This is a genomic window from Novosphingobium sp. BF6 (genome assembly GCF_058273105.1).
The window spans coordinates 1,788,085-1,903,427 of sequence record NZ_CM177776.1 but is presented as its reverse complement, the minus strand read 5'-3'; the positions used below and the strand labels follow the sequence as shown (position 1 = coordinate 1,903,427).

The window sequence follows — 115,343 nt, the reverse complement described above, 5'->3', positions numbered from 1 at the left end:
CCGCCGCCGCCCTGCGTCACCCAGAGGCTGGCATATTGCCCGTCCCAGCGACGGGAGGCGTCGGGATCGGCGGTGGCATTGTTGTTGTAGGGATCGATCCGCGTCCCGTCGAAACGGTTGGTGCCGTGGCCGCCCTGGAACTTGACGTCGTTGACCATCGAGCGGGCGCCCGCCTTCCAGAGCAGGGCCGTGGCACGCGGGTTGTTGCCGCTGGTGTTCAGTCCGATACCGGCGACGATAGCCTCACCGCCCGAGGCGCTTTCCACCAGTGCCTTCGGCGCGCCGATGCCTGCATAGGCGGGCGAGCCGTCCGGCAGGACGATCTGCGTCAGGCTGGGATGAAGGCCGATCAGCACCGAATCCGGACGCAGGCGCAAGGTCTCGCTGACCTTGTAGAACCCGGCAGGCAGGTAGACCACGCGGTGGGTGTCGATGGCCTTCTGGAGGGCGGCGGTATCGTCGCTGAGGTTGTCTCCCTTGGCACCGAGCGTGCGGACGCTCACCCATTCGGAGACGGGAGGCAGAGCGCGAATCGCCGGAATGGGTGGGGCGGGCAGGGCCGGGAGCGGCGCCGCGTCGGTCTGGGTGCGATATTCGCCCATCTTGCCGAAGGCGGGCAAGGTCAGTCCGTGGCTGAATGCGGCGACCTTGTAGCTCTCCCCCGAGCCGGGAACCGTCCGCCCGCTCTCGCGAAAGCGGGCAAAGACCGGCGTGCGCGAGGCCACGGCATTCTGGAAGCCGACTTGCGTGTAGACGTTGTTCTCGTTGGACACGATCACGCCTGCCTTCGAGACGTTTTCGAACCGCACGTCCTGTCCCCAGAGCCAGTCGCCGTAGCCCTCGTCGATCTCGATGCCGACAGGGGTATCGCGGATCGAGACGTTGAGCAGGGTCAGCCCCGCCTCGTGTTCGCGAATGGCGGCGTCGCGTTGGCCCTCAAACGTGGAATCCACCAGCGCGAAAGGCCAGGCGGGTGAAGGCTTTTCGGCGAGAATGCCGTAGCGACCACCGCGAAAGTGCAGGTCCTCGGCCTCGTTGGCGACATGATAAAGTCCGGCGAGGCCAGAGCCGATGTCGAAATCGACATGGCTGACGAAGCTGTGCTGGGCGGCGTGGAAGCGGATCGCGGTGGCGGCAGGGTTGCCGTCCAGGATGCGGAAATCGATATTGCCGAGCGCCGAATAGAACGTGCCGGGGTTGGCGTCGGCCACGTCCTTGTTGAAGGGCACGGAGCCGGGCGGGGGAAACGCCACTTCGCGGGCGTCCTTGGGATCGCGTTCCCGCGCCGAACCTGCAAAGACGAGCATATGCGCCACGCCGCGCTGGAAACCGGGGGTCTTCGCGCCGAGGAGGATGACGGGCCGTTTCTCGCCCACGCCGAAGATACGCACGCCGGGCCAGAGGAACAGCGTGCGGCTGATGCGATAGGTGCCCTGTGGCAGGAACACGATGCCGCCGCCCACGCCCTTGCCTGCCGGTCCCTGCGCGGCCTTGTCGATCGCCTGCTGGATCGCGGCGGTATCGTCGGTGCGACCATCTCCCCTGGCCGCAACGGTGACGGCGGCGGGTTCGTCCGGCATTGTCGTATAGGCGGAAGGCGATGCGACGAGCGGCGCGGCGGCGAGCAGCGTCAGCATCGCCGTGGAGGCTGCCAGGATCGCGCGCTTCATGTATTCTCTCCGTATGCTGATCGTTTGCTGCGGAGGCTTCGACAAGCTCAGCCTGAGCGGGTTTAGCGATTGTGACACTACTTCCGCTCACCCTGAGCTTGTCGAAGGGTCAGGCTGGACCTGTCGAAGCCCCTTGCGTTTTCACGCTGACAGATGGGCTGGTCCCGGCTTTCGCCGGGACGACACCACTTGTCAGAAATTGAAGCGAATGCCCGCGCGGTAGATCCGCCCCAGCGTGTCGTAGAGTGCCGGGTTGATGTCGAGACCGGTGTTGGTCTGCGGTGCCGCGACGGGATCCTTGTCGAACAGGTTGTCGATCTTGCCGTAGAGCTGAAGGTTCTCGCCGAACTTGATCGTAGCGCCGACGTCCACGTAGAAGGCGCCCTTCATCGTGTTGTAGTCGATGGTCGGGTGATTGCCGGTGGAAGCCGGGCAAGACGACTGGCAGACGACGTACTGGTTGCCGAAGGTGCCGTCGCTGATCCAGCGCTCCTGCACGGTCAGGCTGAAGCGGTCGCTGTCGTAGGTCTGGACGGCCAGCCACTTCCAGTCGGGTGTTGCGCCGTTGTTGGCGCCGGCCTGGTCGATCGGATCGACGCCCGCAATGCCCGCATTGACGATGAACTTCTGGATATGGGTGGCCAGTGCGCGGACGGTGAAGTTGCCCGGCAGGCCCAGCGGCTGCTGCCACTGGTAGCTGGCCTCGATGTCGAAGCCGCTGGTCTTCCACGAGGCGAGGTTGAACGGCTGGACGTTGACGAAGTTTGTGCCCTGCGGACCGTCCAGCTGGAAACCGCCGCAGAAGGCCTGGTTGCCGTCGAAGCAGAAGCGCACGATCTGGTCGGCGGACAAGGTGGAGACCACGCCGTCGAGCTTGATGTGGTAGTAGTCGAACGAAAGGCTGAGGCCCGGCAGCCACGAGGGGCGCGACAGCACGATGCCCAGTTCGGTGTTACGCGCCACTTCCGGTTTCAGGTTGGTGTTGCCGATCGTGTTCTGGAAGATCTGCACTGCCTGGTTGCGGAAGGGGTCGTTGAAGTTCGGCAAAGTGGTGACTGTCGGCGCGGCGAAGAGCTCGGAGAGGTTCGGCGCGCGCACGTCGCGCGAGGTCACGGCGCGCAGGCGGATGCCGTCGAGCGGGGTATCCCAGGTGCCGCCGACCTTCCAGGTCCACACGGTGCCGGAAGTGCTGTAATGCGTGGCGCGCGCGGCGCCGTTGAGGTTGGCGCGGCCGAAGCTGTCGCTGTTCAGCAGCGGCAGGTCGACTTCGACGTAACCTTCGTAGACCTCGTACTTGCCGCGACCGTTCTTGTAGTTGCCCGCCGCCCAGTTGCTGCCGAGCGTGGAGTTGAGCAGCGGATCGGCCGGATAGTCGGCGCTGTTGGGGCTGAGGTCGGAAACGCCAGCGCCATAGGGGTCGGCGTTCACCCGGTAGAACTCGCGCCGGTACTCGCCGCCGAACGCCACCGAGACCGGGCCCGCCCAGGAATCGAAGGGACTGCCTGAAAGGTTGGCGCTGAGGACGTCCTGCGTCAGCTTGGTGTGCTGGAACGGTCCGTTGTCGTGCGGCGCGACATAGGCGAGGGCGGCGTCGGACGGTGCGAAATTGCCGAAGATGTTGATCGGCTGGCAGCCGTTGGCACGCGCCACCGGTTCGGCGCAGACGATGGCGCCGTTTAGGGTGATCGCATTGGTTGCCGCCACATAGCGGTTCTGAAGCACGATGTCGCGGACGCGGATGTCGGAGATGGTGATGCCGTGCTCATAGTAGGCATCGTAGTTCCACGAGGTTCCGGCGGCGTCGAATGCGCCCTTGAGGCCGCCGACGAAGCGGTACTGCTTGCGGTTCGTATAGACGTGCGGATCGGGGAACGAGGCGTTGCTGGTGCCGAATCCGAAGCTGGTGATCCCGGCGGTGGCGCAACGGTCGCGCACCAGTTGCGGCAGGAACGGATTGGCGCACTGCACCGTCAGCGAGGGCCTGCCGTAGCCGGGGCTGGGCTGGTTGTTGGTCTTCACCTGCGCAATGTTGACGGTGACATAAGCTTCGTTGTTCTCGGCGAAGTCGTATCCGATGCGGCCATAGCCGTTGATGCGCTCCAGCGCGGACTTGAGCGAGGCGCCCGAGCCGGGCGCGCCGGACAGATCGCCGCCTTCGCAGAAGCTGTTGCCGCGATAGCAGTTGCTGACCTGCCCGTTGCCCAGCGGCTGGCCGTTCGATCCGTAGTTGAAGTTGTAGGGCGTGCCGTTGGCGTCGAAGGCGATGCCCTGAAGCGGACCGTTGTTGATCAGGCCGTAGCGGGCATACTGGTAGGGCTGGGCGTAGTCGCGGTAGTTGAACTGCGGCAACCCGTTGTTGGTCTGGCCGGTGTTCATCAGCGTGGTGGCGCGATACCAGTCGCGGCTGCCCGCAAGGTCGGTGCCGAAGTCGCCCGCGCCGACACCGCCTTCATGGTCGTATTCGCCGCTGACGACGACATGGAGACGGTCGTCGAGGAACGACTTGCCCCATGCCGCCTGCACCAGCGCGGTCTCGTCGTCGCCGTACTTGGTGATGCTGCCGAGGATATTACCCTTGAAGCCCTCGAACCGGGTATCGGTGATGAAGTTGACCACGCCGCCGACCGCATCGGAGCCGTAGGACGCGGAAGCGCCGCCTGTCACCACGTCCACGCGCTTGACCAGCAGTTGCGGGAACATGGAGATGTCGGGCACGCCGGTCACATTGGCGCCGACCACGCGCTGCCCGTCGAGCAGTGTCAGCGTGCGGATCGGCTGGAGACCGCGCAGCGAGAAGGAGCTGAGGCCCTGCTGCCCGCTCGACGTGCTGAAGGTGCCCGTCGAGGCGCCGGTCGAGCCCTGGAGCGAGGGCAACTGCGCGATTGTGGTGAAGATGTTGGGCTGGGCGTTCGCGGTGATCTGCTCTTCGCCGATCACGGTCGTGGGCGTCGGTGCGTTGAAGCCGCTGGTGGTGATGCGCGAGCCGGTGACGACGATTTCCGCCGCCTGGCGTTCGGAGACAGGCTCGGCCGGTGCAGGCGGCTGCGGGTTCTGCTCCTGCGCGTGGGCTTGGGTTGGGGCCGCGCCGACAAGCGATACGGCGACAAGCGCGACGAGGCTGGCCCCGGCGCGCTGGCGGTGAATAATGCTCCTCACTTTCATCGATCTTCCCTCTTCCTTCCGGGACCGCTTCTTTGTCAGGGCGGCCGTCTATTCTCTTGTGGTTGCTGCGTAGAGTGCGTGGTGCGTCAGGATGAACAACGTGGTGCCGTCGGCGCCGCCGAACAGGATCTGAAGCGGTCGCTCAGGCACGTCGATGCGGCCCTGCGGCTTGCCGTCCGGCGCGTAGATGTACACCTGACCGTTGGCGACGTAGACCCGGCCCTGCCGGTCGACCGCGACGCTCTCGCCGCCGCGATCGGCGAAAGGCTTGAGGCCCTGTAACGCGCCGCCCTTGCCGACCGTGGCGCTGTAGGTCCTGTTTTCCGAACCGTTGGTGACGAAGACCCGCTCTCCCGGACGGCCGGAGATCAGGCCGTTGGCATTGAGGCTGTGCGACCAGCGCCAGCCGACATGATCGACCGGCCCCTGCTGCCACACGCGGAAGGCGGGAAGCGCGAGGCTGCCGTCCGGCGAGACATATTCCTGCGCCTTGGCCGAACCGGCATCCTGCGCGAAGAGTTCGGCCAGCGTGGTGAACTGGTAGGTCTTGTGGTCGAGCTGGTCGCGGAATTCGCCGTTGACCCACCAGTTGACCGGAACCAGCGTTTCGGCGGCAGGCTTGTCGCGCACGGGCGTTGGCGCGATCACGGTCATCTGGTCCTTGGGACCGGCGGGATCGATCGAATAGACGCCGCCCTTGGCGCCGAGCGAGGACAGCACCAGCAGATGGCCGGAGGCATCCACGGCCAGGTTCACCGGATCGAGCGCGTTGTCGCGCACCACTTCCAGACCGCGCTCGCCGGTCCAGCGATGGATGCGCTGGAAGCGGCGGTCGATGAAGTAGAGCGCGCCCTTGGCATCGGTCGCCGCGCCGGAGATCGACCAGAAGCCGTCGGCCAGCTTTTCTACAGGCACGGCAGATGTCGCGGCGGCGGTGGCAGTGGTGCTGCTTTTCCCGATATCGAGGCTGGCGAACTCGCGCTCGCGCACCAGGCTCTTGCCGGTTACATCCTCGATGGCGTTGTCGAACGGATACTTGCTGGCGCGCAGGAAGGTGCCGCAGCCTTCGTCGTCGCACGTGGCATAGCCGCTCTCGCCGTTGACGTGGACGTTGCGGAAGCGGATCTCGCCGGAGTTGAACAGCTTCGCAGCACTGCGAGCCGGGTGATAGCTGCGGGTCACGCGGTAGGCGTGGTAATTGGCGAAGAGGAGATTGCGCGAATTGCGGATCTCCAGCGAGACGGCATCCGGGCCGTCGCCCACTTCCTGTTCGGTCTGCGGAGCCAGGAATTCCCAGTTCCGGACGTTGTCGAGCACGATCTCGTTGCGGGCGTGATGCTCGACCGACATCTCGTAGACGTGGCCGGGGGTCTCGGTGTCCGTCACCATGAACCCGGCCTGCGCAAAAGTGTTCGGGCTCCATACGTCGGCAAAGGTACCGCCGCCGCCGTCCACCCAGATGCTGGGATATTGCGCGTCCCAGCGCCCGTCCGAAACCGGATCGCCGCTGCGGGCGGAGAGCGAACCCAGCGGCTTGCCGTCGGCGGTCGGGGTGCCGCCGCCGCCCATGATCTTCACGTCCTCGACGAGGCTGTTCTCGCCCGAGCGCCAGAGGAGCGCGGCGGCGCGCGGATTGACCCGCCCGGTGAACAGGCCCAGGCCCGAGACGATATTGTCGCCGCCGCGCGGGCTTTCGAGGATAGGCAGGACCGCGCCGAGACCGGCATGGGCGGCATTGCCGTCCGGGATATAGAACTGCGTCATCGCCGGGTGCAGGCCGATCAGCACGCTGTCGGGGCGCAAGGTCAGGCGGTTCGTCACCTTGTAGAAGCCCGCAGGGAAATAGAGCACCCGGTTAGCGTCGATGGCGCGCTGGATCGCGGCGGTATCGTCGGTCTTGCCGTCGCCGACCACGCCCTGGGTATGCACGTCGACCCAGTCCGTCATCGGCGGCAGGTCGCGGATCGCGCCCTTGCGCGCGGCTGGCAGGGCAGAGAGACCCTCGATCTCGGCCTTGGTCGCATAGGCGCCGTCGCTGCCGAGCGCGGGAACCGCGAGGCCGTAGGAGAAATCGGAGACCTTGTAGGCCGCCCCTTTGCCCGCCACGGTGCGCCCGCTGTCGCGGAAACGGGCGAAGACCGGCGTACCGCTGGCAAGCGCGTTCTCGAAGCCGATCTGGGTGAAGACGTTGTTTTCGTTCGAGATGACCACGGCCGCCTTGCCGACGTTCTCGAAGCGGACGTCCTTGCCCCAGAGCGAGTCGCCATAGCCGCGATCGACCTCGATCCCGACGGGCGTGTCGCGGATCGAGACGTTGACCATGGTCAGCCCGACTTCGTGCTCGCGGATGGCGGCATCGCGCTGGCCGTCGAAACTGGAATCGAGCAGGGTGAACTGCCAGGCGGGAGAGGTCTTCTCGGTGACGATACCGTAACGGCCGCCGTGGAAGTGAACGTTCTCGATGACGTTTCCGGCCTGATAGACGCCGGCGAAGGCCGAACCCAGGCGGAAGTCCATGTGGCTGAGGAAGGCATGCTGGGCCATGCGGAAGCGCACCCCGGCGGCAGCGGGATTGCCTTCGCCGATCTCGATGTCGAGATTGCTCATGGCCGAGTAGAACGTGCCGGAATTGGCGTCTCGCACCGTCTTGTTGCGCGGCACGACGGTCGGGACCGGGACGGGCACCTGGCCGACCGCGTACTGGTCGTCTCCGGCGAAGACGATCATCGTCGAGACGCCTTTCTGGAAGCCCGGCGTGCGCGGGGCCAGAACGATGGTCGGGCGCTCCTGTCCGACGCCGTAGACCCTCACGCCTGCGGGCACCACCAGAGTGCGGGTGATGCGGTAGCGGCCCGAAGGCAGGAACACCATGCCGTGGCCGCCCGTGTCGCGGGACTTGTCGAGCGCGTCCTGAATGGCTGCGGTATCGTCGGTACGCCCGTCGCCGCTGGCCTTCACGGTGATGGCGCGGGGTTCGGCGGGAGCGACGGGAAAGACCGAGGGACCGGACGCGGCTTGGGCAATCGGCGCACTGCCGAGGGAAACGAGCGCGCTTGCCGCCAGCAGGCCCGCCGTGATTCCTCTGCGTCCGATCATTGCCGCCTCCCTGTCGGTTCGTTCTCGCGCCTTTTGCTAAAGGGAGCGGGCAGGCTTGGCACTTGCGACAAAGGTCGTAGTTCCCAGCCGGCGGTCGGGGCTTCTATAGCTCGCCCATCATCGCGATGGGCCTTGCGCCGTCGCCGGGCTGCAAGGACCCCGTTTTGCCAAAATCCTCAGAAAGCGGCGCATTTTCGCGAGGCGCGATCATCGTCATGGGTGTAAGCGGCTGCGGCAAGTCGACCCTTGGGGCATTGCTCGCCGAAGCGCTGGACTGCACCTTTCTCGAAGGCGACTCGTTCCATGCCCCCGAGGCGGTGGCGAAGATGCGCGCAGGCCAGCCCCTGACCGACGAGGACCGCTGGCCTTGGCTGGACCGGCTGGGCGCGGCGGCTGTAGCTTCGGTTTCTGAGAAGGGGCGGGTGGTCGTCGCCTGCTCGGCGCTGCGGCTGGCCTATCGCGACCGCCTGCGCGCGGCGATCGGTGCGGGTGCGCATTTCGTGCTGCTGGAAACGAGCCGCGAGAATCTCTTCGCGCGGCTGGAGAACCGCCCCGGCCACTACATGCCCGCAAGCTTGCTGGACAGCCAGCTCGCCACGCTCGAAGTGCCGCTGGACGGCGAGCAGGCCGTGGTGTTGGCTAGCGAGCAGCCGCCTGAAACCCTGCGCGACACCGTGCTGCGGAAACTGCGTTCGGACTGAAACGCCCTCAGGGCATCAGGCGGCGGCGGCCTTCCCACAGGTGCCAGCGCATCGCCAGCGCCGCGCCTTCGGCGTCCTGCGCACGGATGGCGGCGACGATCACTTCGTGCTCGCGCAGCATCGTGGCGATGACTTCGGGCGGGCGTGAACGCGAGATGTCGACGCCGGCACGCATGACCTTCTCGACATCCGACCAGAGCGCATCGAAAGCGATCAGGAACGAGGGATTACCCGTCGCGGCGGCGATGCGGCGATGCAGTTCCATGTCCTCGGCATGGGCGGGAGCGTTGGAGAGAAGCGCCTCGCGCAGCATTTCCATGCCTTCCTCGACATGGGCCATCTCCATCGACGTCCGCCGGGTCGCTGCCAGACGGCAGGCTTCCGCTTCCAGCACGAAGCGCACTTCGTAGCTGCCCAGCGTCGCCGGAAGTTCGCTCATCGGCATGAAGGCAGCGAGCCGGTCCGAGGGGCGGCTCTTGACGAACGAGCCTGCCCCGCGCCGCGCCTCGGTAATGCCGTCCGAGGCCAGCCGAACCAGCGCCTCGCGCACGATGGCGCGCGACACGCCGAACATTTCCGCCAGCCGGGCCTCCGAAGGCAGGCGCGCGCCGACCTCCAGATCCTTCGACTTGATGATCTCGACGATGCCCGCATAGGCATGGTCGGAAAGCCGTGCCTGGTTCATCGAAACTCCTGCCTGCTCATCATGCCGCCCCGATTGTTAGATGACGCTGCTCGCCGCAAGCACCAGAAGCAGGCCTACCACAGCGACGACGGTCTCCATGATCGACCAGGTGCGGAAGGTGCCGGGCATGTCGGTGCCGAGATAGCTCTTCACCAGCCAGAAGCCGGGATCGTTGACGTGGGAGAAGAACAGCGATCCGGCGCCGATGGCGAGCACCATCCATTCGGGCGCGACGCCGGAGGTGGCCACGAGGCCCTCCATCACGCCCGCCGTGGTGATCGTGGCGACGGTCGCCGAGCCGGTCGCGAGACGGATGCAGACCGAAACGCCCCAGGCGAGCAGGATCGGGGAGATCGCGCCGTCTCCCGCCAGACGGACCAGCATGTCTGAAAGGCCTGCCGTCACCAGCACCTGTTTCAGCGCGCCGCCTGCACCGATCGCCAGCAGGATGCCGCCCGCAGGCGCCATGGCTTCCAGCCAGATCGCGTCCTGGATGCGGCGCTCGCCCAGACGTCCGCCGAACAGCAGCGGCAGGGCGAAGAGGTTGGCGAGCAGCAGGGCGATCACCGGGTCGCTGATCCAGGTGAGCCAGGCCAGTCCGGCGGCGATGCCGGGCGGGGCGATCGCGACGGCTTGCCCGGCAGCAATCAGCACCACCGGCAGCAGCACCGCGGTCAGGGCGCGGGCGACCGAGGGTGTCGCAACGTCCATCGTCTCGGGCGCGAGCAGGGGCGGGCTGAGCTTGACCCCGCGCGCGGTGAAGCGGGCGAGCACCGGCCCGGCAATGATCGCCGTGGGAATGCCGACCAGCAGCCCATAGGCGAGCGTCAGTCCGAGGTTCGCGCCGAGGGCATTGACGGCCAGCAGCGGCCCCGGATGCGGCGGCACGAGGGCATGGACGACCGAAAGACCGGCAAGGGCGGGCAGCATCAGCCGCAGCTTGGATTCGTCGTCATCCATGCCCTTGGGCAGGGCAGCGGCGGCGGAAGCCACGATCGGCAGCAGCAGGACGAGGCCGGTCTCGAAGAACAGCGGCAGGCCGATCAGCAGCGCGGTGAACAGGCTGGCCCAGGGAGCGCCCTTGACGCCTGATATGCGCAATGCGGCATGGGCCAGACCGGCGGCGCCGTTCGAGAGTTGCAGCATCGCGCCAAGGCCGAGGCCCAGCGCGACCACCAGCCCGGTCCCCCCCAGGATTGCCCCTGCGCCTTTCTCGACCGACTTGGCAGTCTCCTCCAGCGGTATTCCGGCGAGAATGCCGACCGTGAAGGCGCCGCAGAGCAGCCCGACGAAAGGATGGAGCCGCCCGCGCACGATCAGTGCGATGGACAGCGCGATGCCGGTCACGGCGGAAAGGATCAGCCGGATGTCTTCCGGGGTCATGGTCGGGTCGATCCCGCGCTGCGCGATTCGGGTTTCGCAACGGCTGCATGCTTGCTCGGGCCGAACGGCCACGCTCGACGAAATGATGGCGCCATCCCTCGCCTCTCCCTTGTTCACACTGTTGTCGGGGGTGGCGATGCCAACCCAAATCTGTTGGACAGGTTATAGCTTGAAGATCGCTGTATTCTACAAAAATTAAGTCGTAGGCGCAGATTCTGCTTGAACCTGTCTGACCGATTCCGGTATTACTCCTGTGAACGAACTCCGGTGCGGCGGGTCTTCGATTCAGGGCGGCACCACAAGAATCGAGTCAGTCAGGGAGAAAAGGGATGCACCTCGTTGCAGATCTGTGCACGGTTCCCGCCAGCCAAGATGTCGCCGCGCGCGACCTTCCGGCAGCGGCCCTCCATTTTACGCCGACCCAGCTCAAGGTCCTGCGCTGCGTTCGTTCGGGGCTGCTTAATAAGCAGATCGCCTACGAACTCGGCATGGCCGAAGCGACGGTGAAAGTTCACATGACGGCGCTGATGCGCAAGCTCAACGTGCGCAACCGCACGCAAGTGGCGATAGCCGCCGGACAGCTGGCGCGCGCCTGATCTCGCGGGAGGGAAGGGTTATGGGATCGCGGCGCGAAATTCTCGGTATCGGTGCGGGCATGGCGGCGGCGGGCCTGACCCCCGGCTTCGCTTCCAGGGCGTTTGCGGCAGAAGGCAGGAACGGCCGCAAGATCGGCTATGCCGTCGTCGGGTTGGGCTATTATGCCACGCACCAGATCATGCCGAACTTTGCCGGATGCGAACACTCGCGGCTGGTCGCACTGGTCAGCGGTACACCCGCCAAACTGGAGCAGTATGGCGCGCAATACGGTATTCCAAAAACCCATCGTTACAGTTACGCGCAGTTCGACTCCCTTCGTGACAACCCGGATATCGATGCCGTCTACATAGTCCTGCCCAATAGTCTCCATGCCGAATACTCCATTCGCGCGGCGCAGGCGGGAAAGCACGTCCTTTGCGAAAAGCCGATGGCGACGTCGGTGGCGGAATGCCAGGCGATGATCGCCGCCTGCAGCAAGGCCGGGAAGAAGCTGATGATCGGCTATCGCTCGCGGTTCGAGCCTTACAACCGGCTCGCCATCGAACTGGCGCGCGGCGGTCATGTCGGCCCGACACGGCTCATCACCGCCGAACATGGCTTTCCCATCCAGCCCGGCCAGTGGCGACTGGACAAGCCGCTTTCCGGTGGCGGCTCGATGATGGATATCGGCATCTACAGTCTCAACGCGGCCCGCTATCTGACCGGCGAGGAGCCGGTCGAAGTGAGCGCGGTGGAATCGACCGACCGCTCCGATCCGCGCTTCGCCACGGTCGAGGACCGCATCAGTTTCGTGCTGCGTTTCCCGTCCGGCATTCAGGCCAACTGCATCTCCAGCTACAGTTCCGCGCATAACGGCTACCGCGTGATCGGCACGCAGGGCTGGATCGGGATGGAACCGGCCACGCCCTATACCGGGCAGACGATGACGATCCGGAAGGACGGTGTCACCGCGCCGAGGACACTGCCGCCGCCCACACGCAACCAGTTCGCGGCACAGCTCGATCACCTGTCGGAATGCGTGCAGTCCGGCGCGACGCCGATCGTTTCCGGTGAGGAAGGATTGGCGGACATGCGGATCATCGAAGCGATCTACCGTTCGGCGGCGGAACGGCGTCATATCGGACTGACGGCATGACCGACCGCCGTGGCGTGTTGGCCGGTCTTGCTGCCATGCCCTGGCTTTATGCGACGCGGGCTGCGGCAGAAGAGCCTTTTGGAACCGTGCGGCGCCTCGATCCCGAACTAGGCCGTATCGTCGCGCCGGGGGCCTCGATCCGCCGTCTCGCTTCGGGATTTCGCTGGGCGGAAGGCCCGGTCTGGGTTCCGGGCGAGAATGGCCTGCTGTTTACCGATCCGCCTGCCAATACGGTCCATCGCTGGAGTGAAGCCAAGGGCGTGGAAGTGTTCCTGCGACCATCGGGCCTTCAGACCGCCGTGCCCGCCAGCATTCGCGAACCCGGCCTCAACGGCCTCGCACTGGATGCGGGCGGCGCCCTGATCGGCGCCGACAGCGGATCACGGGCGATCGTGCGGATCGACCTTGAATCCCGCAAGCGCACGACATTGGCGGATCGTTTCGAGGGCAAGCGCTTCAACAGCCCCAACGATGTCTGCGTGGCGAAGTCCGGAGCGATCTACTTCACGGACCCCAGTTACGGACTGGCAGAAGGTGACGATTCCCCATTGCGCGAACTGGCGTTTTGCGGGCTTTACCGTCTGTCGCCGGATGGCAGGGTTGATCTGCTGGACCGCAGTCATCGTCGCCCCAATGGCGTGGCGCTTTCGCCGGATGAGCGCACGCTCTACCTCTCGTTGTCGGACGAAACCCAGCCGGAAGTGCTGGCCTATGCGCTCGGAGCGGACGGGATGCCGCGCGAGAGCCGCCGGTTCCTCGACATGAAAGCGCAGTTCGATGAGGGGCGTCCCGGCCTGCCGGACGGAATCAAGGTGGGGGCCTCGGGCCATGTCTTCGCGACGGGGCCTGGCGGCGTTCATGTCTGCACGGCTGAAGCGCGCGTGCTCGGGGTCATCGAGACCGGGAAGGCCATCGCCAATTGCAGCATAGGACAGGGAGGCCAGTCGCTGTTCCTGACATCGTCCGACAGCTTGGCGGTAATACCCCTGCTGCGTTCATGAAGCCAGGTTCGAACGACTGACGCCTGGAATGCCGGGGAGCACAGGTCCTCCCCGGCATTTCGTTGTCAGGCGGCAGACGACTTGCGCGCCGTCACCCAGTCATCGACGACGCGTTCGAGAACCGTCAGCGGCATGCCGCCACCGGCCAGCGCCGTGTCGTGGAAACCGCGAATGTCGAAGCGGTCGCCCAGCGCCGCCTTCGCCTTCTCGCGTAGACGCACCCATTCGTTGTGTCCGACCTTGTAGGCGCAGGCCTGGCCCGGCCAACTGCAATAGCGATCGATTTCCGAGGTCGCCCCGCCTTCCGCCCGGCCGGTATTGTCGATGAAGTAGCGGATCGCCTGCTCGCGGCTCCAGCCCTTGGCATGGATGCCGGTGTCGACGACCAGACGCACCGCCCTGAACAGCAGGCTCTGGTAGAAGCCGACCCGGCCCAGCGGATCGTTGTCATAGGCGCCCAGTTCGTCGGCCAGTTGCTCGGCATAGAGACCCCAGCCTTCGGAATAGCTGGAGAAGAACAGCAGGTTCATCAGCTTGGGCGCTGCCGGGCTTTCCTGCTGGAGGGCGATTTGCAGGTGATGGCCCGGAATTGCCTCGTGATAGGTCAGGGTGGGAAGGCCGAACTTGGGCCAGTTGGCGGTGTCGGTCAGGTTGATCCAGTAGATGCCCGGACGCGTGCCGTCGAGGCTGGGCGAATTGTAGTAACCCTGCGATGCGCCTTCCTGGATTTCGGGCGGTACGCGTTTGATCTCAACGCCGGACTTGGGCAGGCGACCGAAGGCCTTGGGCAGGAGCGCCTGCATCGCCGCCATCTGTTCGTTGAGATGGGCGATCAGTTCCACTTTCGCGGCGTCGGTGTTGGGATAGACATTGGTGGGGTTGGCGATCAGTGCGGCCATGCGCGCGCCGACCGTCCCCTGGGTGAACCCCTGCGACTTCAACAAGGCGTCAGAGCGGGCCGTGAGGTCCGCGACCTGCTCCAGCCCGATGCGATGGATTTCCTCGGCGGAGAGCCGGGTCGTGGTGATGTAGTTCAGGCTATTGGCATAGTACTGCGCACCTTGCGGCAGGCGCGAGACAGACGCGTCATGACCGGCCTTGGGCTGGATGGCCTTGAGGGCATCGTTCTGCCGCTGCAGGGCCGGATAGACCCGCTCGGCGACCAGCTTGCGGACCCGGTCGCCCCAATCGCCGGGGATCGACTGTTCGTGCGTGCGCCGGACGATCGACTGGACCAGCGTGGATTCTCCGGCAGCCGTCCCCAGCATCCCGGCCTGAAGGCCGATGGTCTTGCTCAGGATGAAGTCGGGCGGGATGACGCCGAGGCCGAAATCCTCGCGCATCCGGTCGGTTTCGGCATCGAGTACATCGGCGAAGTCATTCACGCGCGAGACATAGGCTTCCGCGTCGGCCGAGGTCTTGATCGTGTGCTGGTTGTCGAGAAAGTCCCCGGTACTGAGGTAGGCACCACCGCCTTGGCTCACGCGATAGATTTGCGGCCATCCGCCCTGGCCGTAGGGGATGGCGTAAGTCCTGATGACGGCGTCGAGGTTTGCGGCGACCGTGTCGTAATAGATCGCGTCCTGCGCATTCAGCGAAGCCCTGTCGAGCGTGCCAAGCTGCGCGCGCGCGGTGCGGACGAGATTGCGGCTTTTTTCCTCTTCCGCGCGCGTGGGAACGGTCAGGCGGGACTTCAGAGCGGCGCGGGGGCCTGTGTCCAACCCCAGCTGCGTCGCAGTCTCGGGCGAAGCATCGACCTGGGCATTGAAGTATTTGTCCATGAACGCGGCAAGAGCGGGGTTCGCACCCGTCGGCGATGCCGATGCACGTGCGAGGACAGGTCCGGCGGCTACGGCGGCTGCTCCCGCCGATGTGGACGAGAGGAAACGGCGACGATCGATCATGAAAGCTCCGGCGTTTGGGTTATGACCGAAGCCTACGCCATGCGCCCGAGCGAATGCAAATGGAACGGGATGGCCGCAATTCCCTATCATGCTTGCATTTTGTCATCCGGGTTTGAGGGATAGCCGCGATGGCGGCGTATTGCCTTGCATGACGCCGAAAGACAGTTTCCATTGCGCCCTGCTTCGACGCAGGCATTTCCTGGCCCTTGGCGGTGCTTTTGCGGGTAGCCTTGGCGTGGCGGGACTGTTTCCGGCATGGGCGCGCAGCGGCACGTCGGGGATCGTCCACGCCAGCACCGGTTCCGGCGTTCTGTCCGGCAATTCCATCGCGCTTCAGATCGGCGCGAGCCATTTCTCCACCGGCGGGCGTTCGGCCCATGCGGTGACTGTCAACGGCACGCTGCCCGCGCCGCTTCTGCGTCTGCGTGAAGGCGAGACGGTGCGTATCGCCGTCACCAATCGCCTGAAGGAGCAGACTTCGATCCACTGGCACGGGTTGCTGGTTCCCTTCCAGATGGACGGAGTGCCGGGCGTCAGCTTCCCCGGCATCGATCCGGGTGAGACCTTCGTTTACGAGTTCCCGCTCACCCATTCGGGGACATTCTGGTATCACTCGCACTCCGGCATGCAGGAGGCGGAAGGGCTGTTCGGCCCGATCGTGATCGATCCCGCCGGTACTGATCCGATCGCCTGCGACCGCGAGCATGTCCTGGTCCTGTCGGACTGGAGCCCGATCCATCCGCATGAGCAGATGCGCCGCTTGAAGATGATGGGCGGTTATTTCAATCGTCAGCGTCAGACGCTTGCGGGGCTGCTGGCAGGGAAGGACCAGTCGCTCGCCGACCGCCTCGCCTGGGGGAAGATGCGCATGGACGCGACCGATATCTCGGACGTGAGCGGATCGACCTACAGTTTCCTCGTCAACGGCCATGGCAATGCCGAGAACTGGACCGGGCTGTTCGCACCGGGCGAGAAAGTGCGCCTGCGCGTCATCAACGCCTCGTCGATGACCAACTTCAACTTCCGCATCCCCGGCCTGCCGCTGACCGTGGTGGCGGCGGACGGCAATCCCGTCCAGCCGGTCGAGACCGACGAAGTGCAGATCGCCATTGCCGAGACTTACGACTTCATTGTCCGGCCCGGCGCCTCCGAAAGCTACGGCGTGATCGCCGAGGCCATCGACCGCTCCGGCCTCGTGCGTGCAACCCTGGCGCAGCGGCTGGGTCTTGTGGGTGAAACGCCAAAGCTGCGTGAACGCCCGGTCCTTACCATGCGCGACATGGGTATGGACATGAACGGCATGGACATGGGCGAGGGCGGGGTAATCGACCTCAGCAAGCCCGCCAACAATTCGATGAGCGGCCACTCGATGTCGATGCGGGATCCTTCCGTCGCACCCGGCGCGAAGATGGGGCCGGGTGTCGCCACGCTCTCGCTAATGCCGGTGGACCGGCTGGCCGATCGCCCGACCGGCCTGGAAAGCGTCGACCACCGCGTGCTGACGTATGCCGATCTGCGCTCGCGCGATGCCAATCCCGATCCGCGCGTGCCGAGCCGCCAGATCGACGTGCACCTGACCGCTGCGATGGAGCGGTACATGTGGAGTATCGACGGTGAGGCGATGTCGGAAAACCCGGCGCCGATCCCGTTCCGTCTAGGCGAGAGGGTGCGGGTCAATCTCATCAACGACACGATGATGCCACACCCGATCCACTTGCACGGTCACTTCTTCGAACTGGTCAGCGGCGAGCCGGGGAACCGCGCGCGCAAGCACACCATCAATGTACTGCCGGGCGGCAAGGCCTCGTTCGATCTCACTGCCGATGCCGAGGGCGACTGGGCATTCCACTGCCACATGCTTCTACATATGCACGCCGGAATGATGCGCGTGGTGACGGTGCGCCGGGAGGGAGAAGCCTGATGGCTCGGTTCTTCCCGGTCCTCACCTCACTGCTGCTGGCGACCTCCCCTTTGGCCGTGCAGGCACAAGAGACCGGCTCCACACCGCCGCAGGTCGACGAGCATGCCGGAATGGATCACGGCTCCATGGATCATTCGCAGATGGACATGTCCGGCATGGCCATGAGCGAGCCGGACATGAAGGGCATGGATCACGCCACCCACGCCATGCCCGCAAGCACCGTCTCCGATGAGCCGGGCAACGCCCCGCCGCCGCCGGTGCCGACAGACTTTCCTGCCGAGCGCTTCTTTGCTCCTGATCGCATGGCCGCCTCGCGGGCGGCGATGGTAAAAGAGATGACGTTCAACACCTTTGCGCTTCAGGTGGACCAGTTGGAATTCCGCACTGGTAAGGGCGGCGATGGCTTCGGTTGGGAAGGGCAGGCTTGGTACGGCGGCGATATCGACAGGATCGTGCTCGCCAGCGAGGGCGAAGGTACGTTCGGTGAGCGAGCCGAACGCATTGAGCTGGGTGCCTACTGGCGCCACGCGCTCGATCCTTGGTTCAACCTGCAACTCGGCATGCGGCAGGACTTCCGGCCCGATCCGCAGCGTACTTACGCGCTGGTCGGCATCGAGGGGCTGGCGCCTTACTGGTTCGAACTGCAAGGTCAATTGCTCGTCTCGAACAAGGGCGACATTCATGCACGCGGCAAGGCGGGCTACACGCAGCGCATCACCCAGTCACTGGTGGTCGAACCCGAAGCCGAGGTGGATTTCGCGTTTCAGGAGGTACCGGCGCTGAACGTCGGAGCGGGCTTCGAGCGGCTCGAACTGGGCGCGAGGCTTCGCTATGAACGCAACCGCTCGCTGGCGCCTTATGTGGGCGTAAATTGGGAGCGTAAGCTTGGCGGAACCGCCCGGATTGCGCGGGATTCGGGTGAGGGTGTGTCTGGCGTCTCGGCGGTTTTCGGTGTGCGTGCGATGTTTTGATTGCGGCGCTAAATCGTATTGGAATGGGGGCAATTTGAGATGGTCGCGTACCTCCGCAACCATCTCAAATCAGAAATCCTCGATCCCCTTTCAAGCCAGCTTGACGGCTACGCTTGCCGCCTGTGAGTTGTTTAGAAATTCGCAGGGAGGTTGGTTGTTGGTGGTCGGCATTTTATATCTCTGCGATGAAAATTGAGGGGATGTAGTTGACGATTGGCCATTATAACTTGCTTGTACACACTCAGGGCACTGAACTGCCGATTGTGTTGATTGTCATCACGATTACGCGCGTCTCGGTGCCTTACGAGTGTATCGTGATTGAATGAGCCAGGTTGGCGCGTCAGACTTCCTTAGTACGAGTTTCTCAGTCCGCCGGCGTGACGCCAGGAGTGTCCTCGGCAATGTTGGCGCCTGAGTGCCGTCTTAGCCGTTCAACTTGTCCTTAATCGCCTTAGCGGGCGCATAGTTTTTGGCAGGGTGTTTAATAGCCTCGATGTATGGAAAATTTATTATGATTCTGTATCTTAAAGTAGTGGTGAATAACCAGATTTTGGATGGGCAACAACGCTAGCTGTTTGGTTCCAAAGCGGCTCCAAGCGACCGGGGGGCGAACCGGAACGTCTTCTTCAGCGAGTCAACCGTCCTTGAGCCGCCATTCGTTCGTGTCGCAGTACGCCTGCCTTGGGAGCACAATGCGGAGGCGGCTAAGTCGGACTTTCCGGTCAGTCAGCTTGCGGTGGCCGCCAAGGAATTGCTGACATTCGCCAGCGGCAGGGCGCATCGGTAGGATGGCCGGGAAGAACCTTCGCTAGCATCGGGTTCAGCGGCGAAATCCGGGGGGCCGTCACGACCAATACGACAGTTCCCAACGAAGCGCTTAGATGACCGGGGTCGCGGAAGGCGGCCCATTTATCGCTTCAACAAAGTCGCATCTTTTCACCCACCCTGATGCTGCGGTCGTTCTCTAAAATGTTTAAGTTGGTCAGGTTTCCAGCAGTCAGACTAGTCGTTTGCTGTTGCCTCAAGAAACCCCCGAAAATAGCCATCCATCGCCAACCTTGTGGAGGAGGGCCTTGCCGTTCCGGGCTAGTAGCCGAGCAGCTCGATCTACATCCCAGACCAGTTCGTCGATTGAGCCCGCAATCTCGACGGTGGATCGCGGCTCATCAGCGCGCAGCACTGAAAGGATTTTGGGCTCGATCGAGGCCTCATAGGTTGGTTCAACGTTGCCGACGGTGAACCGATCGCACCACATGATCCTGCCACGCCACACGATGAAGTGGCTGTCGCAGCCTCCGTCACGCCAAACTGACGGGAACAGAGTAGGCCCCTCGCCACGCATGTCGAGTTGCCATGCTTTTCCGGCGCGATCGTCGAGGTTGACCACGAGAGTCTGTCCGCAGCCATCCGGGCATTGCATCACAAGTGAGCGCGGCCGTCCACGAGATACCATGACGCCTTGGCCGAGGCCGGTGAGAAGAGTCTCTGCCTCATCGCGGTATTCGGCTTGAGCGATCAGTTCGAGCTTGCGCGCAGGAATCGTCATGCTGCGTTCCTTTCTGTGGGGGTGGGGCGGACGGTCAAGGGCCAGGTCGGCCCTTGACCCAGGGCACCTTCCGTCGAGCAAATGATGCAGCGTTCGACTGGTGTCGTGTCCATGGCGCGCGATTGGCCGGAAATGCCGTCGTACCGGAGTGCTCGCGGCTTGGACGGTATAGAAGTCACGGCGCTGAGCATCATGGTCATGGCGAGAGATGCTACGGTCGAGTTCAGCGAGATGACGGCCGGTTGGGGCTCGTGGACACCCTGGACATAGGGGTCTGCGGCGCGTTGGCCCGGAGTCAGCATTTCGCGGCGGATTTGCTCGCCATCGAGCGTTTGCGTGCAGGTAAGGCATGAAAGGCCAGGGGCAAGCATCTTTACGCGGCCGGTTATGTGTGTGATGACGCCATCCTTCACCGTGATGCTGACGCCCATGTCCACGGCCGGCACTAGATACTGGTACGAAGCTTGGTTTACGACCGCCCGGCTTGCGTGTGAGTCGGTGCACAGAAATATGAAATCGAAGCCTGCGAGCCGACTGGCCGGGCCGGCCTCGACGATATCCGCCTGAACGGGGATGACGTCGATGTCCGGATTGATTTGCGACATCATTCGGGCTGCGACTTCAACCTTTGGGCGACCAACGTCGCCAGGGGTGGCGCCTACTACCCGATTTAGGTTCGTCGCCTCGATTTCATCAGGGTCGATAATCGTGATCCTCTGGGCCCCTAGCAAAGCGAGCTGCTGTTCGATGATCGAACCGGTGCCGCCCGCCCCGATAATTCCGAAGTGCAGCTCGCGAATGATGGCTTGGCCTTCGGGCCCGAAGGCGCGGATTTGCCGATCGTCCCGCAACTGGTTGGGCGAGCAAGCCAGTGGGGAGCAAAGGGTAAGCTTCGGGCCCACTTCCCAGACAGCCACCTCGGTATGATCATCCAGCCTTCGTGCACGACAGCCGTCCGGCCCTATTACCAACGATAAGTGGCTGGCTGCCGCTGCACGCCGGGCCAAATAAGGTCCGTACTGCGCTTCACCCTGATCATCGATCAATGAGAAGTCCGGATAGCCATCGCAGTCTGGATGGGTGTGGATCACGATCATGGCCATGCCCAACGCTCGACTTCTGTTGGCAGCCGCAACCAGAAAGGCCGTGGTTAGCGTTGCCGAGACCCTGTTGCGCTGCCAGTAGGCTTCGCTTGGCGCAGGCAGCACTTCAGCCACAACCCATGTGCCGGTGGCCGCGTCGTGATGGGCGAATGCGACAGCACAGCTTTCGAGGCCCCCTGCATCGAGCAGGGCCGCTGCAAGGTCGCTGTAAGTCGGGAAGGCGAAACGGATTCCAGTCATCGGATCTGCCTCATGCGGTTGAGGATGACATCCATCCAGGTGAGCAAGGTGTTCCGATTGGGGTTCCAGGCAAAGGTCAGATGCCAGGAAAACCAGAGGCCGACGAACGGCACTTCGGGGATTGGAGTCTGGGCCGCGTTCTGCGGCAATGCGCCGCTTGCCAGTTGCAAATTTGGCTCTGCCCAGAAGCAGTCGAGCTGCGCGTGTGGGTAGCCGAGCGGGATGAGAAAGCGGATGGTGGTCGAGGACCTCGACCACCCCTCCGGAAGCCGCACGTCCGGCACGATGACCAGTATGGTACCACTGGGCAGGTGCTGGACGTGGGCGCCGGAAAACCGCTCCTGCAGCTGAGCCAGCTGCTTGGCGATGATCCCGGACATCAGCCGAAGTTCGCCTTGGGAACCGACGAGAAGCGCCGGACGCCGTGCTTGGGATCGAAATCGACGGATTCACAGTCGTCGATCGTGCGGTCGGGTTCGTCGCCGGCCCCTTCGAGCACGAGATCGTGGGTCTGATCCCAATCGGGCACCATTGCCTTGATCTGTGCGCCCGAGAGACTCCTGTGCGGAGTTTCAAAACGGATGCCGTTCACGAAGAAATGGTAAGACTGGGGGCGCAGCACCGAATTGAAGGTCTCCACGCCGGGCTGATCCAGATCGATCAGATCGTCGGGCTTCACTTCACGGTCCGGAACGTCGACGAGCTGCTGGACGAGGGTAAATTCGTCAGCCACCTGGCCGATGCGCCGGATCGCCGCGCCGCTGATAATGCCCCCGGGCCATTCGTACCGCTGGCCATCGACCACGAAGAACGAAACGTGGTCGGTGACCTTGACGATGAAGCGGCAAGTGGAGTTGCGCAGGTCGAGCACCTCGTCGAGGCGGACGAGGTCCAGATCGCCGTCCTCGAGCTGGATCAGGACTGCGGCCTGATCGGGGGGGCGTGCTCCGGCGGCACGGGCAATCTGGAGCCCAGTCGGAGTGAGGTCGTTGATCCGCACCGTGCGGAAAAGCAGTTCGATGCCGGCAACTTCAATGTCGATGCCAGCAGGACGAACAGCGGCGGTAGCTTCGTTGGGAGAATGCATAGTCGCGACCCTTCTTGGTCAAAATCGCTCCCAAAGTGGGAACGAATTGTAGGATTTCATAGGTCGTTCCGATTCGCAAGATCGACGATCCCATTTTGGGAACAATTGTACTTGCCTTTTCTGGATCGCTATGGGACCTTACGATGAGGCTAATTGGCATTTCCAAGCTGGTGGATTTTGCGCGGTCGGCGGCCGACGACTTGCGCAATGCCGTGCTCGCCCTGAGCGCGGAGCTTGGAACCGCTAATTGGCAATCGGACGAAGAAGTCAGGATCGCTTTTCCTCGCGCAACATTCACCGGCCGCCGCGTCGAGATTGATCTCGATGAGAAAAACTGCGTGATTGTTGCGTTTGGTTATGAAGTGGGGGTTGTGCTGGTGGAATTTGCAGGACTGAAAGTGGAATGTAACCACACGCCACGAACGACTAAGGGCAAGCGTCGGTGAAAATTACGCCGCTGCGAACCGACGTTCAGTATGAAGCCGCTTTGGCTCGCGTCGCTGACCTTATTGGCCACACTGACGAAGCATCGCTTGATGAAATTGAAGTGTGGACCACGCTCATAGAGCGATACGAGGAGCCAAGGTTCAAGCTGGATCTGCCTTCTCCGGTCGCCGCTATCCGCTTTCGAATGGAACAGGCTGGCCTCAAGCCCAAGGATCTTGAAGCGATCTTGGGTTCAAGGTCTCGGGTGTCCGAGATACTTTCAGGCAATCGTCCGCTTACGCTGGATATGATCCGGGCGCTCAACAAGCACCTGCAAATACCTGCTGAAGTGTTGATTGGTACCGAAGCCACGGAGGTCGTTGCCAAGGCTCCTACTCTTTCGGCCGCTGCGCTGAAGAAGCTGCGTGACCTTGGAGCGATGAAGGCTCGCGAGACATTTGAAGCATTTACGGAGCGTGCATTTGGTCAAAACCAGTTGCCTGCTCTACTTCGAAAGACCCGTACCGAGCGAACCAACGCCAAAACGGACGACGCAGCGCTAGCGGGCTGGCTAGCAGCCGTAACGTTAATCGCTGAAGGTGTGCAGGTTGAAAAGCCGAAGCGTAAGGTGAAAGGGGCTGAGCTTGCTCGAAAGCTGGCAAAGCTCAGTGTGAAAGCAGATGGGCCTCTTCGCGCACGTACGGAGTTGGCGGCGGTTGGAATTGTCCTCGTGACCCTTGAGCACCTTCCAGGGACCTATCTCGATGGTGCGGCGATGTGCCGATCTGACGGAACTCGCGTAATAGCTCTGACGCTGCGACACGATCGGATCGACAATTTCTGGTTCACCCTGCTTCACGAGCTTTGCCACGTAACGGAACATCTTAGCAAAGACCGCACGCTTATTGTCGATGATTTAGAGCTCAGAAGCTCCGACGATCTCGAAGATGAAGCTGATGCCTTCGCTCGAGAAGCGCTGATTCCGTCAGAGGTTTGGATGGCGAACGTATCGCCTGACCTTGGAATTCAAGATGTGAAGCGCATCGCCAGGAAGGCTGGGGTCAATCCCGCCATTGTCGCTGGTCGCTGGCAGCGCGAGCATAACGATTATCGCCGTTTCTCGAAGATTTTGGGAAGAGGTGAAGTTCGTAGTCAGGCGTGGTGATAAATTTGCGGCTGAGAATCGCGCGCACCGCCAGTAAGTATAACATTCGACCTTTTTGATAATGATGATGAGGATGAGAGAGTGTCGCCCTTTGCCGCTGACTTATGGGGCATGGAAGTTTACGACGAGGTGTTGGTTAGGGCTTTGACGGGTAGCCTTGGGGGTGGCGAAGGTCACGTATATGTGGTTATTCAGTTGCTTGCAGCCAATTAAGAAATATTGGACGACCAACATCAAGGGGAGAAAGCGTGACACGGACGCCGGGAAGGACCCACTCGTTTTCGGTCCAGGGGGTCGCGAGAAGCTTCAGATCTGACTGGCAGTTCCTGATCGGAGCGTCGCGGATGAGCAGCGCCCTTTCTCTGGCGACACTGTTCTCCGTTATTGCCATTGTCACCAAGTTCGCCGACTTGGTCAGCCTCGGCGTATATGCCCTCGGTTGCTTCATCGCCGCCGTCGTCTTTTACGCAGTGGCAATCGGCATCATCAAGTTCCGCGCGCCTCTGATCTGCCCCCTTCAGAGTGGTCCAAAATCTCTGTTATTTTGGACCATCGAGGAGTTTGGAAATGGGCAAGAGGCACAAACCGGAAGAGATCATCGGCAAGTTGCGTGAGGCGGAGATCGTGTTGGCACAGGGCGGGACGACCGCGGACGCGTGTCGGCGGATCGCAGTTACCGAGCAGACCTATTATCGTTGGCGCAAGGAATATGGGGGCCTGAAGACCGACCAGGCACGGCGCATGAAGGATCTGGAGAAGGAGAATCTGCGGCTACGGCGGGCGATCTCTGACCTGACGCTCGATAAACTGATCTTGCAGGAGGCGGCCCGGGGAAACTTCTGAGCCCTGCGCGCCGACGGCGGTGCATTGATCATGTACGCGGCACCTTGGCAGTATCCGAGCGCAGGATATGCCGGGTGCTTGGCCAGCATAGATCGACGCAGCGCAAGATGCCGCGCGGGGCGGATGACGAGGAAGCGCTGACCGCCGATATCGTGGCCTTGGCACGGCAATACGGTCGCTACGGCTATCGCCGGGTGACGGCGCTGCTGCGCGATGCGGGGTGGGCGGTGAACCGCAAGCGCGTCGAGCGTATCTGGCGGCGCGAGGGCCTGAAGGTGCCGCAGAAGCAACCCAAGCGGGGGCGGCTATGGCTGAACGATGGTTCGTGTATCCGGCAGCGCCCCGAATATCCGGGACACGTCTGGGCCTATGACTTCGTCGAGGGCCGTACCCACGATGGCCGCAAGTTCCGCATCCTGACGATTATCGATGAAGCCAGCCGCGAATGCCTCGCCCTGATCGTGGCGCGGCAACTCAAACACGAAGACGTGCTGGCGGCTCTGGCCGACCTGTTCATCGAGCGCGGTCCGCCTGCCAATATCAGGTCCGATAATGGCAGCGAATTTATCGCGACGGCAGTCCAGTCATGGCTGGGCCGGATCGGGGTGAAGACGCTCTACATCACCCCGGCGTCACCATGGGAGAACGGCTACAACGAGAGCTTCAACGGCTCGCTTCGTGACGAGTTACTCAACGGCGAGATCTTCTACAGCCTCGCCGAGGCGAAGGTGCTGATCGAAGCCTGGCGGAGACATTACAACACAATCCGTCCTCACAGCAGCCTCGGTTACCGACCGCCGGCACCAGAAACAGCTTCTCCGCCATTGCCGCCTTCCGGTTCCGCTTCGCTCCACCTCCAGGCGGCAATGGCAACGGAGGCAACAATGCACTAACAATCGCTACGGACCACTCAGTGGGGGCCGATCATGACTGATACTGATGGATTCCCGGCCCCCGCGCATCGCGCTAATCGCCGAATTTTGAGTAAGCCTCGTTACATTGCCGAGAGTCCGCGTCTATATCAATCCATCCCTCAGCCCGGTCTTTCGCAGGGAAGGCAGTTGCCAGTGGTGGTGCGGAGCAGCGGAGACATGGTGGTGCGATGATTCTGACCGAGATATTGCTGCCCGAGGGTGCGCTCGATAACGCGACCGATGCGGTCGAGAATTTTCGGTGGCTCGTCGATACCACATCGCCGCGCGAGGTTCTGTGGTCGCCCGATGGGACCGATGAGGTTGTGAATCTCTATTTTGCTCTGTGGTATGAAGGGGAAGTCAACAATGGCGGGCATGCCCAGTTCGTCAGCAACAGCGACAATCAGCGGCCGATTGCAATCGCGGCGCAGAACGGTCTGCGGCTGATTGGCGCGCAGCCTTACGAGCGTTTCGTGGAATCGACAATCGCCTGGGCGCAACACCATTCCGATGAAGTCGCGCGCGTGCTGAATTGGTCGGAGCTGCCGCTATTCCAGCCACCAATGTTGACCCAGTTGGATGATCTGTTCTTCGCTGAAAAAGGCGATCATCAAGTTCGGGACTATGCTCTTGCATGGCTCCGCCTGTCGCCGCGAGTAAGCGTAATTCCGAAAGAAGCTTTCAACGAGGCGGTTCTCAAGCATCAGGCGAAACAGGCTTGAAGCAAGCCTGCGCACAACTCCTGATAGAGGGGAAGCTGTCTGGCCCCGCGACAGCTATTTCGACAGTGATGCCGAACGCGACCGGTCAGCAACGCTCCAATGTCGTCATAGAGCATGATGACGAACGTTCCCAACATTTGCCATTCTTTCAGCTATGTAGCTTCGCGACTCCAAGCAGAAATATCAGAGCGGGAAAGAAAAAGGCAGGAAATGCCAGCAACCTTACGCTGCCGTAACCTAAGCGATCTAACGCTAACTGCCCTAAAAACATCGCGCCAAGGGTCGGCAAGATGACGGCTCCCATCACGGCGAAGCCCTTCCAATGGCAGGGAATGTAGCTGATTCCCATCCTCTCGAACCAGATTTCGCGCTCCAAGGTCACCTCGTTATGTCCGCTAGCAGCATGATAGCGCCGGAAGCGGTCAGACCGCAAACCACCCATTTCCGTCATGGGTGGCGCGCATCCGCACTGCCAAAACCGGAACGGCAGGATTGCACGATTTTAATCCGAAAGGTGCCTGACCGGACCGAGCGCCGACATTGCGGACCTAAGCATCCCGCCAGTAGCGGACGCTCCATTCGGGTAGCTCAGACGCGACGGCACCAGCTAACAAGCGTCCTTGCTCTTCGAACGCTTGTTCGTCCGATGCTGACGCAAATCCCGAGGCCCTCGGATCATCATGATCCAAGGTTGCATCGTATGTGCCTGCCCAAGCCCACAATTCGGTGACTAGTTGCGGGCTGACGGCAAGGTCTTCCGGCTTGATTTCCCCAACTCGCCCCGCCTCGTCCCACCAGAGAGGCGCGCATTCGTAATCCGTCATGACCTTGATTTTCATCGCCGCATGATGATGAAGGGCAGACACTAAGGCAACGTCCGCTTCCCCCGACTTAGCTGACTTTCACGTCGCCTCTGTGGCGCCATGAAAGCGGCCGATCGCTGGGTTGGCCACAATCTGAACGGATGGACGCTACGCAGGGGGCGGATCGAGACCCTCTACGACCAAAATGTCGGCGGAATCGGTGCTTTTGGCCCGCGAGCGATGCTTCAGTGGAGTATACTCCGGCTGGCAGTTGATGCCAATGGAGAAGCGCCATGGGACATTCAGACTTAGATCCTGCCGTTCATGAGCGGCGCCCTTGGAACGCAGGCCAGAATGTGGGGCCAAAACGTCCCCTGAAACTACGCGACATCTGGGCCATCCGGTTTTACCTCGATGAGAACAGGCGACTGCGCGACCGAGCCCTATTTGACCTTGCCATCGACAGCAAGCTACGCGGCTGCGATCTCGTGAAAATCAAGATCGGGGATATTGTCAGCCGAGGCAGCATCCGCAACCGCTCGACTGTTATCCAGCAGAAGACTGGAAAGCCCGTCCAGTTCGAGATCATGACAGAAGCGCGAAAGAGCCTGACGGCATGGCTCGACAGGCGCGGTTGGAACATAGACAACTTTGTGTTCCCGAGCCGTGTCGACTATCTCGGTCACCTGAGCACGCGGCAGTACGCACGACTCATCGACGAATGGGTCACCACGGTCGGGTTGGACAAGCGGGAATACGGCACGCACTCGATGCGACGTACAAAGGTCTCGCTCATTTACAAGGCGACCGGTAACCTGAGAGCGGTGCAGATCTTGCTGGGACACGCCAGCATCGAGAACACCGTGCGTTACCTCGGCGTGGATATCGACGATGCTCTCACTTTATCGGAGCGCACCGAAATCTGAACTGCGTACCGGCTCCGCGATTATCTCGAGGAGCCGGCATACTGCCTTTGACGGTCGACAAGGTAACGGCAAGGCGAATGCGTCTTGGGGGCTGCTATGGCAACGCAATAGGGCATTTCCGCGTCCACATCGAAATTGATGTGTTCGGCCGAAGAGGCTGTCCGACTCCGGCGGAGGTGGCGGAATAGCCGTCCTTTGATGCGGACTGTCTCCCAACAGAAAGTCGGCTGCTAGCTGATCGGCAGAAGCGGTCATAATTTGCTCAAGCACAAATATGATGGATTTGATTCGCTGAACTCAACTCAATATTAACCACAATGGCTCTGACAGTGATAATGGCGGCCTATATTTTGCGCGGAAATATCTTCCGGTCGCTAGGCAATAATTGCCGATTTGTGGCGGTGTGGTTAATATCATCTTTCTGGATTTCAAATTTGTAACCGAGTTTGTAATTCAACATTAATTTTGACTGTCGACCCGTCAGCCGCCTGTGCTTAGTTCACAAGTCTAGTGGGCGCCGATCAGTAACATTCTGGTTTTATTTCACATTAAGCGCCCGGCGGGGAATTGGTGTGCGCAAGAATATCGGCGGGACATGGAGATTGGCGCTCCTTCCCGCATTGTCTGTGGTTCAGATTTGCGGTTCGGCGCAGGCACAAACGGTTCCGGGGCAAGTCAACCGCGACGCGCAGCGCATCCTCGAACAGCAGCAGCAGCAGGCGCGGGAACGCGCCGATCAGTTCCAGGACAGACAAGATCGCCCTCCGTCCGGCGACGTGGTGGAGCGATCCCCCGAGGCTGCCCCGTCCGATGGGGGATGCACGGCGATCCACGCCGTCCGCATCGTCGGCATGTCCCGCTACCGTGATGCCAACTTCGAGGAGGAGATCGCGCCGCTCAAGGGCGCGTGCACAAGCATCTCCGCGATCGATCTTGCGCTGCGCGCCATCACCAATCGGTATGTGAAGGACGGGTTCGTAACGTCGCGGGCTTTCGTCGGACCGCAGGATCTCAAGGCCGGCACCCTTACTATCACCGTGATCGAAGGGCGCGTCAGTAACCTGAAGGCGGTGGCCGATCCTGAAGGCGGCAAACGCTACGCGCCGCGAGAAATCGCCGCGGCATTTCCGACAGGCTCCGGCAAGACCCTGAACCTGCGCGCGCTTGAACAGGGCGTCGACCAGCTCGCCCGCATGGGCAAGGGCGATCCCAAGATCGATATCGCCCCCGGCGAAACGCCGGGAACCAGTACGGTGCTGATCAAGCGGCAACCGCTGGCCCGCTGGATCAGGCCGTCGCTGGCCTTCAACAATGAAGGGGGCGCGAGCACGGGTCGCTGGCAGGGCACCGCAGGCCTCGACGTGGATTCGCTCCTGGGCTTCGGCGAGGCGTGGTCGTTTTACTATCAGCGCAGCCTCCAGCATGGCGCAGAGCGCGGCAGCCACGCACTCGGTGGCTTCGTGGCGCTTCCCCATGGCTGGTGGACGCTGTCGCTGTCGGGTGGGTCATCAGCCTACCATTCGGTTCTGGAGGGTAATGGCCTGCGTTTCGGGAGCGAGGGGCGCACCTGGAACGGCTCCGCTACGCTCGATCGCATGGTTTACCGGGATGCGATGAACAAACTGTCGATCTCGGCAGGGCTTTCCCTTCTCGATACGGAAAACGCCATTCAGGGCATCCGGCTCCAGACCGGCAGCTACCGGATCGTCACCGCGCAGCTCAGCTCCCGCTGGCAGCGACGGCTCGGCAAGAGCCAGTTCAGCCTTGCTGCCGGCTATGACCGCGGCCTCGATATCCTGGGCGCAAAGACTGTCGATACGGGGCCTGGCGGCGCGATCGGGCGCTATGATCTCGTGACGGGCGAAGCGGCTTTGCAGACACCCCTGGCGATCGGCCCGACACGTCTCACCCATACCGCGCTGGTGCGCGGGCAATGGGGTTTCGACAATTTGTTCCCTGCGCAGCGTTTCAGTCTGGGCGGTTCCTCCACCGTCCGCGGCTTCCGGGATGACGGCATCTCGGGACGCTCTGGCGTGCTGCTGCGCGATCAGCTGAGCTTCGGGATAACCGACGTGGCGAAGTCCAGTCCGCACCTCGCCTCCAGCCTTTCCGGTTATCTCGCCTACGACATCGGTGCGATCAGGTCCCACCAGGACGATCCCTATGAGCGCGGGGTTCTCCAGTCGCTCAGCGCCGGCTTCAAGGCGCAAAGCCGCCACCTCCAGGCGGAACTGTCCATTGCGGTGCCGGTCTCGGCGCCTTCCTGGGTGCGCACCTCGACGGCGCTCGTCAGCACTTCGATCAGGATCCTGCTCTGATGCAAAACGCTTCCTCACCCCGAACCCCGCGCGCCGCTGTCCGCAAAAAGCGCCTGAAGGACACGGCCATGACGACCGCCAAGCCCGCACCCCGGATCGGTCGCGGATCGGGGCGACGGATGCTGGATCTGATCGTCATCGCCGCGCTCACCAGTTCATCGCTTTCGCCGGGATTGCTGGCGTCGGCATCCGCTCAGACCGCCCCGGTCAGGACACCGCCGCTCCAGGTGGCGGGTGGCCGCACCAGCCTCGATGTAACCCCTGCCGGAACCCCGATCGTCAATATCGCCGCTCCCGATCGGAACGGCACATCCTACAACGTCTACACCTCGCTTTCGGCAGGCCCGGAAGGGCTGATCTTCAACAACAGCCCGGCCACCGGACAGAGCACGGTCGGCGGTTACCTGCTGGCCAATCCCAATATCGTGGGCGGAAAATCGGCGGGCCTGATCCTCAACGAGGTAACCGGGACGGTGCGCACGTCGCTTGCCGGCCCGATCGAGGTTTTCGGTCCACAAGCCGCCCTGGTCATCGCCAATCCGACCGGCATCACGTGCGATGGCTGCGGCTTCATCAACACCTCCCGGGTGAGCCTGGCCGCCGCCAATCTGCAATTTGCCGCGGATGGAACGTTCTCGGGCTTCCGGACCAGCGGCGGCGATGTCACCATCGAAGGCCAGGGGCTGCTGGCCGGGAATGTCGATTACTTCGATATCATCGCCTCGGTCGCGCACATCAACGCCGGACTTTACACCCGGGACCTGACGATCGCGGGCGGCACGGGTACTTATGACTACGCGAGCCGCACCGCCAATGGCAGCGGCGCAGGTCCTGCCATCGCGATCGATTCCTCGCTGCTCGGCGGGATGTACGCCAATCGCATCCGCCTGATCGGCAACGGTAGCGGCGTCGGCGTAAATCTCGCAGGCACCGTTGCTGCGCTCGACGGGCCGCTCACCATCACCGCCGACGGCGCCATCGCGCTGGCGAAGGTGGCATCCTCGGCGGATGCCTCGGTCACCTCTGCAAGCGGCAGCGTAACCCTTGCCGACCAGACCTATGCCGGGGGCAACCTGGCGATAGCTGCGGGATCGTCGATCAAGCAGGTCGGCGGGTTCGCCGGAGCGCTTGACGCGGTGAACTTTACGGCGGCAGGCGCCATCTCGCTTGGCGGTAACGGCGCCTATGCCGGTCTCGATGCGGACGGAAATCTCACAGGCCGCAGCAATCTTGCGGTACAGGGCGCGGCCGTCGATACCGGGAACGCCGCGCTTGCGGCCGGCGGCGCAATCGCAATTCGGGGTGACAGCCTCACCACGGGCAGCGGCGGGCAGATCGGCGGCAATGGCCTGTCGATCGACGTTCTGGGCGCGATCGATGCGCGCGGGATCATCCAGTCCTCCGCCGATGCGGTGCTCAAGGCCGACCGGATCGACGTAACCGGCTCGCTCGGCGCCAACGGCGCGTTGAGCCTGAGCGGACGCCAGATCGTTCTGGCCGGGACTGCGACTGGTTTGGCAAGTGCCACGGCAGCCGCCAGCGAGAGCTTTTCCATCACGCCTGCAGGAGCCTTCCAGACCAACGGGCTGGCGCAGATCACGGCGCCGGTGCTGACCAATGCCGGAACGGTTCTGGGCGGTGGCGTCAGGCTAGCGGCGACCTCGCTCAGCCAGACCGGCACGCTGCGTGTCGGCGGCGATCTCGACGCCTCCGTGCTCGGGAGCGCCGCGCTGGGCGGCGTGACACAGGTCGATGGCGAGGCTGTGCTGACGGTGGGCGGCAGAGCGGCGCTGACCGGCCAGGTCGCCGGCGCGAAGTCGCTCTCGGTCAATGCGGGCGCTCTCGCAGTCGAGGGATCGGTTCAGGCGGCCGAGTCCTTGATGCTGCGTTCCGCAAGCGATTTCGCCTCTGCAGCTACGGCGGAGATGCTCGCCAACGGCCCGATCAGCCTTGCGGCGGCGAATGCGCTATCCCTGAACGGCGCGGTCGGCTCGAATGCGGCATTGACGCTGACGGGTACCTCGATCGACCTTACCGGCACTGCGCAGGCCATGGGCGCTTTGGCCCTTACTGCTGATACGCTCGCGCTAGCCGGAAAGGCGCTGGCCGGGGGCGCACTGGACCTGACCGTGCGCGGCGACGCGGCGCTGGGCGGTGTGGTCCAGGCGAACGGCAAGACCACGGTGGCGGTCGGCGGCAAGGCGGCGCTGACCGGGGAACTCGCCAGTGCCAAGGCGCTGGCGCTCGATGCGGGCAGCCTTGCCGTGCAGGGCACGGTCCATGCAGGCGATACGCTGGCGCTGATATCGGCAAGCGATCTCACGGTCGGGACCAATGCCGAGATCGTCGCCGATGGTGCGGCGAGCCTGACCACTGTCAGCGCGCTGGCCCTGAACGGCACGCTGGGTTCGAACCAGACACTGACGCTTGGCGGCAAAGCCGTGGAAATCGGCGGCACCGCGCAAGCCTTGGGCACGCTGACGCTTACTGCGCAGACCTTGGCGCTGTCCGGCAAGGCTCTCTCGGGCGGCGATCTCGCCGCAAGCGTCGGTGGGGCGGCGGATCTTACCGGCACGCTTTCTGCTTCAGGCGACCTGTCGCTAACCGCTGCAAGCCTGAGCACAGGTAAGGCCGCACAAGTCCTCTCGGGCAAGGCGGCGACGCTCACTGCGACGAGCGGTCCGCTGACACATGCGGGCCTGCTCTCGGCAGGCGGCGATGCCACGCTCTCGGCGACCGGTACACTCACACAGAATGGCGTGCTGGAGGCTGGTGGCTTGTTGAAGCTCGCCAGTGGGGCCATGGCTTTTGATGGGCAAACCACGGGTCTGGGCGGCGTCCGGATCGATGCCGACGATTTGACGCTGGGTGCTTCGTCCGACCTGCAATCGGGCGCCGCGCTGACGCTTCATGCCGCAGAAGATCTTGCAGCCGGGGGGCGGATAGTCAGTCTTGGCGGGGTCTCGCTGACCAGCGACGGGGCCTTGCATCAGGCCGCGGCGATCACGAGCAACGGCGCGGTAACGCTTGGCGCGACCACCGATCTCATCCAGGCGGGAACGCTGAGTGCGAGCGGCCCGGTGCGCCTTACCGCAGATACCATCGATAATCGCGGCGCCGTGCTGACGGACGCTACGCTGGACCTGAACGCCAGCGCTTTGCTCACCAACAGCGGCGAACTCAAGGCTGGCGGCGCGCTGACTCTGACGGCGCCCGAACTCAGGTTGGGCGGTACGGTCGCAACCAACGCGGTCTTGGGGCTGAATGCGCCGACCGTGACGATTTCCGGCACGGCATCGGGCCTGACGGGCATTGCGAGCACGATCGGCGAGCTGACTGTGACGGCGAGCGGCGCCTTGCAGAGCGGCACGGCGCTGATCCTCGACCTTGCCGGGTTCGATAACGCCGGGCTCATTTCCAGCAGCGGGCCGCTGCGGATCGGCAGCACCGGGGCGTTTGCGAACAGCGGCCAGATCGTGTCCGAGGATGCGCTGACCCTCGATGCCCGCGGCGATCTCCTCTCGTCGGGGCTGCTACAGGCAGGCACCGACCTTGCCGCGGTAGTTGCCGGCAATGCGCAGCTTTCCGGCACGCTTTATGCTGCAGGCGACCTCGACCTTACGGCCGCGAGCCTCGCGTCCGCTGGCAGCATGGCTGCTGGGAACACCCTGACAATCACCGCGAGCGGCGATGCCGACTTTGCCGCGACGTCTGCGACCTATGCCAAGGTCGATCTTGGCGTGACCGCCAGTAATCTGATCACGGCGGGCGCGCTCCAGAGCGAGGGCACGCTTATCCTTGGGGCGGGGCAAACCCTCGCGCTGGGCGGCTCCGTGCAGGCCAGCGGCGTGACCACGCTGAATGCCGGGACGGGTGCCACGCTTACCGGCACACTCGCTAGCGGCGAAGCACTCTCCTTCACCGCGCCCGAGATCGCGGTGTCAGGCCAGATCCTCGCCAACGACACCGTCAACCTGCTGGCCGATGCCCGCAACCTGACCCTCAGCGGCACGATCCAGGCGGGCAGCGATGTGTCGCTCACCGCGCTGAAGCGGCTGACTATCGGCACGCCGGCAAACGGTTCGGGATCGACGGGCGGCGGTTCCAGCAGCGGCTCCAGCGGCGGCTCATCCGGTTCGGCAGGTGGGAGCGGTTCCTCGGGCAGCGACAGTTCGACTGGTGGCAGTTCGGGCAGCAGCGAGCCAAGCGGCTCTACCACCTCGCTCACGCTCGACGTTCCGCAACTGGCGGATTCCACCGGCGGCAGCACGATGTTAGCGTTGCCGGGTACACTCGCCTCGAACGGCGCGGTTGCGCTCACCGCCGAAGATATCGACGTATACGGCCTGGTGTCGGCTGCGGGTGACCTCACCGCGCTGGCGAGCCATGTCCTGAATGTCGAGGGCAGTGTCTGGGCCGACGGCAAGCTCACCGCCGACCTCGGCGGCCTGTCGGTGGGCAGCACCGGCACGCTGGCCTCGGCGGGGGCACTCAAGGTGACCGCGCTCGGCGATATCGCCAATCTTGGCACGATCGCCTCCAATCTCGCAGATGTCACGCTGTCCTATGGCGGGGCGTTCACCAATGCGGGGACGGTGTTCGCCAAGGGGGCGTTTACCGTCGACACGGCCGCCGACTATGCGGCCGCCGGGACGATCTCGGCCGACACGATCAAGATCGCCGCACGCGATATCACGCTTGCCGGGACGTTGATCGGGACCAGCAGCCTCGACCTGTCGGGCCGCACGCTCGCGCTCGGTGCAAGCAGCGATGTGCAGACTGGCGGCACCCTTTCCCTGACGGCTTCTCGCGATCTCTCGCTTGCCGGCAAGCTGCTGGGCGGTGCCTCGACGCTGCATGCGGGCGGCGCTCTGTCGCTGCTGAGCGGCGCGGATATCCAGGCGAGCGGCATCCTGTCGCTGACCGCGCTGGGCTACCTGTCGAGCGCGGCAGGCAGCACGATCGTGGCGGACAAGGGGCTGACGCTCTCGGGCGCCGGTCTCTCGCTGAACGGCAATGCCGTCAGCAACGCCGTCCTGGGCCTCGTCGGCACCGGCGGTGCCAAGATAGGCGGCCAGTTGACAGCGCTGGGCGATCTGACCGTGCACTCAGCGGGCAGCCTCGATCTGACCGGTGTCCTGGCCGGCGGCGGCAAGCTCACGCTTACTGCCGGTGCGACCACGCTGGGTGCCGCCTCCATCCTGCAGGCGGGTGACACGCTCTCGCTGACGACGGGCGGGCTCACCGCCGCGGGGATCCTTCAGGGCGTGAAGGGCGTGACGCTCGCCAGCACCGGCGATGCCTACCATACCGGCACCTTGATCGCGGGCACCGTCGATGCCGGCAGCGGCGCGGTGACAAGCCTTGCCGATCTCACGCTTTCCGCGACCGGCCTGCTTGACCTTCAGGGCGAAGTCAGCGCTACCGGCAACGGCATGCTGTCGGCAGGAACCCTGGCGGCAGGCGGCAACCTCGTTACGCTCGGCAACCTCGACATGACTGCCGCCACGCTGGGCACCAGCGGCACGCTGCAGGCCAACGGCGCCTTGACCGCTCGCGGCACGCAGAGCGTCACCCTGGGCGGCACCCTGTCCGGGCTCTCGAGGCTGACGGTCACCAGCGGCGGCAATCTTGCCCAGAACGCGGCGATCGGCTCGAACGGCGCGCTCACGCTCGATGCCGCCGGCGCTCTGACCCATGCCGGTACGACGATGGCCGTCGGTGCCATCGCCCTCAAGGGCGGTTCGCTCGCTCTCGGCGGCACCGTCAGCGGGAACGGCGCGCTTGGGCTCACCAGCGCCACCGGCAACACGGACATTGCCAATGGCGCGGTGCTGTCGGCGGGCGACTTCTCATTGACGTCAGCCGGCGATGCCAACGTCGCCGGCACGATCGTTGGCACCCGGCAGCTCGTTACCGATATCAGGGGCACCCTTTCGCTGACGGCGGCGGGCATGCTGCAGACCGGTACGAGCGATGCTGCGGGCAATGTGATCAGCGTCGGCCAGATGACGCTCGGTGCAGGGACGACCATCAACAACGCCGGCTTGCTGTACTCGACCGGCGGGATCGCCTTCAACAGCCCCGGTTTCGTCAACACCGGCACGGTCAGCACCGGAGCCGATATCAACCTTGTGGCCCAGACCCTTTCGCTGGGGGGGACCTTCCAGTCGCTGGGCAACATATCGGCGAGAACGACCGCAGGCGCTCTCGAAGTAAGCGGCGGACTGGAAGGGCGTAATCTCACCCTGTCCGCCACGGGCGGCGATATCACGCTCGGCAGCGCCTCGCACCTGACCGCCTATGGCACCGGCACCGACGGTAAGCTCAGCCTGACCGGTAGCGGGGCGATCAGCGCCATGGGGGTGATCGCCGCCAATAACGACGTAACGCTTAACGCCGCGCTCGGGATTACCATAAGCGCGGACCGGGCCGGGAGCGTCGCGCTTGCCGGGGCCGGCAATGTCACGATTGCCGCAGGCGGCGCAGTGACGAACCGGGGCAGCGTACAGGCAGGCAAAGCCCTGACGCTCTCCGGTGCGAGCCTCGTCAGCAGTGGCCTCCTGGCCGGTGATACGCTCACCGCGACCACCACCGGCAATATTACCCTGTCGGGGGCAGCCTACGGCCAGAACGGCGCGACGCTCGTCTCCACTGGAGGTACTCTCTCGGTCGGTAGCGCGGCCAGTGTGCAGAGCCTCGGTGCCGTCACCTTGCGCGCGGCGGGCGATCTTACCAACACCGGCCTGATCGGTGCGGGCGCACAGGGCGCCGGGACGCCGCTCGGCGCCATCAGCCTTACCAGCGGCGGCACACTTCGTTCCACCGGCGCGATCGTCTCCAACAACGCTACGGTGGCGCTCACTGGATCAACCATTGTGTTGGGCGGCAAGCTTGCCGGGAACGGCGGCACTTATGCTGCGACGGGCCTTACGCTTGATGCTGCCGCGCTGACGGTGCTCGACGGCGGCGAAGTCGTCGCGAACCAGGCATTGACCTACAACGGCACCGATCTGACGCTGGGCAGCGGGGCCTTGCTCCAGTCGAACACGGCGATGACCCTGACCCTGGATGGTGCCTACCGTTCTGCGGGAACCCTGGTGTCGCTCGGCGATCTGTCGCTTTCCGCCGGCAGCGCGCTGACCAATCTTGCCGGAGCAGGAATCTTCGCCGGTGGTTCGGACGCAAACCGCAGCGGCGGCACACTTTCGCTCACCGGTGGCACCATCGACAATGCCGGAACTATCGTCGTGGCGGCAAGCGAGAGCGGGGGCAAAGGTAGCGCCGCGCTCGCTGCCGGCTCGATCGTCAACATCGGCCTGATCCATGCCGACAGCAGTCTTGGCCTGTCCACCGCGAACCTCAGGATCGAGGGCACCGCCGCCGCCGTCGAAAGCGGCGCGGCGCTTTGGCTCGACATTCCCACTGTCACGCTGGCAGCAGGCGGGACGCTCAAGAGCGCCGGCGACCTGACGCTCACTTCGACTTCGTTTGTCAATGGCGGCGCCATTCTTTCGGGCGGGGCGCTTGCCATCACCGCTCGCAGCAGCTTTGTCTCGCCCGGCACGATTGGGGCGGCGCAAGCCGTAACCCTGCGCAGCAACGCGGGCATGACGCTGGATGGCGCGGTCTCTTCGGACGGGGGGCGTCTTTCGGTCATAACCTCCGGTGCGCTCAAGCTGGGGGCGAACGCAGGCCTTTATGGCAAGACCGGTCTGACCGCCGAGGCCGGTAGCATCGATATCGCCGCGGCTGCGAGCCCGGCCAATATCGCCATGGCCTCGCACGGCGACATCACTCTGACCTCGGCTCAGGGGCTGACGCTCGGCGGCACCATAGTTGCCGATGGGAGCGTGTCGCTGACCGGCACGAGCGGGATGACGCTTGCCGCAGGCAGCCTTATCTCGGCGGGGAGCGCTCAGGCGGCTCCCTCGATCACTGGTAGCAATATCACGCTGAGCGGACCTCAAGTTTCCAGCCTCGGCACCCTGACCGCGACCGGAGGGCTTGCCTTCAAGACCGGCGCCCTGACTGTGGGCGGCAGCGCGGTCGCCAATGGCGACATCACGCTTGCCAGCTTCGGGGGCGGCGCTGCGCCAACGCTTACCGTGGGGCAGGGCGGAACGCTTGCCAGCTATCTCGGTAACGCCAACCTCGCCGCGCTGTCGGGCCTTACCCTGGCGGGTTCGTTGATCGCCAGCAGCGGCGACGTAACCCTGACCACACCTTCCGCGACGATTACCGCGACCGGCAAGCTGGGTGCGGGGCGCAACGTATCGCTCACAACCGGAGTGCTCGACCTGGCGGCGGGCGGAGAGATCGCTGCTACGAACGATCTCTCCCTTGCCGTCACGGGAAGCCGTGCTGGCGGCACTGTCGCGATCAATGGCGTGTCCTACGACCTCACCGGGACGCCGGTCTCGGCGGCGATCTTCGGCAAGCTGAGCGCGGGCCGCAATCTCTCGCTGACCATGCCGGGCGCGCTGGTGATCGGCGGGACGGCGCAGCTTGTCGCCAGCAACGACATGTCGATCGGCGCGGGCCAGGCGATCATCGGCGCGCGCTATACCGCGGACGGTGCGGGGCAGCCGCTAACACTTGGCGTGATCGCGGGCCGCGATCTTGTGCTGACCGGCGGGCTGACGCTCGACGGCAGCATGCAGGCCGGGCGCGACCTCACCGTGACCGCAAACGGGGCGGGCGTGACCAGCACGTCGGCCGCACAGTTCGTCGCGGGCAACAACCTGAGCCTGTCGGGGGCCTCGCTCGCGCTTGCCGGGTTCAATTCCGGCGAGATATCCGTCAGCTTCTCCTCTCCCGGGAACGTGACGCTTTCCGGGGCGAGTGTGTCCAATGGCCGGATTGGGCTGGCTGCCAACACCGCCACCGTAACCGGCAGCGGCTCGCTCACGACTTATGGTGGGGCCGGCAACCTGACCGGGGTCGGCCGCAATGTTGGCGCTTCGGCGAACATCGGTCTTGAGACGACCGGCGATCTTACCAACAACGGCGCGATCTGGTCGGATGGTGTGGTGTTCCTCAAGTCTGCCGGCGGCAATATCGTCAACAACGCCGGCGGTGCGAACGGCGGGATCACGGGTCTCACCGTCATAACCCAGGCCGACAGCGGTTCCTTCCTCAACCAGGCAGGCGCTTTCAAGGCGGCCAATGCCGGATTGTTCCTGAACAGCGACTTCAACAACAGCGGCAGTTTCGCGCCCTCGGGCAACTACTGGATTTCTGCGGCGAACATCATCAACTCCGGCCTTCTTGCGGCCTCGGGCGATCTCACGCTCACGGCTGCGAACACCATCACCAACACCGGTACGATCTACAGCGGCCGCAATCTTACGCTCACTGCCGGCGGCACGCTCGCCAACGATTACGTGGGCGATGATCGGGGTAACGGCCAGCACGGGTTGATCCTGGCGCAGGGCGGCATCGCTATCACTGTGCGCGATGTGGTCAATCGGTCCGCCACGATCCAGAGCCTGGGTGGTAGCATCGGTATCGATCTCACCGGCGGTAGCCTCTCCAACGAGATCAAGGCGTTCAACTTCACGCCTGAGGTTCTGCGAATCAGAGTTTGCCGACAGGGCACGAAACTGAATTGTACGGAGCCCGATTGGGAGCAACTGGAAACCGGAGGCTTCAACCTTTCAGGCACCACGGGAACCGCAACCATTTCGGCAGCCGGGGATATCCGCATCAACGCCGGCGGCGGCAATATCACCAATCGCAACTCGGCCATTCTCGCAGGCGGTTCGATTGCGATCACGACGACAGGAACCGTCAGCAACATCGCGGATCTGCTCGTCAAGGCGACGGTTTCGACAAAGGCAAACGGCGACCCTTATGTCACCGGCACCTCGAACAGTTTCATGCCGAACGCGCCGACGCTGATACAGGCGGGCGGCACCGTTTCCATCCAGGCGGGCTCGTTCGACAATATCCTGAACAACCGGATTAGTCCGGATTCCTTCCCCGCGCTGGCGCCGACCGAACATGCCGGCACCTCCGGTCCCAGCAACGGCAGCCCGGCTACCGGCAGTACCGGCAACAGTGCTTCGGGTTCGACCCGAGCAGCTAACCTTGGGTCTGGTGCAGGCGTCCTGATCGGCGGCGGTAGCGCTTCGCCATCCGGCACCTCAAGTCAGAGCTCCGGTAATTATGTCACTTCCGCACAAACCGTGGGTACCGCCGGAAAGGCCTCGATTTCGGTAGGCGGCAACGCGAGCGTCACTGAGGCTCAGCGGAGCCAGGTCAATGGCCCAGGAAATGCCGAAGCCGTTGCTGCGCTGACGGGAGTCGCCGCGCTTGGGCGTGACGGCAGTACAAGTGCCACGGGCTCTGTCGGTGCCGTGTCCGGCGTCGATGGTGCCGCACAAAGCATGGGCTTTGTTACGACCTCACTTGAGCAGACGGGCATCGGTGGCGGTAGTGCTGCTGCGGTTTCAGGAGCCAGGAACGTGACGACCGGCGGCGGCAGTGCTGGTATCGGATCAGGATCCGGTGGATCGCCGCTGACCGCTCAGCAGGTCTATGGTTTCAGAGGCGCAAGCCTGCCCAGTGTCAGTAGCCAGAACTTCGGCGCATTCCTCGGCACGTTCCTGACGAGCCTCAACCTGACGGGTCAGAAGGGCGGAACAGGTTTTGCGAGCAATGGCTCGTTGTTCACCTATGCCAGCAATCCGAATTCTGCCTATCTCTTTACCACGAGCGCAGCGCTCTCCTCCGAGGCGGCGCTGTACGATTCCTCGTATTTCTTCGATCAATTGAACCTTGATCGTGCGACCACCTACACCCGGCTTGGCGACGGTCTGTTCGAGGCCATGCTGGTTTCCAGACAGGTCCAGGCCGAAACCGGCAAAGCGCAGCTTCAGGACTACGGCTCGGCGCTCGATCAGTATCAGGGCCTGCTCAAGAACGCCGCCGATGTGCAGAGCGACCTTGGCCTCAGCCTCGGCATGGCGCTCACCGACGATCAGGTGGCGAAGCTCACCGCACCGATCCTCTGGTATGTCAGCACGAACGTCGATGGCCACGATGTCCTGGTGCCTGTGCTCTATCTCTCTGCGTCGGATCCGAAGGCGATCAGCGGTGGTGCGCTCGTGGGCGGCACCAATGTCCTGATCACGGCCAACGGCGGGATCACCAACAGCGGCACGATCAAGGCGAACGAAATCGCCGCGCTCGCGGCCAACGGCGGCGATCTGGTCAATGCCTCGGGCGGCGTGATCGCGGGCGGAACGGTGATCGCCAAGGCCGCGCAGGACATCGTTCTGCAAGGCGGCAGCACGATCACCGCGAATGGCGCGGGCACCTACACGCTGGCGGACGGCCAGACCCTGTCCGGCGGAATCGCCTCGCTGACCGCAGGACGGGACATCGTCAGTTCGACGATCGCCACCAGCAGCGCCGCCGGTGGGACCGACCGTATCGGGAACGGCCAGTTCACCGTCACGGCAACGATGACGCAAGGCGTGGCCGGCGCAGCGGTCGATGCCGCATCGGGCCTTCAGCTCAACGCGGGGAGCAACATTGCGCTGAATGCCGCGCAGCTCTCCTCCGGCGGTTCCGTTAGCCTGATGGCCGGACAGGACGTGACGCTCAGCGGCAGTGTCGCAATCGCCACGACCACCGAGTTCGAACGCACGGGCAAGCGCACCTATTCGGATAGCACGAGCACGCAGGAGACCTACATCGGCACCAGCATCACCGCTGGTGGTCCGGTGCAGATCGGTGCCCTGGGCGGAACGCTCTCGATTACCGGTGGCACGATCACGACGACCGACAAGGCCGCGGGCACCATCGATCTGTACGGCGCCCAGGGTGTCAACATCAATGCGGGCCAGGAAACCGGCACGCTCGAGCAGTTCGAGAAAACCGGCAAGCGCAGCAAAGTCACGACGACGGCCACCAGCACGACCAACAGCCTCGCCGCGATCGAGGCGGCAGGCGCGCTTTCGATATCGACGCCCGGTGCTCTGACGATCACCGGCGGCAGCCTTACGAGCGGTGATGCGCTGACGGTGGCGGCAGGTTCGGTCACGGTGGACGGGGTGATCGATACCGTCACCAGCGATGTCGCGACATGGAAGAAGAAAAAGGGCTTCGCTTCGTCGAAGACCACCACGACCACCACGAGCACCAACGACCAGACTGTGGTGGGGTCGGTGCTGTCGGGCGACACCATCGGAATCTCGACACCCGGTGCAGTCACGATCAACGGCTCGGCCGTCGTGGCTTCGAACGGCCTTGGCATCACTGCGGGCGGTCCGGTCTCGATCGGGACGATGACCGAAACCGACACCCTGAGCCAGACGGTGAAGGTCAAGAAATCGGGCTTCAGCCTTGGCGGAGGCGGTCTGTTCATCGGCTCGGGCAAGGTCAAGACTACCCTCGACACGGCCGAGACCACCAATGTCGGCTCGCTCGTCGGCACCTCCGGCGGTGACCTCTCAATTGTCTCTGGCGACAAGCTCGCGATTACCGGCAGCCAGGTCGTCGCTCCCGGCGACGTGCTCCTTGCCGGCAAGTCGGTGACCATTGAAAACGTCACCGATACGCTTGATACCACGAGCCGGTCGAAGTCCTCATCGTTTGGTCTGTCAATCAAGCCCTATGAAAACGTTTCCGGGGCCTTGAACAGCCTGGCAGGCCTGCCAGGTAGGATAGGTGACAACGCCTCCGGGGGAGTTGCGCAGACAGGCATCACGGCAGTGTCCGAGGCGCTGCGCTCGACCCGCGCCATGATGACGGCCGTGACCAACACTGCGGGTATCTCGGCAAACCTGGGCTTTTCATCGTCTAAATCGCAAAGTCACACTACCGAAAGCACGGTCGTTGGCTCATCCATTGCCGGTAACAATGTCATCATCGCCGCCACCAATGGCGACGTTACGGTCACCGGATCGACGGTCGCGGGCCAGAATTCGGTCAATCTGTTGGCGAGCAACGATGTCATCCTGAATAGCGCGCAGGAGCATACCGAAACTTCCTCAAGTTCCAGCGCTTCGGGTGCCGGCATCGGCTTTAATCTTGGCGTCGGCATTGTTGGCGGGGTTAACGCTTCGCTTTCGGCGACTTTCAGCCACAGCCATGCCTCGGGAACGAGCGAACAGACGACACAGGTCAATTCCGTAGTCGATGGCGGAGAGCAGCTTACAATAGTCTCCGGACGCGACACCACGCTTTCCGGTGTCAATGCCTCGGCGACGAACGTTCTGGTAGATGTAGGCCGCGACCTTACCCTAGAAAGCCTGCAGGACACAGGCTCGCAATCCAGTTCGAGCTCTAGCGTGGCTTTAGGAGCGACGCTGTCCGGGCCGCAACAGACTTATGGCAAGCCAACCCTGGGCGGCAATGTTGGGGCATCCGTGGGATCTGGCTCGGGCCACTCAGCGGTAGTCACAGACCAGACCTCGTTGATCGCGCAAGGTGGCTCCCTTGAGGCGCATGCAGGCGGAACCACTTCGATCATTGGTGCGGTGATCGCGGCGGTGGATGATGCTGGCAAGGACAGCGGCCAGCTGACCCTCGACACTGATCGGCTGATCGTGAGCAATATCACCGACAGAGCGTCGAGCCATGACGTAAGTGTCGGAGTGTCGGCTAACATCAACGATCCGACACGTAGCGGCGAGCACAACAGCGGCAATAGTCCCGTACTGGACGGAGCCTATGCCAGCACCGGGTTCGGCCAGCAGACCAACGGTACAATCGGCCAAGGCGTGGTAACCGTCGTGGATCCCGCCTCCAGCACCCATCTCCCGGATGTAAACCGCGATCTGGGTCAGGCTCAGGTCGTGACCAAAGACACCGCATCCGGCTTCAGCGTCTATGTTGATGTGGGCGCCGCTAAGGAGCTCGCCGCGCTTGTCAGCGGTGAGACCAGGAACAGTGTCATCCTGCAGGGCGCTGCGGCGCTTGCCAACAATCCGCTCAAGCCTGTTGATGACGTGGTCAATGAAGTGAAGGCCCTCGCCGACAACGAGCCGGGCAACAGCGTCATCGAGCGATTTGCGACGAGCATCGTCCAACTGGTTCACGATCAGGAGGTTCCTAAATACGTGGCCGATCGTATCGGCGGCGACCAGGCTTCCAAAATGCTCGCCGCGATTGTGGGAGAGACACCTCCCACGGCCGAGCAACAAGCGGCACGAGACGGATACGCGCAAGCACAGTCGAACCTCTTGCAGCATCCCGACGATCCCGATGCCAAGCGATCGGTAGCGCTGACATTTGCGGCCCTGCTCGACACAGCGCAGGCCGATCCGCGCCAGCAGGCAGTCGTCGATGATTATCTGGACATGGTCTCGAAAGCCAGTCCGGCAACCGGCGACGGACCGATCCTTGTCAATGGTCACCGAGATTACGTCATCAGCTCGTTGATGGACAATGCGCCCATCTATATCGGCGAAACAAAGGCCAAGATCGGGGACGCTGTCGGGGAGTTTGTCGAGCAGCATCCGGGCGCGGGGCTGCTGCTCAATGTCGCGGGGGTTGTCGGTTCGGTTGCCGACCCTGTCGGGTATGCGGTCAATCTGATCGGCGATCAGGCCAAGGATTTTGCTGCGGGCAAGATCGGCCAAGTCTTCGTCGAATCAGGATGGAGCGATGGCAAGGGGCAGGCTGGCGGCGACGGAACCGTCTTTGCTGTCGGCGTCCTCGCTGGGGGCGCAAGCGCACTGGGCAGCATCAAGCCTGTGGGTAAAGAGACACCCGAGGTGCATGCCCCGCCCGAGTTGCCGATTAATACCTCAGAAGGTACTGCAAATGCGGCAACTGGGCCCAAGTTAGCTCAGCAACTGCGAGATGAAAATCTCGCCAACATCGCCGCTTCGGACCCGCGGCTGGCAACAGCTCTTAATAGGCAGGGCAATTTTGGTATTGGCTCAGGCACAGCGGCTGAGGCAAATCAGTTAGGAAAGAGATGGGTAGGCGAAGGCGCTCGCTTAACTAGTGATCAAACGACTTGTCCAGGTTGTATGATCAGCGCAGATGGTACAAGGCTCTATCGTCCTCCAACGGTTAAGCCGAATGCCCCTGCGTCTGTAAATCCTACTGGGGTTCAAGCTAATTTTCAGGTACGTGATCCCAGTACCGGAAAAACTTTATCAAACGGTCATTTGGTGGTCATCCCATGAATATAATTTTGAAGCATATAGACGTTAATGGGTGGGAGGTATTGGAAAATTACCGTCCAGAAATTGACGAGAATTTTCTTATTAATGTCAATTTGAGAATTGGACCTACTGACCAAGATGGTGCGCACGATTATATTCTGACCGTATGTTCGGTGAGGCGCTTAAGTCATATTATCGACAAAGAGGGTTCCGTTTGCGGAAGGCATATGTTGATTCTAAATCGATTCGATGCCAACGAAATTAGGGGGTTCATAGACAAGATTATCAGGAAATCTGACCGTTCTAATTTTGAGGAATCGTCCAATATACTGGCAAGATTTTTTGCTTGGGAATATGAAGATTATCAAATGTAGAGTGTAATCGTCCTATTCCTGAGGCGCTATCATCTAATTCATAAGATTTTGAACTCTCTAAGTGGGTGTGAAGGTATTTTTTCTCTGGCTCCACACAAGCTCGCGATTACCGGCAGCGAGATCGTCGCGCCCGATGACGTGCTCCTTGCCGGTAAATCCATCAAGATTGCCAATGTGCTCGACGTTGTCGATACCAACCAGGCGAGCAAGTATTCGAGTTTCGGCTTTTCCATCGGCGGTGAGAAACCTTGGCGAGGGTCGGGTAACGCTAGGGCGGTGCATATGGAATTCAGTCGATAAATCGGAATTGCGTATCCTCAATGACTGCGATTCCATCTGGCATGAAGTTATCGGCCTGCAAATAGTCAGGGCACGCCATCAGCCGCAACATTAACGAAGGGCAAGTTTCGAGGAGCGCGATTGGCGCCGTCTACGTCCGGTTTGTCGGCGGGTCCGGATTGGAGAACGGGGCAGGGGCTTTGGCAATGTACGCGCCCAACCCAGTCATTCACTCTCATTCGGCTTGCATCCAGAACCGGCCATTCCGTGGACCAGGCCGACAATCAGGTTTGAGGCGTGATTGCAATTGCGGAGTGGTCCGCTGAATTATTTACCGAGAGCCCAGCTTCCTTGCGTTCGGAGTAGCGGTCAACGAGTTGCCCTGCGTGCGGCCGCATCAGCACGGTGAAGCGCACCAGTTCCTCCATCACATCGATGATGCGCTCGTAATAGCTCGAGGCCCGCATCCGACCGTCCTCGTCGAACTCCTTGTACGCCATCGCCACCGACGACTGATTGGGGATCGTGAACATCCGCATCCACCGGCCCAGCAGGCGCAGCGAATTGACGGCGTTGAAGGACTGCGAACCGCCGGACACCTGCATGACTGCAAGCGTGCGGCCCTGCGTTGGCCGCATCCCGCGCATCTGGAGCGGCAGATGATCGATCTGCGTCTTCATGATGCCGCTGATCTGGCCGTGGCGCTCCGGACTGCACCAGACCATACCTTCCGACCACAGCGCGTGCTCGCGCAGCTCGTGCACTGCCGGGTGATCGTCCCCCGCCACCTGATCGGGAAGCGGCAGATCCCTAGGATCGAAAATGCGCGTCTCGGCGCCGAAGAATTGCAGCAGGCGCGCCGCCTCTTCCACGGCGAGGCGTGAGAACGACCGCTCTCGCAGCGAGCCGTAGAGAAGCAGAATGCGCGGAGGCGGTTGGTCCGGGCCAAGGCCAGCGGCAGGACGAGCCAACGCGAAAGCCTTGTCCAAAGCAGGAAGATGATCGGGGGCGGCGAGTTCGCGCAGTCTCATGCGGAAATACCTTTCTCGTACCAGGGGCGGGTCCGCTTCACCAAGGCGACGATCGACAGCATCACCGGCACTTCGACCAGCACGCCCACGACCGTTGCCAGCGCGGCGCCGGAACTGAGGCCAAAGAGGCTGATGGCGGCGGCCACAGCCAGTTCGAAGAAGTTGGAGGCACCGATCAGGGCCGAAGGGCCGGCGACACACCACGCCACGCCGAAACGGCGGCTGAGCCAATAGGCGATGCCGGCGTTGAGATAGACCTGAAACAGGATCGGCACGGCAATCAGCGCAATCACCAGCGGCTGCCGAATGATCTGCTCGCCCTGGAAGCCGAACAGCAGCACCAGCGTCAGCAGCAGGCTGGCAAGGCTGATCGGGCCGATGGCGGACAGGAAATGCTGAAGGCGCTGCTCACCCCCGCAAAGGAGGGCTCGGCGGAGCAGTTGCGAGATGACCACTGGGGCGACGATATAGAGGCCCACCGACAGTGCCAACGTGCTCCACGGCACCGTGATCGATGCCACGCCGAGCAATACGCCCACGAGCGGAGCGAAGGCGAAGACCATGATCAGGTCGTTCAGCGCCACCTGGCTCAAGGTGTAGTTCGGCTCGCCCTCGACGAGGTTGGACCAGACGAAGACCATGGCTGTGCACGGCGCTGCAGCCAGTAGGATCAGCCCGGCAATGTAGGACGACGATGCACCTTCAGGCAGCATCGGCGCGAACAGATAGCCGAGAAAGAACGTGCCGAGCAGCGCCATCGAGAATGGCTTGATCGCCCAGTTCACCACAAGGGTGACGCCGATACCGCGCCAGTGCTGCCGAAGGCTATGGAGCGCGCCGAAATCGACCCGCAGCAGCATCGGAATGATCATCAGCCAGATCAGCCCCGCCACCACGAGGTTGACGTTGGCGATCTCCAGCGCTGCGATCGCCTCGAAGGCACCGGGGAGCAAATGGCCGAGACCGATCCCGATCACGATGCACAGGGCGACCCACAGCGAGAGATGACGTTCGAACAGCGACATGGTCGTCAGTCCTTCCCGGAAGCAACAGGCGCGGTCGCGGTGCCTCCGCCCAAGGCGATCTGCATGTAAACCGTGTCGAGCCAGCGGCCGGCCTTCCAGCCCATGCCCGTCAGGCGGCCGACCTGCTCAAAACCGCAGGAGCCGTGCAGCGCGACGGAGGCTGGTTCACCGCCGCCGATGACGGCGACCATCTGCCGGAAGCCATAGGCTTCAGCGGCCTGCAGCAAGGCATTGAGCAGTAGCGTGCCAATGCCGCCGCCGCGCCGATCATGCGCCACGTAGATGCTGTTCTCGCAGGCGTACGCATAGGCCGGTCGATCGCGGAACTGCGTGGCGTAGGCATAGCCGAGTACTTGATCGGCGTCGCAAGCGACGAGGAAGGGCCCGCTCCGGCCGGTCACCGTCAAGATCTTCTCGACGGTCTCGTCCTCGGTCGGCGGCACCACTTCGTAGGTCGCCGTGCCGTGAAGAACGTGATGCGCATAACTGGCGGCAATGGCGTCCGCGTCGTCGACCGTAGCCCGGCGAACCGAAAGGGTCATCGCCGGGTCGCTTCCACGACTTCGCCGTCTTCCTTGACGAAAGTGCCGCGCTGCTCGGTGGGCAGGAGGCCCAGCACTTCTTCGGAAGGCCGGCAGAGCTTCACGCCCAGCGGCGACAAGACCAGCGGCCGGTTGATGAGCACGGGATGCTCCATCATCGCGTCGATCAAGGCCTCGTCCGTCAAGCTCTCGTCGCCGAGGCCCAGTTCGACATAAGGCGTACCCTTCTCGCGAAGCAGGGCGCGCGGTGTGATGCCGGCCCGCGCAATGAGTTTCACCAGCAGGGCACGGCTTGGCGGCGTCTTCAGGTATTCGATAACATGAGGTTCGATGCCCGCATTGCGGATCATGGCCAGGGCATTACGAGAGGTCCCGCAAAGCGGGTTATGGTAGATCACGATATCGGTCATTGTTGCCTCTTCAGCAGCAGGTAAGTTCGGCCAGAAGCGGCTCGCACAGTTCCGCGCGCCCCTGGCAACAATCCTTGGCCAGATAGACCATCAGTCCCCGCAGCGCGTCGAGGTTGGCGCGCTGAATTTGTTGGCGACCGCGCTTCTCCGAAAGCACCAGCCCTGCATTCGCCATCACGGCCAGATGCGTCGAGAACGTGCTCTGGGTGAGCCCCGATGCCTCCACCAGTGCGCCGGTCGACAGGCCTTCAGGTTCGTGCCGGATCAACAGACGAAACGCATCGAGCCGCGTCGGATGGCCGAGAGCGGAGAGAATCGAGAGTGCATCATCGTTGCGCATTCATCGGAATTATCCGATACGATCTACTTCGTCAATAAAATATCGATTATTCCCGATGCATAGGTGGCTGGGAGCAATGACAGCTCAGGTGAGACTGCCGCGTGAAGCTGCTTGTCCGGAATCGGCCCATTGCCAGCCGTTCATCGTGGCTGATCTCTCGGTGAACGAATGACCGCTTCGGAGACGCTCGCAGGAGGCGCTGAACGGCAACTCTGTCGGCGGGTCCGGATTACCCGTTCATAGCTCTTAAGGGGCAGGCGATGGCCCTACGAATCGCGCTGGATGTGTAGGGCCAATCCAGATATTATTGCCACGCCGTTAGGGTACGATTACGAAATCCGGGTTGGCGACCGCGAAGACCGCCTCACGATCGGCGGCGGGCGGGTAGATCCACACGCCATTGATCTCCTGCTTCAGCTTCTTGCCCTCGGCTCGTGTCAGCTTGACCTGACGGTCCCATCCCTCGGTATACATGGCGCCCCATGCGCCAAGGTCGAGGCAGGTAACGTATTTGGGCTGGCTGTAGGGGTGCAGCGGCAGCCCCAACAGTTCGGCAGCGGCATTGTAGCCCGCTACGCGGCCAAGGCTGAGGGCGTGCTGGCAGGTCATCAGGTTGAAGTTCCCCGCATCGTCGGTGGCCGCCTTGACGGTATCGCCGGTGACGAAAATTCCCGGAGCAGCCGGAGCGCGCAAGAAAAGGTCGCCTACCACGCGGCCGGCAGCATCATGCTCGCCGGGAACTTCGGCGGCAAGCGGATGGGCGCGCACCCCGGCGGCCCAGACCACGGTGGCCGCCTCGATCCGGCTGCCGTCGGACAGCTGCGCTCCGCCTGCATCGACCGCGCCAAGCAGCACGCCGGGGCGCTGTTCGATACCGATCTCAGCCAGCGCCTCGCGTACCGTGCGACCTGCCTCGGATCCGAACTCGGCGCCGATCTCCTGCGCCGGATCGACGATCACGACGCGCGGCTGCGTATCGAACATCGTGCGCAGGCGTTCGTGCAGCTCGGTCGCCGCCTCCAGTCCGGTAAAGCCGCCGCCGGCCACTACCACGGTATTGCGCGCGAGCGTCTCAGGTCGATCGGCGAGCGCCTTGATATGCGCATCAAGACTGTGCGCCTGATCTAGCTGATCGACGGTGAAGGCATGTTCGGCCAGCCCCGGAATCGGCGGCATCGCCACGCGGCTGCCGGTGGCGAGCACGAAGCGATCCCAGCAGATGGTCTCCCGCGTGCCGTCATTGCGCTGGATCGCCGCTTCACGTGCTTCGACGCCGATGGTTTCGACGATGCCGTCGACGAAGTGCGCGCCGATGACCTTGAGCAGTTCGGAAACGTCGGGATTCATGTTCTCCAGAACCGCTTCGTAGAAGCGCGGGCGGATCGCCAGCTTGGGCTGTGGCGCTACCATGATGATGTCGATGTGGTCTTCGCGGTCCGCCAGAGCGATGGCCCGCGCTGCTGCGAGCACCGCCCAGACACCGGCGAAACCGGAACCGGCGACGAGAATGGTCTGCTTGGTCATGGGTCTATTCCTTGAAGTTTGCCGGGCACAGATCGTCGCGCCGCAAAACGCGACTGCTACACGCGTTATGCGCGATGCAGTTTTCCCGGCCGCGCCCGGTGGACGACGGGAAAGAAGACGGAAATGTCAGAGAATGCGGCGCTATGCTGGCGCGGCGCCGCGGCTCAGGCGGTCAACTGGGGCCTTCGCGCCGGGGCCGGCCGGTGCGTGCGGTGCGTCGGTCATGCCGATCGCCGAACCAGTCGCGCAGATCGGCCATGTAGGTTTCCGGAGCCTTGCGGCCGAAACGTTCAGAAATCGCACCCAGCGTCTGCGTTGCCAGCACGTCGCGCATGGCCTTTTCGGCTTGGATCATCACGGCATGGATCGCGCAAGTGCCGCTGGTTGCCCAAGGCGGAGGGTTGCCGCCGAACAGGGCGCAGCGCCCGCGCACCTCCTGGCAATCGAACAACGGCTTTTCGCCTTCGACCGCATCGACAACCTCAAGGAATGTGATCCGGTCCGCCGGCCGCGCGAGTCGATAGCCGCCACGCACTCCTTCGTTGGCCGAGACGATGCCTGCCTTTTCCAGCCTAGGAAATATCTTGGCGAGGAAGCTGGGCGAGATACCCTGAATTTCGGCAATCTCCCGCGTGCTAAGCGATTCATCGCTGTTTACAAGCCAGAGCAGGCCATGGAGCGCGTATTCAACGGATGTGGTCAGGTGTGCCATAAACTCGGACATACTGAGTCTGCGTTAATGGGTCAAGATAATAACGAGGACTCATCTGGTGTGCGTTTATATGCCGGTGGTTTGTGCGGCGGCAAAGTGAGGTCTGGATGGGCGTCTCTGCAGTCGCGACAGCTGGCCTGAATGGACGACGGCTTAGATGAAGCGAGGTGGAAGTTGCGAGCGGCGGGTAAGTCGGCGTTGATGTCGTTGCCGATCACGAGCGCCAGATCCGGCTCGCGTCGGCGCAGCAAGGTCTCCAGCTTCATCCTCGTTTTCCCCGTCGATCAATCCTGCCGTCAGCGCGCCGCCGCCGGCGAACAGACCAGTCATGTCCTCTATCAGCAATCAAAATTCAATGTCGCCTAACTTACGAAAAATCCAAACGGAGTCAGCATTCCGCCTTTTCGTGAACCGGCTCCAACGGCCGAGATAATGGCGCATTGCTGATAGTCTCACGCCACAGCATCCACTCCAAGTTGGCTTGCCGGCCTGGAACGGCGGGAGGAGAGGAAAACATGTCATCGGAACAAGGCGAAACGGACATGACAGGTCATCGATCGGCAGATGGCTGGGCAGGGCACACCCATTGCCATCGTACTGCTTGATTGCTTGGCTGATAGCATTGATCGCAAGGCTTTCTGTTCGGGGGTGTCCCGAGCGTTGCCCAAATGTCGCACGACTTTTCGAAATCACTGTGCATAAAGTTGAATCCGCCGGATTCATCACCTTTCTCAACATTTCCAGCAAAATTCGGTAACAAGACTGTCATTGAGAGAAAGTAACCGCGCTTCCAGTTTTTCGAACAGGGAATGCGACGTGTCCAGGAAAGTGATCGCCAAAAAAGCTCTGCATCTGACCTGCGGTCTGGGTGCGCTTTGTATTTCGACCCATGCTTTCGCACAGGACACTTCGCCTTCCACGGAAGGTCTCGGCGATATCGTTGTTACGGCGGAGCGGCGCACCGAGAACCTCCAGCAGGTGCCGATCTCGGTCGGCGTGGTCGGCGGAGATCAGCTTCGCAGTTTCCAGGCGGCGGGCGACGATATTCTCTCGCTCTCCGGCCGCGTGCCCGGTCTTTATGCCGAGACGACGACCGGCCGTATCTTTCCGCGCTTCTACATCCGCGGCCTCGGTAACATCGACTTCTATCTTGGCGCCTCGCAGCCGGTCTCGATCATCCAGGACGACGTCGTTCTGGAGCATGTCGTGCTGAAGTCCAATCCGGTCTATGATCTCGATCAGGTGGAAGTGCTGCGCGGACCGCAGGGCTCGCTGTTCGGCCGCAACACCACCGCCGGTATCATCAAGATCGACACGATCAAGCCGAGCACCGATCGCTGGACCGGTCGTGGCAATGCCAGCTACGGTTCCTACAACTCGGTCAACGTGGATGCAGGGGTCGGCGGCCCGATCATCCGGGACGTGCTGGCGGTGCGCGTTTCGGGCCTCTACCAGCGCCGTGACGACTGGATCGACAACACCTACAGCGGCCCGAGCGCCGACGGCACCGTCTCGCCGAAGAAGGACGCCATGGGCGGCTTCGAGGAACGCGACGCGCGCATCCAGCTCCTGTTGGCGCCGACCGGCACGGGCTTCTCGATGCTGACGAGCTTCCACGCCCGCAAATATTCCGGCACTTCGACGATCTTCCATCGCGGCGCCTTCACCAAGGGCTCGAACGACGTCAGCGACGAACCGCGCAGCCAGATCGCACTCGACGAAGCGCACAACAACCCGCAGGCCTACGACACTTACGGCGCGTCCAGCCGCATCGCGATGGACTTCGGGCCCGTCACGCTCACCTCGATCAGCGCCTGGGAAACTACTTCGGGCTATAGCCGCGGCGATACCGACGGCGGAGCCGGAGCGGACTATCCGGTGAACGGCGTGGCCAATGGCTTCGGTCAGTCGCAGGGCAATGTGCGCGATCTCGACCAGCTCAGCCAGGAACTGCGCTTGTCGAGCAATGGCGACACCCGCTTCAAGTGGCAGGTCGGCGGCATGTGGTTCAACCAGCGCGATATCACCGAATTCTACCAGCGTGCCTATTTCCTGACGCCCCCGGCGAACAACCCCAACAATTGGGTGCGTCTGCGCAACGAAAACACGAGCTGGGCGGTGTTCGGTCAGGCCAGCTACGAACTGGTGCCGGGGCTGACGGTCACCGCCGGCGGTCGCTACACCAAGGACACCAAGAAGACCCGCCTGCTCAAGACTGCCGACACGGCCGCTGGCGCGGTCACTTATCGTGGACGCCGCTATGTGCGCCTTTCGGGCGAAGAGCCGAGCTGGGATGTCAGCGTGAACTATGAGGTCAATCCGAACGTCAACGTCTACGCCCGCGTCGCGCGCGGCTTCCGTGGACCGACGATCCAGGGCCGCTCGGCGGTGTTCAACTCGGACTTCACCACGGCGGATTCGGAAACGATCCTCTCGGGCGAAGCGGGGATCAAGACCCAGCTGTTCGACAATCGCGTCCGCTTCAATCTTTCCGGCTTCGCCTACCGGGTGAAGGACATCCAGCTCAACGGCAACGACAGCGATGGTAACGGCGTCCTGTTCAACGCCGACAAGGCCGAGGCCTACGGCATGGAAGCCGAGCTGGAAGCGCGTCCGATCCCGAACCTCACGCTGACGGCGGGCCTCAGCCTGCTACACACCGAGATCAAGGACAAGAACGTCTACGCACAGGTCTGCGCGCTTAACGGCGTGGTGGTCTGCACTGTTCAGGACCCGACGATCACCAACGCCCGCGGCACTTTCGCGCAGATCGACGGCAACCCGCTGCCCAATGCGCCGAAGTACACCGCCAACCTCACCGCCCGCTACGACGTGCCGCTGGGCAACGGCGGTTCGCTGTTCGCGGCGACCGACTGGATGTGGCAAGGTTATACGAACTTCGTTCTCTACAAGACGAGGGAGTTCTATTCGAAGGGCGACTTCGAAGGTGGCCTGAAGGTCGGCTACTCGGCGCCGAATGGACGATATGAAATCGCCGCCTTCGCGCGTAACCTCACTAACGAGAAAAACCTCAAGGGTGTGATCGAGAACTACATGGCCGCCGTGTTCAACGAACCGCGCGTGATCGGCGCCTCGTTCTCCGGCAAATTCTGATCTGAAGGGCGGTGCGGTCTGCTCCTGCACCGCCCTTCCGAAACAGGCTGAATCTCTTGCGAGGTGTCCGGACTGCGTTCGACGCGCGGAACAGGTAAGGCTGTCGCTAAGCGGCACGCGGCAAGCGTCGCTGGCGCAGAATTTCGATGCCGGAGCCGAGGCGGGGTTCAAGCCGGGAAGTGATAGTTCTCGATGCGCGCGCGACCGTAATATGGTGTTTCATGTCAGATTGTTAGCAGAACTTGGCGCGCGAACGTTAGCTATGCTGATGTTGTTGCCACGAAGCGGACGCTCACGAATGTCCTACGGACCGGTGTTCAGGTTTGTAGGTATTTGGTGAGCCAAGGACAGCTATCAGCGAACCGATATCCCGTGCTCTACGGCAGATTTGTCGGCGAGCAGGGCAGGGGGCTATCCGCAGGTCGCGACCAGATCAAGCCATTCCGCACTCGACGCGTAAACGTCGGGGAAGCGCCGGAACCGGACGTAGCATGCATTCTGACGGTTGGCGGCTGTACCCCCCCAAAGGTCGTCATTCGCGACCGTTATCGCGGTTGCCGATCATCTCCTTTCGATGGCCCCGTTGTGCATTGTTGCGAGACGGCGCCAATTTGGGGCGACCGGCGGTATTCTAGCTTCACTGCCCGATGATTTCGCGAAACCGCAACCGGACCTTATTTCAGCGCCCAGACCAGATGACAGCGACGATGGAATGTCGTGTGGCAACCGCTGCGATAACCAATAGTCTGTACCCTCGGCGAAAGTGAGACCGCCGGATGGCCTCCGTGTCGGAAGGGAAAAGCCAACGGCAATTCCCCCCCACAACAGGCCCTAAGTCAAGGTGCGAGCGTCATCATCCCCGCGCCGGTACATCTCCATAAGCCTTTGCATTAGCCGCAAATTAACAAAGAGCCTCCATTGGCCAGAAAACCGGTGGGGGCGGCTGATCTGTTGGCCGTGATCGGTGAATTAGCGCAACGACATTGGAACAGGCGGACATGGTCGGACAGATTATTCGGGTTAAGGGGCTTAAAGGCGCAATTCTGACGACGACGGCACTCGTTGCCATTTCGCACTTTGCTCCGGCCCATGCAGGGACGGCTTCGAACCAGAGCCAGTTCGAAACGGCTCTGGCCACTGCCAATGCCGATCCAAGCCAGACGATCACCATCACTGGCAGCTTCAACGTCTCAAGCCCCGCAGTCTCCGTCACGAATGACGTGACGATCAGCCTCGGCGCCAATACGCTTGGCATAACCGGAATGGGTGCAAACACCGGTAGCGTGAATATACTGGGCAGCGGCGGTTCCAGCGTCCTGCGCCTCACCGGCACGAACAGTTTCAACGGGCTGAGCGCTTCGAGCAGCATCGTCGCGTTCGACAGCGACAGCGCCCTCGGCACAGGGCCGATCAACCTCACGACGCAGACTTTTCGCGCGCTTCAGGACGTGAGCGTCTCCAAGACCATCACATTGGGCGGTATGGGCGCGACATTCGATACCGGCGGTTATGTCATGACCGTGACCGGCGCAGTCGGTGGCAACGCACCGCTGATCGCCGGTGGGGGCGGCACGCTGGTTCTGACGGGCACCAACAGCTATACCGGCCAGACCATCATTGATGGCACCACCTTGCAGATCGGCAATGGCGGAACCACCGGATCGATCGCCACGACGACGAACGTCGCACTCTCGAATAATGGTACGCTGGCGTTCAACCGGTCTGACGACATCGTCTTCAACCGCGCTGTATCGGGCAGCGGCCTGATCGTTGCGCGCGGCACTGGTGCCGTCACACTGGCAGGCGCAATGACGAACGGCGGCGTTCAGGCGGTGGCAGGCAGCGGCGGCGTCATATTGACAGGCAATCTGACCACGGCCGGTACCAGCTATACCGGTTCCTCGGGAGCTGCGGTCGTCGATCAGGGCGGCACCAGCATCGTCATCAACGGCGGCATCATCACCGCGACATCGAATGGCGGGCTTGAGGATGGTGTTCAGCTCAATGGCGGCACGCTGGCGCTCAACAGCGGCAGCATCACGGCCAAGACTTCGGGCGCCTATGTCCGGTCCGGCGGCGGCGTGATCGTAAATGCCGGTTCCATCACCGGCGGGGACAGCGGCATCAACTTTTCGGGCAGCGGCACGCAATCGCTGACGGTGACGGGCGCAGGTTCCTATACCGGCGGCAATAATGGCGGGGATTCCGGTATCGTTGCGCGCGGCGTGAACGGCAATGTCGTTCTGGGTACGAGCACATCGTCGCTCGGTGCCGTATCGGGCAATTTCGGTATCGATGCGCAGCTCACCGGCACGGGCGCGATCGACATCGTGACCGGCAGCACCGTCGTCGGCAATGCGGGTTCGGCCATCACGGCGCGGGCCATAACGGGGACAGTCTCGGTCACGGCCCTCGGCAATGTCACCGCAACCGGCAGCGGCTATGCAGGTATCTACCTCACCGGAAGCAGCAGCGCCAACAGCGTCACCATAGGCGCCGCCGGTGCATCGACCCAGCCGTCGGTGCAGGGCGCGATCGGCCTGCGCGTCGGCGGAACGGGCACCACCACCCTCGCCAATTACGGCACGATCGGCACCTCCACTGTCGGGGGCAATGCCATTCAGGTCGATGCGGGCACGCTCGTCATCGAGGAGGCGGGCACCATCAACGGCAAGATCGCGGTGGGCGCCAACCGTCTGACCCTGAACTCCGCCACGGCCCAGACCCTGTCGGGCGCGATCACCGGCACGGGTACGGGCACGTTCAACCAGAATGGTTCCGGCCTGCTTACCCTGACAGGCGTGAACAGCGCCGCCAACGGGCAGTTCAGCGGCACCGTGAACGTCAACGCGGGCACCCTCTCGGTGAACGGGACGTTCGGCAACAGCGTCACCAACAGTGCGGTCGTCAATGTCAATGCGGGCGGCACATTGCACGGTTCCGGCATCATCGCCGGTTCGGTCAATGTCGCTTCGGGCGGCACGGTCTCGGCCGGTAACTCGCCGGGCACGCTGACCGTCAATGGCAATTACACGCTGGCCAGCGGTTCAACCTCCCTGTTCGAGCTGGGAACGCCCAATGTGGCCGGGGGCGCGGGCAACGACCTGATCAACGTCAGCGGAAACCTGACCCTTGCGGGCACGCTCAGTCTCGTCAATGCGGCCAATTCTACGGCTTCGCCGGTGGCGGGCGCATACCGTCTCTATAATTATGGCGGTACGCTGACCGGCAGTTTCGACACGGTGGCGACGCCCACGGCGCAGGCCGCGACGGTTTACACCACCATCCCCGGACAGGTGAATGTGCTGATCGCCAATGCGGGTCAGTCCCTGCAATATTGGGATGGCAGCGACAGCACCGGCAGCGGTGCGGGCGGTCAGGGCGGCACGGGCACCTGGAATGCGGCAGGCACGAACTGGGCGGGCGCGCCGACCGGAACCGTGAACACGGGTTGGGGCGCGGGCGTCGGCATTTTCGCCGGGACCGCAGGCATAGTCGCCGTCGCGGGCGCGCAGGATGTTCAGGGCCTTCAGTTCACGGTGGACGGCTATCAGCTTGGCGGCACGGGCACGATCAATCTGACCGGCGATCCCTTCTCCACCCCGGAGCAGAGCTTCGTCAATGTGGATGACCGGGTTGGCGTGACCATCGCCAATACGCTGACCAGCACCGGCGGCACGATCGGGCTGGTCAAGCTGGGGACGGGTACGCTGACATTGTCGGGTACGAACAGCTATACCGGCACGACCAGCGTGACCGCCGGTACGCTGATCGTCGCGGGCGGCGGTTCGCTTGCTTCGGACGTGTCGGTCACCACCGGTGCGACCTTCCAGAATGCGGGAACGGTTGCCGGTACGATCACCAATGACGGGACGCTGACCAGCACCGGCATCCTCGATGCCAGCCTGACCAACACGGGCACGGCGGAGATTTCCGGCGAGGTCAACGGTGCGGTCGACAATAGCGGCGACATTTTGCTCACCGGCACGACCACGGGTGTCGGTACGCTGGTGAATGAAGGGCTGTTCGATCTCGGCGGCACCAGTTTCACCATGGCGTCCCTGTCGGGCACGAACAGCAACGCGGTGCTGACCAACGGCCAGTTGACGGTCGGGTCGGACAACAGCTCCACAAGCTATGCCGGTACGATCACTGACGGGGCAGGCACCACGTCCCTGACCAAGACGGGCAGCGGCACGCTCACCCTGTCGGGTGCGAACAGCTATACCGGGGCCACCACGGTCAGCGGGGGCGTCCTGAACGTGACAGGATCGCTTGCCTCCGCCGTGACGGTGTCGAACGGCGCCCTGCTGTCGAGCACCGGAACGATCGGCGGCCTGACTGTCGGCAATGGCGCGACGGTAGCGCCCAGCTTTGGCGGCACGATCGGCACGCTGAATGTGGCGGGCAATGTTACCTTTGCGACCGGCTCGACCTATCAGGTCGCCACGACCCCGGCGGGGTTATCCGATCGCATTACCGCATCGGGTAAGGCCAAGCTTCAGGGCGGCACGGTGAGCGTTCTTGCGGGCGGCAGCAACTACAACCCGGCGACCCGCTACACGATCCTGTCGGCCAGCGGCGGTGTCACCGGAACATTCTCCAGCGTCACCACGAACCTGGCATTTCTGACGCCCTATCTGAACTATACGGGCGACACGGTGACGCTGGACCTGATCCGCAACAATGTCGCCTTTGGCGATGTGGCGCAGACGCCCAATCAGCGTGCCGTGGCGACGGCCCTTCAGGGGCTTGGCCTGAACTCGAATCTCCCGCTGGGGATCGTCTCGCTCGACGCGGCGGGCGCGCGGAGCGCCTATAATGCCCTGTCCGGCGAAAGCTATGCCGCCGTGCCAATGGCGCTGGTGGATGAGGGGCGCCATCTGCGGGAGGCGCTTCTCCTCAATACGCGGCGTAACGGCGATGGCTTCAGCCTGTGGGGTGATGCCATGGATGACAGCGGCAGGTTCGATAGCGATGCGTCGCTGGGAACGGCCGTGCTGCATACGCACCGCAACGGCATCGTCACGGGCATCGACTATGGCATGGACGGTTTCCGCGCCAGCATCGCCACCGGCTATTCCTACGGAACCTATAATCAAAATGCGCTCCAGAGCCGGTCCAGCGTGAAGTCCTATTATGCGGGCGGCACTGTCGGTTATCGCGTCGGCTCGCTGCGCGTTCAGGCGGGCGGCACCTATAGCTGGCACACACTGAATACCAATCGCGCTGTCGCTTTTGCCGGTTTCTCGGATGCCCTGCATTCTCGGCAGCATGGCAATAGCGCGCAGGGCTTTGGCGAGCTGGGCTATGCCCTGTTCGACGGAAAAGCGGTCAGGCTCGAACCCTTTATCGGCTACACCCATCAGCATGTGTCGGTCGACCCGACAACGGAGATGGGCGGCACGGCGGCGCTGGCCGTGGCGCGCGTCAAGCGGGACATTGATCAGGCGCGTATCGGTTTCCACTTCACCGGATCAACGCCGGTGCCTGGAACGCGCGCGCTGTTCGAACCGCGTCTCTCGCTTGCCTATCAGCGGAGTTGGGGAGATCGGACGGGTGCCGCCACAGTGGCCCTAGCCGGTGCCGCGCCGTTTGAGGTCGCAGGCGCAGCCCTGCCGAAGGACGCCATGCAGATTGACGGTGGCTTCGGCTTCGTGACGGGTAATATCCGTCTGGGTGCCTCCTACCTCGGTACCGTGGGTGACAGCCAGTTCAACCATGGCGGTCGCGTGACATTCGGCATTCAGTTCTGATCCCGACAAGGCCGGCGACGCTTCGGTTCCCGACCGAGGAGCGAGGCGTCGTCGCCTTGTCGGCAAATCCCGCCGCTTGAACCGGCAATGACCGAACGGCGCGTGAAACGCGCTATTCGGTATCGCGCATGATCCTCAGAATGCCAGCCGCAGCTCATCGCGTAATAAAGCTTCATAGTGGATTGTCCGGATCGTTTGAGGATCTGGACATAGAGAAGAGGACTTACGTAGCGTCACGAATGACCGGTTTCGGCGTAACCAGACGCTCCCGCTGATGACGGCGATTGGCAGCAAAGTCTCATCGCAGTGGTTCGCCGTGTCTGGTTCCTCGGTGAACGAATGGCCGCTTCGCAACTGCACATAGGAGGCGCTGAACGGCGGCTCTGTCGGCAGAGCGGAGAAGAAGGGCCGGAACGGGCTCTTCTGGGGATCGGCGTCAGTGAACGCTTCGATGGACTTGTCGCGCCCGTCCAGGGTGACGCGCGGTACGCTGAAGCCTCGCTTCAGTCCGGCGCGCATATTGACGGTCTGCTCATCGAAATAGCGCGGCAGATCGCGCAACTTGTCCAGATAGCGGCGATAGGCCGCCGCATCCCGGAGCGGGCTCCTCGTTTCGAGGCCCGACCAGAACTGGCTGTCGGAGTTGAGCGGCATTTCTCAGGTGCGGAAACGCCCCTCGGCGATGAAGGCCTCCAGACTGGTGCGGAATACCGCGGCATTGATCTTCTCTTCCGGCGAAAGCTGCGCGGCAGGGATGGCATCAAGGCTGGCCAATGCCTTGCGCCAATAGGCGATCCGCGCCTCCTGGCTGGCTGCGTCGACTTTCGGGAAATGATCGGCGGGCCGCTCTTCCTCATCGCTCGGCCGGGCGAACTGCTCGCCGCGCCATTCCCACTCGGCCTCATAAAGGTCCCGAAGGCGTTGGTCGGCAGTCTTCACGGGCGCGGCGCTGCCCGCGGCGGAATGCATGACGAGCAGTCCGGAAAGGAGTGCGAGTGCGGTACGAGATGCAGACATGATGGTCCCTGGCCATGAGAATTGGCGGGAAGGGCGAGATCGAATGCCCGTCTTTTTTGCCCGCCCGAAGCGTCGGCGTCGTTCCGGCTTTCCCGGATACGGCACCAAACCCCTGATCTGCAGTTGCTATTATCGTATACGCATTAGCAAGGGAGACGTCTCCCAGTGCGATATGTAACGGGCGCCCGGCCGATCAGGCTGGCGCGAAGCTTTCGGCGCTCGCCCGCGCCCAGCTGTCGCTGTAGAAGCTGGACGTGGAACGCCCTTCGATCAGATCGTTCGGCTCGGCGAAGTAATGCATGCGGTCGAACTGCCGGATTTCGACGTTGTTCACCCGGTGGACGAGGTGGTGCGGCAGCAGTTCCTCGGGATGGGAGAGACCGGCAGCGGCCAGCATTTCCGCCAAGGCCTGGACCGTCCGCTCATGATAACGCCAGACGCGCTCCGCCTTGTCCGGCACGACGAGCGCCCGGCTGCGCTTCACGTCCTGCGTCGCGACGCCGACCGGGCAGCGATTGGTGTGGCAGCTCATCGACTGGATGCAGCCCAGCGCGAACATGTAGCCACGGGCGGCATTGACCCAGTCCGCCCCGATGGCCAGCACGGCGGCCAGATCGAACGCGCTCGTCAGTCGGCCCGCCACGCCGATCCTGATGCGGTCGCGCAGCCCGGCGCCGACCAGCGTATTGTGGACGAACAACAGGCCCTCGCGCATCGGTACGCCGATGTGATCGCTGAACTCGACCGGCGCCGCGCCCGTCCCGCCCTCGCCGCCGTCGACGACGATGAAGTCGGGCACGATCCCGGTCGCCAGCATCGCCTTGACGATCGCCATGAATTCCCAGGGCAGGCCGATGCAGAGCTTGAAGCCCACCGGCTTTCCGCCCGAAAGCATCCGCAGTTCCTGGAGGAAGGCGATCATCTCCGTCGGGGTGGAAAAGGCGGAATGGCGCGCCGGCGAAATGCAGTCGACGCCCATCGGCACGCCGCGCGTTTCGGCGATTTCCCGCGTTACCTTGCGGGCGGGCAGGACGCCGCCATGGCCGGGCTTCGCGCCCTGGCTCAGCTTCAGCTCGATCATCTTGACCTGCGGCGAGGAGGCCTGGGCGGCAAAGCGCTCCGGATCGAAGTGCCCTTGTTCATCGCGGCACCCGAAATAGCCGCTGGCGATCTGCCAGACGATATCGCCGCCGTTCTCGCGGTGATAGGCACTGAGGCTGCCTTCACCGGTGTCATGGTAGAACCCGCCCAGCGCCGCGCCCTTGTTGAGTGCCCGGATCGCATTGGCCGACAACGCGCCGAAACTCATAGCGGAAATATTGAAGATGCTGGCCGAGTAGGGCTGGGCGCACTGCTCGTTGCCGATGGTGATGCGAAACGAGGCCGGATCGGGCACGGGTGCCGGGGTCAGGGAATGCTGGATGAATTCGTAATCGATTGCGTAAACGTCCCGGATCGTCCCGAAAGGATGGTCGGAGGCGGCCTCCTTGGCCCGGCGATAGACGGTCGAGCGCTGCTCGCGGGAGAAGGGCGTCGCGTCCGTGTCGCTTTCCAGCAGATACTGGCGGATTTCCGGCCGGATCATCTCCACCATCCAGCGGATATGGCCGATCACGGGATAGTTGCGCAGCACCGAGTGTCGGGTCTGGAAGAGATCCCAGCATCCCAGCAGGGTCAGAAAGCCGGACAGCGCAATCAGCGCACCGCCCCAGAAACCGCCCAGAGAACCCGACTGCCGCGATAGCAGCGCGGCGATGAAGACCGCCGCACACAGGATGAAAGCGGTGTAGCGGCCCAGTCGGAATTTCGTCATTGCCCAATCTCGGTGGTTGTTTTGTCCTGTCTGGGGGCAGCGTTAGGCCGTCGCGGTCGCCTTGGAAAGCGTCGGTGCGGTTTGAAGGGAGGGCGAGAGGCCGTCCCGCGCGGTCTGCGCGATGACGGCCTCAGAGCTTCGCCTTATCCGGCGGCAATGTCCGCAGCGGGATAGCTTTCGCTGTCAGAGGGGCATTTCCCCTGCTTCATGATGCTCGGGCGCTTGGGTTCGAACCACTGCGATGACTGGAAATCCTCATCATAGCCAAAGCCGTCATAGATGCAGACTTCGGGCTTCGAGCCGTCCGGGGCAATCACGACTGCCCAGTTGTAGCGGTCTTCGGCCCGTTTCGCGCCGCCCCACACGAGCAGGCGTCTTCCCTTGACCTTGACGATCGGGACTTCCAGTTCGCCCGGTTCGATCGCGGCGCGCTGCTTCGCATCGGGAACCGCCATCTTGATGGCGGCCTTGACCGCCGGATTATCGAGGAAGCGATGGCCGTTCACGGCTTCCGACGGGTATTTGCCGATGTAGGGCGTCAGGTCGATCCGGTCGTTGGCGGCGGACTCGGCGGTTGCGGCCGTGACCAGAGCCTTCGCCGCTTCGCTCCCGGTTGCCGCCGGGGCTTCAGTGGCGGCAGCTTTGTCGGAAGTGTCCGCTGCCTGGCCGCATCCTGCCAGCGCCAGAACGGCAAGAGCCGTGAAACCAACCTTCTTCATAGGATTTCCTTCATTTTCGACGGTGCCCGTCAAATCATTTTCCAACTGGGAAGAACCCGCCCGCAAGGCCGCCGTTCATGCCGCAATACTCGACGGCGCCGGGTTCGGTGACGATGAGGCTGGTTCCCCGGTGGTCGATGTCGAATCGGGCATCGGCAGGATCGGTAACGTGGGCCTGCCATTGCCCCGTGCCCTTGGCGGCGATCGTGCCGGTCGCCTGACAGACCCAATGGCCGCCGGTCGGCTCGGCGGTGTTGGCTTCGAACGTCAGGGCGCCGGATGCGCTGCGGGATATGGCGATCTCGCCGGAGAGATTGCGCCATTTTCCGACCAGCCCCGGCGTCGGGCCCGGACGAATGGCATTCAGGAAGGCGAGGCGGCTGCGCAAAGCCAGACTGAGGTCTGCGAACGTGCGATCGAGGTAGGTGCCGTCGCGCAAGCCGATGAACCACTTCTGATCCGCTCGCAGTTTATCGGCCGAGGGCTTGTCCATCTGCTTGAGCAATATCGCGTAGCGGGCGGCGATCTGGCGATCGAGCGAGGCCAGTGCCGGGCTGGCGCAGATAGCCTTCTCGGCTTGCGAGGAGGCGCGCCGACAATCGAACGAGGGGGCGTTTCCGGGTGCAGCAAGGGCAGTCTGCGGAAGCGCGGAGGCGAGCGACGCCAGCGCCACGCTCGCCGTTGGCGCGAACCATGAAGGGAAGGATGCCACTATGATGTCTCCATCGAGGCGTGAGAGGGGAAAACGGGAAAGGCCGGTGCCGGGCGGCGGATCATCGCGCTCAGGGTCACTGCAAACGTCCTTCCTGCGGCAGCTTCTCCATGCGCGGCGTGTGATAGCCCTGGCTATGGGTGCCGGTCAGCACGCGGCCTTCGCAGGTCATTTTCGTCGTGCGATAGGAGTAGGAGATTTTCAGATATCCGGCTGCCGGATCGGCATGGTAGACCTGCCAGCCTTCAGTGACATCGTAGGCGGAATGGGTTGGCCCGTCGCTGACGGGGCCTTTGCTGTCGATCTGGGTCTGGCGCGTGCCGCCTTCGATCTGAACCGACTTGGGATCCGCTTTTGCCAGATCCTGCCGATAGGTCTCGTCAAGGAAGGCATGGCAGGTGGCGAAGTCCTTGAATTCCTGCCGTGGGATCGGAATGGGCGGGAGATGGCCGCTGGCATGCGCGGCGGATGCCGGATGGCACAGCAATACGATAGCTGAGACGAGGCTGCTCCGCTGGCCGAGCATTGCGAAAGCGTTGCGAACCAAAGCATTGTCTCCCGTTGCGGAAACATGATCGGTGTTCAATTCTTTCCTGTCAAGAAAATAATCGATGTTTAATTATGGGGCTTCCGGATCGGCAAAGGCGGTTCGTGTGGCGGATCCCATTAGGCAATCTGGCTCTCTATCGCCACGTATCTGGCCGATCGGCTCCTTGCCGTTCGTGCTTGTTTGCGGAGTTTTTGAGGTCTTAGAATTCGTTTGAGAATTCTCATGGGTGGACGGTTCTTCGGAGCATGGGGCTGCCGAGAGCGACATGGATCATCGCCTCTGAGACGTCGACCCGCTGCTCGTAATCGCGAACGAGCCGTTTCCAGCGGATGGCCCATCCGAAGGTGCACTCGACGACCCAGCGCCTGGGCAGCATCTTGAAGCCCGGCTCCTTGTCGGAACGGCAGATGATCTCAAGGACAAAGTCCTGATAAATTGCGGCATTCATAAGGCGGCTTCGAACAGGTCGGTTCCGGGTAAAAATCTTTCAAAGCCGCTATCTGTCCGGTTCTGGCTAGTCATCGCCACAAAGCTGCCGCTCGTCAGCAGGTACTACTCAGGAAGTATAAAGCGGAGCGTACCAGCTCGGCGAGCCGGAGCGCCGGTATCACTCGGATGATTCATACCGACCATGACAGGTACATCTAGGAAGTCGAATGGACTCACCCCATCGAGGCACGCGACATTCACCCCATACTTGTTCTGGTTTGAGCGGCGCTGATCGTGAGTGTAGATCCCGCAGTGTGAGCAAAAGAAATGGTGTGCTGATCCGGTGTTAAACCGGTAGCTAGTAAGAGCGTCCTCACCTTGCACGATCCTCACGCCCCCCATTTCCGCCACAGCTTCTAGCATCCTGCAGTACGAGCAGGTGCACCGGCGAATAGTGTGAAAGCCGTTACTCAACATCGCTACGAAACGCACTGCTCCGCAATGGCATTTGCCGGCAAGGATATCCTGATTATCCATTTCGAATCTTTCAGCAGCTGTGGCGTCAGCCTACGTCCGCTTTCAGCGCTGCTGCAACCGCGAGTTGATGTCCGCAATGTCGGCGTCTGCCGCTGGAGCGCTTTGCCGATTAAAATCCTGCACGGCTGTCATTCCGGTTCCGGCGACCGGCATTGCGTCCCTTGATGACCGGGCGGGTTGGTTAGCTGACATCTAAGAAGCGTGCCAAGTGCTCAAAATCACGCTTGAACTGGTCATGAAAGAAGCGGCCCAGCTTCTCAACTTCGGCCTGCTCCGCTGAAGAGCCGGGCTCAAACTTAACTCTGTCCACGTCCCGTCCAATGTGGGCTTGGCTCCCACCTAGAACGTGATCTGTTTGGCTCTCGATGCCAGTGAACCCGATTATAGCATCAGGTAGGTTGGGCGACCGACGTCATCGCGATGCCGATAGTCAGGTTTTCCTCGAATTTCGACGCAAACATCGAGGGTACCAGTCTGAGGGGGGATTATGATGGAGCCCCAGTTTTTCCATTAAATTCGGGCGATTAAGCTGCGGGAAAAAGCCCTCTTCGACACCTCGGTCTTAGGCCTCATGCGCGATGCATATCATTATATTGATATCAATGGATTAATTATTATTGAACATTGATAATTTTCACTCTAGCGATGACGGTGCGACGATCTTGACCCGATGGGTCTGCGGAAGAAGGGGCGGTTCCATGCGTCTACTATCATTGCATCGAGTGCGACCCAGCCCGCTGTCGATGACCCTGCTTCGGGCCACAGCGGCCTTAGCATTATGTTTCCCCGCACCGGTCGCCTTCGGACAGGAAGATGAAGCCGATCAGCGTGCCGAAATTAGGCGGACGCTGCTCGGCCAGCCGGGCATGAATAAGATCACACTCGATATCTACAAGGGGCAGGCGGCGCTTAGCGCGCGGCTGAATCAGCTGGTTTCGATTGGCGTGCTTTGCCATCTGCTGGGTGAGGAAGATGCCCAGACGATCCACGCCGCCGCCACGGCGGATCTGGAGGACGCCGCCTATATGCTGGACGATGCGGACAGGGCCTTTGCGGATGCCTATCGGCAGGGGGTGGTGGCGGGCATGGCCCGGGCAGGCGATCCGATGGATCAAGTGAATGACGAGGGGTGCGCGCGCTTTGCCAAACCCGGTGGTTTGCTGACCAAGATCATGACTTGGACCGGCAAGCCGCAATATACGGCGGCTGGAACGCTTGCCAGCCCACGAACGATACCCTGACATCCCTTACGCCCATGGAAAGGATCATCATGCGATATTCGCCCATCATCGTTGCAGTTTTGGCGGCGCTGTGCGCATCGGCGCCCGCCATGGCAGCTGTGCCGGACGTCGGCGATCCGCCTTGGCTGCGGACCTGCCGGGCCCAGGATAGAATGGAAAGCGAATGCTATGTCGCGCAGGCGCGGGTGCTGGAGGCGCGGCAGGATGCCGCCGTGCGCGGCATTCGGGCACGACTGGCGAAAGCGGGCCCGGCGGGCACGGACTATGCCGCCGTCGCCCAGAATTTCGAAGCTGCGCAAAAGGCATGGAAATCCTATGCCACGCTGGATTGTGCAATGCTGGACGACAGCTTTCAGGGCGGCAACGGCGCCACGGTGGCCACCGTGGCATGCATGATGGACCATCTGGACACGCGGCAGAAGCTGCTGGCGGCATGGGAAGACTGGCTGGAATGAGGGGAAACCGGCCTGGCGGGCTATCGGTGTTGGTGGAAGTCAGATGGCAAAACGCTAGAATGGCCACATGCCAAGGCTCACACAATTCAACATATGGGATGAGGACGGCCGGCTTCTCTGCACAGCCTGTGGGTTTGATACCGAGGTTCAAATCCCACGGTAGACGGAAGATGAAGCCTTGCCCATTTTCATCTGCGAAGCGTGCCTTTGGGAGCCAGGTGATCTGCCCCCTTCAGAGTGGTCCAAAATCTCTGTTATTTTGGACCATCGAGGAGTTTGGAAATGGGCAAGAGGCACAAACCGGAAGAGATCATCGGCAAGTTGCGTGAGGCGGAGATCGTGTTGGCACAGGGCGGGACGACCGCGGACGCGTGTCGGCGGATCGCAGTTACCGAGCAGACCTATTATCGTTGGCGCAAGGAATATGGGGGCCTGAAGACCGACCAGGCACGGCGCATGAAGGATCTGGAGAAGGAGAATCTGCGGCTACGGCGGGCGATCTCTGACCTGACGCTCGATAAACTGATCTTGCAGGAGGCGGCCCGGGGAAACTTCTGAGCCCTGCGCGCCGACGGCGGTGCATTGATCATGTACGCGGCACCTTGGCAGTATCCGAGCGCAGGATATGCCGGGTGCTTGGCCAGCATAGATCGACGCAGCGCAAGATGCCGCGCGGGGCGGATGACGAGGAAGCGCTGACCGCCGATATCGTGGCCTTGGCACGGCAATACGGTCGCTACGGCTATCGCCGGGTGACGGCGCTGCTGCGCGATGCGGGGTGGGCGGTGAACCGCAAGCGCGTCGAGCGTATCTGGCGGCGCGAGGGCCTGAAGGTGCCGCAGAAGCAACCCAAGCGGGGGCGGCTATGGCTGAACGATGGTTCGTGTATCCGGCAGCGCCCCGAATATCCGGGACACGTCTGGGCCTATGACTTCGTCGAGGGCCGTACCCACGATGGCCGCAAGTTCCGCATCCTGACGATTATCGATGAAGCCAGCCGCGAATGCCTCGCCCTGATCGTGGCGCGGCAACTCAAACACGAAGACGTGCTGGCGGCTCTGGCCGACCTGTTCATCGAGCGCGGTCCGCCTGCCAATATCAGGTCCGATAATGGCAGCGAATTTATCGCGACGGCAGTCCAGTCATGGCTGGGCCGGATCGGGGTGAAGACGCTCTACATCACCCCGGCGTCACCATGGGAGAACGGCTACAACGAGAGCTTCAACGGCTCGCTTCGTGACGAGTTACTCAACGGCGAGATCTTCTACAGCCTCGCCGAGGCGAAGGTGCTGATCGAAGCCTGGCGGAGACATTACAACACAATCCGTCCTCACAGCAGCCTCGGTTACCGACCGCCGGCACCAGAAACAGCTTCTCCGCCATTGCCGCCTTCCGGTTCCGCTTCGCTCCACCTCCAGGCGGCAATGGCAACGGAGGCAACAATGCACTAACAATCGCTACGGACCACTCAGTGGGGGCCGATCACTGTGCGCTGTTCAATGCGCGACCTTCTCCGACCGGCTGGTGGATTGCAAACTATGCGCGCCATAACTTCTTGCGAATAAGTTGCAATAGCTGAGTGAAAAATGCTTGAGCAGCGAAGGAGCTCGCACGGGCGGCTTTCGGGGCGCCTAGAGCGGATTTCGACCGGTATGAATCGATGGGGATTCCCTGCGATGGCGTTTTGTGATTCCTAATCCCTGCTGGTGAAGGAGGCTGGCATGGATGGGTCACCCGCTTTCGATGGATTTGCGCGCTCGGCTTCTGGCAGCGATCGATAACGGATTGAGTTGCCGGGCGGCGGCAAGCCGATTTGGCGTTGCCCCCTCGACGGCGATCCGTTGGCATGCGCGTCGGCGCGACACGGGCGCCTTTGCCGCCAAACCGCAAGGTGGTGATGTGCGTTCACGCCGGATCGAGGAGCGAGCAGCGGAAGTCCTCTCTATCTGGGAGGCGCGGAAGGACATTTCGCTGGAAGAACTGCGGGTGACGCTGGCCCGCGCCGACCTGATCGTCTCGGTAGCCGGGCTTCATCGGTTCTTCGTGCGTCGGGGCATGACGCGCAAAAAAAGACTGGCCATGCAATCGAGCAGGACCGTCCCGACGTCCTGAAGCAACGGCATGATTGGTTCGAGGGGCAGGTTGATCTCGAACCCGGAAGCCTGGTTTTCATCGATGAAACGTGGACCGCCACCAACATGACCCGCAGTCATGGCCGCTGCGCCAAAGGCGAGAGACTGCGGATGGGTTTCCCTCACGGGCACCGCAAGACCACCACGCTGGTCGCCGCTCTGCGCATGACCGGCATGGTCGCGCCAATGGTGCTGGACGGTCCCATCAACGGCGATTGGTTCGAGGCCTACGTCGCCCAGGTACTCGTACCCGAACTGCGGCCCGGTGACGTCGTCATAATGGACAATCTGTCCAGCCATAAACGTCCGGCAGTCCGGGATCGGATCGAAGCTGCAGGCGCGACCTTGCGCTTCCTTCCGCCCTACAGCCCAGACTTCAATCCGATCGAGAAGGCCTTCTCCCGCCTCAAGGCGTTGCTCAGGAAAATCGGCGAGCGAACGGTCAGCGGCCTGTGGAGCCTGATCGGCAAGCTCGTCGACATCTTCCAACCCACGGAATGCGCCAATTACTTCAGCTCTTGCGGCTATGATCCAGACTGATCGAAATCCGCTCTAAATGAGGCACTGGACGGCGGCTCTGTCGGCGGATTTTGGATTGGGCAGCAGGGCAGGGGCTTTGGCAGCTTCGCGCCCCGTTTCAGACAATCGGTGGCGGCCTAACCGATCCTGGAAGCTGTCCTTCAGGTATGGAGCAGGATCCTGACACCGCTTTTCGCCCGGCCTGCGGCGTGGAAGGTCCTCGATGCCATCGTCGGGGTCGTTATGCTGGCCTCGGTTGTATCCCTGATCGGGAGGATTGTCTTAAGGCCCGCCCGACGACGAACCATGATCCAGCGCCTGATTAAGGGCGTCCTCGAACCGCTGATTGCCAGACTGCGCCACATTGAAGCGCATGGGCGGTGCAGCAGACTGCGAAACGCTGAACACGTTGCCTGGAGCCAGCACCACGCCAACCTCCAGGCAGCGCTTGGCAACATCTTCTCTGAGCGGCCATGTGCTGGGCTCATAGGCTGCCATTGGAAACGTCAGCCCATGCCCGCGATTAGTGCCACGCCGCTGCGCGTTTCTGGCATCGCGCACTGGCCCTTATTGTAGGATCTGGCCTACCAGATTCTCTGCTCGTTGATGGTTTGGTTACGATTAAGGTGTCCTCTACGCTGCTCGGCGAGCCTACCCCTTGGCATCCGGCAAACGGTAGACCCAAACTCGACGCCGACACTTGTCGGCAAAGTTGGGAAATCGGGCTGAAGATTTGGATTGCTTAATTGGTATGATTTGATTGGTTGACGATTCTCACAATTCGGACCACAAGACTGGTATATAAGAAATTGGGAGAGTCAGAGTGGCCATTGGTCAGGGGTTCGCGGGAAGGAGTCGCGCCGGCATTCGCGTGGTATTGTTGGCCGGGGTGTCGCTCGTTGCGGGAGCGACGGCTTCTGCATCCGCGCAGGATACCGATCAGAACGAAAAGGCGATATCCCCGTCTACCGATCCGGCTGCTAATGAAATTCTCGTCACCGGCGTGCGCGAGACGATGCAGAACTCCATCGAGACAAAGCGCGAATCCGACGCCATCGTCGATGCCATCTCCTCCAGGGAGATCGGCGAACTTCCAGGCCAATCGGTCGGCGAAGTTATCGCCACGATCACTGGGGCATCGATCGACCGCGCCAATTACGGTCCCACCGAAGTCTCGATCCGCGGGCTGGGCTCGGGCCTGAGCATGACCACGTTCAACGGTCGCGAAGCCACCAACGGTTCGGGCGACCGCGCGGTCAACTTCGGGCAGTTCCCGTCCGAGCTGTTCAACGCGATCAAGATCTACAAGACCCAGCAGGCAGATCTCATCGAAGGCGGCGTCGCCGGCCTGATCGAAATGGAGACGCGCAAGCCGCTGGACTACAAGAAGCGCCAGATTCAGGCCGAGATCAAGGGCAACGCCAACCCCTATCAGGACCGCATCTCCGGCGAGAGCCCCTACGGCTATCGCATGACCGCCAGCTACATCGACCAGTTCCAGCTTGGGGCGCTGGGCGATGTCGGCATCTCGATCGGCTACCAGCGTAACAAGGTGAGCGACCCGGTCGAGCGGTTCTATACCAGTTCCACTTGGTTCACCTGCAATGCGGCGGTCGTATCCACCGGAAACTGCACCGAAGTCAGCCGCGAGCAGGGCAATTCGGGCACGCCGTTCTACCACGCTTCCAATTCCTACGCGTTCCGGCAGATGACGGCGAAGGAGACACGCAATGCCGTATTCGGCGCATTGCAGTGGAAGCCCAGCCCGACGATCGACGTCAATCTGGATGTTCAGTATTCGCGCCGCCAGTACAGCGAGGAGCGCCACGACTTCGGCACGGCCGAAGGACGCTACAACCTGCACAACGTCGTCATCGGTGACAATCATCAGCTGCTGGAAGCGGATGGTTCGGCCACGATGCAGGCGGTCTCGGGCCTGTTCCAGCGGGATGAGAAATACCTGGGCCTTGGCGGAAACGTGGAATGGGAGGCAAGCGACCGCCTGACCCTCGCCGCCGACTTCGGATATTCCCATACCAAGCGTGTGGACATCAATCGTCAGGTCCGCCTGCGCACCGATCCCTTCGACATCTATGGCAACCGCACCGCGATCAACAACCAGCGCATTCCCTATCACGTCGATTCCAGCCAGAGCTTCCTGCCGGTCCTGACGTTCGACGAGCGCTTCGACCCGACCGACTACGACCTGTTCAGCGACGATGCGCGCCTGACGCGATCGCAGACGGGGCGTGACGATGAAATCTACGCGGGCCGTCTCGACGCGAAGTACCGGATGGACGGCTTCCTCGAACAGATCGCTATCGGCGGCCGATGGGCCCAGCGCAAGTTCTTCGGCTATACCAACGACGTCAACATCGACCAGAACGATCCTGCGGTCGACCGTGCGGTCAATCTGGCGTGCCGTACGCCGTTCCCGCAGAAGAGCTTCTTCGCGGATGGTCCTTCGGGCGCGATCACCGGCTACGCCACCTTCGATGCCCTGTGCCAGTTCCGTAATTACCTGGGCACCGAAGACCCCGGCAACAGCGGCGACCTGCGCGCTGTCGAGAACTCCGACGTGACGGAGAAGACCCTCGCCGGTTATGTCATGGCGACCTATTCGGGGAAGCTTGGCGGCATTCCGGTGCGCGGCAACGTCGGCGTGCGCGGCGTTCATACCGAAGTGACCGCACGCGGTCTGCGCAGCCAGCTGGATGTGATCAACAATTCGGACGGATCGATTTCGCTGCGGGAGAACGTCGGGTCCTTCGTCAACACGCGTGAGACCGCCAGTTCGATGCGCTGGCTGCCCAGCCTCAACGCGATCTTCGACGTTTCGAACAAGGCACGCCTGCGCACGGGGCTTTACCGCGCGATGTCGCGCCCGGCGCCGAGCGCGCTTGGCGCCGGGCGGCAGATCACGCTGGAGACGGGCACCGGCTACACCTCGGTGACGGATGCGATCAACACGATCATCGCCACCGGCAGCCCCGCGCTCAAGCCGACGATGTCGTGGAACGCGGACCTCAGCTTCGAATACTACGCCAACAAGGACACGCTGCTGGCGGCGGCCGTGTACTACAAGCGGTTCACCGGTGGCCGTATTCCGATTGAGGAGGATGAAGACTTCACGATCGGCGGCGCCACGTATTCGGTGCCGGTCACCCAGACCACCAACAGCGATGAGAAGAGCGACCTCTACGGTCTGGAAATCACCGCCAGCAATCAGTTCACCTGGCTGCCCCGCCCGCTGGACGGGCTGGGTGCGAAGCTGAGCTACAACTATGCCTGGACCAACTTCAAGACCCAGGACATCCGCTACGGCGACGTGATCGATTCCGCGACCGGCACGGTGACGCCGGGCCTGATCCCGACGGCCAGCCTGAGCGGCTATTCCAAGCACGTCTTCTCGGCACAGGCGTTCTACGAGATCGGGCCGTTCTCCATTCAGGGGATCTACCGCTATCGTTCGCGGTATTATCAGGCCTTCACCAGCGACAACACGCAGCTGCGCTATGTGAAGGGCAACGATACCTTCGACGTCAACGTGCGCTACACCATCAACAAGACTGCGGACATCCGTCTGCAGGCGCTGAACATCTTCAACGAGCCTCGGGTCGAATACATGCCGGTCATCGGCAGCACGCGAAATGTTGAATACTACGGGCCGCAATACTTCCTGAGCCTGCGTCTGCGTCTGCGCTGACGGCTTGCCAAGGTCCATCGGCCGGTCGCGGCGTGGCGGGGAACCGCACTGCGACCGGCTAACGAAGCACATGGATACAGGACCGGCGATCGGTCCGGACATGCGGCCTGCACGCCGCGATGGAGGGGTAATTCATGACCAGTTCCGTTCACGCGCGCGGATTGCGTTCGCGTCTGCTCGTTTCCGCCTGCTTCGCGGCGCTGCCGCTGGGCGTGCCGACCGCTGCATGGGCCCAGGCAACCTCCGTCACGACCTCGCGCACGAGCGCGCTCAACATGGATGCCGACGACAGCCTGGCGGTGTTCGCGGGCGCCGAGTTCAAGGTCACCGGCAATCAGGCGGTCAACATCAATGCCACCAGCACGGCCGGCGGCGTGGTGATCACCAATGACGGTCTGATCGAGGCGATCGCCAGCACCACCTCCAACGGCCGCGCCATCAGCAGCAGCGGCGACTACGCGGACCGCACTGCGACCATCATCAACACCGGCACGATCCGGGGTGGCAACGATGCCGTCCGCTTCGCCGAGACGACGGTCGGATCCGGTTCGGGCACCATTACCATCGACAACTCCGGCCTGATCGCCAGCACAGGGATCGACAGCAGCACCGCGCTTTCCCAGCAGGCGCAGGGGGTCGACGTGACGGTGAGCGGGGTCACCCTCAATCTCACCAACCGGGTCGGCGCCACGATCACCGGATCGCAGGGCGTGGTCAGCTCGGCCACCGTAAACATCGTCAATGCCGGCACGATCACCGGAACCGGCGCGGTCTCGGGGCAGGGCGAGGGCATTCGCGGCACTACCGGCGCGACGCTCAACATCACCAACGAAGCCACCGGCACGATTTCCGGCCTCTATGGCGTGATCGGCACCGGCAACACCACCATCGTCAACCGCGGCACGATCTCGGGCAGCGCGGGAGGCTCCGGTTCGCCCACGCGTGAGGCGATCCGCGTCAACCTGAGCGCGACGAGCACCAGCAATTCCATCACGCTCGCCGCCGGCAGCACCACCAGCGCGGGCACCGGCACCGGCGCGACCGGCAATGCGGTCGTCTTCGGCGGCGCCGGTGTCGATGGCACCGTCAACACGCTGACGGTCGAGACGGGGGCCACGATCAACGGCGGCCTCGTCGGCTCTTCCGGCACCGGCGTAACGGACATCCTCAACCTTGCCGGAACCGGCGCGCAGGTGCTCGGTTCGGCCACCGGATTCGAGAGGCTGAACGTCACAGGCGGGACCTGGGGCATCACCAATGCGATGAACCTGACCGGTGGCGGATCGATCGGGAGCGGCGCCACGCTGCGCTACGACGACCTGACCGCAACCACCGGCGGCTCCGTGACGGGCAACATCGCCAATGACGGCACGCTGGTCATGAACCGCACCGTCAATCTCGACCAGACCGGCGTCATCAGCGGCAGCGGCGGATTGCAGGTGATCAACACCGGTACGCTGACGCTGCAGGCGGCGAACACCTATTCGGGCGCAACGCTGATCAGCAATGGCCGGCTGCGCACTGGCGCGCTGGCCAACGCATTCTCGGTCAGTTCCGCCGTGGCGGTCAGCGGCAGCGGCGTGCTCGATCTCAACGATGCGGGAGGTATCGCGCGCGACCAGACGATCGCGGACCTGTCCGGCGACGGTTCGGTCCTGCTGGGCCAGCTGAATGGCGCGACGCTGACCACCGGCGGCGCAGGGGGCACGACGCTGTTCTCGGGCGTGCTGAGCCAGCTTGGCGGACTGACCAAGGTCGGGGCGGGCACGCTGGAGCTCTCGGGTGCGAACACCGCGACGGGGCTGCTCTCCGTATTGGGCGGGCGCCTCAACCTGTCGGGCAACTGGGCGGGCGCCGGCACTGTCTCCGGCGGCGCGACGCTGGGCGGTGCGGGCACCGTGGCCGGCGTGCTCACCGTGGGCAGCGGAACCATAGCCCCCGGTAATGACGGGATTGGCACGCTCACGACCGGCGGCCTCGTGCTGTCCTCGGGCTCGGTGCTCAATTACCAGTTCGGCAGCGCGGGCACGAGCGACCGCATCGCCGTGCTGGGCGACCTGACGCTGGACGGCACCGTCAACGTGACCGACATCGGCGGCTTCGGCGAGGGCGTCTATCGCCTGATCGACTATTCCGGCGGCCTGATCGACAATGGGCTCGATGTCGGCAGCGTACCGGGCAGCGCAATCGCCGGGCTGATCGGCGTCCAGACCTCTGTCGCGAACCAGGTGAACCTCGTCTACGGCGTGCCTGCGTCTTCCACGATCCAGTTCTGGGATGGCGCGTCCGCTGTGCCCAATGGTCAGGTGGATGGCGGCAGCGGCAGCTGGACCAATCTCAACACGAACTGGACCGACGCCAACGGGCTGGTCAACTCGCCCTGGCAGAATGCCTTCGCCGTGTTCCAGGGCACCGGCGGCACCGTTACGGTGGATGACGGGGTGCTCTTCACCGGCGCGCAGTTCATGGATGACGGTTACGAGATCGCCGCCGGCACCGGTTCGCTGACGACGGACACCACTTACACCAACCTGCGTGTCGATCCGAACGTTACGGCAACGATCAGCGCGGCGATCGGCGGCACCGGCGGCATCGTGAAGAGCGATACCGGCACGCTCGTCCTCTCCGGCGCGAATACCTACGAAGGCGCGACCACCGTGCTGAACGGTACGCTGGTTGCGCTGGGCGGCTCGGCCATTCCCGTGGACAGCGCGGTGACCGTGGCAAGCGGGGGCACTCTCGACATTGCAGCGAACCAGACCATCGGCAGCCTCAACGGCACCGGCAGTGTAGTGCTGGACGCGGGCCTCACCACCGGTGGCCTCGGCACGGACGACAGCTTCTCGGGCGTAATCGGCGGAACCGGCACCTTGACCAAGGTTGGCGCGGGCACGCTCACGCTGACGGGCGCGAACGCGTATATGGGCGCCACCACGGTGGCTTCGGGTACGCTTGCGCTTGAAGGTAGCGTGGCAGGCAGCGTGTCGGTGGCGAACGGCGCCACGCTGACGGGCGCGGGCAGTGCCGGCAGCACAGTGACGCTTGCCGACGGTGCGACTTTCATCGTCGGTGGCGCGGGTGCGGGCACGTTCACCAGCGGCGGGCTGACGCTGTCCTCCGGATCGGTGCTGGAAATGGGCTTCGGCTCGGTCGATGCGCCGGGCGAAAGTGGCCGGCTGCAGGTCAACGGCAACATCACTCTGGCGGGCACGCTCAACGTCACCGACCTTGGCGGCTTCGGCATCGGCGTCTACCGCGTGGCGGACTACACCGGCACGCTGATCGACAACGGCCTGACCGTGGGCACCCTGCCTGCCGACATCGACGCCGGCGACGTGTCGGTGCAGACTTCGGTGAGCAACCAGGTCAACCTCGTCTACGACAACATCGTGCCCGAACTGCAGTTCTGGGATGGCGCCAACACCTCCGCGAACGGCCTGATCGAAGGCGGTTCGGGCTCATGGACCCTGAACGGGCGCAACTGGACCGATTTTACCGGCACCGCCAACGATAGCTGGGGCGCCCACTTCGCCGTGTTCCAGGGCACCGCCGGGACCGTCACGGTGGACGGCGCGATCGGCGTCACCGGCATGCAGTTCGTGACCGACGGCTACACCCTGGCGGCCGGAACCGGATCGCTGAGCCTGCTGGAGGACCAGACCAACATCCGCGTGGATCCGGGCGCAACCACCACGATCGCGACCGGGATCGGCGGCACCGGCGGCATTGCCAAGCTCGACAGCGGCACGCTGGTGCTCTCCACCGCGAACACCTACGGCGGTGCGACCACCGTTTCGGGCGGCATCTTACGTGCCGGAGTGGCAGGGGCCCTGCCGACCGGTACGGCGGTGACCGTGGCTTCCGGCGCGACGCTGGACCTTGCCAGCGCCCAGACCATCGCGAGCCTCGCGGGAGACGGCGGCGTCACGCTTTCGGGGGGAGGCCTCACCACCGGCGGGGGCAATATCGACACGCGCTTCGGCGGGGTGATCAGCGGCAGCGGCGGCCTGACCAAGTTGGGCACAGGCACCTTCACGCTCGGCGGCGCGAACAGCTATACCGGCGACACCACCGTATCCGAAGGCGCGCTGCGGCTGGATGGCGGGACGCTGGGTTCCGGCGCGCTGGCGGTGGCGAGCGGCGCGGTGCTTGACCTCAACGGCGCCAATGCCGCCGTGGGGACCCTGAGCGGCGCGGGTGCGATCCAGCTGAGCACGGGCACCCTGACCGCCGGCGGCAGTACCGGCAGCAGCTTCTCGGGCGTCATCTCGGGGGCTGGCGTCTTCGCCAAGAGCGGCACCGGCACCCTGACGCTGACCGGCGCCAACACCCACAGCGGCGGGACCACGGTATCCGCAGGCACGCTGGCGGCGGGCGCGGCAAACGTGCTCGGCAGCGGCACGCTGACCGTAGCCGCTCCTGGCACCGTCAGCCTCGCCAACTTCGCGCAGAGCGTGGGCGGGCTTGCGGGTGATGGCGCGATCGGGCTTGGCAGCGCCGTGTTGATGGTCAACGCGGCAGGCAGCACGAATTACAACGGCGTGCTGTCCGGCACCGGCAGGCTGATCAAGTCGGGCAGCGGCACGCTGATCCTGGGCGGGGCAAATACCTATACGGGCTCCACCTCGGTCAATGCGGGCACGCTGATCGTCAATGGTTCGCTGGCCGGAACGGTGACGCTGGGCGCGGGCGGGATGCTGGGCGGTTCGGGCAAGATCGGTTCGCTCAACATCGCGGGAACGGTGGCGCCGGGCAATTCGATCGGCACGCTGAATGTGGCGGGAAGCCTCAGGTTCCAGAACGGTTCGACGTACCTTGTCGAAGTCTCTCCGGGCGGCACCGCGGATCGCATCACCGCCACCGGCAGCGTCACGATCGAGGGCGGCACCGTTTCGGTGCTTACCGGCGGACAGACGAACTTCGCGCCGCTCAGCACCTATACGATCCTGTCCGGCTCATCGGTGACGGGCACGTTCAGCGCCCTGACCACCGATCTCGCGTTCCTGACGCCCAGCCTGATCTACAACGCCAGCACCGTGCAGCTGCGCCTGCTGCGCAACGATGTTACGCTCGCTTCGGTGGCGGAAACGGCCAATCAGCGGGCGGTCGCCGGCGTGGTGGAGGCGCAGGGCACGGGTGCGCTGTTCGACGCCGCCATCGGCCTCAACGCCGCCGATGCGCGCAACGCCTTCGACCAGCTCTCGGGCGAGATCTTCGTCACCGGTGCCGCCGTGGCCGGGCGCGACGATCACGACGCTGCGCGCGACCTGATAGGCCGTCTCGATGCCCCGCGCAGCCAGCGCCGCGCGGTCTGGTTCACCGGCGATTACGGAAAGCTCAAGGCGGATGGACGCGGCGGTACGGCGGGGCTCGATTCCGACCGCACGGTGCTGGCCGGCGGCATCGAGCTGACCGGCGATGCCTTCCGTGCCGGCGTGGCCTATCGCTATGCGAAGAACGACATCAGCCTGAATGCGCGTGCCAGCAGCGCCGATCTGGTGACGAATTCGGCCTATGCCTATGCCGGGTTCGCGCAGGGCGGGCTGCGCATCGCCGGTGGCTTCGGCTATGCGGACCACACGCTATCGACCAGGCGCTCGGTGGCATTCGGTGGCCTGTCGAACGCGCTGACCTCGCAGGGCGACGGCCATTCGTGGATCGGTTTCGGCGAACTGGCATACACCGTGCCCATGGGCAGGACCCTGCGCGTCGGCCCGTACTTCGGCGCCAGCGTGGCTTCGGTCACGCTGGACCGGATCGAGGAATGGGGCGGCGCGGCGGCGCTGGATGCAGGTCGCATGAAGGCGACCACGGTTCTGGCCAGCTATGGCGCCCGCGCCAGTGCCACGTTCAACGGCGGGCTCGCGCTCTCCGCCGATCTGGGCGCGCGTTCCTACCTCGACAATGCCGCGCCGCTGCGCACGATGCGCTTCGTCGATGACGAGGACGGATCGTTCGCCGTCAGGGCGACGCGCTTCGGCTCCACCACGCTGACCGGCCGGATCGATGCCTATGCCCCGGTGGGCCGCTTCGTGCTTGGCCTTGGCCTGCATGGCGAAAGCGGCAGCGGCGCATCGAGCTATGGCGCGCGCGCCAGCGCCGCATTCCGCTTCTGACAACACAAAGAAGGAGAGTGACCATGAAGATCGTGACCCATACCTCGGCTATCGTGCTCGCCGCCGTGGCCCTGATCGCATCGGGCAGCGCCCAGGCGCAGAAGGCCGGCCAGACCCGCGAGCAGGCGATCGCCGCTTCGGCGAAGAAGTTCAGGAGCCTCGACGCCAATGGCGACGGCAAGGGCAGCCCGGAAGAACTGAAGGCCTTCATGACCAAGGCCGCCGAAAAGCGGGGCGAGACGATGGATCAGGTCAAGATCGATCGCCGCTTCAAGCGCCTCGACACCGATGGTGATGGCTCGATCAACGCCGCCGAACTGCAGGTGGAGGATCTCGCCAAGTTCGATCGCACCGATGCCAACCACAACGGCGTGATCGACGCCGCCGAAGCGCCCTGAAGCGCGGTAGCGGCATTCATACCGCAGCACTGTTCATGTCATGAAATTTGGCATGAACATGTGTTGCAGAATTTAGACCAAAATAGTATGCCAATTATCAAGACACCGGTTCTGGCCGGTTGGATGGGAAGAGGTCCGGCGTGACGGCTCGAATGATCAGACTGGCCTGGAGTGGTGCCCTGCTTGCCGTGGCTTCGGCGCAACCCGCCTTCGCACGCGACTATCTCGTCCATGATCAGGAAGAGTATCGCAAGGCAGCCGCCAGTCTGCAGCCGGGCGACGTCGTGCGGCTTGCCGACGGTGAGTGGAAGGACTTCCCGATCCTGCTTCAGGGCGAAGGCACTACGAAGCAGCCCATCACCCTGGCCGCGCAGACCAAGGGCAAGGTCGTGCTGTCCGGTGCGTCCAGCCTGCGTATGGCGGGCAGTTGGCTCGTCGTATCCGGTCTCGTCTTCCGCGGCGGCGCGGCGCTGGGCGCGGACCTCATCGCCTTTCGGCGCGACGCGCGCACCGTCGCCACCCATTCGCGGCTGACCGAAGTTGTCGTCGACCATTTCAACAAGCCCGACCGCAAGGCCGAGGACCGCTGGGTCTCGATATACGGCACCGACAACCGCGTCGATCACAGCTGGTTCGCGGGCAAGGGCAACCTGGGCGTCACGCTGGCCGTGATCCGCCCCAAGGGGCAACCGCAGGCGAACCGCCACCAGATCGATCACAACTATTTCGGGCCGCGCCCCCCGCTCGGCTCCAACGGCGGCGAGACGATCCGTCTGGGCACCAGCGACGAATCGATGTCGGATTCGGCGAACCTGGTCGAGAGCAACGTGTTCGACCGGTGCGATGGCGAGGTGGAGATCGTCTCGATCAAATCGGGCGCCAACATCGTGCGCAACAACCTGATCCTGCGCTCGCAGGGTTCCATCGTCCTGCGCCACGGCAACGGCAACCTGGTGGAGCGCAACGTCTTCCTTGGCTACGGCAAGCCGCATACCGGCGGGGTGCGCGTGATCAACGAACGCCAGACGGTGCGCGACAACTACATGGAAGGGCTTGCGGGCACCGATTTCACCAGCGCGCTTGCAGTGATGAACGGCGTCCCCGGCTCTCCGATCAACCGCTATCACGCCGTCAGCGGCGCGACGATCACGCATAACTCCATGCTCGACGTCGCGCGCATCACGCTGGGTGCCGGCGCCGATGCTGAACGCAGCATCCCGCCGACCGACAGCACCGTCAGCGGCAACATCTTCACCGGATCGGGCGAGACCCTGTTCCAGATCGAGTCCGACGTTCGGGGAGTCGCATTCCCGGACAACGTGACCAGCGCCACCGTCCCCGCCGCGCTTCCCTCCAGCGTGCGGAAAACGACGGTGGCGCTGAAGCGCGCGGCCAACGGCCTGCTCTATCCCACCGATCCGGCGCTGGCCAAACTGGGCGCGCCGCGCGATCTCAAGCCGGTGACGCTCGCTGAAGCCGGTCCTGGCTGGTACGCCAAGGTGGCGGATGGCGTCGCCTTCGGTTCGGGCCGCACAGTGTCGGTGAAGCAGGGCGATCTGGAAAGCGCCGTCGCGCAGGCGAAGCCGGGCGACGTGCTGAAACTGGCATCAGGCAGCTACGAAGCCGCAGCGCCGTTGCGCGTTGCGGTGCCGCTCACCCTGGCCGGGCCCAAGACCGCCGAGATCGCCTTTTCCGCGCCCACGCTCTTTTCCGTGGCGGAAGGCGGGCGGCTGCGTTTGGAAGGGCTGACCGTTTCGGGCCGCGCCGCGCCGAAGGCGCCGGGCAATGCCGTGATCCGCTCTTCCGCCACCTCCACCATCGCGAACTATGCGCTGGAAATCGCGGGCACCGCCTTCACGAACCTTGATACGGCGCCGGATTTCGACCTGATCGCCACCACGCCCGGCACCTTTGCCGACCATATCGCGCTTGAGGGCGTGTCCGTTACCGGCCTGTCCGGCAGCGTGCTGGCCGCCGCGGCCGAGACGGGCGGCAAGGGGCTCTACGCCGCCGAGCACATCACCATCGCAGGCTCGCGCTTCGAGCGGATCGGCAGCCTCGGCTCCATTCTGCGCGGCGGAACGGACGAGAGCACGTTCGGCCCCGAACTCACGGTGCGCGGCAACAGCGTGACCGGCAGTGGCCCGGCGCTGCTGACGCTCACCGGTGTGCAGTCCGTGGCGATCGAGGGCAACAGCTTCCGCAATGCCGGAACCCTCGCCGTCGCCCAGAGCGTCGGCATGCCCGAGACACGCATTGTCGGGAACCGCTTCGTTCAGACGCCGGAGCCGGCCGTGACCAAACTCTACCCTGAGGGCACCCCGCGTGTTCAGATGACGGGCAACACATTCGGTGGAGACGCATCATGATCGCCCGAACCTTCCTGCTTGGCGTGGCACTGGCCGCGATGACGCCGCTGGCCACCCATGCCGCGCCGGCCGACGATGCCCATCCGGTGCTGACTGATGCTGCCGCGCTGTCCGGCCTTGGCGCTCAGGCCCAGCGGTATCCGCTGTCCGCAGCGGAACTGGCGCGCGTGCGCAAGGATGTGGACGCGGCGATGCGGGCCGGGATCAACGTTCCAGTGCCCAAGGATTCCGGCGGCGGCGCGACGCACGAACAGCACAAGCGCAATTACACCGCGCTTTATGGCGCGGGCCTGCTCTACCGCGTGACCGGCGATCGCCGCTATGTGGACTTCGCGCGCGACATGCTGCTGGCCTATGCCAAGCTCTATCCCACCCTCGGCCCGCACCCGGCGGCGAAGAACGAAGCGGCAGGGCGGCTGTTCTGGCAGAGCCTGAACGATAGCGTCTGGCTGGTCTACGGCGTTCAGGGCTACGATGCGGTGCGCGATGCGCTGACCCCGCAGGACCGCAAGACGATCGACGACAACGTCTTTCGCAAGATGGCGCAATTCCTCTCGGTCGGCTCGCCCAAGGTGTTCGACCGCATTCACAACCATGCCACCTGGGCCGATGCCGGCGTCGGCATGACCGGGTACATGCTGCGCGATCCAGACCTTGTCGAAAAGGCGCTCAAGGGCCTCGACAAGAGCGGCAAGGCGGGCTTTCTGCGCCAGCTGGACCTGCTGTTCTCGCCCGATGGCTATTATACCGAGGGGCCGTACTACCAGCGTTACGCGCTACAGCCCTTCGTGATCTTCGCGGCGGCGGTGGAAGCCAACGAGCCGCAGCGCCACATCTTCGAGTACCGCGACGGCGTGATCCTCAAGGCGATCCGCACGTCCATCCAGTCGACTTACGGCGGCTATTTCTTCCCCTTTAACGACGCCATGCCGGACAAGAGCCTCAAGACGGAGGAACTCTATCAGGCGATCGCGATCGGGTACGGCAAGACGCACGATCCCGCTCTGCTTTCGATCGCGCAGTGGCAGGACCGCACCGTGCTCACGCCGCAGGGGCTGGAGGTCGCGCGCGATATCGCGGCGGGCAAGGCAAAGCCGTTCCCCTTCGCCTCCATGCTGCTGCGTGACGGGCCAGATGGCGAGCAGGGCGGCATCGCCATCCTGCGCGACGGACCGGGTGCCAAGGATCAGGTTCTCGTCGCGAAGAACACCGCGCAGGGCATGGGCCACGGCCATTTCGACAAGCTGAACTGGATCCTCTACGACAACGGCGAGGCGATCGTCACCGATTACGGCGCTGCGCGCTTCCTCAATATCGAGGCGAAGGACGGCGGCCGCTATCTGCCCGAGAACGAGAGCTGGGCCAAGCAGACCGTCGCGCACAACACGCTGGTGGTGAACGAGACCAGCCACTTCAACGCCGACTGGAAGAGCGCCACCGCCGCCCCGCGCCAGCTCTGGTTTGCAGGGGAGGGGCAGACGCGCGGCTCCATCGCGGAGGTGGCCGGAGCCTATCCCGGCGTCACCTTCCGGCGTGCGCTGTTGCAGGTTGCGGTCCCCGGCATGAAGAGCCCGCTGGTGCTCGATCTGCTGAAGGTCAGGGGCGGCAAGGCCGCGCGCTACGACCTGCCGCTGCATTATACCGGCCAGCTGATCGACACCGCTTTCCCGCTCCAGTCCAACGTCACCACGCGGCCCGTGCTGGGCAAGGCCAACGGCTACCAGCACCTCTGGGTCGATGCGACGGGCAAGCCGGCGGCAGACAACGGTGTCGTCACCTGGATCGAGGACGGGCGGTTCTATTCCTACCGCGTCGCCACGTCCGGCGTGACGATGATCCTGGGCGAAAGCGGCGCCAACGATCCGCGCTTCAACCTGCGGCGCGAGCCCTTCATCCTCCAGCGCCTGGATGGGGCGAGCGATGCGGCCTTCGTCAGCCTGCTCGAACCGCATGGCCGCTATGATGCCTCGGCGGAGACGACCACCGGCAGCGACAGCGCGGTGCGCACCTTCACGCACGACCGTCAGGGTGATGTGGATCTGATCACGATCACCCTGCGCAAGGGCGCGGGCGTTGTCCTCGCCATCGCCGACGATACCGATGCGGCAAAATCCCACACCGCCCAGATCGGCGGCAAGGGGCAGAGCTGGAAGGGCCCCGTAGGCCGCTTCGAACTTCCTGCATCCGGGGAGAAGGCGAAGTGAAGAACCTGCGCTGGATGGTCATCAGCCTGATTGGGCTGGCCACCGTCATCAACTATATCGACCGTAACGCGCTGGCCGTGATGTGGCCCGCCGTCTCAAAGGAGATCGGCGCGGACAAGTCCGACTATGCGCTGCTGGTGACGGTGTTCATGCTGGCCTACGCCTTCGGGCAATCGGCCTTCGGCAAGATCTTCGACGTGATCGGCACCCGCATGGGCTTTGCCGTCTCCATCCTGTTCTGGTCGCTGTCGATCGGCTTCCATTCGGTCGTCCGTTCGCTGGGCCTGCTGGCGGTGCTGCGCGTGACGCTGGGCATGAGCGAGGCGGGCAACTGGCCGGGCGCGGCGAAGGCCAATGCGCTGTGGTTCCCGCAGAAGGAGCGCGCGCTGGCGCAGGGCATCTTCAACGCCGGGGCTTCGCTGGGCGCGATCGTCTCGGCCCCGCTGGTGGCACTGCTGTTCACCGGCTTCGGATGGCGGGCCACCTTCCTGTTCATTGGCGTGCTGGGCTTCCTGTGGCTGGTGCCCTGGCTGTTCTTCTACCGCGCAGACCCTGACAGCAATCCCTGGCTGACCCAGGCCGAGCGTGACCACATCCTGGGCCATGCCGACGAACAGGCGGCGAAGGCGCAGGGCTATGCGCCGGGCTGGGCGGAAATGCTGCGCCATCGCCAGAGCTGGGCGATCATCCTCAGCCGCTTCTTCCTCGATCCGGTGTGGTGGCTGTTCGTCTCGTGGCTGCCGATCTACCTGGCCGACACCTTCGGCTTCGATGTCCAGCAGATCGGCCTGTTCGCCTGGGTGCCCTTCGTCGGCGCAATGGCGGGAAGCCTGACCGGCGGCTGGCTGTCGGGCGCGCTGATCGCGCGGGGCAGAAGCGTGAACCATGCCCGCAAGACGGCGATCACCATCGGCTGCGCCATCATGCTGCCGCCGCTGCTGCTGACCATGCATGCCGCCAGCCCGCTCTATTCGGTGTTGCTGATCGCGGTGATCCTGTTCGGTTTCCAGATGGCGATCAACAACATCCAGACCCTGCCGGCGGACTATTTTGCGGGCGGCACTGTGGGCTCGCTCGCGGGCCTTGGCGGCACGGCTGCGGTGGCAGGAACGCTAGTCACCACCTGGCTCGTCCCGACCATGACCAAGACGAGCTACGCCCCGATCTTCGCACTGGCCGCCGCGCTGGTGCCCGCATCCCTTCTCTGCGTCTGGCTGCTCGGCGGCCGGATCGCCCCTCTCACCTCCCCAAACTCATAATCCAAAGGGCTTACCATGCGTTTCAAGGACAAAATTGCCATAGTCACCGGCGGCGGCCGCGATATCGGCAAATCGGTTTCGCTCTATCTGGCGGCCGAAGGCGCCAAGGTGGTCATCAACTATCGCAGCAACCGCGAAGAAGCCGAGAAGACCCTGGCCGAGATCGAGGCCGCCGACGGCACCGCGATCATCCACCAGGCCGACGTTGCCGATGCGCAGGCCGTCACCGGCCTCGTCGCCGCGACGACTGCGGCCTTCGGCGATCGCATCGACTTTGTGGTGAACCTTGCCGGTGGCATGGTCGCGCGCAAGACGCTGGCCGAGATGGACGAGGCGTTCTTTGACCATGTGATGGACCTCAACCTCAAATCCTCCTTCCTCGTCACCAAGGCGGCGCTGCCTCACCTTGCCAAGGGCAGCGCGATCGTGAACGTCGCCTCGCTGGCAGGCCGTGACGGCGGTGGCCCCGGCGCCACCGTCTATGCCACGTCGAAGGGCGCGCTGATGACGCTGACGCGTGGCTGGGCCAAGGAACTGGGGCCGCAGGGCATCCGTGTGAACGCCGTATGCCCAGGCCTGATCGGCACCAGCTTCCACGATATCTTCTCCAAGCCCGAAGGCCGCGCCGCCACCGCTAACAACACCCCGCTGCGCCGCGAAGGCGACCCGGAAGAAGTGGCGACCGCGATCGGCTTCCTTCTGTCGGAAGATGCCGCGTTCCTGACCGGCGTGAACCTCGACATCAACGGCGGTCTGTTCTTCTCGTAAGCGCGTTTGTCCGAACCAGGGAGACAAGAGGATGATCCGAAAGGTATGGCTGGCATTGGGGGGAGCAGCCGCAATGGCGGTGCTCCTCAGCCCGGCGGCGCTGGCACAGGATGGCCAGCCCACTGCGGACGGCGGCACCAGCAGGGGGCGCACCGTTCGCACCGATGCGGTGAAGATCAACACCTACAAGATCATCCTCGTGGGCGATTCCACGATGGCCCCGACGAGCGGTTGGGCGTCGATGTTCTGCGCGCATCACGTCAAGTCGTCGGTCGCCTGCCTCAACCTGGGGCGCGGTGGCCGGTCGACGCGCAGCTATCGCGCGGAGGGATCGTGGGACGGCGCCATGGCCGAGGCGAAGGTGCCCGGCTACCGCGCGACATACGTGCTGATCCAGTTCGGCCACAACGACCAGTCCTCGGTCGCCGAACGCTGGACCGACATGGCCAAGGAATTCCCGGACAATCTGCGCCGCATGGTGGAGGAAGTTCGCGCGGCCCGCGCTATTCCGGTGCTCGTCACCCCGCTGACCCGCCGCGAATTCGTGAAGGGCAAGCTCAACAACACGCTGGAGCCGTGGTCCGCCAAGGTCCGCGAAGTGGCTAGCGCGCTCAAGGTGCCGCTGGTCGATCTCAATGCATCGAGCGCGGCTTTGGTCCAGCAGATGGGGGCAGAAGCGGCCACAACGCTGGCACAGACCGGGCCTAACGCCGAGGAACTTGCCGCCGCGCGCGCAGGCTCCACACTCAAGCCGCGCTCGGCCGAAGATGCGCGCCTACCGCCGGTACCGACCGGGGCCGATGGCCCGCGTGGGCAGTTCGTGCGCAAGTTCGACTATACTCATGTGGGCGACAAGGGCGCGGACGTCTTCGCTGCGCTGGTGGCGCGGGATCTAGCCCGGGCGGTGCCCGATTTGCGCAGCCAGATTGCTCCATAATCGATCGGTTGCGAAATTGGTCAGGCAATTGCCTCGATTTGGCATGAACGCTATGTAGTGGGCGTGACAAAGAGAAAGATGACGTACCATGGCTGACAGGTTGTTTCAGGGCATTGCCGACCAGATCGTCGCCTTGATCGACGAAGGCGTGTTCCCTCGGGGAACGCGCCTGCCGGGTGAGCGCGAACTGGCGGAGCGCTTCAACGTCAGCCGCGTCACCATCCGCGAGGCGGCGATCGCGCTGCAGGCGGTGGGTGTGCTGCGGATCAAGACCGGCTCAGGCATCTACGTGGCCGATGGCACGGATCGCAACGACGACACGCTGCTGCCCAAGGTCAGCGCACTGGAACTGACCGAGGCGCGATCGCTGTTCGAATCCGAGGCGGCGGCGCTGGCAGCCCCGGTGATTTCGGCCGAAACGCTGGCGAAGCTCGATGATCTGCTGGCCGCCATGGCGGTCGAGCAGGATGACGAGAAGTCGACCGAGATCGACCGCGAATTCCACATGACGATTGCTTCGGCATCCGGCAATGCGGCGATCACGCATGTGATCCGCACGCTCTGGCGCCTGCGCACCGAACTGCCCGAAGTGCGGCACACCCATGAAAGCGTCTGCCATCACGACGGCATGACCCGGCAGGACGAGCACGCCGCCGTGGTGGAGGCGCTGCGCAGCCACGATCCGCAGGGCGCGCGCCTGGCGATGCGCCAGCACTTCCAGCGCCTGCTCGGCTCGATGCTGGACGCCACGGAGGAACGCGCCATCTCCGAACTGAAGCGCAAGGCACAGGAAAGCCGCGAACGCTTCCTGATGAGCGCAAAGATCTGACGCCCGGAACGCAGAGGAGCCTTCCCATTACCGGTCCCATAGTCTGTTTCGGTGAAGTGCTGCTGCGCTTCGCCACCCCTGGTTCGCGCCTGACGGTGCAGTGCGATGCCCTCGACATGGTCGTCGGCGGGGCGGAAGCCAATGTCGCGGCGGGGCTGGCCTCGTTGGGGCACGAGGTGCGGATGCTGACGCGCTTGCCGTCGAGCCCGCTGGGCGACAAGGCGCGCGCGGTCCTTGGCGCCGCCGGTGTCGACACCACGCATGTCGGCCGCGATGCGGGGCGCATGGGCCTGTATTTCCTGGAGAGCGGAGCGGGCCTGCGGCCTTCGTCGATCACGTATGACCGTGCCGATTCGGTGTTCGCCGGATCGACGGCGGAACAGTTCGATTTCGCGGCGGCCCTTGATGGCGCGCGGCTGCTCCACCTGTCGGGGATCACGCCGGCGCTGGGCCCCGGCGGGGTGGCGCTGGCGCAAGCCGCCGTCGCCGCGGCCAATGCGGCCGGCGTGCCGATCTGCTTCGACGGCAACTACCGCGCGCTGCTGTGGGATGCATGGGACAGCGATCCGCGCGCGATCCTGACCGACCTGATGCAGTCGGCGACGGTGATGATCGGCAACCATCGCGACATCTCGCTGCTTCTTGGCACGACTTTTTCGGGCGAGGGTTCGGAGCGGCGACGCGAGGCTGCGGAGGCGGCTTTCGCAGCTTTCCCGCGGCTGCAGTTGATCGCCTCCACCGCGCGACATGTGGTCAATTCGAATCATCACCGCATCGCTGCAAGGCTCGATGCACGCGATGGCGCGCACCAGACGGACGAGGTTGATGTCACCGGCATCGTCGATCGCATCGGCACGGGCGACGCCTTTGCTGCCGGCGTGTTGCACAAGTGGCTCGACGCTTCAGGACTGGTGGAGACAGCACAGGCAGGTCTTGCCTACACGGTGCTCAAGCATACGATGCCCGGGGACATTTGCTTGATTGGGCCCGAGGAACTAGATAGGTTCTCTTTATCCGCCAGCGACGTCAGACGTTAAGCTTGCGCAAGGAGCTCCAAGCCATACGCTTTTCGCTTCTACGGATTCTGGCGCGCGGGCTGGATTTTGGTCGACATCATCGCGCCCGTAGCCGAAATTGATAACGGCTCGCAAAAAGGTCGTTTGTGAGCAGTGAGATTGAGCGCCCTAAATGGCAGCTAAGCTTGTATTGACCATCGCAAAGGTGTTTGGCCGGAATGCGCCCATTCCGGTCATTCCCAGTTGCTCGGCACCATCTTGGAACCTGCCATAGGGGCATCCTGAATCAGCTCTTACGAAGAGCGACGCGGCGTGGCCTTGATTATCGGGGAGTAGGCATTCCAAAAACGACAATGAGCCCGGCTACCGGCAGGATACAGAAGAACCATAGCATCGCGGCGATCACGATGGTCGCGGCCGGTTGCGCAACGGGAAGGATCGCCAGAACCAGCAATACGGTCCCGGCAGCGCACCAGGCCGCTCGATAGATGTTGTGTCTTCGGGATGCGCCGCGCCGGATGGCACCGAAGCCGGTCACGGCAAGGATCAGGGACAGGGCCATGCTCACCATCATCGCGCAGCGCCCCCGGGCGACTTGCGATCAAGCTTGCCTGCCGAAATCCACAAGATGAAGCCTATCGCCAGCGCCGTCAGATCTGCGCCTGAGCGTATCCCATCACCAACAGCCAACGTCGACATCAGCGGCATTCCCGCGAGGGCAGTACTCAACGGAATAGTCAGGCAGAGCAGCGCCGCCGCACGCAACTGCTCTGTCCATGCGCGGGCCCAGGGCCGTACAACGGCATGCAGGAGGCTCAGCAGCCAGGCGAAAAAGTAAATGGACGCTGCCAGGCTGTGCCGGTCTTCGACGCCGGAAGGTAATGACTTCTCGCCGTGGAGATAGGCGGCGCAGGCGATGATATTTCCGGCGATTGCAGCCACGGTTATCCGGCTCGCCATCGCTTGGGAGCCCGACATGCCCCGGCGGGCGCGTTTCTCGGTGAACAGCACCAGTCCCGCCGCGACCATCGCCGCGCTGCAAAGCCCGGTCAGAAAGTAGAGCCAGCGCGCGCCGACGCCGCCCCACTCGATGAAGTGCAGTCCGGCGAGGAAGGATTGCACTTCCCTTGCAGGCGAGCGCTTCACCAGCACCCGCAGCAACCTGCCGTCAGTGCCGGCGAAGTCCACACGGTCCGGGAAATTGGCGATGCGGTCGTCGCGCTGGCGCCAGATTTCGACTGCGGCGTTGGCGCGGTTGGGATTGGCGACATAGATATTCACCGAAGGCCCACCGCCCCAGGCTTTCTCGGCGCGCGCCACCAGCGGCATCAGCTCCACCGTGCGGCGAACCGGTCCCGGCGGCGTGTTCTTGTCGATGTAAACCGATTGTGCCGCCGCGCTCTGATAAGCTTTCACGTCGCCGCCGTTCAGCATGGCCACCCCGGCGGGGATATAGGCGTAATAGATCAGAACCAGCCCGGTATAGGCCATCATCACGTGGAACGGCAGTGGCAGCACCGAGAGGACGTTGTGCGCGTCCATCCACGCCCGCTGGCGCGAGGCCCTGGGGCGGAAAGTGAAGAAATCGCGGAAGATCCGCTTGTGAATGATGACCCCGCTGATCGAGGCGGCCAGCATCGCCAGGCCTGCCGCGCCGACGATCAGGAAGCCGAGCTGGCTGGACTTGCGGTCGATCCCCAGCGTGTAGTGATAGCGCATGAAGAAGAACCCCGCGTCCATGTCGCGCGGGATGCGTCTGCCGGTCTGCGGGTCGAGCCGATGCGTCGTGGCTTTGCCTGCGCGGTCGGTCCAGACGAGGCGCAGCACCGGCTCGCGCGGGGTGGGGATCACGATCCGCCACTGCCGCGCATCGGGTGCGACGCGGGTGAGGTAGTCCCGCCCTATCCTTACCGCATGGCTGCGATCGATCGCGACGGGAGAGCGCAGTTCGGGCGTCGTCCATAGATTGATCTCGGTATAGAATACCGCCAGCGATCCGGTCAGCAGCACCCCGAAAAGCACCCACCCGAACAGCAATCCGCACCACGTATGGAGCCAGCCCATCGACTGGCGCAGCGTGTCTTTCACCGCCAGCCTCCCGGTATCGCGGCCAGCATCAGGCAGATCGGCAACACCGTGCCCGCCAGCAATTCCAGCCACACGCGCCGCGCGCTGCGGAGCGCGAAGGCCCGCAGGATCACGACGACGAACAGTACGAAGGCGAGGCAGGTGGCGAGGATAGTGGCGTCCACCGCCTCCATCGGCAGCAGCCGCACTGCCGCGCCGATCCAGGCGTAGCATAGCGCATAGGCCCCAGCGCTCGCCGCCAGCACGCGCGCGGTGACGGTGCGCCAGCCGGGTTCCTGCCTCGCCATACCGTCAGAACCGCTGCTCGAAGGTCACCGCCACGCTGCGCGGTTCGCCGAGGATCCACTGCGAGGTGGAATAGCTGTTCTGGACGTAGATCTTGTCGAAGACGTTGCGCAGATTGAGCGTTAGGCTCGTCTTCTCGCCAAGGTCGTAGCGAGCCGAGGCGTCGGCCAGCGTGTAGGCCGGGATGAGCCGGGTATTGGCGGCATCGGAATATCGCTTGCCGACATAACGCAGCCCCGCGTCGAGATGCAGCGGCTGAAGCGGTCGCCACGACAGCCAAAGGTTGGCCGCCTGCTCCGCCACGCCGATCGGCATATTGCCATCCCGGCTGACCAGTGCCGTGCCTACCAGTTCGTCGAAATCGTCGTATTGTGCCTTCAGGATCGTGCCATTGGCGAGAATGCTGAAGTCCCTCGTCACAGCCAGCCCGAACGAGGCCTCGACGCCGTAGGACGACTGCTGGCCGACCTGCACCGATGCCGTGGGATCATTGGCCGAGCGGGTCAGGATCTTCTTCTTGACGATGCGATAGGCGGACAGGGTGAACTCGCCGCGTCCGTCGAGGAAGGTGGCCTTGGCCCCGGCTTCCCATTGCCGCCCGGTCGAAACGTCGAAGCTGGTCTGCGCCAATGTGGCGGTAAGCAGCGCCGTCACCGGATCGGCGGCCGCCGAATATTGCGCGTAGAGCGAGACCGTATCGACCGGGTTGTAGACCAGCCCCACGCGCCAACTGGTGCTGGGATAGCGCGCGGTATAGTCCGTCGCGGGATCGAGCGCATCGTGGCGCTCGGTCTTCGGGCGGTCGTACCGCAGGCCCGTCACCAGCGAGAGCCGGTCGGAGAAGGACAGTCTGCTCTCTCCGAACAGCGCCCATTGCTGCACATCGGTCTTGTACTTGTACCGCGTGCCGAAAGTGCCATCGAGGAAGGTCCCCGGCGTATAGTCGTAAGGATCGATCAGGTCGAAGCGCGTGTTGGGCGAGCTGTCGGTGCGCAGCAGGTCGCCGCTATTGTACTCGCCGCCGAGGCTCAGGCGGTGGTCCAGGCCGAACAGCTTGTGGTCGAACACGGCGTTGAAGCGGTCGCCCCATTGCTTGGTCTTGTAGAAGATTTCCAGATAGCTGGAGCGGCGGATCTGGTCACCGGACCAGGCATAGCCTTCGGCATTGCGCCAGTGCTTGAAGCCGGTGAGGTAGTAGGCGACATTGGTGATCGTCACCCCCTCGGCAGGCGTCCATTCCGCCTTGGCCTGCGTCCAGGCATCGTCGAAACGCAGCGAACTGTCGGCGATGTTGTAGTTCTTCTTGCGGAAATCGCGTACCAGCTTGCCGTCGCGCAGCGGGGTGCCGTACCAGATCGTCGGGTCGAGATCGGCGCGGTCGTGCGTCAAGGTCAGCACCAGATCGTCGCGGGCCTGCCAGCGCAGCGCCGCCGAGAGCGCCAGACTGCGCGACCGGCCACGCTCCATCCACCCGTCCGAGCGATTGTAGCTGACGTCCACCCGGTAGGAGAGCCTGTCCCCGATCGGTCCGCCAATGCCGCCCGCCGCCGCATAAGTATCGAAGGAACCGCCGCTGAGGCGCACTTCGCCCTCGACATGATCGGTATTGGGCTGCTTGCGCACGACGTTGATCGCGCCGCCGATGCCGCCTTCGCCGTAGAGCACCGAAGCCGCGCCGCGCAGCACTTCGATTCGCTCGGCCATCCACGGATCGGCGGGGAAGGTCTGCGTGGTCGTGGTGTAGACGCGCATCCCGTCGTAGAGCTGCATCACCGAGGTATAGCCGGTGAACCCGCGCGAACTGAGCGAATAGCCGAAGGCCGAACTGTTGTTGATGAGCCCCGGCGCCCGTGCGGCGGCAGCGACGACGGTGCGGTCGCCCAAGCTGCGGATCATCTCCTTGGTGATGACATCGACACTGGCCGGCGTCTGCATCGGCGTCAGCCCGAGGCGGCTCGACGCATTCGCCGTCTGGTCCAGTTGCAGGACGCCGGCCTTGCGCGCGGTGACGACGATGCTTTCCGCCCGGCTTTCGGTGTTGTCCGGCCCGGAGTCCTGCGCCTGTGCGGATCCGGCAGCCAGAGCGAGCGCGCCCAGCGACGCGCCCGCGTGCAGCAGGCCGGAAAGAAGCGTTCTGGTTTTCATGATAGTATCCCCGTTGCGTTTCCCAGTCGAACGGACAGGTTCCCGCGTGAGGGACTTCCCCCGCGCGGGCGCAGCGGCGGAATCCGGGCGCGAACGAGCGACCGGCGAAACCCGCCGTTGCGGCCTGGCCGCAAGTTCGTCGCTCAGACGGAGTATACCGTGCCGCGGCCATCCCCTGGACCAAGGCAAGAGCGACCGGACGCTGGCAGGTCTCCTGGCTCACGGGTCGTCGCGCGATGCACGGCCTTCCCAGGCCTCGCAGGAGTTAGCGTCCGGCCCAGTGGCTGCGGCAAGGCTCCTTGGCCTGCCGCGATATGCATCGCGCTCACCGCTTACAGTTGCAGGGACAGCCTCGGCTTCGAAGGACGAGCCCTCTCACCGTGTTCCCTTTTAAGCCTCTTTCGAAGCACCAACGCGATCTCATCCCCCGTCAGGGGGACGGCTGGGCACTATGGGTTATCGAACGGGATAGCAAGAAATTCGTGGAGTGTAGGATTTGGTCATGACTCGACGGCCGGTATGCGCTCATCCCGTTCGCTCAGCGGCCATTTTGGCCATCGCGAAAGCTGACTTTCGGAATCGCTGGACGACGCCCGCGCCGATGGGTTGAAGAGCACATTAGTCGGCTGCGCGCCTAAATTCCGATGAAAATCAAGAAATTGACTTGGGCTGGGCAAAGTGGTGTGGATTCCCGTGGCGCGCAGAACCAGTTGAATTTAAAAGGTTGAACAGTTCCAAACTTGTCGATGAGGTGCGTGCATGCCTTCCTCTTCCCGCTTTTTAGCCCTTGCAGCGGTCGCCACAGCATTGGCGCCGTCGAACTCTTTTGGCCAATCCACGGGACTAGAGGATATGGTCGGGGCACGAGCTGGGCAAGCTGAGGCGGAACTGGAACGTCGCGGGTATCGCAACGTGGGCGGTGAGAAGGGCGACGATCGCAGTTATGCCTATTGGTGGAGCAAGGACCGCCATCAATGCGTGACCGTCGCAACGATGGACGGGCGCTATAGTTCGGTCACGCCAACGCTACCGGCCGACTGCCGAATGGGCGCCGGCCCCAATGATCGCCGCGCTACTGAGTATGATCGTCGTAGCGCCCCTTCCCACGGCTACGTCGCCGGAGACGAACTTTCCCGGATTTGTCGGAACGAGGCCAGTGCCCGATTTGATCGCCGTCCAAGTGAAGTCACAGCAAATGCCCCCATCCAGCAACGCAACGGCTACATTGTGCAGGGCTGGTATGACCGCAGCGACGGCAGCAAAGGGACAAAATTCTTCAACTGCCGCTTCGATACCGATGGCCGGTTTCTGGGCGTGGACTAGGTCGTGAACCCATAGATGGGACGCCAACGGCAGGGGATCGAACCCGCAACCTAAGCCGTAAGGCTCAGGATCACTGTGGTGATACGTCTACCAATTCCGTCACGCTGGCCCCGGCGGTTTAGCGCAAAGTTGGGCACGCCGCCAACAAAGACCTTTCCTTGGCGCTTGGGAGGTGATTCTGGCTCGGCATGAGCCGATACGATCTGACCGACTTCGAATGGCGCGTGATCGAGCCGCTGCTGCCCAATAAGCCGCGAGGCGTGCCCCGTGTTGATGATCGTCGCGTGCTGAACGGTATTTTTTGGGTGCTTCGGTCCGGTGCGCCTTGGCGCGACCTGCCTGAACGATACGGTCCGCGCACCACCTGCTACAATCGCATCGCTCGATGGCGAAAGGCGGGCGTCTGGGACCGGATGATGGACGTCCTCACCGCCGCCCACGATGGCGATATACAGATGATCGACAGCACGTCCGTTCGCGCCCACCAGCAGGCCGCGACGGCAAAAAGGGGGATCGAGATCATTGTCTCGGTCGTTCCCGAGGGGGCTCGCGACAAAAATCCACGCGGTCGTCGAAGGGCAAGGCGTCCCGATCCGGTTGAGCCTGACCGCCGGGCAAAGCCATGACGGTCAAACTGCTGATGGCCTGCTCGACCATGTGGGTGCCGGAACGATAGTGCTGGCCTATAAGGCATACGATGCCGACCGCATCCGGGCGTCTCTCCGCGAGAGGGGCGCATTCGCCAATATCCCACCGAAGTCCAACCGCAGGTCGAAACCGTACTTCAGCACTTGGCTCTACCGCGAGCGGAACCTGATCGAACGCTTCTTCTCCAAGCTCAAGCACTTCCGGCGTATTGCTACCCGCTACGATAAGCTGGCCGAGAACTTCCTCGCCATGGTCCAACTCGCCTCTATGTGGCTACGGGTTTATGAGTCATCGTGTGATTGCGGCTGCTTCGCTCGGACCTCGGTTGCAGCGCACACTTCTGGTTGTCGAATCCTGAAGGAAGGAAGCAGCCATGAAGCACTATGCCGGATTGGACCTGTCGATGGAATCCACGCAGGTCTGCATCGTTGATGAGAATGGTCGGAAGCTGGTCTCGGAGAAAGTAGAGAGTTCCCCCGAAGCGATCGCCATGATGCTGGAGGGATATGGTCCTATCGAGCGAGCCGTGATCGAAACTTGGGGCTTGTCACCGGCGATCTGCCTTGGTCTGCGTGAACTGGGTGTCCCGGTGGTGTGCATCGATGCCCGGCAGGCGCACCAGAGTCTGAAGGCAATGAAGGCGAACAAGACGGATCCGCACGATGCTGCTGGGGCTCGCGCAGCTTAACCTTCCCCAGTTCGGTTTCGGTCAACCCGCGATTTTTGCGAGCAACACCAGTTAGGCCCCCGTCCGTTTCGATAAGATAATCCGACAGACCGGTCAGATTGAAACGGCCCCTCTTCAAAACCCTATCTGTTTCCGAATGGTGTTGTCACCAGATCGGCAGAGATCACCCCGCACGGCGCCGCCGATGTATACACCGCACTTATACATATCCATAAAAAGAGATCATTTCCGTTATCATTATCGAGGCAGTAGCAATTGGCATGCTCCGGAAAAACGGACGTCATAAAAAACACGGGAGAGAACTTTGAAAGCAGTTTGGCTTGCATCCGCCGGCAGCATTGCACTTATCGGAATTCATGCTTCTGCCCATGCGCAGTCCGGGACTACGCATGGCCAAGATCCAGACTCCGCTACGGCCGATTCAGCAGCATCGCAGACCTCGATCGCGGAGATCGTCGTAACCGCTCAGCGCCGCCCGGAGCGACTTCAGAATGTGCCGGTAAGCGTCACTGCAATTGGTGCAGATACGCTTAAGGAACGCGGTCTGAACGAGGCGACGCAATTGACGATCGCGACCCCGAGTCTTCAAATCGGGCAGGAGAGCAGCTTTTCAATCCGCGGCATCGGTACGCTGGCCTTCTCGACGACGATCGATTCGAGCGTAGCGATGGCGATCGACGATGTGAACATTGGCAGGCCACTTGCGGGCGGCAACGCTTTCCTGGACGTTGCGCAAGTTGAAGTCCTCAATGGCCCACAAGGTCTCCTTTTCGGCAAAAATGCATCCGCAGGCCTGATTAATATCACGACGGTTCGCCCCCGGATCGGGATCACCGAAACCCTTTTCGATCTGGAGGCAGATGCCCGGCCCGGCGGCAGTGAAGGCGTCATCGCGCGTGCGACTGTAAATCTTCCTGTATCGGCAAATTCAGCGCTGCGTGTTAGCGGGATCTACAACTATCAGGATTCCCTGACTGACCACGTTTCGGGCGACGTTCCCGCGCGATACGAAGACTCAAATCGTCAGTTTGGTATTCGGGGCAAGTACCTCTTCGAGGCGACGGACAATCTCTCGATCTACCTGATCGGTGAGTACAACGAGCAACACGGCCTTTCCGGATTCGCCGATGGCACCTACCGTTCGCTTGGGCTCAATTCTGTCAACACGCCCTTCCTTCCCACTACAAACTACGAGCCTGGCCCGAAAAACCTGACGGCGGTTTCCAATGCTCCAGGTTTCCGCGACCTGAAGAACGGCGGGGCCCAGGCAAGCATTTCGTATGTGACCAGCGGCGGCGTTGAGATTTCGGATATTGCGGCATGGCGCTTCTACGACTTTGATCAACAGAATGACGGTGATATTACTCTCGGCGATGGTTTGGATCTGAACCGTAGCGGATCAAAGTACAACCAGTACACGAACGAATTTCGTGTGGCCCTACCGGCGGATTCCCGTCTAACGGGGCAAGCTGGTCTGTATCTTTTCCATTCGACTCTCGATGGAACAACGAACCGTGCAGGAAGCAACTTCTTCCCGGCCTTCCTCCTTCCCTCGTTCCCATTCTGCGTCGGCGCCACGCCAGCGGCCGGAGGACCACCCAACTGCTCTATCAACAACGATTATTTCCTGGGAACAGACAAGTTCTACAATCTCAAGACAACCAGCTATGCTGGATTCGGTCAGTTCACCTATCAGCTGTTTGAAAGCTTCAAAATCATAGCGGGTGCACGCGTAACGCGCGATGAGATAGAGATCGACCTTACCCAGAACCAGCTGAACTATTTTGTACCGTTCGGCGCGCGAGGCGTCTTTAACCAGAGCTATCGCAATACTAATCTCAGCTGGCGCGCTGGTGCCCAATACAATCCGACTGAAGCCATAATGGTTTATGGTACGTTTGCCCGTGGCTACAAAGGTCCTGGCTTCAACGATACGCCCGCCACCGCGAACGCGGACCTGACGATCAAGCCCGAAACCTCGGACAGCTTTGAAATCGGCCTCAAATCTACGTGGCTTAACCGCAAGCTTACGTTCAACGTTACAGCATTCCACAACACTCTTCACAACTATCAAGCGCAGGCATTCGATACGGATATTAGAACTTTCCTCGTCAAGAATGCCGCGAGCGTAAAAAACAAGGGTGTTGAAGTCAGCTTCGTTGCACGACCCATCCCTCAACTTACGATCAACGGCTCCACAACGTTCCTCGACTCAAAATTCGAATCCTTCGCTGGTGCACAATGTTACCCCGGCCAGCCTGACCCGAGCTGCAACGTCGACAACACTTTCGATGCGGGTGGACTGAGGACGCCTAGTTCTCCAAAATTCTCCGCGACCATGTCCGCGACATTCGAACAGCCGGTTTCAGACGGGCTCTCGTTCGTCGCCGACGTGAACTACTATCACCGCTCCTCGATCAACTATTTGATCAACGGCGCCCCCGGCGCGACGGTGTCGCCGATCGATATCTTGGGCGGCAGTATCGGCTTCCGCGGAAGCAATTGGACAGTGGCAGTATTTTGCAAGAACTGCACCAACAAGATCTTCCCGAACTACATCGGGTTGGAATCAGGCGACGCATCAGCAGGGATCGCGAGCTACGTCCAGACACTAGGTTACAATTCAGTACGCACGATCGGCGCACGTCTGAACTTCAATTTCTAATTCTCGAAAAGGTAATACAATCATGACCCTCTATCCAGCCGCCTGCATCGAGTGGATCTTTGCGGACGAAGATCGCGGTTTCGTCGATCGCGTCCGTGCAGCGAAGGACGCAGGTATCGATGCGGTTGAATTCCACCTCTGGAAAGACAAACCCATCGAGGAACTTGCCCAGGCTCTCGCCGAGACTGGTGTCAAACTGACAAGTTTCTGCGTCGATCCACGCCGCAGCCTCGTGGACCCGGCTGAGCATGATGAGTTCGTTGAAGCCGTTCGCGGTTCCATCGAGGCCGGAAAAGCCCTCGGATCGCCGCCCATGATCATTGCATCCGGGTTCAACGTGCCGGGCCTGAGCCATGAAGAACAGCATGAAAACGCTATAGTTGCGCTTCGCCGCGGCGCAGAGTTGGCCGAGCAAGCAGGCGTGATGCTCCTGCTCGAACCTTTGAACAATCGGGTGGAACTGCCCCTCATCTATCTGTCGAGCACAGCACAGGCGCTCGATCTTATCGAAGCGGTGAACAGCCCCAATCTGCGGCTTCTCTACGATATGTACCATTCAGCCGTAATGGGTGAAGCCGTCCCCGGCGTACTTGGAGACCGTGCGCACCTCGTCCACCACGTCCAAGTCGCTGACACCAATGGCCGCCATGAGCCTGGGACTGGTGAAGTCGACTGGACCGCAGCGATGGAGGAGCTGCTTGCCTTGGGCTATGAGGGCGGCATCGGCTTCGAATATTTTCCGACGATGCCGTCTGCCGCTTCCGTGGCGGCGGCACGCGCAAAAATCAGCATTTGATCAGATCCGGTCGGGAATAAAGACATGAGCAACATCCGGTGGCAATATGCGGAGCATTGGCGGACCTGGTCGCCCAAAGGCCCAGTCAACCAATTCTCCTCCCGGCGCGAAATGGATCATTTCATAAAGCAGCTCTCTGCGGTCGGATTTGAGGGTCTCGGGATGTTTGCCTGGAACCTGATGGCAGTCTCGGCCATGTTCGGCTCCCCGAAAGGGTATCGTGAGTTCATAGCTGAACGCGGCCTCTCGCAAATCGTCGACATCTTCTTCGCGATGCCCCAAGCCACCCAGGGTGTTGCACCGCATCGCCGGGATACTCACGATCTGATCGTACGGATTCTCGAAGGCTTTGTTCGCGCGTCTGCGGGAACCGGCGCTGAAAATCTCGTCGTTATGCCAACCAATGCCCATAACAATATGGAGCCGGTAACCGACGAAAAAATTCAGATTCTCGCCGAACTGTGGAACCGCGTCGGCAAGATGGCCAAGGGATACGGGCTTAAGCTTGGATGCCATCATGAATTCTGGGGCGGTTTGAGAACACGCGAGCAGATCGATCGCTTCTACGAGCTCACTGATCCCGAATATGTTTACCTGTTCATCGATACCGCGCAGCATGTCATTGCAGGCGTGGACCCTGTCGATCTCTATGTGCGCCATCACGATCGCGTTTCCGGATTTCATTTCAAAGACACCAGGCATGTAGATCTGGTCGGCGACTACCGATCGCATCCCGATGCGGAACTCGTCGCTTCGACTACGCCGCGGTGGTTTTACGAGATGGGGACGCCAGGCGGATTGGTCGACTTTCCCGCGCTTATGCACGCCCTGAAAGAATACAACTATCAAGGCTGGATCGGGGTGGAGCACGACAAGGCGGATATTGGCGGATCGTACCCTGAAAGCACGGCGCTGGCGATGTGGTACGCCCGCAATGTCCTCTCCAAGATTTACAGTTAGGAAGCACGGATGCCTATTCGTTGGAGTTACGCCCTCAACCAGTGGCGCAACGGGCATGATCGTTTCGTTCTGCGCAGCGATCACGAAACCGCGTTCAAAACCGTCTCGATTTCGGGTTTCGACGCCGTCGAACTCGAAGCCGGCTCAGGCAGATGGGAACCCTTGGGGCGAGAAGACTGGATCGAGTTGCACTACGGGTCTGTCAGGGGCTTGAGAGATTCAATGTCGTCCTGCGCCTTGCAGGGAGCCTCTAGCTATGTGTTCGACCCCGCAAATCCGATCTTCGAAGAAGGCGCATTCGGTCGTTCGGTTCTCAACGCGGACGATCATGTTGCAATCGCCAGAACGGCTGAGCAATATTGTCGCCTGCTTCCCCGGCTTGGCGGAGATACTCTTGTGGTGCGCGCGTTGCCGACCTATGCGGCAACGAAAATGACGGCACCGGAAGCTGTTTCTTTTGCTGCCGAATGCTGGAACAAGGTTGGCGCGATTGCGGCAAGTCACGGCGTACGGCTCGCCTTGAATGTCGATTGCCTTTCCGTTCTTCGCACGATCGAAGATGTGGGACTGCTGCTGGAACAGTGTGATCCGGACACTGTCGGACTGTCGATCGACACCGCCGATGCCGTCATTGCCGACATTGATCCAACTGAACTTTTCGAGCGATTTGCCTCGCGCACTTGGCACGTTCAAATCAAGAACACGCGGTTCGTGGACGAATTGGAAGAATACAAATTACCTAACCCCGAAAAGACCATGATCGGTGGCGGCGGCAAGCGCGAAATAGAACGTTGGTATTGGGAACTGGGGGATGAAAAGGGGCTGGTCGACATCCAGCGCTTTTACAGTGCTTTGGTAGAGAACGATTTCGACGGATGGATCGTGGTAGACAGCGAGCAAAGTCCCGTACCGGCAACCAGCACTATGCTCAACGGGTGGTACGTGAACAACACGCTGCATGCCCATACAGCAGACCGAGCAGCTTGACACGCTCCAACCGCATTCGACCAGTCAAAATGGTGGAGGTCTAAGCCATTGCATATAGGCCTGCACACTTCATAAGAGGGTCTATAACAACAGCAACAACAACTGCATCTTGAAATCGATCAATTATACGAAGAATGCGACTTTACTCTGGCGATCGGCGTTGAAAATTGCCGAAGCCTTTAGGATGAGGATGGGTTTGAGGTGAGCTTCAGCGATGGATATTCTACAGCCTCGCCGGGAATGCCGGATTGCCGCATTTGGCCGCAGTCAGGATCGGCGTGTTGCCAAGATGGCGGACTGGATACAATTCAGCCCGCCGTCTCCCTGATCGCGCACGGAAGGCCTTCACAAACAACTGCGGCAAGCAAGACGATCCGCTTGCCAGGAGGTCCATCGTGATGGCAACTCACCCGCACCGCCTGCAACCTACGACGGCCGGCTGTGGAACCAACGCCAAGGGCGTAACGCTGCTTTACGCGCAGGTATTACCGGTAATGGCAATCGTTTCATTGTTTCCGGCCATTCCAAAGTTGATGCATGAGTTTGGTAATTTGCAGCACGCTGCGATCCTCGTCCCGATGATCGTCACCATACCCTCGCTGCTGGTTGCATTGACGGCTCCCTTTGCCGGCGCGATCGCCGACCGGTTCGGACGCCGCAACAGCTTCAGGGCCGGAATGATTCTATATGTTCTGGCCGGGCTCGTGCCAGTATTTACCAGTCATATTTTAACGATAATCTTGAGTCGTGTACTTTTGGGTATCGCCGAAGCATTTGTCGTCACGATCTCAAGTACTCTTATCGGGGACTATTTTCGCGAAGAGCGACATCGCTGGGTTTCGTGGGTGGGCATCACCACTTCGATCGCTGGCACCTTGATGATTGCAGCCGGGGGTTTTCTTGCTGAAATCAGTTGGCGCGGTCCCTTCTTCATATACACGCTCTCGATTCCGGCGCTCATCCTGACACTAATCTTCATCGACGAGCCGTTGAAAGAGGAGAAATCGGGTAATTTTACTTCCCGCGCGGCATACCCGTGGAAACAGGCCGGGATTATTGCGGCGGTTACACTTTCAGCTTCACTCATCTATTATGTAGCACCACTTCACATCGCAGCTGTTTTCCAGCAAGTTGGCGTTACATCGCCAGCGACAGCGGGTCTGCTTCAAGCCTTTACAACCGTAGCATATGTGCTGGGCGCGATCTGGTATAGGAAATTACACGCCTGGAACATCGGAACGTTGCTGGCGCTTGCGGGTGTGCTGATGGGAATCGGTCAGCTCTTAATGGGATGGTCGGTTACGGCCGCGTCCGTCGTTTTCGGCGCACTGTTCCAGCAACTGGGTTCTGGAATGGTCATTCCATCCTTGCTGGCCTGGGGGCAGGCATTGCTGCCGCTGGAGCAGAGGGGGCGCGGCATGGGAATTTGGGCTACCGCATTCTTCACCGGCACCTTCCTCTGCCCTCCTCTCGTAACGGCTATTTCAACCCAGAGTGGCGGCGTAATGGCAGCAATGGTTGTGATGGGGATCGTGGCATTCGTTTTCTCCGCCGTCGCGATGGCCGCTGGGTATCCATACAAGTTGCGGTACGCAATCAGGAAGTAAGTGAAATGACTTCTCACACACCCGTTTTTGACTATATTATTATTGGGGCCGGTTCCTCGGGGTGCGTCCTTGCCGATCGCCTGTCCGCGGATGGAAAGAACAAAGTCCTCCTGCTCGAGGCCGGCGGATCGAACGAATCCGAACTTGTGAACATGCCTCGTGGCTTTATGAAAATGTGGGGAAATCCGGAATATTTCTGGCAGTTCCCCGTAAAGGCGAATCCGCAACGGCCCGCCGATGAGCGCTGGGCTTATGGTCGCGGCCTTGGTGGTTCGAGTTCAACGAACGGAACCTGGTACTTGCGAGGCATGCCGGCCGACTACGATGCCTGGCACGAACTTGGCTTGAACGAGTGGTCGTGGGACGAGATAGAACGCTGTTACGGCGAGATGGAGAGCTATCGCTATCGGCACGCCGATTCATCGCGCGGCCGCAAAGGTCCTCTGCAGATCACGGAACTGCCATTCCGCTCACCAGTCATTTCGGCTGCATTGGAAGCGGGTCGGGAATTTGGCCTACCTGTACTGCCTGACATCAATCAGCCGGCAACGCAGGGCATTGGCTATACCCAAGCAACCGTTGACCGCCGAGGGCGTCGGGCCTCCGCATACCGAGCGTTCCTGAAACCCGCCATGCGGCGCTCGAACCTCACGGTGGTCACAGGTGCCACTGCCGATCGGATAATTTTGGCGGACGGTAAGGCGACCGGCGTCCGCTACAAGGCGGGTGGCCACATTATCGAGGCAGGAGCAACTCACGACGTAATTGTCTGCGCAGGCGTGCTGCAAAGCCCAAAACTGCTACAGCTCTCCGGCATCGGCCCCGCATCGGTCCTGTCGGCAGCGAATGTTCCAGTCGAGGTTGATCTTCCCGCTGTCGGACGGAACCTCGTCGACCATATCATGTTCTCCATCTCGTTCCGCATGAAGAATGATCGCGGTTTCAACCATGAATTTCATGGGTGGCGTCTAATGAAGCACGTGTTTCAATACTATCTGACGCGGAGCGGCCTCATGGCTTATACGTCGCCCGAGTTAACCGCCCTGGTTTCAATGCGGTCAAAATCGAATTGGCCGGATGTGCAGTTCGGTGTAGGACCCTTCTCGATGCGTTCAAGCGCCGAGATCAAGGCCGATCCTGGTCGCGGAGCCTTGGAGGACAAGCCGGGCCTCACAATGAACGGCTATTACCTGCGCCCGCTATCGCGCGGGAGCGTGGAAATTCAGACTCCGGACGTCGCCGATCCAGTCCTTGTCGATGCCAACTGGTGGGGAGATCCGGCAGACCGTGAACTCCTCATCGAGATGCTCCGGCTGATGCGGCGATTTGCCGCGCAACCCGCACTTAAAAATTTCATCGTCGAAGAAGTCGTGCCTGGCGAACAGGTGCAGACCGACGAAGAAATTGGGGAGGCTTTGACATGGCTTAGCAGTCCGGGTGTCCATGGGACCGGAACTTGCCGCATGGGTACCGCTCCCGACAGCTCGGTCGTAGATTCGAGGCTTCGCGTGCACGGGGTACGTGGATTGCGGGTGGTAGACTGCTCTGCGATGCCGACGCCTCCGTCCGGCAATACGAACGGTCCCGCCATGGTGCTGGCATGGCGCGCCGCTGAACTAATCCTTCAAGACCGAGCAAATCGGGCTTAGCGATCCCTATCGAATTTCCAGGAAGCATGCTGTGCGATTAAACAATTTCGACCTCAATTTGCTCGTCGCCTTGCATGCCCTTTTGGAAGAACGGAGCGTTACCCGCGCCGCAGAGCGGCTGAACATGACCCAACCAGCAATGAGCGCAGCTCTCCGCCGACTGCGGGAGTCATTCAATGACGAACTGCTGGCGGTAAGCGGCAAGCGGATGGTCCCCACCTCGCACGCCCAGAATCTCGCCCCCATGGTCGAGCAGATGATCGTGGGGGCCCAATCCCTGATTTCCAGTTCCACGCGATTTGATGCCTCGACGTCCCGCCGGGTATTTCGGGTCTATGCATCTGACTATATTGTGACAATTCTGTTGCAGCCGATGCTGATCGAAATGGCAAAGATAGCGCCGGACGTTCGTATTGAAGTTTTACCCTTCAGATCGGATATGTGGGCCGAGCTCGACAGAGGCACCATCGATTGCATCATCTATCCGGAGCAGTTCCAACTGCGTGATAATCCTCAGGAATTACTCTTCGAAGAGACGCATGTACTCTTGGGATGGTCCGAAAACCCGATTTTCGAGGCTGCAATTACCCAGGAAATCTACGATTCTGCGAGCCATGTTGCAGTAAAATTGAACACATCAGGGTCATTCGCCGAAGAACATATCCGCTCCAAGGGCGACACGCGCCGTATTGAAGTTACGGTATCTTCCTTCACTATGGTTCCGTGGCTGCTCCCCGGCACAAATAGAATTGCGCTGGTGCACAGCCGTCTCGCGAAGCTTTTTACGAAAATGCTTCCGCTGGCAATGGCAAAGCCGCCTTTCGAAGTCCCTGTCATGCGTGAAACGATCCAGTTCCACCGAACACGAGCGGTCGATGGTGGGTTGATGTGGCTGAAGGATAACTTAATGAAGTATTCCGCAGGCGGTTAAGACGGACCCGCGAACATCTGTCGCGTACTCCGTAACTTCAGCCGTTCATGGGGCCGTATAGGTTGAGCTCGCTGCGTTGTTCAACTTGCGCCCTTTGTGGCATCGACAACTTCACAGACCAGCTCTCTGAAAAGAAAACTGGTAAAGGACAGGGCAACGGACATTCAATGAGCATGCACTGGCGCTGCTCGAACCGATCTCCACTTGGGCGTCAGTGATTGGCGCGTGCAAGAGAGCGGTTAGCTGTTTGGTTGCGACATATCGTTGGGACATGGTAAATGAGGCCATCGCAGATCACGCGTGGCGCTTTTCCGCTCTTGCTGATGAGGTTGTTTCGTGATGGTGCAAATACATCCCCAAGCTCGGACCACACCAGCTGTACGGGCGGAAATTGCCCGTTTGACTGAGCCCGCCAGTGTCGTGGCCAAGCGCTATGACATCAGCGACGAAACCGTGCGCATGGCGCAAACGTGCAGAACAAGCGGTCCAGGATCGCTCAAGCCGGCCCACACGACTGGCGTGGCGCATGAGCGCGATACTTTTGATGTCCTTAATCTTTGGCACGGCTGAGCGATGGTTCAGTTTCTCGAGGAAACGCTGACTGTCTGGTGCCTACCCCATGTCGGCCTTTCGCGAACGAAGGCCACCCGAGTAGAACCGGACATTGATCGCCCCCGTGAATCATCGACAGGTGAATGACAGCTAGCGGTGAACCCCTCCGATGGTTTGGCGAGCGATGAAAGACAGGGCCTGATCGACAGCCGCCTCCGAGTGAGTGTCAGCTATCCTCGCATGCCGGCTCGGAACCGGACAGCCACCTACCGACCAGAACTCTCCATAAACGGTGCCATTAGCACAGGGCATGTATCGAGGAGGGCACTCGCTGCGCTCTACTCCCGCTGTGTCGGAAATCCTCGACCGGGACAGGGCGGTATTGGCAGTTTGCGACTGCTCGCCGTCCTTCGAGCAGCGCTTCGGCGTTCACATCGGCTTGGCCTGAGGAGCTCTCAGTCAATCTCAGACCGCTTCCCGTCTCTCCAAACGCGCCTATTCGCTTCGGCGGGGGCAGGGAAAGCGGAGTTGAAGATGAGCACCTGTCCACCGGAGCGCCCAGATCACGATATTTCTCGCATTGATGAGGCCGTTCTCCATAGGGATGTTCATCTCGGACTGCAGATCTGTCGGGCCAACAGTCTATCTCTCACGCGGCTTCAGCTTGCCCTGAAAAAGGGCGACAGGCGCTGCGTGCTGGAAGCGATCGATCGACTGCATGACCTGGATGCCCAGATCGACCGTATCCTCCAACGACAGCCCACATCCGCCAACGATGATCTGGAAAGCCAGGCGATCAGCAAATGCATCGACGAGCAAAGGATGGCGGTCGCATTTGAAAGGCTCGCGCTTGTGAGTCAGGTCAGCGGTCCGGATATGCTATCTCCCACCGATCACTGGGACGCCCCAAATCGGGGAGGAATACCCGCCGGGCGTTCCTCCGACCAAGCTAGCTCACTGATCGCGATGCACCGAAAGTTCCCGGCCAAAATGCTGGGCCTCGTTCTAGCGCTTTTGGCGCTTGCCGCTGTGATCGGCGTGATCTTTCTGACTTAAGGTTCCTAGGGCAAGACGGCTTCGTCGCACGGCAAGTTGTTTACGTTTATGCGTACTTCGGTGAACCGTCGGCCCCTATCAGGCAACCGAGGTGGGGTGGTCTACGACCGCTCTGTCGGCGGGATCCGTCCCCGTCGCTGAGCTGCGGTCACATCGGTGGCAGAGAAGATCGGGGGGCAGGGCACTGTCTGGTGGAATGGTTCAAGAGGGCCCAGGGACGACAGATGTACGGTAGGCAGCTCAGTCCGCTGCGCGAGGCATAGAGGTGCGGTCGCGGCGAAACCGTGGAGTGTCTCGGAACGCCTGAACTTACGGGTTCGCGATCTGCCGCTGGCCTTGACAAATTGCTCTGAATTCTCGGGTTCCAGAATGATCGCTCGCTTTACGCTATGCCAGCCCCGCCGGTAACGCCGTAGACTTCGCCGGTGATGTAGCTACCTTCCTGCGAGGCGAGCAGGACATAGACCGGTGCTATCTCCACGGGCTGACCGGGGCGGCCGAAGCGGCTGTGCTCTCCGAAGTGGGCGACTTTTTCCTGCGGCTGCCCGCCGCTCGCCTGAAGCACCGTCCAGAAAGGCCCCGGTGCCACCACATTGGCGCGAATGCCTTTCTCCATCAGCTGCTTGGCGAGCGCCTTGGTGTAGGCAACGATTCCCGCCTTGGTAGTGGCATAGTCCAGCAGGATGTCCGAAGGTTCGTAAGCCTGCACCGATGCCGTGGTGATGACCGAGGCGCCCACCGGCAGGTGTGGCACTGCCGCCTGGGTGATCCAGTGCAGGGCGTAAAGGTTGGTCTTTAGCGTCTTGTCGAAATCCTCGGACGACACTTCGCTCACATTTTCGCGGAACTGCTGGCGCCCCGCATTGATGACGAGGATGTCGAGACCGCCAAGCCCCTTCAACGCGTCCTCGACCAGTTGACGGCTCCAGCTTTCCTCGCTCACGTCTCCGGGCAACGCCACCGCCTTGCGCCCCGCCGCCTCGATCAGGTCGATGACTTCGCGCGCATCCTCTTCCTCACTCGGCAGATAGGCGATGGCAACGTCCGCGCCCTCACGCGCATAGGCGATCGCGGCGGCGCGCCCGATGCCGGAATCGCCTCCGGTCACGAGCGCCTTGCGGCCCACGAGCTTTCCCGCGCCGACATAGCTTTCCTCGCCGTGATCGGGCCGTGGCTCCAGCTTTCCGGCAATGCCAGGGCGGGGTTGCGGCTGCTCAGGGAAGGGGGGCTTGGGGTACTGGCTGCGGGGATCCTGCATCGTGAGCCGGTCGGCCATGAAAGCTCCTGTGGTTCGAAGGTTTTGAAATGACAACGGCGGAAGAGATTACGCGTTGCATCTCGGCGCGGCGTTCCGGCCCGGATCGATTGCAGTTCGCCGCGCGTCTTGCGAATTCTGCCCGTCTGCGGGATTTTTTGCAGGAACGTTGGCGGCTTCGGCGGTTTGCACTCGCATCCCCGGCGGATCGTTATCCCTTTCAGCGGCGGAGCCAGGCCGACCATGCAGCAGCTTGCCGAGAATTTCTGGAATTTCCGCGGTTCGTTCAAGGTGGCAGGGATCCTCGATCTCGGCACCCACATGTCGCTGATGCGCAGGCCCAATGGGCGCTTTACCCTGATTGACAGCTACGGCGTTTCCGGCGCTGACCGCGATGCACTGCTGAAGAGGAGGGGGCCGTTACCGGCTCAGCGGACTTCTCCGACCAGGGCCGGGCGCGCGTTGACGGGCGCAATCGCGGGATCCTGACCCTCTATGCAGCAGCGCCTGACGGCAGACTCATCGGCGCCGACCTGATAGCGCCTGCGGGCGAGCATCTGGCGCATATGCTCGCCTGGGCAGTGCAGGGCGGCCTCACCGCTACGCAGCTTCTGAACATGCCCTTCTATCACCCGACCGTGGAGGAAGGGTTGAAAAAGGCGCTGCGTACCATCTGCGCCGCCACCCCGATTGCCCTCCCCCGCGATCAGGATGCGGGTACTCCTACCGGGGCGTGACGGGTTGCCTGGCAATAAGCAGGCATGTTCTTCCCGCCCCCTACCTTCGCAAGATTTACGGAACATAGGCGAAGAAAAGATGTTCTTAGAACCGAGCTGCTCGAAAAGGTCGAGGCAGCGTTCGTATCAAGGGAGAGCCCCATGTTTCGCTGGGCCATCATTTTCGCTGTTGTTGCACTTATCGCGGCGCTGCTCGGCTTTGGCGGCGTTGCTGGCCTTTCGGCCAGCCTTGCAAAGGTCTTCCTGCTCGTCGCGGTCGTGATCCTGGTTCTTGGCTTCTTCTTCGGTCGGGGCAAAAGAGTTCCTTGAACCCCGGCGGGCCGGGGCATTCTCGTAGGCCAAAACCTTCTGCGATGCCTTGAGCTTGACGTCCTGCTTCAGGATTACGCCTTTCGAAGGCATGATCCTGAAGCAGTTTGCGTTCAACCATCCTCCAAACTGTACGGATCGAAGCAGGGAGCTTTTCACGCAGGGATGCATCCAGGGTTTCGGCAACCGCCTCGGGGAGCAACTGTTACGCCCTGTCTTAGCCCGTAGCGAGAATGGCGGTTCCGGCCCCGATGGGTCGCTCTCCTCTGTCCCCAGTCCGATACCGCGTAGCGATGGATGAAGCGCGGCACTATCCGGCATGACATGCGATTGATGCGCCGAGGCTTAGCGCGCGGCCCAACACGGCCTGCAGGGCACGTATGGGATCAATGGAATAATTGGCGGTTGAAACGAGACCTGCCCGGCGAGGCCGAGGGCGGCTCTTGCAATCATTCCTGCTCCTGTTCGCGAGGCGCTATCGTTGTACTGCTGGATCACGGGCCGTCTCGGCTGGGTGAGCAGGTAATGGACAGCTACCGCGATATCTTTCGGACCGCCTCTTCGTGGGTGTGTCATATTCGTCACACGATCGTCGTTAAAGCCCCTTTCCGGGTCGGTTGCCGGAAACCTTCCTTTTCCGGCGGGGGTTTGTGTTTCGACGGGTGCGAACAGATCTGCCCCACGATCGATGAAGAAAAGGAACGTTACATGAAGTCCACGATGCTCACTCTCGCGATGCTGGCCGCGGCCACCAGCCTTTCTGCACAGCCCGCGTTTGCACAGGACACCGGCAGCGCTGAGGTAGCGCCTAACGGTACTTCGTTTCGCGGTATCCGCGTCGAAGGTAATTTCGGCGGCGACCGCTTCCAGTCCGAAGGCAACCACAACAACAAGTTCGGCTTCGGCGGCACAGTCGGTTTCGACGGCACCATCGGTGAACGTTTCGTGATCGGTGCCGAGGGAAGCTTCTGGAAGCCCGGAAGCGGCAATGAGAATTCGACCGATCTCGGCGGCGGGTACGCCATGGATCACAAGGCCTTCGAGGAATGGGGCGCAGCGGTGCGCGCCGGCTACCTCGTCAGTCCGCAGTTCCTCGTATTCGGCAAGGCCGGTTACGTGAACGGCGAGCAGCGCAAGCGCCTTGTCGGCCCGGCCGGCGAAACTCTGGTCTACGATCACTACCGCGCCGATGGCTACCAGGTCGGCGGCGGCGCCGAATATACCTTGACCCCGGATAGCCGCGCGCCGGTCTATGTGAACGCTCAGTACGTCTATTCGAACTATCACGGCAATTCGGCACGGCAGCGCCTGATGGCCGGTGTTGGCGTTCGCTTCAAGTAAGAGAACTCGTTGCCATGAGACAATGCGGGGCCGGCATCCATCGGATGCCGGCCCCGCAATTTTATCAGCGGGCGTTAGGTGTCTTAAGCGTCGCCGTGTCCACCTGCATGCGCGCGTTTCGTGTCTGGATCCGGTGGTATTCCGGCAGCGCCGGGATTGGGGGCAGCGGCCTCTGACAATGATGGCCGGTTCCTGACAGAAGGGTGTTTTCGTTTCTTCGGTTTTGAGCAGACGCCTGCAAAATGGCCACTTTTGTACTTAGGAGCCAAATTTGAACTCGTGCCTTTATGATCTGTCACAAGTCATCGTGGCGATGTTTCAGAGGAGAGATCGATGAGCATCAAGGGCGAGATGAAGGAAGTTGCAGGCTTCCTCAAGAAAGAGCTGAACGAGCACGGCAAGTCGCCGAAGACCTCCGAGCCGGGCACCGGAAATCCCAAGTAAGCCGAACAGGAGCCAGTGCACAGTGATGCACCGGCCTTTTGTTGCCATGCAGAGGTGCTGAATGTTCACGCAGCTCAATCCCACAATTCCCCTTCACGTGGTAGGAAAGGGCGATGGCTACGCGATCGGAATGATCGACTACGGCCAAGAGCACAATCTCATCTGGGTCACCGCGCTTGATAGCTCGGGCGAAATCTGGTGCGCGCCGAACGCAACCGTTCGCCTGGGAAAGAACTGGACGATGGGGCGCCAGGAAAATCCGTTGATCACGCAAGACAAGAAGGCCGAACGTAGCCCTCAAGCGCCTTGCGGATTCCACGAAAGCGTTGAATCGCAGGCCTCAACGGGCTTGAACCACGTCTAGACCGCACAATCGACTTGGGCTTCCTGGATTTGACAAAGCGCAAGCCCGCCCCGACAGTCAATTTGCCTACTTTGCCTTGAACTCCTCGATGAGCTTTGCGCAGAACGCCGGGAGGTCGTCCGGAGTCCGGCTGGTGACAAGCCCGTGATCCACGATGACTTCTTCGTCGACCCAGTTGCCTCCGGCATTCTCGATGTCGGTTCTGACAGTAGGGAAGGATGTGACGGTTCGGGCATCCAGCACGCCGGCTTCCACCAGCAGCCAGGGGGCATGACAGATGGCGCCAACGGGTTTGCCAGCCTGGAAGAAGCCGCGCACGAATGCCACCGCTGCCTCGCTCCAGCGAAGATTGTCGGCCCCCACCCTGCCACCGGGTATTACGAGGCCGTCAAATTCGTCGGCAGACACGTCCGTAAAACTCTTGTCGACGGCATAACTTCCGCCGGGATCGAGATCGTTGTTGTTCGTCTCGGCGGTCTCGCTGTCCAAGCCAATGACGATAACATGCACACCGGCCTGTTCCAGCGCTTCCCTAGGCTTCACGAATTCGGGTTCCTCGGTCCCGCACGGTGCGACGAGGAGGGCGATCGAGCGATTTTCAAGGGACATGCCCAGAGATTTCGTTGCTATGGGCCGACATTCGGAAGGCGGCCAGACTTGCGCTCGAAATCGTGCCCTATGCGCGACGGGACTCAAGCATTGTGCGCGGAATTCGTGCGGGGTTGCCTCTGCGACTGGTCGCGGCTCTGCACGACACATCCGTCTCTATGATTGAACGTCATTACGGCCGATTTATCGCGGATGGGTTGGATGACATGGCCGCGCAAGCTGTAGTCCCACTGATACCTACGGTCTGAGGTCTACACCTATCGTGCCGCTGGTCGAGACGCCTGCGCTACGTCCGAAGGATTAGCTTCGGAACGAATCAGAAAAATAACATAGCCCCGAAACAGCCGCTGATTCGCCAGCATGGGCGGAGCCTGCCAGGTGCCGCCTTCCACCAAGGCAACACGGAAGGGAATGGGGAAGTTCTCCATGCGCCGAAAATAGGCTTCGTAGCCCGGAATCGTGCTGCGGTCCTGATAGGTCTGTACCACGACTTCATCGATCACGGATCCAAGTCTGACGAGGTCCCCGGGGTTGCCGTGAGCGCTCCAGTCCATGAGGCCGGTCACAGAAAGCTGCCAGCGCCGGGGCAGGCGCTGGCGAAGATCGGTCAGGAATTCGGCATAGCGGGCGATCCCGCTCGTGGCGGCGTCAAAATCGACTTGCAGGCCCATGACCCGGTTGCCCGCCTGATGCCAGCGTTCGAGATCGCCAAGGAGCGCTGCATAGGTCGCCGCGTCCCAGTCCAGCCGCTCGGTGCGCACTACCAGCCAGACCGCTGTTCCGGGCAGGTGAGGCACGCCCATGCGCAGTCGCTCGAAGCGGGGCGCGCCGGCTTTGCGCACTTCTCCATCGAGCAGGTAAAGCGTTCGCGGGTGCAGGTTCGCAGCCGGTCGCACGCCCGGCCAGAGATAGAAGGCGTCGTGAGCGACCGGATCGACGCGCGCTTCCTGACGCGGAACATCGGGTTTACAGCCGACCAGAACGATCGGGATCAGCAGGGCCGAAACGAGAGTGCGAGCGTGGCGGGGCCTGAACATCACCAGTAGTAGCGCAGGTCCTTGGCCCACTGGCTGTCGGGATAACGCTGCTTCAGTTCGGTGAACCAGGCCTTACGACGGGATTGCGGCGCGGCAGCGGCATCATTTTCCGGATCGTTCCGCGCGGCGCCCAGGCAGTCGCTGTAGCCCGAAGGCGCGTAACACATGACAGCGCGGTAGAGCGCATAGGCGCGCAGGTCGGCGGGTGCGCTGCGGTCGGCTATGACCTCGTTGTAAAGGTCCTCGCGGTACAGCGCCCGGCCGGGAACTCCGTCCGGGCCATATCCCAGATAGTCCGCCGTCGGGCCGGGCCGGAACAGGCGAAACCCGTCGAACCCATTGAGACGGTAGAAGTCGCCCAGGCAGAGCTGGGCCTTGCGGTCGCGCGGATTGCGGGCGAGCGCCGCCGCCGTCCGGTCCAGCGACGGGCAGACGAACTCGTCCCCCCAGGTGCCCTTGCTGAAGAGGCCGACCGGGATCGTGGCCTGATCCGCGAAGGACCAGAGGCCGGTGCGGTTGTCGGCATCGGTGGGAACGAGCGCCAGGTCCTTGGTGAAATCGGCGTAGGCCCCGTGGTTGAGCTGCTT

83 protein-coding genes, 1 tRNA gene, 4 pseudogenes and 1 riboswitch (2 of these 89 only partly in view) are annotated in these 115,343 nt (G+C 62.5%); of the genes and pseudogenes, 49 read left to right on the top strand and 39 right to left on the bottom strand.

Annotated features, from left to right (window positions below; translation table 11 throughout):
• The 3 genes from AC4D6D_RS23305 to AC4D6D_RS23295 form a co-directional block, all read right to left on the bottom strand.
• Nucleotides 1-1,670: the 5' portion of a glycosyl hydrolase family 28-related protein gene (locus tag AC4D6D_RS23305; protein ID WP_491327879.1), read on the bottom strand. The gene continues 1,390 nt to the left of window position 1, outside the view; the window shows 1,670 of its 3,060 coding nt (coding positions 1-1,670); it begins with the start codon at nucleotides 1,668-1,670; its stop codon lies off the left edge, out of view.
• A 192-nt stretch (nucleotides 1,671-1,862) separates the two neighbouring features.
• Nucleotides 1,863-4,832 carry a TonB-dependent receptor plug domain-containing protein gene (locus AC4D6D_RS23300; RefSeq protein WP_491327878.1) on the bottom strand — a complete coding sequence of 990 codons (2,970 nt, stop codon included), beginning with the start codon at nucleotides 4,830-4,832 and terminating at the stop codon, nucleotides 1,863-1,865.
• Between the two features lie 48 nt (nucleotides 4,833-4,880).
• Entirely contained in the window at nucleotides 4,881-7,928 is a 3,048-nt protein-coding gene (locus tag AC4D6D_RS23295; protein ID WP_491327877.1) for a glycosyl hydrolase family 28-related protein, read from the bottom strand.
• 215 nt (nucleotides 7,929-8,143) lie between these two features.
• Between AC4D6D_RS23295 and AC4D6D_RS23290 the strand changes: the two genes are divergently transcribed.
• Nucleotides 8,144-8,629, top strand: coding sequence for a gluconokinase (locus AC4D6D_RS23290; RefSeq protein WP_491327876.1), 486 nt, complete (start codon nucleotides 8,144-8,146; stop codon nucleotides 8,627-8,629).
• 7 nt (nucleotides 8,630-8,636) lie between these two features.
• On the opposite strand, the gene AC4D6D_RS23285 is transcribed toward AC4D6D_RS23290, so the two are convergent.
• Together AC4D6D_RS23285 and AC4D6D_RS23280 are read right to left on the bottom strand one after the other, a co-directional pair.
• Complete coding sequence (locus AC4D6D_RS23285) at nucleotides 8,637-9,314, bottom strand: FadR/GntR family transcriptional regulator (protein WP_491327875.1); 678 nt, start codon at nucleotides 9,312-9,314, stop codon at nucleotides 8,637-8,639.
• Between the two features lie 36 nt (nucleotides 9,315-9,350).
• A complete protein-coding gene (locus tag AC4D6D_RS23280; protein ID WP_491327874.1) occupies nucleotides 9,351-10,697 on the bottom strand; it encodes a GntP family permease in 1,347 nt (448 codons plus the stop codon).
• A 329-nt stretch (nucleotides 10,698-11,026) separates the two neighbouring features.
• Here AC4D6D_RS23280 and AC4D6D_RS23275 point away from each other — a divergent pair, with 329 nt between their 5' ends.
• Genes AC4D6D_RS23275 through AC4D6D_RS23265 form a run of 3 tightly spaced genes read left to right on the top strand, consistent with a single transcriptional unit; the run spans nucleotide 11,027 to nucleotide 13,430 of the window.
• Nucleotides 11,027-11,293 carry a helix-turn-helix domain-containing protein gene (locus AC4D6D_RS23275; protein WP_491327873.1) on the top strand — a complete coding sequence of 89 codons (267 nt, stop codon included), beginning with the start codon at nucleotides 11,027-11,029 and terminating at the stop codon, nucleotides 11,291-11,293.
• A 20-nt stretch (nucleotides 11,294-11,313) separates the two neighbouring features.
• Nucleotides 11,314-12,429, top strand: coding sequence for a Gfo/Idh/MocA family protein (locus AC4D6D_RS23270; protein ID WP_491327872.1), 1,116 nt, complete (start codon nucleotides 11,314-11,316; stop codon nucleotides 12,427-12,429).
• On the top strand, nucleotides 12,426-13,430 hold the full coding sequence (locus AC4D6D_RS23265) for an SMP-30/gluconolactonase/LRE family protein (RefSeq protein WP_491327871.1): 1,005 nt from the start codon (nucleotides 12,426-12,428) through the stop codon (nucleotides 13,428-13,430). The genes AC4D6D_RS23270 and AC4D6D_RS23265 overlap by 4 nt, the downstream gene beginning before the upstream one ends.
• 65 nt (nucleotides 13,431-13,495) lie before the next feature.
• Here the strand turns inward: AC4D6D_RS23265 and AC4D6D_RS23260 are convergent, their stop codons facing one another.
• Complete coding sequence (locus AC4D6D_RS23260) at nucleotides 13,496-15,334, bottom strand: DUF885 domain-containing protein (RefSeq protein WP_491327870.1); 1,839 nt, start codon at nucleotides 15,332-15,334, stop codon at nucleotides 13,496-13,498.
• 148 nt (nucleotides 15,335-15,482) lie between these two features.
• Between AC4D6D_RS23260 and AC4D6D_RS23255 the strand changes: the two genes are divergently transcribed.
• Together AC4D6D_RS23255 and AC4D6D_RS23250 are read left to right on the top strand one after the other, a co-directional pair.
• Nucleotides 15,483-17,255: a copper resistance system multicopper oxidase gene (locus tag AC4D6D_RS23255; RefSeq protein ID WP_491327869.1), complete on the top strand. Its 1,773-nt coding sequence runs from the start codon at nucleotides 15,483-15,485 to the stop codon at nucleotides 17,253-17,255.
• Nucleotides 17,255-18,226 carry a copper resistance protein B gene (locus AC4D6D_RS23250; protein WP_491327868.1) on the top strand — a complete coding sequence of 324 codons (972 nt, stop codon included), beginning with the start codon at nucleotides 17,255-17,257 and terminating at the stop codon, nucleotides 18,224-18,226. The genes AC4D6D_RS23255 and AC4D6D_RS23250 overlap by 1 nt, the downstream gene beginning before the upstream one ends.
• A 1,021-nt stretch (nucleotides 18,227-19,247) precedes the next feature.
• On the opposite strand, the gene AC4D6D_RS23245 is transcribed toward AC4D6D_RS23250, so the two are convergent.
• Genes AC4D6D_RS23245 through AC4D6D_RS23230 form a run of 4 tightly spaced genes read right to left on the bottom strand, consistent with a single transcriptional unit; the run spans nucleotide 19,248 to nucleotide 22,202 of the window.
• Nucleotides 19,248-19,772 carry a ubiquitination-like system serine protease family protein gene (locus AC4D6D_RS23245; protein ID WP_491327867.1) on the bottom strand — a complete coding sequence of 175 codons (525 nt, stop codon included), beginning with the start codon at nucleotides 19,770-19,772 and terminating at the stop codon, nucleotides 19,248-19,250.
• Nucleotides 19,769-21,115 (bottom strand): ThiF family adenylyltransferase, encoded by a 1,347-nt coding sequence (locus AC4D6D_RS23240; protein ID WP_491327866.1) that lies wholly within the window; start codon nucleotides 21,113-21,115, stop codon nucleotides 19,769-19,771. The genes AC4D6D_RS23245 and AC4D6D_RS23240 overlap by 4 nt, the downstream gene beginning before the upstream one ends.
• Complete coding sequence (locus AC4D6D_RS23235; RefSeq protein WP_491327865.1) at nucleotides 21,112-21,495, bottom strand: E2/UBC family protein; 384 nt, start codon at nucleotides 21,493-21,495, stop codon at nucleotides 21,112-21,114. The genes AC4D6D_RS23240 and AC4D6D_RS23235 overlap by 4 nt, the downstream gene beginning before the upstream one ends.
• Nucleotides 21,495-22,202, bottom strand: a complete 708-nt coding sequence (locus AC4D6D_RS23230; protein ID WP_491327864.1) for a multiubiquitin domain-containing protein — start codon at nucleotides 22,200-22,202, stop codon at nucleotides 21,495-21,497. The genes AC4D6D_RS23235 and AC4D6D_RS23230 overlap by 1 nt, the downstream gene beginning before the upstream one ends.
• 143 nt (nucleotides 22,203-22,345) lie before the next feature.
• Between AC4D6D_RS23230 and AC4D6D_RS23225 the strand changes: the two genes are divergently transcribed.
• The 5 genes from AC4D6D_RS23225 to AC4D6D_RS23205 all read left to right on the top strand — a co-directional run bounded on the left by AC4D6D_RS23225 (nucleotide 22,346) and on the right by AC4D6D_RS23205 (nucleotide 26,272).
• On the top strand, nucleotides 22,346-22,648 hold the full coding sequence (locus AC4D6D_RS23225) for a type II toxin-antitoxin system HigB family toxin (protein WP_491327863.1): 303 nt from the start codon (nucleotides 22,346-22,348) through the stop codon (nucleotides 22,646-22,648).
• Complete coding sequence (locus AC4D6D_RS23220) at nucleotides 22,645-23,793, top strand: ImmA/IrrE family metallo-endopeptidase (protein ID WP_491327862.1); 1,149 nt, start codon at nucleotides 22,645-22,647, stop codon at nucleotides 23,791-23,793. The genes AC4D6D_RS23225 and AC4D6D_RS23220 overlap by 4 nt, the downstream gene beginning before the upstream one ends.
• Before the next feature lie 344 nt (nucleotides 23,794-24,137).
• Nucleotides 24,138-24,407 (top strand): hypothetical protein, encoded by a 270-nt coding sequence (locus tag AC4D6D_RS23215; protein WP_491327861.1) that lies wholly within the window; start codon nucleotides 24,138-24,140, stop codon nucleotides 24,405-24,407.
• Nucleotides 24,361-25,529 (top strand): IS3 family transposase gene (locus AC4D6D_RS23210; RefSeq protein WP_491327196.1). Its coding sequence is split into 2 segments (ribosomal slippage): nucleotides 24,361-24,622 and nucleotides 24,622-25,529, totalling 1,170 coding nucleotides; the frame shifts between segments, so codons are not numbered across the junction. Before AC4D6D_RS23215 ends, AC4D6D_RS23210 begins: the two co-directional genes overlap by 47 nt.
• Before the next feature lie 209 nt (nucleotides 25,530-25,738).
• Nucleotides 25,739-26,272, top strand: coding sequence for a DMP19 family protein (locus AC4D6D_RS23205; protein ID WP_491327860.1), 534 nt, complete (start codon nucleotides 25,739-25,741; stop codon nucleotides 26,270-26,272).
• A gap of 148 nt (nucleotides 26,273-26,420) precedes the next feature.
• On the opposite strand, the gene AC4D6D_RS23200 is transcribed toward AC4D6D_RS23205, so the two are convergent.
• Both AC4D6D_RS23200 and AC4D6D_RS23195 read right to left on the bottom strand, forming a co-directional pair.
• A complete protein-coding gene (locus AC4D6D_RS23200; RefSeq protein WP_491327859.1) occupies nucleotides 26,421-26,723 on the bottom strand; it encodes a hypothetical protein in 303 nt (100 codons plus the stop codon).
• Nucleotides 26,724-26,820: 97 nt separating this feature from the next.
• Nucleotides 26,821-27,111: an immunity protein CdiI family protein gene (locus AC4D6D_RS23195; protein WP_491327858.1), complete on the bottom strand. Its 291-nt coding sequence runs from the start codon at nucleotides 27,109-27,111 to the stop codon at nucleotides 26,821-26,823.
• A 257-nt stretch (nucleotides 27,112-27,368) separates the two neighbouring features.
• Between AC4D6D_RS23195 and AC4D6D_RS23190 the strand changes: the two genes are divergently transcribed.
• The 4 genes from AC4D6D_RS23190 to AC4D6D_RS23175 all read left to right on the top strand — a co-directional run bounded on the left by AC4D6D_RS23190 (nucleotide 27,369) and on the right by AC4D6D_RS23175 (nucleotide 45,821).
• Nucleotides 27,369-28,001, top strand: coding sequence for a tyrosine-type recombinase/integrase (locus AC4D6D_RS23190; RefSeq protein WP_491327857.1), 633 nt, complete (start codon nucleotides 27,369-27,371; stop codon nucleotides 27,999-28,001).
• Between the two features lie 626 nt (nucleotides 28,002-28,627).
• Complete coding sequence (locus AC4D6D_RS23185; RefSeq protein ID WP_491328803.1) at nucleotides 28,628-30,319, top strand: ShlB/FhaC/HecB family hemolysin secretion/activation protein; 1,692 nt, start codon at nucleotides 28,628-28,630, stop codon at nucleotides 30,317-30,319.
• Nucleotides 30,320-30,387: 68 nt separating this feature from the next.
• Complete coding sequence (locus AC4D6D_RS23180) at nucleotides 30,388-45,468, top strand: hemagglutinin repeat-containing protein (protein WP_491327856.1); 15,081 nt, start codon at nucleotides 30,388-30,390, stop codon at nucleotides 45,466-45,468.
• Nucleotides 45,465-45,821, top strand: coding sequence for an Imm8 family immunity protein (locus tag AC4D6D_RS23175; protein ID WP_491327855.1), 357 nt, complete (start codon nucleotides 45,465-45,467; stop codon nucleotides 45,819-45,821). Before AC4D6D_RS23180 ends, AC4D6D_RS23175 begins: the two co-directional genes overlap by 4 nt.
• Nucleotides 45,822-45,878: 57 nt before the next feature.
• Here the strand turns inward: AC4D6D_RS23175 and AC4D6D_RS23170 are convergent, their stop codons facing one another.
• From AC4D6D_RS23170 to AC4D6D_RS23130, 9 genes are all read right to left on the bottom strand, one after another.
• Nucleotides 45,879-46,157, bottom strand: a complete 279-nt coding sequence (locus AC4D6D_RS23170; RefSeq protein ID WP_491327854.1) for a hypothetical protein — start codon at nucleotides 46,155-46,157, stop codon at nucleotides 45,879-45,881.
• 227 nt (nucleotides 46,158-46,384) lie between these two features.
• Complete coding sequence (arsH, locus tag AC4D6D_RS23165; RefSeq protein ID WP_491327853.1) at nucleotides 46,385-47,131, bottom strand: arsenical resistance protein ArsH; 747 nt, start codon at nucleotides 47,129-47,131, stop codon at nucleotides 46,385-46,387.
• A complete protein-coding gene (arsB, locus tag AC4D6D_RS23160) occupies nucleotides 47,128-48,156 on the bottom strand; it encodes an ACR3 family arsenite efflux transporter (RefSeq protein ID WP_491327852.1) in 1,029 nt (342 codons plus the stop codon). The genes arsH and arsB overlap by 4 nt, the downstream gene beginning before the upstream one ends.
• 5 nt (nucleotides 48,157-48,161) lie before the next feature.
• Nucleotides 48,162-48,698, bottom strand: a complete 537-nt coding sequence (locus tag AC4D6D_RS23155) for a GNAT family N-acetyltransferase (RefSeq protein WP_491327851.1) — start codon at nucleotides 48,696-48,698, stop codon at nucleotides 48,162-48,164.
• Complete coding sequence (gene arsC / locus AC4D6D_RS23150) at nucleotides 48,695-49,108, bottom strand: arsenate reductase (glutaredoxin) (protein WP_491327850.1); 414 nt, start codon at nucleotides 49,106-49,108, stop codon at nucleotides 48,695-48,697. Before arsC ends, AC4D6D_RS23155 begins: the two co-directional genes overlap by 4 nt.
• A 10-nt stretch (nucleotides 49,109-49,118) precedes the next feature.
• Nucleotides 49,119-49,448 carry an ArsR/SmtB family transcription factor gene (locus AC4D6D_RS23145; protein ID WP_491327849.1) on the bottom strand — a complete coding sequence of 110 codons (330 nt, stop codon included), beginning with the start codon at nucleotides 49,446-49,448 and terminating at the stop codon, nucleotides 49,119-49,121.
• A 318-nt stretch (nucleotides 49,449-49,766) separates the two neighbouring features.
• Complete coding sequence (locus AC4D6D_RS23140; RefSeq protein ID WP_491327848.1) at nucleotides 49,767-50,972, bottom strand: NAD(P)/FAD-dependent oxidoreductase; 1,206 nt, start codon at nucleotides 50,970-50,972, stop codon at nucleotides 49,767-49,769.
• A 172-nt stretch (nucleotides 50,973-51,144) separates the two neighbouring features.
• Entirely contained in the window at nucleotides 51,145-51,684 is a 540-nt protein-coding gene (locus AC4D6D_RS23135) for an RrF2 family transcriptional regulator (RefSeq protein ID WP_491327847.1), read from the bottom strand.
• A 32-nt stretch (nucleotides 51,685-51,716) separates the two neighbouring features.
• Nucleotides 51,717-51,950 carry a hypothetical protein gene (locus tag AC4D6D_RS23130; RefSeq protein ID WP_491327846.1) on the bottom strand — a complete coding sequence of 78 codons (234 nt, stop codon included), beginning with the start codon at nucleotides 51,948-51,950 and terminating at the stop codon, nucleotides 51,717-51,719.
• 550 nt (nucleotides 51,951-52,500) lie between these two features.
• Between AC4D6D_RS23130 and AC4D6D_RS23125 the strand changes: the two genes are divergently transcribed.
• Together AC4D6D_RS23125 and AC4D6D_RS23120 are read left to right on the top strand one after the other, a co-directional pair.
• Entirely contained in the window at nucleotides 52,501-54,798 is a 2,298-nt protein-coding gene (locus tag AC4D6D_RS23125; protein ID WP_491327845.1) for a TonB-dependent receptor, read from the top strand.
• 998 nt (nucleotides 54,799-55,796) lie between these two features.
• A complete protein-coding gene (locus tag AC4D6D_RS23120; RefSeq protein WP_491327844.1) occupies nucleotides 55,797-60,554 on the top strand; it encodes an autotransporter-associated beta strand repeat-containing protein in 4,758 nt (1,585 codons plus the stop codon).
• A 135-nt stretch (nucleotides 60,555-60,689) separates the two neighbouring features.
• Here AC4D6D_RS23120 and AC4D6D_RS23115 read toward each other — a convergent pair whose 3' ends face one another.
• From AC4D6D_RS23115 to AC4D6D_RS23080, 8 genes and pseudogenes are all read right to left on the bottom strand, one after another.
• The gene (locus tag AC4D6D_RS23115; RefSeq protein ID WP_491327843.1) at nucleotides 60,690-61,208 is read right to left on the bottom strand and encodes a hypothetical protein; all 519 of its coding nucleotides are present in this window, start codon (nucleotides 61,206-61,208) and stop codon (nucleotides 60,690-60,692) included.
• 3 nt (nucleotides 61,209-61,211) lie between these two features.
• Nucleotides 61,212-61,571 (bottom strand): hypothetical protein, encoded by a 360-nt coding sequence (locus AC4D6D_RS23110; protein WP_491327842.1) that lies wholly within the window; start codon nucleotides 61,569-61,571, stop codon nucleotides 61,212-61,214.
• A gap of 193 nt (nucleotides 61,572-61,764) precedes the next feature.
• Nucleotides 61,765-63,384 carry an FMN-binding glutamate synthase family protein gene (locus tag AC4D6D_RS23105; protein WP_491327841.1) on the bottom strand — a complete coding sequence of 540 codons (1,620 nt, stop codon included), beginning with the start codon at nucleotides 63,382-63,384 and terminating at the stop codon, nucleotides 61,765-61,767.
• 143 nt (nucleotides 63,385-63,527) lie between these two features.
• Nucleotides 63,528-64,103: a hypothetical protein gene (locus AC4D6D_RS23100; RefSeq protein ID WP_491327840.1), complete on the bottom strand. Its 576-nt coding sequence runs from the start codon at nucleotides 64,101-64,103 to the stop codon at nucleotides 63,528-63,530.
• A gap of 34 nt (nucleotides 64,104-64,137) precedes the next feature.
• Nucleotides 64,138-64,815: a lysozyme inhibitor LprI family protein gene (locus tag AC4D6D_RS23095; RefSeq protein ID WP_491327839.1), complete on the bottom strand. Its 678-nt coding sequence runs from the start codon at nucleotides 64,813-64,815 to the stop codon at nucleotides 64,138-64,140.
• A gap of 76 nt (nucleotides 64,816-64,891) precedes the next feature.
• Nucleotides 64,892-65,362, bottom strand: coding sequence for a hypothetical protein (locus tag AC4D6D_RS23090; protein WP_491327838.1), 471 nt, complete (start codon nucleotides 65,360-65,362; stop codon nucleotides 64,892-64,894).
• A 223-nt stretch (nucleotides 65,363-65,585) separates the two neighbouring features.
• Nucleotides 65,586-65,825: pseudogene (locus tag AC4D6D_RS23085) on the bottom strand (transposase); the annotation flags it as partial.
• A 92-nt stretch (nucleotides 65,826-65,917) separates the two neighbouring features.
• Nucleotides 65,918-66,271, bottom strand: coding sequence for a GFA family protein (locus tag AC4D6D_RS23080; protein WP_491328802.1), 354 nt, complete (start codon nucleotides 66,269-66,271; stop codon nucleotides 65,918-65,920).
• Between AC4D6D_RS23080 and AC4D6D_RS23075 the strand changes: the two genes are divergently transcribed.
• From AC4D6D_RS23075 to AC4D6D_RS23055, 5 genes are all read left to right on the top strand, one after another.
• A complete protein-coding gene (locus AC4D6D_RS23075; RefSeq protein WP_491328812.1) occupies nucleotides 66,251-66,496 on the top strand; it encodes a hypothetical protein in 246 nt (81 codons plus the stop codon). The two genes, AC4D6D_RS23080 and AC4D6D_RS23075, sit on opposite strands and share 21 nt — an antisense overlap.
• A gap of 578 nt (nucleotides 66,497-67,074) precedes the next feature.
• Nucleotides 67,075-67,572, top strand: a complete 498-nt coding sequence (locus AC4D6D_RS23070) for a hypothetical protein (RefSeq protein WP_491327837.1) — start codon at nucleotides 67,075-67,077, stop codon at nucleotides 67,570-67,572.
• A 152-nt stretch (nucleotides 67,573-67,724) separates the two neighbouring features.
• The gene (locus AC4D6D_RS23065) at nucleotides 67,725-68,027 is read left to right on the top strand and encodes a lysozyme inhibitor LprI family protein (protein WP_491327836.1); all 303 of its coding nucleotides are present in this window, start codon (nucleotides 67,725-67,727) and stop codon (nucleotides 68,025-68,027) included.
• A 282-nt stretch (nucleotides 68,028-68,309) separates the two neighbouring features.
• Nucleotides 68,310-69,478, top strand: a protein-coding gene (locus AC4D6D_RS23060; RefSeq protein ID WP_491327196.1) for an IS3 family transposase whose coding sequence is annotated in 2 segments (ribosomal slippage) — nucleotides 68,310-68,571 and nucleotides 68,571-69,478 — 1,170 coding nt in all. Because the reading frame shifts where the segments join, the coding sequence is not laid out codon by codon here.
• Between the two features lie 274 nt (nucleotides 69,479-69,752).
• Nucleotides 69,753-70,699, top strand: a protein-coding gene (locus tag AC4D6D_RS23055) for an IS630 family transposase (RefSeq protein WP_491327473.1) whose coding sequence is annotated in 2 segments (ribosomal slippage) — nucleotides 69,753-70,089 and nucleotides 70,089-70,699 — 948 coding nt in all. Because the reading frame shifts where the segments join, the coding sequence is not laid out codon by codon here.
• Between the two features lie 261 nt (nucleotides 70,700-70,960).
• Here AC4D6D_RS23055 and AC4D6D_RS23050 read toward each other — a convergent pair.
• Entirely contained in the window at nucleotides 70,961-71,176 is a 216-nt protein-coding gene (locus AC4D6D_RS23050; protein WP_491327835.1) for a hypothetical protein, read from the bottom strand.
• A gap of 325 nt (nucleotides 71,177-71,501) precedes the next feature.
• On the opposite strand from AC4D6D_RS23050, the gene AC4D6D_RS23045 reads away from it, so the two are divergent.
• The 10 genes from AC4D6D_RS23045 (at nucleotide 71,502) to AC4D6D_RS23000 (ending at nucleotide 90,301) form a co-directional block, all read left to right on the top strand.
• On the top strand, nucleotides 71,502-74,384 hold the full coding sequence (locus tag AC4D6D_RS23045) for a TonB-dependent receptor (RefSeq protein WP_491327834.1): 2,883 nt from the start codon (nucleotides 71,502-71,504) through the stop codon (nucleotides 74,382-74,384).
• A 134-nt stretch (nucleotides 74,385-74,518) separates the two neighbouring features.
• Complete coding sequence (locus tag AC4D6D_RS23040) at nucleotides 74,519-80,500, top strand: autotransporter-associated beta strand repeat-containing protein (RefSeq protein ID WP_491327833.1); 5,982 nt, start codon at nucleotides 74,519-74,521, stop codon at nucleotides 80,498-80,500.
• Nucleotides 80,501-80,523: 23 nt separating this feature from the next.
• A complete protein-coding gene (locus tag AC4D6D_RS23035; protein ID WP_491327832.1) occupies nucleotides 80,524-80,898 on the top strand; it encodes an EF-hand domain-containing protein in 375 nt (124 codons plus the stop codon).
• A 140-nt stretch (nucleotides 80,899-81,038) separates the two neighbouring features.
• Nucleotides 81,039-83,267, top strand: a complete 2,229-nt coding sequence (locus AC4D6D_RS23030) for a chondroitinase-B domain-containing protein (RefSeq protein ID WP_491327831.1) — start codon at nucleotides 81,039-81,041, stop codon at nucleotides 83,265-83,267.
• Complete coding sequence (locus tag AC4D6D_RS23025) at nucleotides 83,264-85,471, top strand: alginate lyase family protein (protein WP_491327830.1); 2,208 nt, start codon at nucleotides 83,264-83,266, stop codon at nucleotides 85,469-85,471. Before AC4D6D_RS23030 ends, AC4D6D_RS23025 begins: the two co-directional genes overlap by 4 nt.
• Entirely contained in the window at nucleotides 85,468-86,730 is a 1,263-nt protein-coding gene (locus AC4D6D_RS23020; protein ID WP_491327829.1) for an MFS transporter, read from the top strand. The genes AC4D6D_RS23025 and AC4D6D_RS23020 overlap by 4 nt, the downstream gene beginning before the upstream one ends.
• A gap of 15 nt (nucleotides 86,731-86,745) precedes the next feature.
• Complete coding sequence (locus tag AC4D6D_RS23015) at nucleotides 86,746-87,498, top strand: SDR family NAD(P)-dependent oxidoreductase (RefSeq protein WP_491327828.1); 753 nt, start codon at nucleotides 86,746-86,748, stop codon at nucleotides 87,496-87,498.
• Between the two features lie 31 nt (nucleotides 87,499-87,529).
• Nucleotides 87,530-88,435, top strand: coding sequence for a rhamnogalacturonan acetylesterase (locus tag AC4D6D_RS23010; RefSeq protein WP_491327827.1), 906 nt, complete (start codon nucleotides 87,530-87,532; stop codon nucleotides 88,433-88,435).
• An 88-nt stretch (nucleotides 88,436-88,523) separates the two neighbouring features.
• Nucleotides 88,524-89,264: a FadR/GntR family transcriptional regulator gene (locus AC4D6D_RS23005; protein WP_491327826.1), complete on the top strand. Its 741-nt coding sequence runs from the start codon at nucleotides 88,524-88,526 to the stop codon at nucleotides 89,262-89,264.
• A 26-nt stretch (nucleotides 89,265-89,290) separates the two neighbouring features.
• Entirely contained in the window at nucleotides 89,291-90,301 is a 1,011-nt protein-coding gene (locus AC4D6D_RS23000) for a sugar kinase (protein WP_491328801.1), read from the top strand.
• 301 nt (nucleotides 90,302-90,602) lie between these two features.
• Here the strand turns inward: AC4D6D_RS23000 and AC4D6D_RS22995 are convergent, their stop codons facing one another.
• From AC4D6D_RS22995 to AC4D6D_RS22980, 4 genes are read right to left on the bottom strand one after another with little or no spacing between them, the layout of a single operon-like run.
• Nucleotides 90,603-90,854 (bottom strand): hypothetical protein, encoded by a 252-nt coding sequence (locus AC4D6D_RS22995; protein ID WP_491327825.1) that lies wholly within the window; start codon nucleotides 90,852-90,854, stop codon nucleotides 90,603-90,605.
• Nucleotides 90,851-92,368 (bottom strand): PepSY-associated TM helix domain-containing protein, encoded by a 1,518-nt coding sequence (locus AC4D6D_RS22990; RefSeq protein ID WP_491327824.1) that lies wholly within the window; start codon nucleotides 92,366-92,368, stop codon nucleotides 90,851-90,853. The genes AC4D6D_RS22995 and AC4D6D_RS22990 overlap by 4 nt, the downstream gene beginning before the upstream one ends.
• Complete coding sequence (locus AC4D6D_RS22985) at nucleotides 92,365-92,655, bottom strand: hypothetical protein (RefSeq protein ID WP_491327823.1); 291 nt, start codon at nucleotides 92,653-92,655, stop codon at nucleotides 92,365-92,367. The genes AC4D6D_RS22990 and AC4D6D_RS22985 overlap by 4 nt, the downstream gene beginning before the upstream one ends.
• A gap of 4 nt (nucleotides 92,656-92,659) precedes the next feature.
• The gene (locus AC4D6D_RS22980; protein WP_491327822.1) at nucleotides 92,660-94,798 is read right to left on the bottom strand and encodes a TonB-dependent receptor; all 2,139 of its coding nucleotides are present in this window, start codon (nucleotides 94,796-94,798) and stop codon (nucleotides 92,660-92,662) included.
• A gap of 187 nt (nucleotides 94,799-94,985) precedes the next feature.
• Nucleotides 94,986-95,227, bottom strand: a riboswitch (cobalamin riboswitch).
• 330 nt (nucleotides 95,228-95,557) lie between these two features.
• Between AC4D6D_RS22980 and AC4D6D_RS22975 the strand changes: the two genes are divergently transcribed.
• Nucleotides 95,558-96,121 carry a hypothetical protein gene (locus tag AC4D6D_RS22975; RefSeq protein ID WP_491327821.1) on the top strand — a complete coding sequence of 188 codons (564 nt, stop codon included), beginning with the start codon at nucleotides 95,558-95,560 and terminating at the stop codon, nucleotides 96,119-96,121.
• 21 nt (nucleotides 96,122-96,142) lie between these two features.
• Here the strand turns inward: AC4D6D_RS22975 and AC4D6D_RS22970 are convergent.
• Nucleotides 96,143-96,230: transfer RNA gene (locus AC4D6D_RS22970), tRNA-OTHER, on the bottom strand.
• Between the two features lie 79 nt (nucleotides 96,231-96,309).
• Between AC4D6D_RS22970 and AC4D6D_RS22965 the strand changes: the two are divergent.
• From AC4D6D_RS22965 to AC4D6D_RS22915, 11 genes and pseudogenes are all read left to right on the top strand, one after another.
• Nucleotides 96,310-97,201: pseudogene (locus tag AC4D6D_RS22965) on the top strand (IS5 family transposase).
• Nucleotides 97,143-97,457 carry an IS110 family transposase gene (locus tag AC4D6D_RS22960; protein WP_491327820.1) on the top strand — a complete coding sequence of 105 codons (315 nt, stop codon included), beginning with the start codon at nucleotides 97,143-97,145 and terminating at the stop codon, nucleotides 97,455-97,457. Before AC4D6D_RS22965 ends, AC4D6D_RS22960 begins: the two are co-directional and overlap by 59 nt.
• 304 nt (nucleotides 97,458-97,761) lie before the next feature.
• On the top strand, nucleotides 97,762-100,122 hold the full coding sequence (locus tag AC4D6D_RS22955; protein WP_491327819.1) for a TonB-dependent receptor: 2,361 nt from the start codon (nucleotides 97,762-97,764) through the stop codon (nucleotides 100,120-100,122).
• A gap of 22 nt (nucleotides 100,123-100,144) precedes the next feature.
• Nucleotides 100,145-100,918, top strand: coding sequence for a hydroxypyruvate isomerase family protein (locus tag AC4D6D_RS22950; protein WP_491327818.1), 774 nt, complete (start codon nucleotides 100,145-100,147; stop codon nucleotides 100,916-100,918).
• Between the two features lie 24 nt (nucleotides 100,919-100,942).
• Nucleotides 100,943-101,878: a sugar phosphate isomerase/epimerase family protein gene (locus AC4D6D_RS22945; protein WP_491327817.1), complete on the top strand. Its 936-nt coding sequence runs from the start codon at nucleotides 100,943-100,945 to the stop codon at nucleotides 101,876-101,878.
• Nucleotides 101,879-101,887: 9 nt separating this feature from the next.
• A complete protein-coding gene (locus AC4D6D_RS22940; protein WP_491327816.1) occupies nucleotides 101,888-102,865 on the top strand; it encodes a sugar phosphate isomerase/epimerase family protein in 978 nt (325 codons plus the stop codon).
• Between the two features lie 398 nt (nucleotides 102,866-103,263).
• Nucleotides 103,264-104,472: an MFS transporter gene (locus AC4D6D_RS22935; RefSeq protein WP_491328800.1), complete on the top strand. Its 1,209-nt coding sequence runs from the start codon at nucleotides 103,264-103,266 to the stop codon at nucleotides 104,470-104,472.
• Nucleotides 104,473-104,477: 5 nt separating this feature from the next.
• Nucleotides 104,478-106,121 (top strand): GMC family oxidoreductase, encoded by a 1,644-nt coding sequence (locus tag AC4D6D_RS22930; RefSeq protein ID WP_491327815.1) that lies wholly within the window; start codon nucleotides 104,478-104,480, stop codon nucleotides 106,119-106,121.
• A 31-nt stretch (nucleotides 106,122-106,152) separates the two neighbouring features.
• On the top strand, nucleotides 106,153-107,052 hold the full coding sequence (locus AC4D6D_RS22925; RefSeq protein WP_491327814.1) for a LysR family transcriptional regulator: 900 nt from the start codon (nucleotides 106,153-106,155) through the stop codon (nucleotides 107,050-107,052).
• A gap of 339 nt (nucleotides 107,053-107,391) precedes the next feature.
• Nucleotides 107,392-107,584, top strand: a pseudogene (locus tag AC4D6D_RS22920) (IS481 family transposase); the annotation flags it as partial.
• A gap of 554 nt (nucleotides 107,585-108,138) precedes the next feature.
• A complete protein-coding gene (locus AC4D6D_RS22915) occupies nucleotides 108,139-108,660 on the top strand; it encodes a hypothetical protein (protein WP_491328799.1) in 522 nt (173 codons plus the stop codon).
• Between the two features lie 382 nt (nucleotides 108,661-109,042).
• On the opposite strand, the gene AC4D6D_RS22910 is transcribed toward AC4D6D_RS22915, so the two are convergent.
• Nucleotides 109,043-109,936, bottom strand: coding sequence for an SDR family oxidoreductase (locus AC4D6D_RS22910; RefSeq protein WP_491327813.1), 894 nt, complete (start codon nucleotides 109,934-109,936; stop codon nucleotides 109,043-109,045).
• Nucleotides 109,937-110,158: 222 nt separating this feature from the next.
• Here AC4D6D_RS22910 and AC4D6D_RS22905 point away from each other — a divergent pair, with 222 nt between their 5' ends.
• From AC4D6D_RS22905 to AC4D6D_RS22885, 5 genes and pseudogenes are all read left to right on the top strand, one after another.
• Nucleotides 110,159-110,404: a hypothetical protein gene (locus AC4D6D_RS22905; RefSeq protein ID WP_491327812.1), complete on the top strand. Its 246-nt coding sequence runs from the start codon at nucleotides 110,159-110,161 to the stop codon at nucleotides 110,402-110,404.
• Nucleotides 110,377-110,652 (top strand): annotated as a pseudogene (locus AC4D6D_RS22900) (oxidoreductase dimerization domain-containing protein); the annotation flags it as partial. The gene AC4D6D_RS22905 and the pseudogene AC4D6D_RS22900, both read left to right, overlap by 28 nt.
• A 141-nt stretch (nucleotides 110,653-110,793) precedes the next feature.
• Nucleotides 110,794-110,961 (top strand): DUF1328 domain-containing protein, encoded by a 168-nt coding sequence (locus AC4D6D_RS22895; RefSeq protein WP_147223179.1) that lies wholly within the window; start codon nucleotides 110,794-110,796, stop codon nucleotides 110,959-110,961.
• A 708-nt stretch (nucleotides 110,962-111,669) separates the two neighbouring features.
• On the top strand, nucleotides 111,670-112,302 hold the full coding sequence (locus tag AC4D6D_RS22890; RefSeq protein WP_491327811.1) for an outer membrane beta-barrel protein: 633 nt from the start codon (nucleotides 111,670-111,672) through the stop codon (nucleotides 112,300-112,302).
• 505 nt (nucleotides 112,303-112,807) lie between these two features.
• Complete coding sequence (locus AC4D6D_RS22885; protein WP_491327810.1) at nucleotides 112,808-113,110, top strand: hypothetical protein; 303 nt, start codon at nucleotides 112,808-112,810, stop codon at nucleotides 113,108-113,110.
• Between the two features lie 66 nt (nucleotides 113,111-113,176).
• Here AC4D6D_RS22885 and AC4D6D_RS22880 read toward each other — a convergent pair whose 3' ends face one another.
• The 3 genes from AC4D6D_RS22880 to AC4D6D_RS22870 all read right to left on the bottom strand — a co-directional run.
• Nucleotides 113,177-113,719 carry a type 1 glutamine amidotransferase domain-containing protein gene (locus AC4D6D_RS22880; protein ID WP_491327809.1) on the bottom strand — a complete coding sequence of 181 codons (543 nt, stop codon included), beginning with the start codon at nucleotides 113,717-113,719 and terminating at the stop codon, nucleotides 113,177-113,179.
• Between the two features lie 257 nt (nucleotides 113,720-113,976).
• The gene (locus tag AC4D6D_RS22875; protein WP_491328798.1) at nucleotides 113,977-114,756 is read right to left on the bottom strand and encodes a DUF3142 domain-containing protein; all 780 of its coding nucleotides are present in this window, start codon (nucleotides 114,754-114,756) and stop codon (nucleotides 113,977-113,979) included.
• Nucleotides 114,756-115,343 carry the end of a PA5441 family protein gene (locus AC4D6D_RS22870; protein ID WP_491327808.1) on the bottom strand. 1,539 nt of this gene lie beyond the right edge of the window, so only the last 588 of its 2,127 coding nucleotides appear in the window; its start codon lies beyond the right edge, outside the window; the stop codon is at nucleotides 114,756-114,758. Before AC4D6D_RS22870 ends, AC4D6D_RS22875 begins: the two co-directional genes overlap by 1 nt.

Bases quoted from the DNA above. Each gene is read 5' to 3' on its own strand.
- AC4D6D_RS22980 (WP_491327822.1), bottom strand. From the start codon at position 94,798: ATGAAAACCAGAACGCTTCTTTCCGGCCTGCTGCACGCGGGCGCGTCG.
- AC4D6D_RS23205 (WP_491327860.1), top strand. From the start codon at position 25,739: ATGATTCTGACCGAGATATTGCTGCCCGAGGGTGCGCTCGATAACGCG.
- AC4D6D_RS23040 (WP_491327833.1), top strand. From the start codon at position 74,519: ATGACCAGTTCCGTTCACGCGCGCGGATTGCGTTCGCGTCTGCTCGTT.
- AC4D6D_RS23065 (WP_491327836.1), top strand. From the start codon at position 67,725: ATGGAAAGCGAATGCTATGTCGCGCAGGCGCGGGTGCTGGAGGCGCGG.
- AC4D6D_RS23190 (WP_491327857.1), top strand. From the start codon at position 27,369: ATGGGACATTCAGACTTAGATCCTGCCGTTCATGAGCGGCGCCCTTGG.
- AC4D6D_RS23050 (WP_491327835.1), bottom strand. From the start codon at position 71,176: ATGGCAGCCTATGAGCCCAGCACATGGCCGCTCAGAGAAGATGTTGCC.
- AC4D6D_RS23105 (WP_491327841.1), bottom strand. From the start codon at position 63,384: ATGACGAAATTCCGACTGGGCCGCTACACCGCTTTCATCCTGTGTGCG.
- AC4D6D_RS23130 (WP_491327846.1), bottom strand. From the start codon at position 51,950: ATGAAGCTGGAGACCTTGCTGCGCCGACGCGAGCCGGATCTGGCGCTC.
- AC4D6D_RS23265 (WP_491327871.1), top strand. From the start codon at position 12,426: ATGACCGACCGCCGTGGCGTGTTGGCCGGTCTTGCTGCCATGCCCTGG.
- AC4D6D_RS23140 (WP_491327848.1), bottom strand. From the start codon at position 50,972: ATGACCAAGCAGACCATTCTCGTCGCCGGTTCCGGTTTCGCCGGTGTC.
- AC4D6D_RS23290 (WP_491327876.1), top strand. From the start codon at position 8,144: ATGGGTGTAAGCGGCTGCGGCAAGTCGACCCTTGGGGCATTGCTCGCC.
- AC4D6D_RS22915 (WP_491328799.1), top strand. From the start codon at position 108,139: ATGAGCACCTGTCCACCGGAGCGCCCAGATCACGATATTTCTCGCATT.
- AC4D6D_RS23195 (WP_491327858.1), bottom strand. From the start codon at position 27,111: ATGAAAATCAAGGTCATGACGGATTACGAATGCGCGCCTCTCTGGTGG.
- AC4D6D_RS23025 (WP_491327830.1), top strand. From the start codon at position 83,264: ATGATCGCCCGAACCTTCCTGCTTGGCGTGGCACTGGCCGCGATGACG.
- arsC (WP_491327850.1), bottom strand. From the start codon at position 49,108: ATGACCGATATCGTGATCTACCATAACCCGCTTTGCGGGACCTCTCGT.
- AC4D6D_RS23100 (WP_491327840.1), bottom strand. From the start codon at position 64,103: ATGAAGAAGGTTGGTTTCACGGCTCTTGCCGTTCTGGCGCTGGCAGGA.
- AC4D6D_RS23300 (WP_491327878.1), bottom strand. From the start codon at position 4,832: ATGAAAGTGAGGAGCATTATTCACCGCCAGCGCGCCGGGGCCAGCCTC.
- AC4D6D_RS22930 (WP_491327815.1), top strand. From the start codon at position 104,478: ATGACTTCTCACACACCCGTTTTTGACTATATTATTATTGGGGCCGGT.
- AC4D6D_RS23250 (WP_491327868.1), top strand. From the start codon at position 17,255: ATGGCTCGGTTCTTCCCGGTCCTCACCTCACTGCTGCTGGCGACCTCC.
- AC4D6D_RS23120 (WP_491327844.1), top strand. From the start codon at position 55,797: ATGGTCGGACAGATTATTCGGGTTAAGGGGCTTAAAGGCGCAATTCTG.
- AC4D6D_RS22960 (WP_491327820.1), top strand. From the start codon at position 97,143: ATGAAGCACTATGCCGGATTGGACCTGTCGATGGAATCCACGCAGGTC.
- AC4D6D_RS23260 (WP_491327870.1), bottom strand. From the start codon at position 15,334: ATGATCGATCGTCGCCGTTTCCTCTCGTCCACATCGGCGGGAGCAGCC.
- AC4D6D_RS22950 (WP_491327818.1), top strand. From the start codon at position 100,145: ATGACCCTCTATCCAGCCGCCTGCATCGAGTGGATCTTTGCGGACGAA.
- AC4D6D_RS23015 (WP_491327828.1), top strand. From the start codon at position 86,746: ATGCGTTTCAAGGACAAAATTGCCATAGTCACCGGCGGCGGCCGCGAT.
- AC4D6D_RS22895 (WP_147223179.1), top strand. From the start codon at position 110,794: ATGTTTCGCTGGGCCATCATTTTCGCTGTTGTTGCACTTATCGCGGCG.
- AC4D6D_RS23080 (WP_491328802.1), bottom strand. From the start codon at position 66,271: ATGTTGAGTAACGGCTTTCACACTATTCGCCGGTGCACCTGCTCGTAC.
- AC4D6D_RS23145 (WP_491327849.1), bottom strand. From the start codon at position 49,448: ATGCGCAACGATGATGCACTCTCGATTCTCTCCGCTCTCGGCCATCCG.
- AC4D6D_RS23135 (WP_491327847.1), bottom strand. From the start codon at position 51,684: ATGGCACACCTGACCACATCCGTTGAATACGCGCTCCATGGCCTGCTC.
- AC4D6D_RS22875 (WP_491328798.1), bottom strand. From the start codon at position 114,756: ATGTTCAGGCCCCGCCACGCTCGCACTCTCGTTTCGGCCCTGCTGATC.
- arsH (WP_491327853.1), bottom strand. From the start codon at position 47,131: ATGAGACTGCGCGAACTCGCCGCCCCCGATCATCTTCCTGCTTTGGAC.
- AC4D6D_RS23275 (WP_491327873.1), top strand. From the start codon at position 11,027: ATGCACCTCGTTGCAGATCTGTGCACGGTTCCCGCCAGCCAAGATGTC.
- AC4D6D_RS22910 (WP_491327813.1), bottom strand. From the start codon at position 109,936: ATGGCCGACCGGCTCACGATGCAGGATCCCCGCAGCCAGTACCCCAAG.
- AC4D6D_RS23245 (WP_491327867.1), bottom strand. From the start codon at position 19,772: ATGACGATTCCTGCGCGCAAGCTCGAACTGATCGCTCAAGCCGAATAC.
- AC4D6D_RS22975 (WP_491327821.1), top strand. From the start codon at position 95,558: ATGCCTTCCTCTTCCCGCTTTTTAGCCCTTGCAGCGGTCGCCACAGCA.
- AC4D6D_RS23010 (WP_491327827.1), top strand. From the start codon at position 87,530: ATGATCCGAAAGGTATGGCTGGCATTGGGGGGAGCAGCCGCAATGGCG.
- AC4D6D_RS23225 (WP_491327863.1), top strand. From the start codon at position 22,346: ATGAGGCTAATTGGCATTTCCAAGCTGGTGGATTTTGCGCGGTCGGCG.
- AC4D6D_RS23215 (WP_491327861.1), top strand. From the start codon at position 24,138: ATGAGCAGCGCCCTTTCTCTGGCGACACTGTTCTCCGTTATTGCCATT.
- AC4D6D_RS23280 (WP_491327874.1), bottom strand. From the start codon at position 10,697: ATGACCCCGGAAGACATCCGGCTGATCCTTTCCGCCGTGACCGGCATC.
- AC4D6D_RS22985 (WP_491327823.1), bottom strand. From the start codon at position 92,655: ATGGCGAGGCAGGAACCCGGCTGGCGCACCGTCACCGCGCGCGTGCTG.
- AC4D6D_RS23035 (WP_491327832.1), top strand. From the start codon at position 80,524: ATGAAGATCGTGACCCATACCTCGGCTATCGTGCTCGCCGCCGTGGCC.
- AC4D6D_RS23005 (WP_491327826.1), top strand. From the start codon at position 88,524: ATGGCTGACAGGTTGTTTCAGGGCATTGCCGACCAGATCGTCGCCTTG.
- arsB (WP_491327852.1), bottom strand. From the start codon at position 48,156: ATGTCGCTGTTCGAACGTCATCTCTCGCTGTGGGTCGCCCTGTGCATC.
- AC4D6D_RS22885 (WP_491327810.1), top strand. From the start codon at position 112,808: ATGTTCACGCAGCTCAATCCCACAATTCCCCTTCACGTGGTAGGAAAG.
- AC4D6D_RS23110 (WP_491327842.1), bottom strand. From the start codon at position 61,571: ATGTCTGCATCTCGTACCGCACTCGCACTCCTTTCCGGACTGCTCGTC.
- AC4D6D_RS22880 (WP_491327809.1), bottom strand. From the start codon at position 113,719: ATGTCCCTTGAAAATCGCTCGATCGCCCTCCTCGTCGCACCGTGCGGG.
- AC4D6D_RS22890 (WP_491327811.1), top strand. From the start codon at position 111,670: ATGAAGTCCACGATGCTCACTCTCGCGATGCTGGCCGCGGCCACCAGC.
- AC4D6D_RS23270 (WP_491327872.1), top strand. From the start codon at position 11,314: ATGGGATCGCGGCGCGAAATTCTCGGTATCGGTGCGGGCATGGCGGCG.
- AC4D6D_RS23200 (WP_491327859.1), bottom strand. From the start codon at position 26,723: ATGACGGAAATGGGTGGTTTGCGGTCTGACCGCTTCCGGCGCTATCAT.
- AC4D6D_RS23155 (WP_491327851.1), bottom strand. From the start codon at position 48,698: ATGACCCTTTCGGTTCGCCGGGCTACGGTCGACGACGCGGACGCCATT.
- AC4D6D_RS23235 (WP_491327865.1), bottom strand. From the start codon at position 21,495: ATGTCCGGGATCATCGCCAAGCAGCTGGCTCAGCTGCAGGAGCGGTTT.
- AC4D6D_RS23180 (WP_491327856.1), top strand. From the start codon at position 30,388: ATGACGACCGCCAAGCCCGCACCCCGGATCGGTCGCGGATCGGGGCGA.
- AC4D6D_RS23070 (WP_491327837.1), top strand. From the start codon at position 67,075: ATGACCCTGCTTCGGGCCACAGCGGCCTTAGCATTATGTTTCCCCGCA.
- AC4D6D_RS23240 (WP_491327866.1), bottom strand. From the start codon at position 21,115: ATGACTGGAATCCGTTTCGCCTTCCCGACTTACAGCGACCTTGCAGCG.
- AC4D6D_RS23255 (WP_491327869.1), top strand. From the start codon at position 15,483: ATGACGCCGAAAGACAGTTTCCATTGCGCCCTGCTTCGACGCAGGCAT.
- AC4D6D_RS23285 (WP_491327875.1), bottom strand. From the start codon at position 9,314: ATGAACCAGGCACGGCTTTCCGACCATGCCTATGCGGGCATCGTCGAG.
- AC4D6D_RS22905 (WP_491327812.1), top strand. From the start codon at position 110,159: ATGCAGCAGCTTGCCGAGAATTTCTGGAATTTCCGCGGTTCGTTCAAG.
- AC4D6D_RS22945 (WP_491327817.1), top strand. From the start codon at position 100,943: ATGAGCAACATCCGGTGGCAATATGCGGAGCATTGGCGGACCTGGTCG.
- AC4D6D_RS22995 (WP_491327825.1), bottom strand. From the start codon at position 90,854: ATGATGGTGAGCATGGCCCTGTCCCTGATCCTTGCCGTGACCGGCTTC.
- AC4D6D_RS23175 (WP_491327855.1), top strand. From the start codon at position 45,465: ATGAATATAATTTTGAAGCATATAGACGTTAATGGGTGGGAGGTATTG.
- AC4D6D_RS23115 (WP_491327843.1), bottom strand. From the start codon at position 61,208: ATGCCGCTCAACTCCGACAGCCAGTTCTGGTCGGGCCTCGAAACGAGG.
- AC4D6D_RS22940 (WP_491327816.1), top strand. From the start codon at position 101,888: ATGCCTATTCGTTGGAGTTACGCCCTCAACCAGTGGCGCAACGGGCAT.
- AC4D6D_RS22935 (WP_491328800.1), top strand. From the start codon at position 103,264: ATGGCAACTCACCCGCACCGCCTGCAACCTACGACGGCCGGCTGTGGA.
- AC4D6D_RS23170 (WP_491327854.1), bottom strand. From the start codon at position 46,157: ATGGAATCGCAGTCATTGAGGATACGCAATTCCGATTTATCGACTGAA.
- AC4D6D_RS23230 (WP_491327864.1), bottom strand. From the start codon at position 22,202: ATGCATTCTCCCAACGAAGCTACCGCCGCTGTTCGTCCTGCTGGCATC.
- AC4D6D_RS23295 (WP_491327877.1), bottom strand. From the start codon at position 7,928: ATGATCGGACGCAGAGGAATCACGGCGGGCCTGCTGGCGGCAAGCGCG.